The sequence below is a fragment of the Rhizobium grahamii CCGE 502 genome, from assembly GCF_000298315.2.
Taxonomy (GTDB): Bacteria; Pseudomonadota; Alphaproteobacteria; order Rhizobiales; family Rhizobiaceae; genus Rhizobium; species Rhizobium grahamii.
In genome coordinates, this window is the sequence record NZ_AEYE02000004.1 from 1 (window position 1) to 110,067 (window position 110,067).

Annotated in this window: 115 protein-coding genes, 2 tRNA genes and 1 pseudogene (1 of these 118 only partly in view); 70 read left to right on the plus strand and 48 right to left on the minus strand. The window is 60.7% G+C overall.

Annotation, left to right across the window (positions count from 1 at the left end; translation table 11 throughout):
• Positions 1-188: 188 nt before the first annotated feature.
• Positions 189-491, plus strand: a complete 303-nt coding sequence (locus tag RGCCGE502_RS02825) for an RNA-binding protein (RefSeq protein WP_016552654.1) — start codon at positions 189-191, stop codon at positions 489-491.
• A gap of 57 nt (positions 492-548) precedes the next feature.
• Here the strand turns inward: RGCCGE502_RS02825 and RGCCGE502_RS02830 are convergent, their stop codons facing one another.
• Entirely contained in the window at positions 549-1,130 is a 582-nt protein-coding gene (locus tag RGCCGE502_RS02830) for a transglycosylase SLT domain-containing protein (protein ID WP_016552655.1), read from the minus strand.
• Between the two features lie 231 nt (positions 1,131-1,361).
• Here RGCCGE502_RS02830 and RGCCGE502_RS02835 point away from each other — a divergent pair, with 231 nt between their 5' ends.
• On the plus strand, positions 1,362-2,429 hold the full coding sequence (locus tag RGCCGE502_RS02835) for a cyclic nucleotide-gated ion channel (protein WP_016552656.1): 1,068 nt from the start codon (positions 1,362-1,364) through the stop codon (positions 2,427-2,429).
• A gap of 44 nt (positions 2,430-2,473) precedes the next feature.
• On the opposite strand, the gene RGCCGE502_RS02840 is transcribed toward RGCCGE502_RS02835, so the two are convergent.
• Positions 2,474-3,031 (minus strand): dihydrofolate reductase family protein, encoded by a 558-nt coding sequence (locus tag RGCCGE502_RS02840; RefSeq protein WP_016552657.1) that lies wholly within the window; start codon positions 3,029-3,031, stop codon positions 2,474-2,476.
• 90 nt (positions 3,032-3,121) lie between these two features.
• Between RGCCGE502_RS02840 and RGCCGE502_RS02845 the strand changes: the two genes are divergently transcribed.
• Positions 3,122-3,628 carry a winged helix-turn-helix transcriptional regulator gene (locus RGCCGE502_RS02845; RefSeq protein ID WP_016552658.1) on the plus strand — a complete coding sequence of 169 codons (507 nt, stop codon included), beginning with the start codon at positions 3,122-3,124 and terminating at the stop codon, positions 3,626-3,628.
• On the opposite strand, the gene RGCCGE502_RS02850 is transcribed toward RGCCGE502_RS02845, so the two are convergent.
• Positions 3,629-4,435, minus strand: a complete 807-nt coding sequence (locus tag RGCCGE502_RS02850; protein ID WP_016552659.1) for a TIGR02186 family protein — start codon at positions 4,433-4,435, stop codon at positions 3,629-3,631. It lies immediately after the preceding gene.
• Positions 4,435-5,355: a sulfite exporter TauE/SafE family protein gene (locus tag RGCCGE502_RS02855; RefSeq protein ID WP_016552660.1), complete on the minus strand. Its 921-nt coding sequence runs from the start codon at positions 5,353-5,355 to the stop codon at positions 4,435-4,437. Before RGCCGE502_RS02855 ends, RGCCGE502_RS02850 begins: the two co-directional genes overlap by 1 nt.
• Positions 5,356-5,580: 225 nt before the next feature.
• Between RGCCGE502_RS02855 and RGCCGE502_RS02860 the strand changes: the two genes are divergently transcribed.
• Complete coding sequence (locus tag RGCCGE502_RS02860; protein ID WP_439332327.1) at positions 5,581-6,225, plus strand: DUF922 domain-containing Zn-dependent protease; 645 nt, start codon at positions 5,581-5,583, stop codon at positions 6,223-6,225.
• Between the two features lie 24 nt (positions 6,226-6,249).
• Here the strand turns inward: RGCCGE502_RS02860 and RGCCGE502_RS02865 are convergent, their stop codons facing one another.
• A complete protein-coding gene (locus RGCCGE502_RS02865; protein ID WP_016552662.1) occupies positions 6,250-6,885 on the minus strand; it encodes a TerC family protein in 636 nt (211 codons plus the stop codon).
• A 280-nt stretch (positions 6,886-7,165) separates the two neighbouring features.
• On the opposite strand from RGCCGE502_RS02865, the gene RGCCGE502_RS02870 reads away from it, so the two are divergent.
• The gene (locus RGCCGE502_RS02870; RefSeq protein ID WP_016552663.1) at positions 7,166-8,788 is read left to right on the plus strand and encodes an ABC-F family ATP-binding cassette domain-containing protein; all 1,623 of its coding nucleotides are present in this window, start codon (positions 7,166-7,168) and stop codon (positions 8,786-8,788) included.
• Positions 8,789-8,892: 104 nt separating this feature from the next.
• Here the strand turns inward: RGCCGE502_RS02870 and RGCCGE502_RS02875 are convergent, their stop codons facing one another.
• Positions 8,893-9,375 (minus strand): hypothetical protein, encoded by a 483-nt coding sequence (locus RGCCGE502_RS02875; protein WP_016552664.1) that lies wholly within the window; start codon positions 9,373-9,375, stop codon positions 8,893-8,895.
• A 532-nt stretch (positions 9,376-9,907) separates the two neighbouring features.
• Between RGCCGE502_RS02875 and RGCCGE502_RS02880 the strand changes: the two genes are divergently transcribed.
• The 3 genes from RGCCGE502_RS02880 to RGCCGE502_RS02890 all read left to right on the plus strand — a co-directional run bounded on the left by RGCCGE502_RS02880 (position 9,908) and on the right by RGCCGE502_RS02890 (position 12,481).
• Positions 9,908-10,720 carry an arginase family protein gene (locus RGCCGE502_RS02880; RefSeq protein WP_016552665.1) on the plus strand — a complete coding sequence of 271 codons (813 nt, stop codon included), beginning with the start codon at positions 9,908-9,910 and terminating at the stop codon, positions 10,718-10,720.
• 95 nt (positions 10,721-10,815) lie between these two features.
• Positions 10,816-11,931, plus strand: coding sequence for a flavin-containing monooxygenase (locus RGCCGE502_RS02885; RefSeq protein WP_016552666.1), 1,116 nt, complete (start codon positions 10,816-10,818; stop codon positions 11,929-11,931).
• A gap of 121 nt (positions 11,932-12,052) precedes the next feature.
• Positions 12,053-12,481, plus strand: coding sequence for a plastocyanin/azurin family copper-binding protein (locus RGCCGE502_RS02890; RefSeq protein ID WP_016552667.1), 429 nt, complete (start codon positions 12,053-12,055; stop codon positions 12,479-12,481).
• Positions 12,482-12,550: 69 nt separating this feature from the next.
• Here the strand turns inward: RGCCGE502_RS02890 and RGCCGE502_RS02895 are convergent, their stop codons facing one another.
• From RGCCGE502_RS02895 to RGCCGE502_RS02910, 4 genes are read right to left on the minus strand one after another with little or no spacing between them, the layout of a single operon-like run.
• Complete coding sequence (locus RGCCGE502_RS02895) at positions 12,551-14,767, minus strand: 3-hydroxyacyl-CoA dehydrogenase NAD-binding domain-containing protein (RefSeq protein ID WP_016552668.1); 2,217 nt, start codon at positions 14,765-14,767, stop codon at positions 12,551-12,553.
• 35 nt (positions 14,768-14,802) lie between these two features.
• Entirely contained in the window at positions 14,803-14,994 is a 192-nt protein-coding gene (locus RGCCGE502_RS02900) for a hypothetical protein (RefSeq protein ID WP_016552669.1), read from the minus strand.
• Between the two features lie 23 nt (positions 14,995-15,017).
• Positions 15,018-16,226, minus strand: coding sequence for an acetyl-CoA C-acetyltransferase (locus RGCCGE502_RS02905; protein ID WP_016552670.1), 1,209 nt, complete (start codon positions 16,224-16,226; stop codon positions 15,018-15,020).
• 36 nt (positions 16,227-16,262) lie between these two features.
• A complete protein-coding gene (locus tag RGCCGE502_RS02910; RefSeq protein WP_016552671.1) occupies positions 16,263-18,059 on the minus strand; it encodes an acyl-CoA dehydrogenase C-terminal domain-containing protein in 1,797 nt (598 codons plus the stop codon).
• A 201-nt stretch (positions 18,060-18,260) separates the two neighbouring features.
• Here RGCCGE502_RS02910 and RGCCGE502_RS02915 point away from each other — a divergent pair, with 201 nt between their 5' ends.
• The 5 genes from RGCCGE502_RS02915 to RGCCGE502_RS02935 all read left to right on the plus strand — a co-directional run bounded on the left by RGCCGE502_RS02915 (position 18,261) and on the right by RGCCGE502_RS02935 (position 22,467).
• On the plus strand, positions 18,261-18,734 hold the full coding sequence (locus RGCCGE502_RS02915; RefSeq protein WP_016552672.1) for a VOC family protein: 474 nt from the start codon (positions 18,261-18,263) through the stop codon (positions 18,732-18,734).
• A gap of 139 nt (positions 18,735-18,873) precedes the next feature.
• Positions 18,874-20,367 (plus strand): sensor histidine kinase, encoded by a 1,494-nt coding sequence (locus RGCCGE502_RS02920; protein WP_016552673.1) that lies wholly within the window; start codon positions 18,874-18,876, stop codon positions 20,365-20,367.
• Positions 20,364-20,801, plus strand: a complete 438-nt coding sequence (locus RGCCGE502_RS02925) for a response regulator (RefSeq protein WP_016552674.1) — start codon at positions 20,364-20,366, stop codon at positions 20,799-20,801. Before RGCCGE502_RS02920 ends, RGCCGE502_RS02925 begins: the two co-directional genes overlap by 4 nt.
• Before the next feature lie 16 nt (positions 20,802-20,817).
• Complete coding sequence (locus RGCCGE502_RS02930; protein ID WP_016552675.1) at positions 20,818-21,837, plus strand: sensor histidine kinase; 1,020 nt, start codon at positions 20,818-20,820, stop codon at positions 21,835-21,837.
• Between the two features lie 258 nt (positions 21,838-22,095).
• On the plus strand, positions 22,096-22,467 hold the full coding sequence (locus RGCCGE502_RS02935) for a hypothetical protein (protein ID WP_016552676.1): 372 nt from the start codon (positions 22,096-22,098) through the stop codon (positions 22,465-22,467).
• A gap of 13 nt (positions 22,468-22,480) precedes the next feature.
• On the opposite strand, the gene RGCCGE502_RS02940 is transcribed toward RGCCGE502_RS02935, so the two are convergent.
• Positions 22,481-23,764: a cystathionine gamma-synthase family protein gene (locus tag RGCCGE502_RS02940; protein WP_016552677.1), complete on the minus strand. Its 1,284-nt coding sequence runs from the start codon at positions 23,762-23,764 to the stop codon at positions 22,481-22,483.
• A gap of 120 nt (positions 23,765-23,884) precedes the next feature.
• On the opposite strand from RGCCGE502_RS02940, the gene RGCCGE502_RS02945 reads away from it, so the two are divergent.
• The 4 genes from RGCCGE502_RS02945 to RGCCGE502_RS02960 all read left to right on the plus strand — a co-directional run bounded on the left by RGCCGE502_RS02945 (position 23,885) and on the right by RGCCGE502_RS02960 (position 29,745).
• Positions 23,885-24,343 carry an Lrp/AsnC family transcriptional regulator gene (locus RGCCGE502_RS02945; protein WP_016552678.1) on the plus strand — a complete coding sequence of 153 codons (459 nt, stop codon included), beginning with the start codon at positions 23,885-23,887 and terminating at the stop codon, positions 24,341-24,343.
• Between the two features lie 58 nt (positions 24,344-24,401).
• Positions 24,402-25,103: an SDR family NAD(P)-dependent oxidoreductase gene (locus RGCCGE502_RS02950; RefSeq protein WP_016552679.1), complete on the plus strand. Its 702-nt coding sequence runs from the start codon at positions 24,402-24,404 to the stop codon at positions 25,101-25,103.
• 338 nt (positions 25,104-25,441) lie between these two features.
• Positions 25,442-29,245, plus strand: a complete 3,804-nt coding sequence (locus tag RGCCGE502_RS02955; RefSeq protein ID WP_016552680.1) for an SEL1-like repeat protein — start codon at positions 25,442-25,444, stop codon at positions 29,243-29,245.
• A 284-nt stretch (positions 29,246-29,529) separates the two neighbouring features.
• Positions 29,530-29,745: a hypothetical protein gene (locus RGCCGE502_RS02960; protein ID WP_016552681.1), complete on the plus strand. Its 216-nt coding sequence runs from the start codon at positions 29,530-29,532 to the stop codon at positions 29,743-29,745.
• A 113-nt stretch (positions 29,746-29,858) separates the two neighbouring features.
• Here the strand turns inward: RGCCGE502_RS02960 and RGCCGE502_RS02965 are convergent, their stop codons facing one another.
• A complete protein-coding gene (locus RGCCGE502_RS02965; RefSeq protein ID WP_016552682.1) occupies positions 29,859-30,359 on the minus strand; it encodes a MarR family winged helix-turn-helix transcriptional regulator in 501 nt (166 codons plus the stop codon).
• A 55-nt stretch (positions 30,360-30,414) separates the two neighbouring features.
• On the opposite strand from RGCCGE502_RS02965, the gene RGCCGE502_RS02970 reads away from it, so the two are divergent.
• Positions 30,415-30,819 carry a GFA family protein gene (locus RGCCGE502_RS02970; RefSeq protein ID WP_016552683.1) on the plus strand — a complete coding sequence of 135 codons (405 nt, stop codon included), beginning with the start codon at positions 30,415-30,417 and terminating at the stop codon, positions 30,817-30,819.
• On the opposite strand, the gene RGCCGE502_RS02975 is transcribed toward RGCCGE502_RS02970, so the two are convergent.
• Entirely contained in the window at positions 30,816-32,021 is a 1,206-nt protein-coding gene (locus tag RGCCGE502_RS02975) for an MFS transporter (protein WP_016552684.1), read from the minus strand. The two genes, RGCCGE502_RS02970 and RGCCGE502_RS02975, sit on opposite strands and share 4 nt — an antisense overlap.
• Positions 32,022-32,156: 135 nt before the next feature.
• Here RGCCGE502_RS02975 and RGCCGE502_RS02980 point away from each other — a divergent pair, with 135 nt between their 5' ends.
• Positions 32,157-32,711, plus strand: a complete 555-nt coding sequence (locus tag RGCCGE502_RS02980) for a TetR/AcrR family transcriptional regulator (RefSeq protein ID WP_016552685.1) — start codon at positions 32,157-32,159, stop codon at positions 32,709-32,711.
• Between the two features lie 4 nt (positions 32,712-32,715).
• On the opposite strand, the gene RGCCGE502_RS02985 is transcribed toward RGCCGE502_RS02980, so the two are convergent.
• Complete coding sequence (locus tag RGCCGE502_RS02985) at positions 32,716-36,219, minus strand: PAS domain-containing hybrid sensor histidine kinase/response regulator (protein ID WP_016552686.1); 3,504 nt, start codon at positions 36,217-36,219, stop codon at positions 32,716-32,718.
• Positions 36,220-36,436: 217 nt separating this feature from the next.
• On the opposite strand from RGCCGE502_RS02985, the gene mscL reads away from it, so the two are divergent.
• Positions 36,437-36,877, plus strand: a complete 441-nt coding sequence (gene mscL / locus RGCCGE502_RS02990; RefSeq protein ID WP_016552687.1) for a large conductance mechanosensitive channel protein MscL — start codon at positions 36,437-36,439, stop codon at positions 36,875-36,877.
• Between the two features lie 123 nt (positions 36,878-37,000).
• Positions 37,001-38,167 carry a pyridoxal phosphate-dependent aminotransferase gene (locus RGCCGE502_RS02995; RefSeq protein WP_016552688.1) on the plus strand — a complete coding sequence of 389 codons (1,167 nt, stop codon included), beginning with the start codon at positions 37,001-37,003 and terminating at the stop codon, positions 38,165-38,167.
• 74 nt (positions 38,168-38,241) lie between these two features.
• Here the strand turns inward: RGCCGE502_RS02995 and RGCCGE502_RS03000 are convergent, their stop codons facing one another.
• The 4 genes from RGCCGE502_RS03000 to RGCCGE502_RS03015 all read right to left on the minus strand — a co-directional run bounded on the left by RGCCGE502_RS03000 (position 38,242) and on the right by RGCCGE502_RS03015 (position 41,874).
• Positions 38,242-38,553: a potassium channel family protein gene (locus RGCCGE502_RS03000; protein ID WP_016552689.1), complete on the minus strand. Its 312-nt coding sequence runs from the start codon at positions 38,551-38,553 to the stop codon at positions 38,242-38,244.
• A 134-nt stretch (positions 38,554-38,687) separates the two neighbouring features.
• Positions 38,688-39,029: a hypothetical protein gene (locus tag RGCCGE502_RS03005; protein WP_016552690.1), complete on the minus strand. Its 342-nt coding sequence runs from the start codon at positions 39,027-39,029 to the stop codon at positions 38,688-38,690.
• Positions 39,030-39,138: 109 nt separating this feature from the next.
• Complete coding sequence (gene cax, locus RGCCGE502_RS03010) at positions 39,139-40,284, minus strand: calcium/proton exchanger (protein ID WP_016552691.1); 1,146 nt, start codon at positions 40,282-40,284, stop codon at positions 39,139-39,141.
• Positions 40,285-40,371: 87 nt separating this feature from the next.
• Entirely contained in the window at positions 40,372-41,874 is a 1,503-nt protein-coding gene (locus tag RGCCGE502_RS03015) for a DUF1254 domain-containing protein (RefSeq protein WP_016552692.1), read from the minus strand.
• Positions 41,875-42,134: 260 nt separating this feature from the next.
• Here RGCCGE502_RS03015 and RGCCGE502_RS03020 point away from each other — a divergent pair, with 260 nt between their 5' ends.
• The 3 genes from RGCCGE502_RS03020 to RGCCGE502_RS03030 all read left to right on the plus strand — a co-directional run bounded on the left by RGCCGE502_RS03020 (position 42,135) and on the right by RGCCGE502_RS03030 (position 44,822).
• The gene (locus RGCCGE502_RS03020) at positions 42,135-42,326 is read left to right on the plus strand and encodes a hypothetical protein (RefSeq protein WP_016552693.1); all 192 of its coding nucleotides are present in this window, start codon (positions 42,135-42,137) and stop codon (positions 42,324-42,326) included.
• A gap of 258 nt (positions 42,327-42,584) precedes the next feature.
• Positions 42,585-43,616, plus strand: coding sequence for a UDP-glucose 4-epimerase GalE (galE, locus tag RGCCGE502_RS03025; RefSeq protein ID WP_016552694.1), 1,032 nt, complete (start codon positions 42,585-42,587; stop codon positions 43,614-43,616).
• Between the two features lie 141 nt (positions 43,617-43,757).
• Positions 43,758-44,822 carry an enoyl-CoA hydratase/isomerase family protein gene (locus RGCCGE502_RS03030; RefSeq protein WP_016552695.1) on the plus strand — a complete coding sequence of 355 codons (1,065 nt, stop codon included), beginning with the start codon at positions 43,758-43,760 and terminating at the stop codon, positions 44,820-44,822.
• Positions 44,823-44,825: 3 nt separating this feature from the next.
• Here RGCCGE502_RS03030 and RGCCGE502_RS03035 read toward each other — a convergent pair whose 3' ends face one another.
• Together RGCCGE502_RS03035 and RGCCGE502_RS03040 are read right to left on the minus strand one after the other, a co-directional pair.
• The gene (locus tag RGCCGE502_RS03035) at positions 44,826-46,886 is read right to left on the minus strand and encodes an ATP-dependent helicase (RefSeq protein ID WP_016552696.1); all 2,061 of its coding nucleotides are present in this window, start codon (positions 46,884-46,886) and stop codon (positions 44,826-44,828) included.
• Between the two features lie 81 nt (positions 46,887-46,967).
• Positions 46,968-47,246 carry a hypothetical protein gene (locus RGCCGE502_RS03040; RefSeq protein ID WP_016552697.1) on the minus strand — a complete coding sequence of 93 codons (279 nt, stop codon included), beginning with the start codon at positions 47,244-47,246 and terminating at the stop codon, positions 46,968-46,970.
• Between the two features lie 478 nt (positions 47,247-47,724).
• Between RGCCGE502_RS03040 and RGCCGE502_RS03045 the strand changes: the two genes are divergently transcribed.
• Both RGCCGE502_RS03045 and RGCCGE502_RS03050 read left to right on the plus strand, forming a co-directional pair.
• Positions 47,725-47,982 (plus strand): hypothetical protein, encoded by a 258-nt coding sequence (locus tag RGCCGE502_RS03045; protein ID WP_016552698.1) that lies wholly within the window; start codon positions 47,725-47,727, stop codon positions 47,980-47,982.
• Positions 47,983-48,132: 150 nt separating this feature from the next.
• On the plus strand, positions 48,133-49,281 hold the full coding sequence (locus RGCCGE502_RS03050; protein ID WP_016552699.1) for an acyltransferase family protein: 1,149 nt from the start codon (positions 48,133-48,135) through the stop codon (positions 49,279-49,281).
• 227 nt (positions 49,282-49,508) lie between these two features.
• On the opposite strand, the gene RGCCGE502_RS03055 is transcribed toward RGCCGE502_RS03050, so the two are convergent.
• Entirely contained in the window at positions 49,509-49,751 is a 243-nt protein-coding gene (locus RGCCGE502_RS03055) for a DUF982 domain-containing protein (RefSeq protein WP_016552700.1), read from the minus strand.
• 298 nt (positions 49,752-50,049) lie between these two features.
• Here RGCCGE502_RS03055 and RGCCGE502_RS03060 point away from each other — a divergent pair, with 298 nt between their 5' ends.
• A complete protein-coding gene (locus RGCCGE502_RS03060; RefSeq protein ID WP_016552701.1) occupies positions 50,050-50,298 on the plus strand; it encodes a hypothetical protein in 249 nt (82 codons plus the stop codon).
• A 69-nt stretch (positions 50,299-50,367) separates the two neighbouring features.
• Here the strand turns inward: RGCCGE502_RS03060 and RGCCGE502_RS37835 are convergent.
• From RGCCGE502_RS37835 to RGCCGE502_RS03075, 3 genes and pseudogenes are all read right to left on the minus strand, one after another.
• Positions 50,368-50,655 (minus strand): annotated as a pseudogene (locus RGCCGE502_RS37835) (hypothetical protein); the annotation flags it as partial.
• Positions 50,656-50,954: 299 nt separating this feature from the next.
• Positions 50,955-51,812: a capsular polysaccharide synthesis protein gene (locus RGCCGE502_RS03070; protein ID WP_016552703.1), complete on the minus strand. Its 858-nt coding sequence runs from the start codon at positions 51,810-51,812 to the stop codon at positions 50,955-50,957.
• Positions 51,813-51,884: 72 nt separating this feature from the next.
• A tRNA-Thr gene (locus tag RGCCGE502_RS03075) sits at positions 51,885-51,959 on the minus strand.
• Between the two features lie 152 nt (positions 51,960-52,111).
• On the opposite strand from RGCCGE502_RS03075, the gene RGCCGE502_RS03080 reads away from it, so the two are divergent.
• The 10 genes from RGCCGE502_RS03080 (at position 52,112) to RGCCGE502_RS03125 (ending at position 58,037) form a co-directional block, all read left to right on the plus strand.
• Entirely contained in the window at positions 52,112-52,306 is a 195-nt protein-coding gene (locus RGCCGE502_RS03080) for a hypothetical protein (RefSeq protein WP_016552704.1), read from the plus strand.
• A 103-nt stretch (positions 52,307-52,409) separates the two neighbouring features.
• Positions 52,410-53,702, plus strand: coding sequence for a UDP-N-acetylglucosamine 1-carboxyvinyltransferase (gene murA, locus RGCCGE502_RS03085; protein ID WP_016552705.1), 1,293 nt, complete (start codon positions 52,410-52,412; stop codon positions 53,700-53,702).
• 117 nt (positions 53,703-53,819) lie between these two features.
• Positions 53,820-54,257, plus strand: a complete 438-nt coding sequence (locus RGCCGE502_RS03090; RefSeq protein ID WP_016552706.1) for a DUF2948 family protein — start codon at positions 53,820-53,822, stop codon at positions 54,255-54,257.
• 35 nt (positions 54,258-54,292) lie between these two features.
• Entirely contained in the window at positions 54,293-55,591 is a 1,299-nt protein-coding gene (gene hisD, locus RGCCGE502_RS03095; RefSeq protein ID WP_016552707.1) for a histidinol dehydrogenase, read from the plus strand.
• A 3-nt stretch (positions 55,592-55,594) separates the two neighbouring features.
• On the plus strand, positions 55,595-56,068 hold the full coding sequence (locus RGCCGE502_RS03100; RefSeq protein WP_016552708.1) for a UPF0262 family protein: 474 nt from the start codon (positions 55,595-55,597) through the stop codon (positions 56,066-56,068).
• Positions 56,069-56,073: 5 nt separating this feature from the next.
• A complete protein-coding gene (locus RGCCGE502_RS03105) occupies positions 56,074-56,550 on the plus strand; it encodes an arsenate-mycothiol transferase ArsC (RefSeq protein ID WP_016552709.1) in 477 nt (158 codons plus the stop codon).
• 118 nt (positions 56,551-56,668) lie between these two features.
• Positions 56,669-56,887, plus strand: coding sequence for a translation initiation factor IF-1 (infA, locus tag RGCCGE502_RS03110; protein ID WP_003545338.1), 219 nt, complete (start codon positions 56,669-56,671; stop codon positions 56,885-56,887).
• A gap of 46 nt (positions 56,888-56,933) precedes the next feature.
• Entirely contained in the window at positions 56,934-57,554 is a 621-nt protein-coding gene (locus tag RGCCGE502_RS03115; protein WP_016552710.1) for a Maf-like protein, read from the plus strand.
• Between the two features lie 17 nt (positions 57,555-57,571).
• On the plus strand, positions 57,572-57,778 hold the full coding sequence (gene yacG, locus RGCCGE502_RS03120) for a DNA gyrase inhibitor YacG (RefSeq protein ID WP_040673928.1): 207 nt from the start codon (positions 57,572-57,574) through the stop codon (positions 57,776-57,778).
• A gap of 183 nt (positions 57,779-57,961) precedes the next feature.
• A tRNA-Phe gene (locus RGCCGE502_RS03125) sits at positions 57,962-58,037 on the plus strand.
• Positions 58,038-58,150: 113 nt separating this feature from the next.
• Here RGCCGE502_RS03125 and RGCCGE502_RS03130 read toward each other — a convergent pair.
• The 3 genes from RGCCGE502_RS03130 to RGCCGE502_RS03140 all read right to left on the minus strand — a co-directional run bounded on the left by RGCCGE502_RS03130 (position 58,151) and on the right by RGCCGE502_RS03140 (position 59,756).
• Positions 58,151-58,996, minus strand: a complete 846-nt coding sequence (locus RGCCGE502_RS03130) for a methyltransferase domain-containing protein (protein ID WP_016552712.1) — start codon at positions 58,994-58,996, stop codon at positions 58,151-58,153.
• 145 nt (positions 58,997-59,141) lie between these two features.
• Complete coding sequence (locus RGCCGE502_RS03135) at positions 59,142-59,342, minus strand: hypothetical protein (protein WP_016552713.1); 201 nt, start codon at positions 59,340-59,342, stop codon at positions 59,142-59,144.
• 180 nt (positions 59,343-59,522) lie between these two features.
• A complete protein-coding gene (locus tag RGCCGE502_RS03140; protein ID WP_016552714.1) occupies positions 59,523-59,756 on the minus strand; it encodes a hypothetical protein in 234 nt (77 codons plus the stop codon).
• A gap of 245 nt (positions 59,757-60,001) precedes the next feature.
• Here RGCCGE502_RS03140 and RGCCGE502_RS03145 point away from each other — a divergent pair, with 245 nt between their 5' ends.
• Positions 60,002-60,406, plus strand: a complete 405-nt coding sequence (locus RGCCGE502_RS03145; RefSeq protein WP_016552715.1) for a heme-copper oxidase family protein — start codon at positions 60,002-60,004, stop codon at positions 60,404-60,406.
• Between the two features lie 111 nt (positions 60,407-60,517).
• Here the strand turns inward: RGCCGE502_RS03145 and RGCCGE502_RS03150 are convergent, their stop codons facing one another.
• Positions 60,518-60,724, minus strand: a complete 207-nt coding sequence (locus tag RGCCGE502_RS03150) for a hypothetical protein (RefSeq protein ID WP_016552716.1) — start codon at positions 60,722-60,724, stop codon at positions 60,518-60,520.
• A 235-nt stretch (positions 60,725-60,959) separates the two neighbouring features.
• Between RGCCGE502_RS03150 and RGCCGE502_RS03155 the strand changes: the two genes are divergently transcribed.
• Both RGCCGE502_RS03155 and RGCCGE502_RS03160 read left to right on the plus strand, forming a co-directional pair.
• Positions 60,960-61,385: an OsmC family protein gene (locus RGCCGE502_RS03155; protein WP_016552717.1), complete on the plus strand. Its 426-nt coding sequence runs from the start codon at positions 60,960-60,962 to the stop codon at positions 61,383-61,385.
• A gap of 148 nt (positions 61,386-61,533) precedes the next feature.
• Positions 61,534-62,430 carry a DMT family transporter gene (locus RGCCGE502_RS03160; protein WP_016552718.1) on the plus strand — a complete coding sequence of 299 codons (897 nt, stop codon included), beginning with the start codon at positions 61,534-61,536 and terminating at the stop codon, positions 62,428-62,430.
• Positions 62,431-62,436: 6 nt separating this feature from the next.
• On the opposite strand, the gene RGCCGE502_RS03165 is transcribed toward RGCCGE502_RS03160, so the two are convergent.
• The 7 genes from RGCCGE502_RS03165 to RGCCGE502_RS03195 all read right to left on the minus strand — a co-directional run bounded on the left by RGCCGE502_RS03165 (position 62,437) and on the right by RGCCGE502_RS03195 (position 72,488).
• Entirely contained in the window at positions 62,437-63,456 is a 1,020-nt protein-coding gene (locus tag RGCCGE502_RS03165) for a polysaccharide pyruvyl transferase family protein (RefSeq protein ID WP_016552719.1), read from the minus strand.
• A gap of 42 nt (positions 63,457-63,498) precedes the next feature.
• Positions 63,499-64,989: a lipopolysaccharide biosynthesis protein gene (locus RGCCGE502_RS03170; protein WP_016552720.1), complete on the minus strand. Its 1,491-nt coding sequence runs from the start codon at positions 64,987-64,989 to the stop codon at positions 63,499-63,501.
• A 68-nt stretch (positions 64,990-65,057) separates the two neighbouring features.
• On the minus strand, positions 65,058-65,975 hold the full coding sequence (locus RGCCGE502_RS03175) for a glycosyltransferase family 2 protein (protein ID WP_016552721.1): 918 nt from the start codon (positions 65,973-65,975) through the stop codon (positions 65,058-65,060).
• A gap of 713 nt (positions 65,976-66,688) precedes the next feature.
• Complete coding sequence (locus RGCCGE502_RS03180) at positions 66,689-68,311, minus strand: VOC family protein (protein WP_019279646.1); 1,623 nt, start codon at positions 68,309-68,311, stop codon at positions 66,689-66,691.
• A complete protein-coding gene (locus RGCCGE502_RS03185; RefSeq protein ID WP_040673929.1) occupies positions 68,308-69,924 on the minus strand; it encodes a response regulator in 1,617 nt (538 codons plus the stop codon). The genes RGCCGE502_RS03180 and RGCCGE502_RS03185 overlap by 4 nt, the downstream gene beginning before the upstream one ends.
• Positions 69,917-70,354: a response regulator gene (locus tag RGCCGE502_RS03190; protein ID WP_016552724.1), complete on the minus strand. Its 438-nt coding sequence runs from the start codon at positions 70,352-70,354 to the stop codon at positions 69,917-69,919. Before RGCCGE502_RS03190 ends, RGCCGE502_RS03185 begins: the two co-directional genes overlap by 8 nt.
• Entirely contained in the window at positions 70,341-72,488 is a 2,148-nt protein-coding gene (locus RGCCGE502_RS03195) for a sensor histidine kinase (protein ID WP_016552725.1), read from the minus strand. Before RGCCGE502_RS03195 ends, RGCCGE502_RS03190 begins: the two co-directional genes overlap by 14 nt.
• Positions 72,489-72,652: 164 nt before the next feature.
• Between RGCCGE502_RS03195 and RGCCGE502_RS03200 the strand changes: the two genes are divergently transcribed.
• The 3 genes from RGCCGE502_RS03200 (at position 72,653) to RGCCGE502_RS03210 (ending at position 74,493) form a co-directional block, all read left to right on the plus strand.
• A complete protein-coding gene (locus RGCCGE502_RS03200) occupies positions 72,653-73,027 on the plus strand; it encodes a response regulator (protein ID WP_019279647.1) in 375 nt (124 codons plus the stop codon).
• 312 nt (positions 73,028-73,339) lie between these two features.
• The gene (locus RGCCGE502_RS03205; RefSeq protein WP_016552727.1) at positions 73,340-74,044 is read left to right on the plus strand and encodes a response regulator transcription factor; all 705 of its coding nucleotides are present in this window, start codon (positions 73,340-73,342) and stop codon (positions 74,042-74,044) included.
• A 14-nt stretch (positions 74,045-74,058) separates the two neighbouring features.
• Complete coding sequence (locus RGCCGE502_RS03210; protein ID WP_016552728.1) at positions 74,059-74,493, plus strand: response regulator; 435 nt, start codon at positions 74,059-74,061, stop codon at positions 74,491-74,493.
• Between the two features lie 5 nt (positions 74,494-74,498).
• Here the strand turns inward: RGCCGE502_RS03210 and RGCCGE502_RS03215 are convergent, their stop codons facing one another.
• From RGCCGE502_RS03215 to ybaL, 4 genes are all read right to left on the minus strand, one after another.
• Positions 74,499-75,206 carry a sensor histidine kinase gene (locus RGCCGE502_RS03215; RefSeq protein ID WP_016552729.1) on the minus strand — a complete coding sequence of 236 codons (708 nt, stop codon included), beginning with the start codon at positions 75,204-75,206 and terminating at the stop codon, positions 74,499-74,501.
• A gap of 85 nt (positions 75,207-75,291) precedes the next feature.
• Complete coding sequence (secD, locus tag RGCCGE502_RS03220) at positions 75,292-77,847, minus strand: protein translocase subunit SecD (protein WP_016552730.1); 2,556 nt, start codon at positions 77,845-77,847, stop codon at positions 75,292-75,294.
• Positions 77,848-77,938: 91 nt separating this feature from the next.
• Positions 77,939-78,319 carry a hypothetical protein gene (locus tag RGCCGE502_RS03225; RefSeq protein WP_019279648.1) on the minus strand — a complete coding sequence of 127 codons (381 nt, stop codon included), beginning with the start codon at positions 78,317-78,319 and terminating at the stop codon, positions 77,939-77,941.
• Positions 78,320-78,373: 54 nt separating this feature from the next.
• Entirely contained in the window at positions 78,374-80,191 is a 1,818-nt protein-coding gene (gene ybaL, locus RGCCGE502_RS03230; protein WP_016552732.1) for a YbaL family putative K(+) efflux transporter, read from the minus strand.
• A 34-nt stretch (positions 80,192-80,225) separates the two neighbouring features.
• Here ybaL and RGCCGE502_RS03235 point away from each other — a divergent pair, with 34 nt between their 5' ends.
• The gene (locus RGCCGE502_RS03235; protein ID WP_016552733.1) at positions 80,226-80,534 is read left to right on the plus strand and encodes a helix-turn-helix domain-containing protein; all 309 of its coding nucleotides are present in this window, start codon (positions 80,226-80,228) and stop codon (positions 80,532-80,534) included.
• Positions 80,535-80,616: 82 nt separating this feature from the next.
• Here the strand turns inward: RGCCGE502_RS03235 and RGCCGE502_RS03240 are convergent, their stop codons facing one another.
• Positions 80,617-80,985 (minus strand): hypothetical protein, encoded by a 369-nt coding sequence (locus RGCCGE502_RS03240; RefSeq protein WP_016552734.1) that lies wholly within the window; start codon positions 80,983-80,985, stop codon positions 80,617-80,619.
• 206 nt (positions 80,986-81,191) lie between these two features.
• A complete protein-coding gene (locus tag RGCCGE502_RS03245; RefSeq protein ID WP_016552735.1) occupies positions 81,192-82,625 on the minus strand; it encodes an ArnT family glycosyltransferase in 1,434 nt (477 codons plus the stop codon).
• A 646-nt stretch (positions 82,626-83,271) separates the two neighbouring features.
• Between RGCCGE502_RS03245 and RGCCGE502_RS03250 the strand changes: the two genes are divergently transcribed.
• From RGCCGE502_RS03250 to visR, 13 genes are all read left to right on the plus strand, one after another.
• On the plus strand, positions 83,272-84,885 hold the full coding sequence (locus RGCCGE502_RS03250; protein ID WP_040673905.1) for a globin-coupled sensor protein: 1,614 nt from the start codon (positions 83,272-83,274) through the stop codon (positions 84,883-84,885).
• A 63-nt stretch (positions 84,886-84,948) separates the two neighbouring features.
• Positions 84,949-85,245 carry an STAS domain-containing protein gene (locus RGCCGE502_RS03255; RefSeq protein WP_016552738.1) on the plus strand — a complete coding sequence of 99 codons (297 nt, stop codon included), beginning with the start codon at positions 84,949-84,951 and terminating at the stop codon, positions 85,243-85,245.
• Positions 85,242-85,607 (plus strand): chemotaxis response regulator CheY1, encoded by a 366-nt coding sequence (cheY1, locus tag RGCCGE502_RS03260; protein WP_007530053.1) that lies wholly within the window; start codon positions 85,242-85,244, stop codon positions 85,605-85,607. Before RGCCGE502_RS03255 ends, cheY1 begins: the two co-directional genes overlap by 4 nt.
• Before the next feature lie 16 nt (positions 85,608-85,623).
• Positions 85,624-87,909, plus strand: a complete 2,286-nt coding sequence (locus tag RGCCGE502_RS03265; RefSeq protein ID WP_016552739.1) for a chemotaxis protein CheA — start codon at positions 85,624-85,626, stop codon at positions 87,907-87,909.
• Positions 87,910-87,913: 4 nt separating this feature from the next.
• Entirely contained in the window at positions 87,914-88,381 is a 468-nt protein-coding gene (locus RGCCGE502_RS03270) for a chemotaxis protein CheW (protein WP_016552740.1), read from the plus strand.
• Positions 88,378-89,289, plus strand: coding sequence for a protein-glutamate O-methyltransferase CheR (gene cheR / locus RGCCGE502_RS03275; protein WP_016552741.1), 912 nt, complete (start codon positions 88,378-88,380; stop codon positions 89,287-89,289). Before RGCCGE502_RS03270 ends, cheR begins: the two co-directional genes overlap by 4 nt.
• Positions 89,286-90,329 carry a protein-glutamate O-methylesterase CheB gene (gene cheB, locus RGCCGE502_RS03280; protein WP_016552742.1) on the plus strand — a complete coding sequence of 348 codons (1,044 nt, stop codon included), beginning with the start codon at positions 89,286-89,288 and terminating at the stop codon, positions 90,327-90,329. Before cheR ends, cheB begins: the two co-directional genes overlap by 4 nt.
• Positions 90,329-90,718: a response regulator gene (locus tag RGCCGE502_RS03285; RefSeq protein WP_007530058.1), complete on the plus strand. Its 390-nt coding sequence runs from the start codon at positions 90,329-90,331 to the stop codon at positions 90,716-90,718. The genes cheB and RGCCGE502_RS03285 overlap by 1 nt, the downstream gene beginning before the upstream one ends.
• A complete protein-coding gene (gene cheD, locus RGCCGE502_RS03290; protein ID WP_016552743.1) occupies positions 90,715-91,269 on the plus strand; it encodes a chemoreceptor glutamine deamidase CheD in 555 nt (184 codons plus the stop codon). Before RGCCGE502_RS03285 ends, cheD begins: the two co-directional genes overlap by 4 nt.
• Positions 91,270-91,286: 17 nt before the next feature.
• Positions 91,287-91,679: a chemotaxis protein CheT gene (gene cheT / locus RGCCGE502_RS03295; RefSeq protein WP_016552744.1), complete on the plus strand. Its 393-nt coding sequence runs from the start codon at positions 91,287-91,289 to the stop codon at positions 91,677-91,679.
• Between the two features lie 110 nt (positions 91,680-91,789).
• Entirely contained in the window at positions 91,790-93,481 is a 1,692-nt protein-coding gene (gene fliF, locus RGCCGE502_RS03300) for a flagellar basal-body MS-ring/collar protein FliF (protein WP_016552745.1), read from the plus strand.
• 373 nt (positions 93,482-93,854) lie between these two features.
• On the plus strand, positions 93,855-94,601 hold the full coding sequence (gene visN / locus RGCCGE502_RS03305) for a transcriptional regulator VisN (RefSeq protein WP_016552746.1): 747 nt from the start codon (positions 93,855-93,857) through the stop codon (positions 94,599-94,601).
• A 12-nt stretch (positions 94,602-94,613) separates the two neighbouring features.
• Positions 94,614-95,360: a transcriptional regulator VisR gene (gene visR / locus RGCCGE502_RS03310; RefSeq protein WP_016552747.1), complete on the plus strand. Its 747-nt coding sequence runs from the start codon at positions 94,614-94,616 to the stop codon at positions 95,358-95,360.
• 18 nt (positions 95,361-95,378) lie between these two features.
• On the opposite strand, the gene RGCCGE502_RS03315 is transcribed toward visR, so the two are convergent.
• The 6 genes from RGCCGE502_RS03315 to motA form a co-directional block, all read right to left on the minus strand.
• Entirely contained in the window at positions 95,379-95,819 is a 441-nt protein-coding gene (locus RGCCGE502_RS03315; protein ID WP_016552748.1) for a BspJ family T4SS effector nucleomodulin, read from the minus strand.
• Between the two features lie 4 nt (positions 95,820-95,823).
• The gene (gene flhB / locus RGCCGE502_RS03320; RefSeq protein ID WP_016552749.1) at positions 95,824-96,903 is read right to left on the minus strand and encodes a flagellar biosynthesis protein FlhB; all 1,080 of its coding nucleotides are present in this window, start codon (positions 96,901-96,903) and stop codon (positions 95,824-95,826) included.
• Positions 96,904-97,029: 126 nt separating this feature from the next.
• Entirely contained in the window at positions 97,030-98,070 is a 1,041-nt protein-coding gene (gene fliG / locus RGCCGE502_RS03325; RefSeq protein ID WP_016552750.1) for a flagellar motor switch protein FliG, read from the minus strand.
• A 29-nt stretch (positions 98,071-98,099) separates the two neighbouring features.
• On the minus strand, positions 98,100-98,684 hold the full coding sequence (gene fliN / locus RGCCGE502_RS03330; RefSeq protein ID WP_016552751.1) for a flagellar motor switch protein FliN: 585 nt from the start codon (positions 98,682-98,684) through the stop codon (positions 98,100-98,102).
• Positions 98,685-98,748: 64 nt separating this feature from the next.
• Positions 98,749-99,687 carry a FliM/FliN family flagellar motor switch protein gene (locus RGCCGE502_RS03335; RefSeq protein WP_016552752.1) on the minus strand — a complete coding sequence of 313 codons (939 nt, stop codon included), beginning with the start codon at positions 99,685-99,687 and terminating at the stop codon, positions 98,749-98,751.
• Between the two features lie 6 nt (positions 99,688-99,693).
• Entirely contained in the window at positions 99,694-100,566 is an 873-nt protein-coding gene (gene motA, locus RGCCGE502_RS03340) for a flagellar motor stator protein MotA (RefSeq protein ID WP_016552753.1), read from the minus strand.
• Positions 100,567-100,816: 250 nt separating this feature from the next.
• On the opposite strand from motA, the gene flgF reads away from it, so the two are divergent.
• The 13 genes from flgF to fliP all read left to right on the plus strand — a co-directional run bounded on the left by flgF (position 100,817) and on the right by fliP (position 109,766).
• A complete protein-coding gene (gene flgF / locus RGCCGE502_RS03345) occupies positions 100,817-101,551 on the plus strand; it encodes a flagellar basal-body rod protein FlgF (protein WP_016552754.1) in 735 nt (244 codons plus the stop codon).
• A gap of 14 nt (positions 101,552-101,565) precedes the next feature.
• Positions 101,566-102,957 carry a flagellar protein export ATPase FliI gene (fliI, locus tag RGCCGE502_RS03350; RefSeq protein ID WP_016552755.1) on the plus strand — a complete coding sequence of 464 codons (1,392 nt, stop codon included), beginning with the start codon at positions 101,566-101,568 and terminating at the stop codon, positions 102,955-102,957.
• 11 nt (positions 102,958-102,968) lie between these two features.
• Positions 102,969-103,520, plus strand: coding sequence for a hypothetical protein (locus tag RGCCGE502_RS03355; RefSeq protein ID WP_016552756.1), 552 nt, complete (start codon positions 102,969-102,971; stop codon positions 103,518-103,520).
• A gap of 170 nt (positions 103,521-103,690) precedes the next feature.
• Complete coding sequence (flgB, locus tag RGCCGE502_RS03360) at positions 103,691-104,083, plus strand: flagellar basal body rod protein FlgB (protein WP_016552757.1); 393 nt, start codon at positions 103,691-103,693, stop codon at positions 104,081-104,083.
• A gap of 4 nt (positions 104,084-104,087) precedes the next feature.
• The gene (gene flgC / locus RGCCGE502_RS03365) at positions 104,088-104,504 is read left to right on the plus strand and encodes a flagellar basal body rod protein FlgC (RefSeq protein WP_016552758.1); all 417 of its coding nucleotides are present in this window, start codon (positions 104,088-104,090) and stop codon (positions 104,502-104,504) included.
• On the plus strand, positions 104,504-104,830 hold the full coding sequence (gene fliE / locus RGCCGE502_RS03370; RefSeq protein ID WP_016552759.1) for a flagellar hook-basal body complex protein FliE: 327 nt from the start codon (positions 104,504-104,506) through the stop codon (positions 104,828-104,830). The genes flgC and fliE overlap by 1 nt, the downstream gene beginning before the upstream one ends.
• Before the next feature lie 19 nt (positions 104,831-104,849).
• Positions 104,850-105,638, plus strand: coding sequence for a flagellar basal-body rod protein FlgG (gene flgG / locus RGCCGE502_RS03375; protein ID WP_016552760.1), 789 nt, complete (start codon positions 104,850-104,852; stop codon positions 105,636-105,638).
• A 17-nt stretch (positions 105,639-105,655) separates the two neighbouring features.
• Complete coding sequence (gene flgA / locus RGCCGE502_RS03380; RefSeq protein ID WP_016552761.1) at positions 105,656-106,141, plus strand: flagellar basal body P-ring formation chaperone FlgA; 486 nt, start codon at positions 105,656-105,658, stop codon at positions 106,139-106,141.
• Positions 106,138-107,259 (plus strand): flagellar basal body P-ring protein FlgI, encoded by a 1,122-nt coding sequence (locus RGCCGE502_RS03385; RefSeq protein ID WP_016552762.1) that lies wholly within the window; start codon positions 106,138-106,140, stop codon positions 107,257-107,259. The genes flgA and RGCCGE502_RS03385 overlap by 4 nt, the downstream gene beginning before the upstream one ends.
• Complete coding sequence (locus RGCCGE502_RS03390) at positions 107,256-107,789, plus strand: MotE family protein (protein ID WP_016552763.1); 534 nt, start codon at positions 107,256-107,258, stop codon at positions 107,787-107,789. Before RGCCGE502_RS03385 ends, RGCCGE502_RS03390 begins: the two co-directional genes overlap by 4 nt.
• Entirely contained in the window at positions 107,786-108,502 is a 717-nt protein-coding gene (gene flgH, locus RGCCGE502_RS03395; protein ID WP_016552764.1) for a flagellar basal body L-ring protein FlgH, read from the plus strand. Before RGCCGE502_RS03390 ends, flgH begins: the two co-directional genes overlap by 4 nt.
• An 11-nt stretch (positions 108,503-108,513) precedes the next feature.
• Positions 108,514-109,032 (plus strand): flagellar basal body-associated FliL family protein, encoded by a 519-nt coding sequence (locus tag RGCCGE502_RS03400; protein WP_016552765.1) that lies wholly within the window; start codon positions 108,514-108,516, stop codon positions 109,030-109,032.
• Complete coding sequence (fliP, locus tag RGCCGE502_RS03405) at positions 109,029-109,766, plus strand: flagellar type III secretion system pore protein FliP (protein ID WP_016552766.1); 738 nt, start codon at positions 109,029-109,031, stop codon at positions 109,764-109,766. Before RGCCGE502_RS03400 ends, fliP begins: the two co-directional genes overlap by 4 nt.
• An 86-nt stretch (positions 109,767-109,852) precedes the next feature.
• Here fliP and RGCCGE502_RS03410 read toward each other — a convergent pair whose 3' ends face one another.
• Positions 109,853-110,067: the 3' portion of a tetratricopeptide repeat protein gene (locus tag RGCCGE502_RS03410; protein ID WP_016552767.1), read on the minus strand. It continues 1,717 nt past the right edge of the window; the window shows 215 of its 1,932 coding nt (coding positions 1,718-1,932); its start codon lies off the right edge, out of view — the gene reads right to left on this strand; the stop codon is at positions 109,853-109,855.

The following is a 110,067-nucleotide window of genomic DNA, read 5'->3' on the forward strand; positions in this document are numbered from 1 at the left end:
GTGAACTTCGAGAAGATCCGTGAACCCCGCAGTCGATCACGGTAAGCTCGGTATGATGTCGCAAATGCCATCAGCAACGTCTCCAAAGTCGGCGGCCGGTCTGCGTCTCCGTTGTCGTGAACAGTGCCGAATTCCTGTATGTTTGTCGGACCGCCTCAGGTCATATACGATCTGAAAAGGGGCCAAAAATGTCCACTCAAGCGCTGCTAATCGTGCATACCGATGTTCCGAATGAAGCGGATCGTGCCTCCTTCGATCAATGGTACGATCGCCATCTGCCAGAGGCACTGCACGTGTTCGGGGCACTCCGGGCCTGGCGGACCTGGAGTCGAACCGATCCTTCGAAGCACACCGCCTTCTATGAGTTCTCTAGCTTAGAAGAGGCGAACGCCGCGATTCAATCGCCGGGCAACGAATTTGATGCCAAATGGGGCGGGCGGGCGACACGCACCCGAGACATTGTTGAGGTTGCTCAGCGGCTACCGGACTAAGACTGACACTCTGTGAAAAGCCTCGCTTGCGTCTGTTTCAGGCCTCGATAGGAGACCTCAATTGCATCCCTGCAATTGCTGCTGATAGGTCACCGCCATATTGCTGAATCGTTGCGCGGTCTTCTGCAGTTGCCCATTCGCGCGCCAGTCGCCGCGCATGTAGCCTTTCGGGCCGGAATAATAGGCGAGGTAGAGGTTGTAGGCATCGTTGAGCGGGATGCCGGTCGTCTGACTGTTTTGCGAATGGTACCAGCCGATAAAGTCGATCGCATCGGCGAAGTTGGTACGGCGGGCAGCGAAGCTCCCCGTCGCCGATTGATAGTGATCCCAGGTGCCATCGAGCGCTTGCGAATAGCCGTAGGCCGTCGATGGCCGCGTCCAGGGAATGAAGCCGAACAGCTTGGTGCGCGGCGGCCGCGCATAGGGCTGGAAACCGGACTCGGTATACATCGTCGCCATCAGGATCGGAACCGGAACCCCATATTTACGCTCCGCCTTTTTCGCCGCGCGCTGCCAGCTCGTGAACATTCCGTCGCGCTGGTCGAAGACAGCGCAGATGTTTCGGGTTTGCTTGGGAGCCGTCGCGCAGCCGGCAGCAAGTGCCAGAAGCACGAGGACGGGGAGGACACGGATACGCATTACAGAAAACCTCTCGTTCCGAGAGATTACTAACTCGTAAATATTAACGAGCGGTTTTTAGTCGATTGCGAGTTGCCACGGGTGAGATGGCGGCATGGCTCGCCATGCCGGCAGTAGGTGTTTGGCGACGGCAGCGGCCGAGACCTGCAAGAACGCAAGGGATCGCGCCCCCTTGCGCACCGCCTGAACGCATCTATTGTCGAGAAATGCCGGGACGGTTGGGAGTGTCTGATGTCGGCAGTGCCTTTTTCGAAGATTTCCTCGCCGCTCAATGCGTTGCTTGCTGCGACCGGATTGCTGATGGTGGCTTTGCTTACGACGCCGGATCTGACCCCGCAGGCGAGGTTCGCCTGCCAGCTTGTTCTTGTCGCGATCTGGGTGGCCTACATCCTCCAGTTAGCCGGCACCTTTCTGTCCCAACGACACCACCTGCCGGGTGGGATGCCACCTCTGCTGATCGATGTAGTTGCGGTCCTGGTTCCCCTGGCTGCATTCCTGTTCGTCGGCTCCCGCGATCGAAGCTTGTACTGTGCCATCTGGCTTCTCAAGCCGCTGCGGGACTCGACCTTCTTCAGGTTGATGGCAAAGGTGGTTGCCAATGAATACCGCAACCTCCTCGGGGTGACGTCGGTTTTCGCCAGTGTTCTCTTCGGCGCGTCGGTGGCCGGTTATGTCATCGAGCGGGATATCCAGCCGGACAAGTTCGGCAGCATTCCGCAGGCGATGTGGTGGGCGGTCGTCACCCTGTCGACGACCGGCTACGGCGACGAGATCCCCCAAAGCCTGGCTGGGCGGGTGCTGGCCGGGTTGGTGATGATGAGCGGCATCGGCATTTTCGCACTTTGGGCCGGCATCCTCGCCACCGGCTTCTACGAGGAGGTTCGCCGTCGGGATTTCGTGCGCAACTGGCAACTCGTCGCCGCCGTACCTCTGTTTCAGAGACTGGGCTCGGCAGCTCTGATCGAGATCGTCCGCGCGCTACGGCCGCGCACGGTGCCCGCTGGCGCCGTGATTTGCCGCAAGGGCGATGTCGGCGATCAGATGTTCTTTATCGTCGAAGGGCGGGTCAGCGTTGCGACGCCCGATCATCCGGTCGAACTCGGTACTGGAAGCTTTTTCGGCGAGATGGCGCTGATCAGTGGAGAACCACGCTCGGCGACCGTCAGCGCGGCCACCGAGGTCTCCCTACTGTCGCTCGCCGCCGTTGATTTCCAGATGCTGTCGAGCAGCAGTCCGGAGATCGCCGAGACGATCCGCAAGACGGCATTTGAGCGACGGGGCGGCTTGCCGAAGGAATGATTTAAAGCCACGGTATGGCTGCGGCTGACCGCAGCCACCGGCCGTCACGCCTTGACCGGTTCGTAACGCAGGATCACCGCGCCGCTCTTTGTTGTCGCACTGTCGAATAGTTTCATCGGGATCTGCTGGCTGGCCGGTTTGAAGAGCGGGTTGCCGGCGCCGAGGATGACCGGCACCAGGCAGATGCGGACCTCGTCCACCAGTCCTTCCTGCAGGAGTGAATCTGCAAGTTCGGCACTGCCGAAAATGAAGATCGTCTTGCCGGCCTCGGCCTTCAGCTTCTTGAGTTCCGAGACAGGTTCACTCACGACGCGTGTATTGTTCCAGTCGGCCGTCGTCATCGACCGCGACACGGCGATCTTGGCAATGCCGTTCATATAGGCCTTGATTTTCTCTTCTCCCTCCGCTGCCGGCCAATAAGCCGCCATGCCTTCGTATGTCTTCCGGCCGAAGACCAGCAGATCGCCTTCCTCGCCGAATTGCTCGGCATAACGCTCGAGCTCGGGGCCCCAGGCCAGATTGTGGAAGTCGATATCCCACGGCTTGGTGCCCTCGAAATAACCGTCGAGTGTCATCAGATTCCAAACAACTAGCTTTCGCATTTCGTCCTCCTCGAAACTGGTTGCAATTTGCAACTGGTTGAAAGCTAGATTGACTGATGGCAAAATGCAAGCAGTTTTTTGGAGATCCTCATGGACGATGCTCACCGCTCCGGTTGCCCGATCAACCTGACGCTGGAAGTGCTCGGCGATCGCTGGAGCCTGATCGTCATCCGCGACATCATGTTCGGCAATCGGCGCCATTTCCGTGAGTTGCTGCAGAATTCGCAGGAACGAATCGCCTCGAACATTCTGGCCGATCGCTTGCGTCGCCTCGTCGACAGGGGGCTGCTCACAAGAGAGGACGATCCAAGCCACAAGCAGAAGGCCATCTACAGCCTGACCGAGATGGCGATCCAATTGGTGCCGATCTTCGCCCATATGGGCGCATGGGGCCGCAGGCATCTTCCCGTATCCGAAGAACTCTCCATTCGCGCCGAGCTTTTGGAGACGGGGGGTGCTGAGCTTTGGGACGACTTCATGGACGAGTTGCGCGCCAAGCACCTCGGCAAGACGCTGCCTGCCGGAACGCCGTCGGTGCTCGGGCGCCTGACGGAGGCCTATCTTGATGTCGTTGCCCGCAAGGCGAAATCCGCCTGATCAATCCTTGCGGAATACGACGCTGGCGCCCCAGCCGGTAATCAGCGCCAGAAAGACGGAGAGAAGGCCGTAGGCGATCGGCTGCGCGTGCGCAGCGTCAGTGATCATCTGCTCGATCCCGGTCTTGATGACACGCAGCGGAACCGACTTCTCGGTCACGAAGTTGCCGCTTTTGAAGAGGTAGGCGCGCACGGTGTGCACGCCATTCGGAATATTCGCCGGAAGTCGCAGGCTTGCCTTGAAAAGGCTGGAACTGACGAAGCGCACGCCGCTCGGGTCGCGATCGTAAAGGCCGCCGTTCTCCTGCAACCGGCGAAAGGCCTGCCGGAACTCCCCGAGATTGCTGGCATTGCCGACGAAGCCGACCGGCGTCAGCGGAATGTGGTCGATCCCGATCCCCATATCTGTCAGGTCAAGTGGCGTGGTGATGTCGTCGAGCATGCGGGAGCTTGACATCGAATAGGAATGCGGCACCGCCTCGAAGGTCATCGAGCGGGTGTTGACCCAGATGCCGAAGACGCGCTCCTTGCGGCGTACCGTGGCGTTCTCCCGCGGTCCCTCGAGAACGACAACGACATCGTACTGGCCGATTGCCAGCAGCAGACTGTCGGTGTTGGTCACTGCGCCGAAGATGGTGAGGTCCGCGCCGCGAAAATCCGAGGTGATGGCGATTTCGCTGGTCGACGTGCCGATCTCAAGGCCCTCGGCCGTGGTTTGCGTTGCCTGCCCCGGGAGGAGCATTTGCGCCGTCGCGACAGCCGGCAGCATAATGACGCAAAGCAGCAGGGCGGTGAGAACGCGGAGCATCAGTTCCCCCCCATGACCACGGAGTAGACATCCGCCGGGGTGACAACCAGCGCGACGGCAAGGCGAAGGCCGACGGCGAGCACGAGAAGCCCGAGCAGCGCGCGAAGCTGTTCGCCACGCAGCTTCTGTCCGACGCGCACGCCGTATTGCGCGCCGATGACGCCGGCAATCATCAGGATGAAGGCGAGCACGATGTCGACCGAGAAGTTGGTCGCCGCCTGCACGACCGTCGTATAGGCGGTCACGAAGATGATCTGGAACAGCGATGTGCCGACAACCACGTTGGTCGGGATGCGCAGCAGATAGATCATCGCCGGCACCATGATGAAGCCGCCGCCGACGCCCATGACCGACGTCAGCACGCCGATGCCGAAGCCGAGCGCGATTACCGGGATAACGCTGAGGAAGATTTTCGACTTCTTGAACCGCATCTTGAGCGGCAGCTTGTGCACCCAATGGTGATGACCGGGGCGTCGCGGCGTTGGCGGCACGTTCTTCGCGGCGCGGCGCATGGCATTGACGCTCTCGAGTAGCATCAGGCCGCCGACGGTGCCGAGGAAGATAACGTAGAGCAGCGAGATGATGAGATCCAGCTGGCCGATCTGTCGCAGCAGCGAGAAGATCCAGATGCCGACCGTGGCGCCGGTCAGACCGCCGATCAGCAGCACGGTTCCAAGCTTCAGGTCGAGCGATCCGCGACGGAAATGCGTGATCGCACCCGAGATCGACGAGGCCACGACCTGGTTGGCACCGGTGGCGACGGCGACGACCGGGGGGATGTTGTAGAAGATCAGCAGCGGGGTGATCAGGAAGCCACCGCCGACACCAAACATTCCGGACAGAAAGCCGACGGCCGCTCCCATGCCGAGAATGATGAAGATGTTCACCGACAATTCTGCGATAGGCAGATAGATTGTCACAGCAGACCTCAATCTATGAACTGCCCCACAGGCAGGCGTCTTACATCCCGTTCGAATGGCGCATCATACGGTGAAATCGTTGCCAGAGGATTTCGATAAGCGACATGCAATCCGCTCGATAGCGTGATGCTCTCGAATAATCAGGCTTTTTTTGGGTTTTATGACAAGCCTTTAGGAGGGCGCCTCGACAAAGCATCCGATCGCCATGTTCGGATCGCCGGTTGAATGCAAGGCGCCTGCCGACTAGGTCCGAGCGTCATTGTCCGGGGGATTCGCGTGAAGGCTGGATTGGTTCGTTGGTTGCTGGTGGCCTGTATCGTGCAGCCGGTTGCGGCGAGGGCGGAATGGCAGCCGATCGAAGAGGTGCGGACCTATGCGGTGACGGGGAGTTCCGGCGCGGCGTTGTACGATTCCATCGGCCAAAACGGCCCGGACCTTGGCGGCAGCCGCGCGGTGGCGCACACAACCTTCAAGCTGACCTGGACAAGAAAATACGAGCGTCGCGGCAACGCCTGCGTGATTGCCGTGGCACGGCCGAAGCTGATCATCACCTACACGCTGCCGAAGCCAGCCGGAAAGCTTCCCGCTGCCACGGCGGCAAGCTGGGCGACGTTCATCGCCGGTATTGAAACGCATGAGCGGGTGCACGGCGACTACATCGAGCAGATGGTCCGCGACATCGAGGCGATGAGCCTCGGCTTTTCCGCCGACAACGACCCGGACTGCCGCAAGATCCGGATCGAACTGACGAAGCGTCTGGGCGAACTCTCGGCGCGGCAGCGACAGCAGGGCCGCGATTTCGACAAGGCCGAGATGAGCGAGGGCGGCAACATCCGCCGCCTCGTCCTGCAGTTGGTGAACGGCCCCTGAGGGGCCGCTCGAAGCTTTGCCGGATCAGCCCAAGGCGGCAGCGGCAACCGGAGCGAGGTGCGGCCAGACCTCCAGCGCGCCGCGATAGATCATGTTCAGCGCCACGTAGATGATGATGGCAAGGCCGAGATAGGCGATCCAGTGGTAGCGGTTGAGCAGGCGCGCGATGAAGTTCGCAGCGATACCCATCATGGCGATCGACAGGATCAGGCCGATGACGAGGACCGTCGGATGTTCGCGGGCGGCACCTGCGACGGCAAGCACGTTGTCGAGCGACATGGACACGTCGGCGATGACGATCTGGCTGGCGGCCTGGAAGAAAGTCTTCCGCGGTGCAGTGGCGGCGCCTTCGGCCCCCTCGGTTTCGCCGCCGCTGCCGTTGCGCAGATCGCGCCACATCTTCCAGCAGACCCAGAGCAGCAGGATGCCACCCGCGAGCAGCAGGCCGATGATCTCGAGGAGCTGAACGGTGACGCTGGCAAGCGCGATGCGCAGCACGGTGGCGGCAAGAATGCCGACGAGGATCGCCTTCTTGCGTTGGTCGGCCGGCAGCCCGGCGGCGGCAAGACCGATCACCACGGCGTTGTCCCCGGCAAGCACGAGGTCGATGAGAACGACCTGCAACAGCGCCGCCAGGCCGGCAGAAGTGAAAATTTCCATGTGTGACAATCCCCGACTTTTCGAAACGCACCGCCGGCGCGTCGTTAACGCATAGATGATCGTTGATCGGCTGATCAAGTGGCGCTGGCGTATTGTGGAAAAGTTCTGCTGGCCGTTGCAGTTCCGCCGAAGCCGACAAACAGCCTTCATTTTCCTCATTTAAGCTTCTTTGCATGGTCGGGGATTGGCCATGACGCGGCGAACGTGCTAGCGAGAGCCGCAAAAAGCCCCGGCCGGCATGATCGAGGGGCGCAGCAACGCTTTCGGACTCCACTGAGACATGATTCGTATCGAGAATATCAGCAAGCAGAACAGCCACCGCATCCTCTTCATAGAGGCATCCGCAGCCCTCAACAAAGGCGAGAAGATCGGTCTCGTCGGCCCGAACGGCGCCGGCAAGACGACGCTCTTTCGCATGATCACGGGACAGGAGCAGCCCGACGAAGGCCAGGTCGCCGCCGAAAAGGGTGTGACGATCGGCTACTTCAATCAGGATGTCGGCGAGATGGAGGGTCGCAGCGCCGTGGCCGAGGTCATGGAAGGTGCCGGCCCCGTCAGCGTCGTCGCAGCCGAGCTGCGTGAGCTCGAAGCGGAAATGATCGATCCGGACAAGCTCGACGAGATGGACCGGATCATCGAGCGCTACGGCGAAGTCCAGGCACGCTACGAGGAGCTTGACGGCTATGCGCTCGAGGGCCGTGCGCGCGAAGTGCTGGCGGGTCTGAGCTTCACCCAGGAAATGATGGACGGCGACGTCGGTGCGCTGTCGGGCGGCTGGAAGATGCGCGTCGCGCTCGCCCGCATTCTGTTGATGCGCCCTGATGTCATGTTGCTCGACGAACCGAGCAACCACCTCGATCTCGAGAGCCTGATCTGGCTGGAAGATTTCCTGAAGACCTACGACGGCGCATTGCTGATGACCTCGCACGACCGCGAGTTCATGAACCGCATCGTCGGCAAGATCATCGAGATCGACGCCGGCTCGCTGAACAGCTACTCCGGCGATTACGGCTTCTACGAGCAGCAGCGGGCGCAAAACGAAAAGCAGCAGCAGGCGCAGTTCGAGCGCCAGCAGGCGATGCTTGCCAAGGAGATCAAGTTCATCGAGCGCTTCAAGGCACGCGCCTCGCACGCTTCGCAGGTGCAGAGCCGTGTCAAGAAGCTCGAGAAGATCGACCGTGTCGAGCCGCCGAAGCGCCGCCAGACGGTTGCGTTCGACTTCCTTCCTGCCCCGCGCTCCGGCGAAGACGTGATCAACCTCAAGAATGTTCACAAGAAGTACGGCAGCCGGACCATCTATGAAGGTCTGGATTTCATGGTCCGTCGCAAGGAGCGCTGGTGCATCATGGGCATCAACGGCGCCGGTAAGTCGACCCTGCTGAAGCTGGTGGCTGGCTCCGCCGAACCCGATCAGGGCAGCGTCGCTCTCGGCGCCAGCGTCAAGCTGGGCTATTTCGCGCAGCATGCCATGGATCTGCTGGACGGCGAGCGGACGGTGCTGGAATGGCTGGAAGATTCTTTCCCGCAGGCCGGGCAGGCGCCGCTGAGAGCGCTGGCGGGATGCTTCGGCTTCTCCGGCGACGACGTCGAGAAGAAGTGCCGCGTGCTTTCGGGTGGTGAAAAGGCTCGGCTGGTCATGGCCAAGATGCTGTTCGATCCGCCGAACCTGCTCGTCCTCGACGAGCCGACCAACCATCTGGACCTCGATACCAAGGAAATGCTGATCAAGGCACTGTCGCAATACGAGGGCACGATGCTTTTCGTCTCGCACGACCGGCATTTCCTCGCGGCGCTTTCCAACCGCGTCCTTGAATTGACGCCTGACGGCATCCATCAGTATGGCGGCGGCTACACCGAATATGTCGAGCGCACCGGCTACGAGGCACCCGGCCTGCGGGGCTGACGGCGCCGTGGCACCCGTCGGCCTCCGGGCTCGACACAAAACCGCTATCGTGGCGACCTCCGCCCAAGCTTGCCGCGAAGCCGCCTTTTGAACACCAGGCGCCGCTATTTCTGGCATTTCGGCGCTGCCGGCAGGCCGTAGCGGCCGGGAAAGGCGCTGAGTCGTGATCGGAGTTCCGGTTGCAGCCGTGCCGCCTCTGCCAAGCGACGCTCCAGATCGCGGAATTCCGCCGTGTCGTCGGCAGTCGTCTCTGGCATCCTGCCCATCATCCGAAGGATAGCCTGCCGCCGGTCCTCGTTGGCGCCGGTGCAAGGCGGAAAATAGGGGTGATAACCGGAACCGTGCTGTATCTGTGCCGCTGTCAGTTTGCCCCCGCAGGCGCGGGCGCGACGGCAGCCGGGGATGACGCAATCCTTCCAGAAACCGCATTCGCCGGCCGCAAGACGGGTGATAACGCATCCGCCCGGCCGCGCCTTCTCCTCGTCATGGACCAGTCCGCCATCCTCGAAGTTCATGGCTTCGACGACGGCGAGCACCTCGACCACGGGCAGGGCGAGAAGTCTTTTCAGGAACAGGCTGCTTCTCATGCGTTTCCTCCACGGCGGCTCCGCCGCCATGTTTCGACTATCGATCCGGAGAGTCCACGCAAATGCGGAACCTCACTGGTTGGTTTTATGGTGGCTCCGCATTTGCGTGGCCTTCGGCGTTCTTCGGGACTTCCGCTCCCTTCAGATGATCGCCTCGTCTCGCTGCGTCCGGGCATTTTCGCCGGACTTGCATGGCTGAACCAAACCGGATGCTGGAACATCCGGGGGAGACTTGTGACGGCAACGGGTTTGACGCCGATGCCCGGCTTTCACCTCCCCGCGTTCGACTGCACGTTACAGCCTGGCACAGGGCGCCGGCTACCCGCCTGCCCGCGAACGTCTCGCGAAACACTCCGGCGACGGAAGCGGGACGATTGTAAGCATGGAGCTGAAGGGTGGGGAAAATCGGAGCGAATTTTTCTGCGCCGGACCGGATGACCGAGTAGCTGCAAGGTCTGGATGCGCCACAAGCAGGCTTCCTCGATCTGCGAATTGCCTTTAGGGTTGCGGCGCATAGTCGGAGGTTGCAGTCTTGGCAAAGCGGGCAGAGTACACAGTATTCCAAGGGCGTGCAGGCGATCATAACGATCTGGCCATTCCCGGCGCGAAGGCCATTGGCGAGGAGTTGGAAAGCCGCACTGGTATCTCGCCTACAGTGATCGGCACCCCGGCACCCGCATTGAATACCGGCTGGCATGAAGAGCTGGATGCGGCTCTTCCATCGCTGAAGGAAATTCAGTCTCGCTTCGACGATGTATTTGCCAGAGGGGCAGTCTCGATTGCCGCAACCAGCCGGTGCGCCGTTTCTCTGGCGACGCTGCCGGCGATCGCAAAGCACTTTCCCTCCGCCTGCATCGTGTGGTTCGATGCGCATGGCGATCTCAATCCACCTGAAGCGAGCCCGACTGGATATCTCGGTGGACTGGCGTTGGCAGGCCCTGTCGGGCTTTGGGATTCAGGTCTTGGCGCAGGCTTGGGCCTGGATCAGGTCGTTCTGGTGGGGCAGCGCGACCTCGATCCATTTGAACTTGATCTTATAGCGACGCACAACATTCCGCTCATCAAGCCGGACGCTGATCTGGCAACTGAGCTTCGGAACGCAATAAGTGGTCGATCCGTCTATGTACATCTCGACTGCGATGTCTTGGAGCCGGGCATTGTACCGACGGACTACCAGCACGAAGGCGGCCTATCGCTGGATGATCTGCGGGTCTGCTGCGAGCTAATTGCAGAGCATGATTTCATCGGGATCGAGATCGCGGAGTTTCAAAGCGCCTGGGGGGCGAACGGTTCTCCCGTGTCCCCGAATGCTCTGCTTGATGCTTTGAAGCCCGTTCTGCAATAGCGATTTGCCACTGGGGCGCCCAACCGAAACACGCTCGCTCGTCAGCGAAATCTCCTCTATGCTTTGTCCCGGCTTCCGGACGCCGGAGATCTCTATTGACGGATGCAGAGACGATCATCATCGGCGCGGGACCAGCGGGATTGGCCTGCGCCGTGGCGCTGCAGGCGCGTGGGCGCTCGTTCGTCGTGCTTGAGAAAGGCGATACGCTCGCCGCCGCCTGGCATCGCCACTACGACCGCCTTCACCTGCATACGCACAAGAGGCACTCGGCCCTGCCGGGAATGCCGATGCCGCGGCGTTTTCCAAGGTATCCGTCGCGGCTTCAGGTGATCGAGTATCTCGAAACCTATAGCTCGTCGAACGACATCGAGGTGAGATTTGGTGCGCGCGCGACGACGATCCGCAAGGACGACATGTGGACCGTGGAGAGCTCTGACGGGACCTTGATGGCGACGAACGTCATCGTCGCGACCGGCCTCGCGAACACGCCGATACGGCCGGTCTGGGAAGGGCGGGAGCTGTTTGCGGGCAAACTTCTTCATTCCTCCGAATTTACCAATGCCGCCGCGCTTGCCGCCAAGCGCGTCCTCGTGGTCGGCTTCGGCAACTCGGCCGGCGAGATCGCGCTAGAATGCGCCGAGGCCGGTCTTGACGTCGCGATGGCGGTGCGCGGCCCGATCAGCGTCGTGCCGCTCGAACTGTTCGGTGTGACGAGCGCCAGCATCGCCATCGCGCAACGTTTCCTTCCCTATCGCCTGGTCGATGCGCTGAATGCGCCGATCCTCAGCCTGCGGTTCGGCGACCTCGGGAAATTTGGGGTGGAGCGGGCAAAGGGCGGCCCGCTGACCGGCATCATCGAAAGGGGCCGTACGCCTCTGATCAACATCGGAACGATCGAGCGGATCCGGTCGGGAGATATCAAGGTGTTCCCGGCGATCTCGAACAGCCAGGCGCGGCGCGTCAATTTCGTCGACGGCCGATCCGACATGTTCGATGCGATCGTTCTGGCGACCGGCTACCGGCCCGGTCTTGATGCGCTTCTGCCCGATTTCGCTGAGCGATTTGCCGGTGCTGACGGTCCCGCCCGCGGCGCGCTGCAGCCGGCGAATGACGGTCTCTACTTTTGCGGCTTCACTGCCGTGCCGACCGGTCTTCTCCGGGAAATCGGACTAGAAGCGGAAAAGATCGCGGCCTCCATCGCCGGCAAATGACACAGTTTTCATCGCGTGCCTGCGGATGCCGCTGCGCTCTTCCGCGGTTTGACGGCCTTTCAGGTTAACGTCAGACGTGCTGCCTACACGAAGCGCGGGCTGCAACGGAAAGGCTGATTTGATGAACAGGTACGCATGGTATGCTCTCGCAGCATCCGCCGTGATCGCAATTGCTTCGCCGTCATGGGCGGCAACGACGGTGAAAGTCACAGAAGGCGGTGAGGGCGGCGGGCCGATGACCCTGACGCTGGACCAGACCACGATCAAGGCGGGCGAAACGATCTTCGCCGTTCACAACGACGCGATGACCGAGGATCACGAGATGGTGCTGGTCAAGCTGAAGTCTCCCGACCAGAAGATCCCGGTGGTTGCTTCGCGGCATCGGGTCGACGAAAAACAGCTCAAGAGCATTGGCGAAGTCTCGGACCTCAAGCCGGGAGCGGACGGGCAGTTGAAAGCAAAACTTGCCCCGGGCGCCTATCTGTTGCTGTGCAATATCAAAGGGCACTACGAGGCGGGCATGCAGGCCGGCCTGACGGTAACGAAATAACTGTCATCTGAGATAGACGGCCAGCCGAAAGCGACGGCTGGCCTTTGCTTGAGATTGGCTGGTGGCGGCTTACGCCGCCTCCTTCTCCTTCGCATAGGGATCAAACCGGCCGTAGAAGGTCTCGCCCTTGGCAGCCATGTCTTTCAGCAGCGCCGTCGGCTTGAAGTGTGCGCCGTAAGCTGTAGCTAACGTTTCGCAGAGTACCACGAAGGTCTTCACGCCCATGCCGTCGATGTAGCTGAGCACGCCGCCGGTGTAGGGGGCGAAGCCGAAACCGAGGATGGAGCCGACGTCGGCCTCGCGCGGATCGGTGACGATGCCTTCCTCGAGGGTGCGCGCCGCTTCCAGTGCGATGGTGACGAGGAAGCGCTGCTTCAGCACCTCGACATCGACCTCGTCTGCCTTCTTCTGCGGGTAGAAGGTCTTCAATTCGGGCCAGAGCGATTTCTTCGCCGGTTTCGCCGGATAGTCGTAGAAGCCCTTGCCGTTCTTGCGGCCGCGACGGTCGAGCCCGTCGACCATCTTGTTGATCAGCGCCATATGTTCAGGATTGACGGCTGCCTCGCCGAGATCGGCGACGGTGGCCTTCAGGATCTTCTGGCTGAGGTCGATCGCCACCTCGTCGTTCAGGGACAGCGGCCCGACAGGCATGCCGGCCATCTTGGCGGCATTCTCGATCATCGCGGGCGGCACACCCTCGATCAGCATGTCGTAGGCTTCGTGTATATAGCGGAAGACGCAGCGATTGACGAAGAAGCCACGCGTATCGTTGACGACGATCGGCGTCTTCTTGATCGCGGCGACGTAATCGAGGGCGACGGCAAGCGCCTTGTCGCCGGTCTCCTTGCCCAGGATGACTTCCGTCAGCATCATCTTCTCAACCGGCGAGAAGAAATGCACGCCGATGAAGTCGACCGGGCGCTTGGAACTCTTGGCAAGGCCGGTGATCGGCAGCGTCGAGGTGTTGGAGGCGAAGATGGCGCCCTCGGGCAACACGGCCTCGACCGCCTCGATGACGGCCTTCTTGACCTCACGGTCCTCGAACACCGCTTCGATGACGAGATCCGCATCGGCAAGGTCGGCATAGTCGGCAGAGGGGGTGATCCGCGACAGCAGCGTCGCACCCTCATCCTGTGTAAGACGTCCTTTACTGATGGAATCCTTCACCAGGCCTTCGCCGACGCCCTTGCCCTTCGTCGCCGCTTCGATGTCGCGGTCGATGAGGGTGACGGGGATGCCGGCGGCGGCGGTCACATAGGCGATCGAGGCTCCCATGAAACCGGCGCCGACGACACCCACCTTCTTCAACTCCGTTTTCGGGATTCCGGCGGGGCGGCGGGCCCCTTTGCCGAGCTCCTGCATGGAGATGAAGAGCGAACGGATCATCGAGAAGGCTTCGCTGGTCTGCAGGATCTCGGTGAAGTAGCGCTGCTCGATCTTGAGGCCGGTGTCGAACGGCACTTGCAGGCCTTCATAGACGCATTTCAGGATGGCGAGCGCCGCCGGATAGTTGCCCGCCGTTTCGCGGCGCAGGATTGCGGGCGCCGCCGGCCAGAGCTGCGCTGCTGCGGGCGTCCAGATGCCGCCGCCGGGCGCCTTGAAGCCCTTCTCGTCCCAGGGAGCGATCGGCTTCAGCCCGTCCTTGATCATCTGCTTGGCAGCAGGGATGAGCTGATCCGGCTCGACGACCTGATGCAGGAGGTTCATCGCCTTGGCGCGTGCCGCCGTCAGCGACTGGCCCGTCGTCATCATCTGCAGGGCAGACTGCGCGTCCGCCAGGCGCGAGACGCGCTGCGTGCCGCCGGCACCCGGGAAGATGCCGACCTTGACCTCGGGCAGCGCGATCTTCACCGACTTGGCATTGGAGGCGACGCGGCCGTGGCAGGCAAGCGACATTTCGAAGGCGCCTCCCATGCAGGTGCCGTTGATCGCCGAGACCCACGGTTTGCCCGAGGTTTCGATCTTGCGGAACAGGCCGGTCATGCGGCCAACGAGATCGAACAGCTTCTGCGCGGCGCCATCGGGGTTGGCGGCCTTCTCGTGCTGATAGAGCGAGAACATCGACTTGATCATCGAGAGGTCCGCGCCGCCCGAGAAGCTCGACTTGCCCGAGGTGATGACCGCGCCCTTGATGGCGCCGTCGGCTACGACGGCATCGACGATGGCGTTGAGCTCGTCCATCACCTCCTCGGTGAAGACGTTCATGGACTTGCCGGGCATGTCCCAGGTGACAAGGGCGATGCCGTCTGCGTCGGTTTCGACGGTGAAGTTCTTGTAAGTGTTCATGATGGGATTTCCTCTTCCCTCAAATTCCCAGGCTTTCAGAAGACGCCAAGCAGGTAGCAGGCCACGCCAATGACCAAGGCAAGGAACAGCAACATGAAGCGATTTTCGCCTCGCAGCCGCCGCACATGCTCCTTCGGATTGACCCGAGATGCCTCAGCAGCAGCCTCTTCGATGCTTTTATCGAGGTTTCGAAGCTCGAAGTGACGGTCCGTCTCGTTCTGGCCCATGGCGAATGTCTGCCTGATAGTCCCTAGACGCGTTCGATGATGGTCGCCGTGCCCATGCCGGCGCCGATGCAGAGCGTGACGAGCGCGGTGTTGAGGTCGCGCCGTTCCAGTTCGTCGAGCACCGTGCCCAGGATCATCGCGCCGGTGGCGCCGAGCGGGTGGCCCATGGCGATCGCGCCGCCGTTGACGTTGATCTGGTCGTGCGGGATCTCGAAGGCCTGCATGAAGCGCAGCACGACGGCGGCAAAGGCCTCGTTGAGCTCGAAGAGATCGATGTCGGCAAGCGTCATGCCCGTGCGCTTCAGCAGTTTCTCGGTGACGTCGACCGGACCGGTCAGCATCAGCGCCGGGTCGGAGCCGATGTTGGCGAAGGCCTTGATGCGGCCGCGGGGCTTGACGCCCATGCTCTCGCCGCCGGCCTTGGAGCCGAGAAGCACGGCAGCCGCGCCATCGACGATGCCGGAGGAATTGCCGGCGTGGTGGACATAGTTGAGGCGCTCGACCTCCGGATGGGCCTGGATGGCGACCGCTTCGAAGCCACCCATCTCGCCGGGCATCTGGAAGGAAGGGTTGAGCGATGCCAGCGCCTGCATGTCCGTGCCCGGGCGCATGTGCTCGTCATGGGCAAGGATAGTCAAGCCGTTCTGGTCCTTCACGGGGACGACGGAGTTCTTGAAGTAGCCCTTCTCCCAGGCGTTCGCTGCGCGCTTCTGGCTTTCGACAGCATAGGCATCGACATCATCGCGCGAGAAGCCGTACTTGGTGGCGATTAGGTCAGCCGAAACGCCCTGCGGCATGAAATAGGCCGGGAAGTTCACGGAGGGATCCATGAACCATGCGCCGCCGGACATGCCGAGACCGACGCGCGACATGCTCTCGACGCCACCGGCGATGACGATGTCATCGGCACCCTGGGCAATCTTCGCCGCACCGAAATTCACCGCGTCGAGACCGGACGCGCAGAAGCGGGAAATCTGCATGCCGGGCGCCTTGGTGGAGTAGCCTGCCTCGAAGGCAGCCCCGCGCGGGATCACCGCGCCGGCCTCCATGACAGGATCGACGCAGCCCATGATGATGTCGTCGACGGTCGCGGTATCGAGCCCGTTGCGGTCGCGGATCGCCTCCAGCGTCTTGGCGGCAAGTCGCACCGACGGTACTTCGTGCAGCGAGCCGTCCTTCTTGCCGCGGCCGCGTGGCGTACGCACGTGGTCGTAAATGAAAACCTCGGTCATTCCTCTATCTCCCTATCGGCGCGGGCGCCGTTGAACTCAAAAGGCCTCGGCGGCCAAGGTCATCATCGTTTCCGCACCGGTTTCGATCCGGGCCTTGCGCAGCGCCGTTTCCGGCATGATCCGCTCCATGAAGAAGCGCGCGGTGATCAGCTTGTTGCGAAGGAAGGCCTCGCGCTCCATCTCTCCGGCGGCAATGCCATCCTCGGCAGCCTTCGCCATCTTTGCCCACATGTAGCCGAGCACGACGAGACCGAAGAGGTGCATGTAGTCGGTCGAGCCGGCGCCGGCATTGTCTGGCTTGGCCATGGCATGCTGCATGAACCACATGGTCGCCGCCTGCACGTCGTTCAACCCCTTCTTCAGGTTCTTGGTGAAGAAGGTCATCTGTTCGTCGCTGCGGTTCTCCTCGCAGAAATCGCCGATTTCCTTGAACAGCGCCATCACGGCGCGGCCGCCGTTCTGGCCGAGCTTGCGGCCAACGAGATCAAGCGCCTGAATACCGTTGGCGCCTTCGTAGATCATGGCGATGCGCGCATCGCGCACATACTGGCTCATGCCGTGCTCTTCGATGTAGCCGTGGCCACCGAAGACCTGCTGGGCCATGACGGCGTGGTCGAAGCCCTTGTCGGTCAGCACGCCCTTGAGGATCGGGGTGACGAGGCCGAGGATGTCGTCTGCGGTCTGGCGCTCCTTCTCGTCCGCCGATCGGTGGGCGATGTCGGATTTCAGCGCCGTCCAGAGCAGGAAGGCGCGACCGGCCTCGTTGAAAGCGCGGATCGTCATCAGCAAGCGGCGGATGTCGGGATGCACGATGATCGGATCGGCCTTCTTCTCCGGCGCCTTCGGGCCGGAGAGAGAACGGCCCTGAATGCGCTCGCGGGCATAGTTGACGGCATTCTGGTAGGCGATTTCGGAGATTGCCAGTCCCTGCAGGCCGACGCTGAGACGCGCCTCGTTCATCATCACGAACATGGCGCTGAGGCCCTTGTTCTCGGCGCCAATGAGGAAGCCGGTCGCCTCGTCATAATTCATGACGCAGGTGGCGTTGCCGTGAATGCCCATCTTGTGCTCGATCGCACCGCAGGAGACCTGGTTGCGCTCGCCGACCGTGCCATCTGCCGTGACGAGATATTTCGGCACGATGAACAGCGAAATGCCCTTGGTGCCCTCGGGGGCGCCCTCGATGCGCGCCAGCACCAGATGGACGATATTGTCCGTCATGTCGTGCTCGCCGGCGGAAATGAAGATCTTCTGGCCTGAAAGTTTGTAGCTGCCGTCTGCCTGCGGCACCGCCTTGGTGCGCAGCAGGCCGAGATCGGTGCCGCAATGCGGCTCGGTGAGGTTCATGGTGCCCGACCATTCGCCGGAAACCATCTTCGGCAGATAGGTGTGCTTCTGCTCGTCCGAGCCATGGACGAGGATCGCCGCGATCGCACCCTGGGTGAGGCCGGGATACATCATCAGCGACATGTTGGCGGCAGAGGTGTATTCGCCGACAGCCGCATGCAGTGCATAGGGGAGGCCCTGGCCGCCGAATTCCTCGGGAACGGCAAGCCCGATCCAGCCGCCCTGGCAATAGGCGTCGTAGCCGCCCTTGAAACCATCAGGCACGGAAACCGAGCCGTCTTCGTGGCGCACGCAGCCTTGCTGATCGCCGGAATAGTTGAGCGGAAAGAGCGCTTCCTCGGCGACCTTCGCGGCCTCGCCGAGGATCGCCTCGATCATGTCAGGCGTGGCGTCGGCAAACCCCGGAAGATTGTTGTAGCGTTCCAGGCCGAGCACGTCGTTCAGCACGAAGAGCGTGTCGTTAACCGGGGCCTTGTAGACTGGCATCGTTCGAATTCCTCCAATTCGGCACGCCGGATGACACCGGCATTCCAGAGTCTCTTACAAAATATTGACGTTTGCGTAAACGTCAAATTTTGCGCCTACTCGAATTTCTGATGACGATTGTGTGTGCGCTGTCGGGAAGGGCGGGCCGGAAACGTCCTAGGGTTATCGAACCCATCGGAGCAGCAACGAGGAGGACAATCCATGCTCAAGGTCAGTTCGAACCTCTGGTTTGAGAAGGACGTCCGGGAGGCCGTCGAATTCTATGTGGCGACCATTCCGAATTCGTCCATGGGACGTACGACCATCCTGCCGGCCGAAACGCCGAGCGGCCCTCCGGGCAGCGTCGTCATCATCGAGTTCAAGCTCGGGCATCAGGATTTCGTAGCGATGCAAGCCGGCCCGCTGGACGCGTTTAACCACGCCTTTTCGATCTCGGTACAGTGCGAAACACAAGACGAGATCGATCGGATATGGAGCGCGTTCCTGGAAAACGGCGGCGTCGAGGAACAGTGCGGCTGGTTGCGGGATCGATGGGGCCTGTGCTGGCAGATCGTTCCGCGAGCGCTGTCGGAGATGGTTGCCGGTCCGGATCGGGAACGCGCCAAGCGCGTCACCGAGGTAATGCTGGATATGGTCAAGCTGGATATTGCGAAGCTCGAGGCGGCCTACCGCTGATTGATTGGGTCGCGACCCGCTCCCGCAGCGCCCTCGGCGGCGGCTGCGGGAGAACTGTTAAAGCAGATACTATAAGGGTGCTATCTTTCCCGGGCGGGTGTGTGTACATGGAGGTGCCCACCGACATTGCGGACGCCGAATGACTTCTACAGCAGCCTTCTACCGCTCCAGCCTGATCATGCTTGCCATTGGGGTGCTGGTCTTGCTTGGCATCGTCGGCTCGTCCATCTGGCTGGTACGCGCCAACAACAATTACTCGGAGGAAACGGCGTCGCTTCGCCGGGTGCGGAGTTCGATCGTTGGCCTCCTGACAACTGTTCAGGATGCCGAGACGGGCCAGCGCGGCTTCCTGCTGTCGAACGATCTCAGCTATCTCGCGCCCTATGACAAGGCGCTGCAGGAACTGCCCCAACGCCGCAAGGCTCTGGTCGACAATGTTTCGCCGCTGCCGAGTTACGCGGCGCAGCTCGATGCGCTGAATACAGCCGTTGAAGGAAAGCTGCTCGAACTTTCGACCACTGTAGCACTTGCCAAGGAAGCCAAGCTTCCGGAGGCGGTCGCCATTGTTCGCGACGACGCCGGCCGCGAATACATGGACAAGGTCCGCTCGATCCTCGGCAATTTCCTCGAACAGACGGATGACCGCTTACGCGTCCTCGTGCAGGCGCAGCTGTCGGCAGCAAGCAATCTGCAATGGGTCACGATCGGCGGCGCGGTCGCCATCCTGATCGTGCTCGGCGGTGCGATACTGATCATTGTACAGCACGTGCGTGATCTGCAGGCGGCAACCGACGAAGTGGAATTCCTCAACGTTGGGCTGGAAGCGCGCGTGCGCGAGCGCACCGAGGAAGTGATCCGCGCCAACCAGGAAATCCAGCGCTTCGCTTACATCGTCACCCACGATCTGCGTGCGCCGCTCGTCAACATCATGGGCTTCCTGAGCGAGCTCGACACCGCGATGAAGTCGGTCACGACTTACATTCTTGCAGACGACAAGTCGCCGACCGAGGAGGAAATTCGCGAAGCGCGGCAGGCGGTCGAGGAGGACCTGCCTGAAGCTCTCGGTTTCATCCGCTCGTCGACGCGCAAGATGGACTCGCTGATCAACGCGATCTTGAAGATCTCCCGCGACGGCCGCAGGAAGCTTCAGCCGGAGCGCATTGACCTTAAATCCCTGCTGGAAACGGCGGCCGCAAACGTTCAACACCAAGTGTCCGAATCCGACGGAGCGGTGGACATCCGCGTCCGCGCTGGCGCGGTCATCACCGATCGGTTTTCACTCGAACAGATTTTTGGCAATCTTTTCGACAATGCTGTGAAGTATCAGCTGCAGGGTCGGCCGCTGGCGCTTGAGATCGACGCCTATCCGGATGGTTCGGGCCGCGTGCGGATCGACTTCAAGGACAATGGACGCGGCATCGGGCCTCAGCACCTTGAGCGGGTGTTCGAGTTGTTTCGTCGGGCAGGGGAGCAGGATCAGCGCGGCGAAGGCATCGGCCTTGCACATGTGCGCTCGTTAATTAGAAATTTGGGCGGAGACATTACGGTCGAATCCGAACTCGACCAGGGCAGCACCTTCATTCTGACGCTGCCGTCCGACCTCACGAAAATCGTCCGGAGTATGGAATCATGAAAGCCACGGGTCAGGAAGTAACGATCGTCATGATCGAGGATGACGAGGGCCATGCCCGTCTCATCGAAAAGAACGTGCGCCGCGCCGGTGTGCACAACGAGATCGTGCCCTTCACCCTGGGCAAGAGCGCGCTCGACTATATCCTCGGACCGAGCCGCGATGGCGTGGTCAGCAAGGATCGCTACCTGCTCGTCCTGCTCGACCTCAACTTGCCGGATATGTCGGGCATCGACATTCTCGAGCAGATCAAGGCCAATGAGCACACCCGCCGCCTGCCGGTGGTCGTGCTGACGACCACGGACGACGAGCGTGAGATTCAGAAGTGCTACGATCTCGGCGCAAACGTCTACATCACCAAGCCAGTCGACTATGACGGTTTCGCCACCGCGATCCGCAATCTCGGCCTGTTCTTCTCCGTCATCCAGATCCCCTAACGAGTAGCCAATATCTGTGCGCATTCTTTACATCGACGATGATCCGGCTCTAGCCCGTCTTGCCACACGGGTCCTTGCGCGCAGTGATTTCGAAGTCATTCATGCCCCGTCGATCACCACGGGGCTCGAACTGTTCGAAGCCGAGGAATTCGAGGCGGTCGTTCTCGATCACTATTTCGAGAACCAGACGGGCCTGAATTTCCTCGAGGCAATCGCCGAGACCCGCCGGCGAACCCCGGTTCTTTATGTGACAGGTTCGAGCGACGCCGACGTGGCGATCAAGGCGCTGAAGGGCGGCGCTGCAGACTACGTCGTCAAGACCGCGACGGACGACTTCTTCCCGCTTCTCGTCAGCGCGCTCGAGCAGGCGCTGGAAAATGCGCGCCTGCGTAGCGAGAAGGAAGAGGCGGATCGGCAGCTCGTCGTTGCCAAGGAACGCGCGGAACTGCTGCTCGCCGAAATGAATCATCGTATCGCCAACAGCCTGTCGCTTGTTTCCGCGATGATCCGCATGCAGATGCAGATCGCTCATAGCGATGAAACGAAGACGGCGCTTGACGAGACGCAGAACCGGATTACGGCGATCGCCGGCGTCCACCGCAGTCTCTATACGTCAGGCGATGTCAGCGAAGTGCAGCTCGACGTCTATCTGCGGCCGCTGCTGGCAGAGTTGCACGGCACAAGCAGTTTTTCGCGCGGCATAGCGGTCCAATCCGACCTTTGCCGCATATCAACGAGCGCCGACAGGGCCGTTGCACTCGGCGTCATCCTGACAGAGTTGGTAACCAACGCCATGAAGTACGCCTATCCCGAGGCGGAAGGCGAGGTGCGTGTTGTCCTGCGAAGAACCGACGACGGCGGCAATGTGATGTCCGTCGAGGACGATGGCGTCGGTTTCGATCGGGCGAGCGGGCCAAAAGGGACCGGCCTCGGCACACGCCTGATCAACGCCATGACGACGACACTCGGTGCGGAGATCACCTACGGCCGTGATGGTAAGTCGACGGGCACATATGTGGCCGTACGCTGGCACTGAGAACGCCGCCGCAGTCTTAGCTTTCCCGCACCACGAACGATCGCGACCGGCAGACCTGGCCTGTCCATGTGTTCTATCGATGCGTCGGGGCGGCGTGTTGAACCGGACAAAGCCCATAGCGCGACATAGAAATGATAATGATTGCCATGCCTGTGCGTGAGGCTTTCGTCTAACCTTTGTCGGAACTGTTTGCTTCCGGGAGAAGACACGCTAGATTTCGCAGGCAGACTGATGAAAGAGCTTTGGAGGAGCGATTTTATGAGACGGATGTGGCCGGAGGAGTTCAATTCCATTCTCGATGGAGCCGAGGAAGTCACGCTGGAACTGCCGGCTGTTGAGCACGAAGACGGCTCGCGCAGCGAAGCGGTGAGCCGCAAAGCCCTGAAGGTCCGCATGTCCGTGGAAGACTACGAGCGCATCTGGCCGCTGGCCGAAATGCGTTACCGTCTCGATGGCAAGAGGGCGGGCGAGGCGATCACTCTGATCACGACAAGCCCGCATTTTCATCGCTGGCATCCCGCCGATGGCGGCAGCCTCGACAATGTGTCCGATAGCGGCCGCCACTACACGACGAAATATGTCGTCGTGCATTTCCTGCTCGACGATGTGAGGGAAACGGCGGCCGCCTAAGCCGCCGCCCAAATCACGCGGCGTCCAGCGCCTGTTGCAGATCGGCGACGAGATCATCCGGATGCTCGATGCCGATCGACAGGCGGATCGTCGATTCCAAAACGCCGATCCGTTGGCGCACGTCGGCTGGCACGCCGGAATGGGTCATCGTTGCTGGATGGCTGGCGAGCGATTCCGTGCCACCCAGGCTGACCGCCAGCTTGAAGATCTGCAGGGCGTTCAGGAACTTGAAGGATGCCGGCTGACCGCCCTTGATGTCGAACGAGAAGGTCGATCCAGCACCGGTGCACTGCGCCGCAAAGGCCTTTCCAAGCGGCGAGTTGGCGTCGTGGTAGGGCAGGTAGTGAATTTTCTCGACCTTCGGATGCTCGCGCAGGAAGTCGGCGACGACGCGGGCATTGCTGTCGGCGCGCTCCATGCGGATCTGCAGCGTTTCCAGCGATCGGCCGAGCATCCAGCAGGAGTGCGGGTCAAGCTGCGTACCGATCGCGCCGCGCAGCGCCTTGACCTGCTTCATGACTGCCTTCGAGCCAAGGGCTGCGCCGGCGATCAGATCCGAATGGCCGCCGACATATTTGGTCAGCGAATAGAGCGAGATGTCGGCCCCATGCTCGATCGGCCGCTGGAAGACCGGGCCGAGCAGCGTGTTGTCGCAGGCAATAACAGGCGTATGCCCCTGCTTCCTGCCGATCGCGTCGGCGACGCGGCGGATCATCGCGACATCGACGAGGCTGTTTGTCGGATTGGCTGGCGTCTCGACGAGGATCATTGAGACCCGGCCTTTGGCCATGGCTTGTTCCGCGGCCGATTGCACCGACGCTTCACTGACGCCGTCGGCGAAGCCCACGGCTGCAACGCCGAGATTGAGGAAGGTCTTTGCCAGCAGCGTCTCCGTTCCACCATAGAGCGGTTGTGAATGCAGGACGGCATCACCCGGCCGGACGAAGGCCAGCAGTGTCGTCGCGATTGCCGACATGCCCGACGAAAAGAGGGCGCAGCTTTCGGTCCGTTCGTAGACGGCAAGCCGGTCCTCGACGATCTCGCTGTTGGGGTGATTGAAGCGGGAATAGACCAGGCCGGCGCCCTTGCCGGCTGGTGGCTCCTTGCGGCCGGAGACATAATCGAAGAAGTCGCGGCCATCCTCGGCGGACTTGAAGACGAAGGTCGAGGTCAGGAACACCGGCGGCTTGACTGCCCCTTCCGACAATTCCGGATCGTAGCCATAGTTCAGCATCTGCGTTTCGGGATGCAGGGCGTGGTTGCCGATGTGAGTCTTGGAAGGGTGCGGTGCGGTCATTGTCGTCTCCTCGCGCGATGCCGTGATGCTCGCAAATTATATCAGAATGCGACGGCTGTTCTTGCTATTTGCCGCGCGGTTATGCTCTCTGAAGCAACTTAGTGCGGAGAATGAAGCGTTGTGACGCAGAAAATTGCTGATGAGATGGATCGGAAGATCCTCAAAGAGCTGATGAATGACGCCCGTCTTCCAAACAACGAACTTGCCGAGCGAGTCGGACTTTCTGCATCCGCTTGTCTTCGCCGTCTGCGCCGGCTGGAGGACGCGGAAATCATTCAGGGCTATACGACCCTCGTCGATCCGGCCGTCGACGGCTGGACGATGACAGCACTCGCCTCGGTTCGGCTCAGCCGCCAGCATGAGGACGAGATCCAGATGTTCGAGAGCGCGGTTCGCGGGTGGGACGAGGTGTTGGAGTGCCATCTGGTCACCGGATCGCGTGACTATGTGCTGAAGGTGATGAGCTCGGGCCTCGACGACTACGAGCGCTTCATCAAGGAAAAGATTGCCCGGCTGAAATGCGTCGATACTATCGAGACCAGCTTCGTGATGAACACGATCAAGGCGCGGCGGGTGTGATATCCGCGAGAGCTTGATCTTGCGCCCAGGTTTCGGACAAAACGACCGGAGGACAGCGATGACCGAGTTTCCCTACCGTTCCGCTTTGATCGTCGGTGCAGGCCCGGGTCTCAGCGCCTCGCTTGCACGTCAATTGACGGGGCGCGGCGTCAAGGTCGCGCTGGCGGCGCGCAACGTCGACAAGCTGAGCAAGCTCGCTGACGAGACCGGCGCGAGGATGTTTGCGGCGGATGCCGCCCAGCCGGCGTCCGTCGCGGCGCTTTTCGATGAGGTCGCGGCAGCCATCGGCGATCCGGAGGTTGTCGTCTACAACGCCAGCGGTCGCCTACGTGGCCCTTTGGCCGAACTCGATCCGGCGGCAGTCGAACAGGCAATTGCGGTCAGCGCCTATGGCGGCTTTTTTGTCAGCCAACAGGCGGCAAGACGGATGCTGCCGCAGGGACGCGGTGCGATCCTGTTTACCGGAGCGACGGCGAGCGTGAAGGGATATGCCCAGTCGGCCGCGTTTGCGATGGGCAAGTTCGCGCTCCGCGGTCTTGCCCAGAGCGCTGCCCGTGAACTCGGGCCGAAGGGCATTCACGTCGCGCATTTCATTATCGACGGCGGGATCCGCTCGGAGATGCGTCGGGAGGACCCGGCCAAACCGGATGCGATGCTGGATCCAGACGCCATCGCGCAGACCTATATCGATGTCCTGCTGCAGCACAGGAGTGCCTGGTCGCAGGAAGTCGAGGTGCGACCGTGGACGGAGTCATTCTGACGTTGCACCACTGCCGTTTCCGGCGGCGGTACACAGCATCGCGCATCGGCCGGTTTCGGTACGAATGCCGCTGAAAAACCTTAAAAGTTAAAAAAATCTCACGCCGATTAACGGGTTGTTTACCACGTTTCGTGAATGGTGCTGTCTGAGCATTGGCGACTTGCATTCCTTTTTTCAGTCTCGCGTTTCATGGAATGCCGCTAACGCCGTACAGGTTGAGGAAAGTCTAATTGATTACCCCTTCATGAACGGTGCTCTCGTCCGCATTTCGGTGCGGCGCTGACGGAAGCCAATGATCGGCCCTGACGAGGGTTCGGACAGATGAAGCGAGCAAGAAGATGAACGGATCGCGATCAAATTCCCCACGGCATTCCGACAGGGCGTCGCTCGATGCGCTGAACCGCACCATCGAAGGTCTGGAAGCTAGGATCGAGGGTCTGATCGGCACCAGTCCACGCGATCAGCGCCAGCGCGCTCCGGCACCGGAGCGTGAGATCTACGCCGATCCCTATGCCGCCGCCCGCGCGCCCCATGCGGCCGAAGCGCGACCCGATCCTTTCGCCGAAATTCGCCAGCGCCAGCGCATCCTCGAAGCCAGCCGCGAACGCCCGGCAGTGCGCGAGCCTGCTCCCTACACGCGCGAACAGCCAGCGGCCGCTTCGCGTCCTCCTCTTCCGGCCGTCGAACGCGCGCCGCGCGCGGCGGCTCCACAGCCGGGCAACCGAGCCGGCGACGATACGATGACCGAGATCGCACAAGCGCTGGTCAACCTTCGCCAGGACCTGAAGCGTGACATCTCCGATGGCGTGACCCGCGAAATGAATGCGCTGCGCGACGAGATCCGCAGCATCAAAGTTGGAGCGGAAGACCGCCGCTTCGCCGATGACATCCGCGCCGATATGAGCCGTCTCGCCAGCAGCATCGACCAGCTTGCCGGTCGTTCGAACGCGCCCGAGGCGCAAGGCTTGCGCGGCGAGTTCGAAGAGCTGCGCTCGCTGATGGACGGGCTCGCACGCGAAGATTCGATCCGCCACATGGAGACCCGCTGGGACGGATTCGAGAACCAGTTGCACGCGCTCGACACCGCCGGCCTGCAGGAGGAGCTCGTCGCGCTCGCCTACCGGCTCGATGACATCAAGCGCCATATCGGCGGGATGGGCGATAGCCCTGCTGTACGTGTGCTCGAAGATAAGCTTATCTCCATCGCGACGGCGATGGAGCAGTTCGGTAGCATGATCCAGCCGCACGACCGGGCGATGGCCGAGCAGTTTGCGGCGATGGATAGTCGCCTCGACGAAATCAGCCGCGCCATTGCCGCAACCAGCCGTGCAGCCGCGAGCGGCGATCCGGCGATGATGCATCGCCTCGAAGGCCGCTTGAATGCACTTGGCGAACAGATCGACATGATGGGCCGCAGCGTTGCAAGTCGCGCGGCGCCGACCGATGCCCTGGCCGATCGGCTGGAGACGCTGACGCTGCGCGTTGAGGAACTTGCCAACGCCGAGGCAACGTCGCGCCTCGACGAACGTCTGGAGCACCTCTCTTACCTGCTCGAGCGGAGCCAGAAGGCTGCGCCGCAGCCGGAACTGACAGGCGCACTTGCCGACATCTCGCGCAAGATCGATGCGCTGGAGACCGGCTCGGTCAATGATGCGCTGGCGCAGCGCCTCGACTATCTCGCCCGCCGCATCGACGAGATGGACTTCCAGCCGCTTCAGCCGGTCGCTGCACCAGTGGATGACAGCGCCTTCCGCCGCATCGAAAGCAGGCTTGGCGATATCGCCGCGCGCCTCGAGGAGAGCACTGCAGCACCGGCGGCCGACCCGCATGCGCTGAAGAGCCTTGAGGATCAGATCGCAAACCTGTCGGCGCTGATGAGCGAGCCGCGACCTGCAGCTGAGCTGCCGGCGGAGTTCGACCGGCGGATGGGCGCCATCGAAGACTACATGGCGACCAGCGACGAATATATCATTGAGGCTGCCCGCCAGGCGGCGGAAGCAGTGGTCGAAGCATATGCGAGAAGCGGCGCCCTGCAAGGCGGTGCACCGGCGGCCGCTGACATGTCGGCGCTGAATGCGCTTGCCGAAGACCTGCGCCAGCTGGAAGATCTGAGCCGCAGCAGCGAGGAGCGCACGCACAAGACCTTCCAGGCCCTACATGAGACGCTGGTTCAGATCGCCGAGCGCCTTGACACCATGGAAGACCGCGCCGTCACTACTAGACCGGCGCCGAGAATGCCTGTCGCCGATGTCGATTTCGCGGTCGATCCTTATGCTATGATGCAGGCTGGCGCCGAAGACGCCCTGAAGCCCGTTGCGTTCGGAACCCGTACATCGGTCAGCCGCGAGGCCGAGGTTGCCGAGGAAGCGACCGTCGTTCCGGCCATGGCTGCAACGGATACCAGCGTGATCGCGATCGAGGCCGCGACGAAGGCCTCTGCGGATTCCTCGAAGGGCAGCCTGCTTTCCAGCCTCGGCAAGCGTCTGCTGCCCAGCAAGAAGGCAAAGGCGGAAACGACCGTCACCGAACGGACCGTCGTCGATCCTGCGCCTTCGATCGATCCGGTCGATGTGATGCCACCGGAAGCCGCCAATGAGCCGCTTGAACCGGGTTCGGGTGCGCCTGACATCAAGAAGATTCTGGAGCGGGTGCGCGCCAGCCAGAACGCTGCGCGGACAAACGCCAAGCCGGCAACGGAAAACGAGCGCGCCGACTACATTGCCGCCGCCCGTCGCGCTGCGCAGGCCGCCGCCATGGAAACCGAGCCGACCGCCAAGCCGCAGTCAGCGAAGGCCGAGAAGAAGGCAAACGACAAGGATAGGACCAAGGGTGGCGCCTTCTCGCGCTTCCGCCGTCCGATCCTGCTCGCCGTCGGCGCCGTCCTGTTGGCGATCATGGCCTTCCCGCTGGCCCGCACGCTGACCAGCGGCCAGCCGGCGCCGACCGCCGAAGTCGCTGTATTGACGGATTCGTCCAGCAATGTCCTCCCGGTCGATAGCGAAACGGCGCCCGACCAGGTCGTAGCAACCGCTCCGGCAGTCCCGGCCGAAGAAGCCCCTGCCGTGCCGCTCGCAAGCGCCGATCCAACGCCCGCACCGGCCGTACCCGACCACTTGACGGCGACAGCACCACTGAATGGCGATGCGGCCGCTCCACTTGCGCCCTCCGGCACCCCGCAGGATGCCTCCGGCTTCGTGGCCAAGGATACGGCCCCGGTTGCCGCTGGCGTGGCCGCCGCGCCCGCCCCGGCGGTGGAAACAGCCGGCATCGCCATTCCGGACGTCGTGCAGCAGAAGTCGCTTGCCGATGCCGCCAAAAGCGGCGACCCGCTGGCACTTTTCGAGATCGGCGCTCGCTATAGCGAAGGTCGTGCCGGCGTTGCCGCCGATCCAAAGGAGGCGGTAAACTGGTATCAGCTCGCGGCCGACAAGGGTTTCGCGCCGGCTGAATACCGTCTCGGCAACATTTACGAAAAAGGCACGGGCGTTGACCGCGACGTCGCCAAGGCGAAGCAGTATTACGAGCAGGCCGCCAACAGCGGCAACGCAAGCGCGATGCACAATCTCGCCGTGCTTTATGCGTCGGGCGCGCTAGGCCAGCAGGACTACAAGGCGGCCGCGGACTGGTTCATCAAGGCGGCCGACCTCGGCATCACCGACAGCCAGTTCAATTTGGCGATCCTTTGCGCTCGCGGCAACGGCGTCGTGCAGGACCTGACTGAATCCTACAAGTGGTTTGCGATCGCAGCCAAGGGCGGCGACAAGGACGCCGCACAAAAGCGCGACGAAGTGGCGAACGCGTTGAAGCCTGATCAGCTGGAGAAGGCGCGTGCCAAGGCTGACCAATGGAAGGCGGCACCGCTTGATAGCAAAGCGAATGCTGTCGACGCTCCTGACGAGTGGATCGGCAACGCCACCAAGACCTCGACCGTCGATATGAAGAAGGCGATCCGCAACATCCAGGCGATCCTCAATAACAACGGCTTTGATGCTGGTCAGCCGGATGGCGAGATGGGCGCGAGGACCGTCGCGGCGATCAAGAACTTCCAGAAGTCGGTCGGCCAGGAGCCGAGCGGCAAGATCAACGACGATACTGTGAAAGCCTTGCTGGAGCGTAACAAGGGCCCTGCCACGAAGGTCTGATGGCAGCGCGCCAGGACCTCGTGATGCGCCTGCTGGCGTAGGCAGGCCCGTGCAAGCTTCGTCGAGTATCTATAGGCGCGCTTGGAGTCCGTTCCGTGCGGCCAAGAGGCGAGCGGTTGTATCTATCGCAGCTCAAGAAGAATAAATTTCGCATTTGGCGCGTGTTGTTCCGAAAATGCCATTTGCAAAATATTGCAACTATGATTCTTCTTGCTGCGTAAGTGCTCTGCGTATCGTGATTCGGTGAATGTCTTTGATGCTGAATGATTTGGCGGAGATTCCGAATGATTAGTCTTGATATTGAGAGTTGGGCGCTGACGCGAGCTCACCATATCGTCCTGAACGAGGGGTTGAATCTTGCGAAGGCGGCGCAGGATCTGGATCGCAAACGGTCGCGCACCCTGGTTTACGAGCTTCAGAAAGTCATTGCCGCCGCCATCCTTGAAGCGCATGCGGCCTCTTTGAATTCCGATAGGCAGCTCGCTGCCCAAGAGACCTGATCGCAGTCCGTCGCGGCAGCCGCCGGTTCAAGGGGTAGAGCCAGGCGCCTGCTTTGCGTCTTCGTTACGATTATTTCTGGCAGCTTGCATCGGCCGACTGGACAATCGTCTGCCTATGGTTTGCCGGCCTCCGCGTCGAGGGTATCGATCAATCTGGCCATGACGAGCCGAGCTGCCTCGAGCTCGGTGGCGGTGAAGGGCCGCCCGAGCCTGTCGGCCCAATCTGCTTGCGCTACTTCGATGGCGGCGAGGCGGGCTTCACCCTCCTTCGTCAGCTGTACGAGCTTGGCGCGCTGATGCTGCGGGTTGTCGACGTAGCTGATCAGCCCATCATCCTCCAACGTGTCCGCGAGCCGCTGCACACCCTGCCGGGCGACCCCGAGCATCCGGGCGATCTGCGCGACGGAATGGGTGCCGTTTCGCGCCCCCGCGAGTACCTGCCAGCGAGCGCTCGTCTGCCCGGCGGGCTTTGCCAACTCATCGCCGGCGGTGGTCAGGCGACCGGCAAGCCGCAATGCGGTGATAGCGAACAGCGAGAACGCATCGCCTTCCACCGTCCGCTTCGAGTGATTACGTTTGACAACATATTGTCGTTTTGCTATCTCGTCAATCATGACAACATATTGTCATCATCGGGAGCTCTTGCAAAGGGGCCGGAGGAGGAATTCCATGAAGAAGACCTACACGGGCAGCTGCCATTGCGGCACAATCCGCTACGAGGTCGATGTCGACCTGCAGGCTGGCACCGGCCGTTGCAATTGCTCGGTCTGCGGCAAGCGGCGTTATTGGGGGGCCATTGCCAAGCCCGAGGATTTCCGTCTGTTATGTGAAGAGACGGCGGCTGGCGATTATCAGTTCGCAACGATGAGCGGCCACCACCGCTTTTGTACCACCTGCGGCCTGCATGCCTACGGACACGGCCATATCGAGGAGATCGGCGGGGACTACGTGTCGATCAACGTTGCCTGTCTCGACGACATATCGCCAGAAGAGCTTGCCGCACTGCCCGTCCGCTACATGGACGGGCGCCACGACAACTGGTGGAACGAGCCCGCGGTTACGAGTTACCTCTAGCCGCAGGCGGGGACTCTCGCAGCGCGGCCGCGCTCGGCGCGAAGACCGAGCAGCCCGGCTCCGCTCACGAGAATGATCGCCGTTGCATAGAGGTCGGCGGTTATTTGGTAGCCAAGCGATTTGGTCAGGAAGCCGGCGAGGATGGCCGGTAGGCTGAAGGCGAGGTAGCTCTGGATATAGAAGGCGGACAGGAGGCCGGCACGCTCATCAGCCTTTGCAAGTGGCATGATTGTGCCGATTGAGCCGAGGAAATTGGTGCCGAAGCCCGCGCCCGTCAGGAGCGTGCCGATAAGCAGCAGCGGGACGTTGCCGAGATGGACGCCTGCGACGACGGTCAAAATTCCAAGTGTGGTCGCGGCTGTGCCGAAGCCGAGATTGGCGGCGCCGGACTTGTTCCTCCTGCAATAGACAGCCACTGCGCCCGATACCATCAACGCGGTCACGATCGAGCCACCCGTGAGCGGCGCCCGGCTGCCGGTTGTGCTGGCAACCAGTGAGGGAACCAGCGACAGGTAGAACCCACCAAGCGTCCAGTTGGCGATGTTGATCGGCGTCACCAGGGCGAGCGGGCGTTTCACCTGCGGCGGAATTGAGATCGTCGGTTTCAGCGAGTTCCAGAAACCCGGCCGGCGACCACCGGTTTCGCCGGTCGCCCAGATCGCGGCGGCCTGTCCTGCGAAAGCAGCGAGCAGGATCGCATAGACGAGGTGAAGCGGGAACGGTCCGTACTGGATCAAAGCGCTGGTGCCGATAGCGCCGACGGCCATGCCGGAAAGCGGCGCGATCGAGTTGACGAGCTGGCCCTTGGCCCGGTCGATATCGACAAGGGCTGCGCCGATAGACGCGCCGGCAATGCCGGTCGCCAATCCTTGGACGATCCGCGCGGCAACCAGCCAGCCGGGACCGCTTGCCACAACGAACAGCCCCATGGCGATGATCTCCAGAATGAGCGCCGTGAAGATCACCGGCTTGCGACCGAGGTGATCGGAGATCGAGCCGGCAATCAGCAATGCTGCCAGGAGCGCGAATGCATAGACCGCGAAAATGACGGTGATCAGCACCGGCGAGAGGGCAAGATTTTCCTGATAGATCCGGTAAAGCGGCGTCGGCGCGGCCGATGCGCCGAAGAAGGTTGCCAGCGTAATCGCGTGGAAGCGGATCGGATTGCGCGAGGTCTCTGTGGAATTGGCAGCGCGGAACATATATAAGCCTCTTAAAGCTAATTCGTTGCGTTAGCCATTTAGGTCGACTCAGCGCTAAAAGCAAATAATTTGCGTTAATGGATCGGTCAAAGATTTTGAACCATGCGCCGGGCAGGAAGACAGGACGGTAAGAAAATGGCAGCTAAGGAAAATCTCCGCCCCGGTGGCCGCAGTGCCCGAGTGCAGGCATCGGTACATCAGGCAGTGCGCGCGCTGCTTGTCGACATGGACCGGGTGGATGTCACGATCCCGCTGGTCGCCGCAAGGGCTGGTGTCACGCCCTCAACGATTTACCGTCGCTGGGGCGATCTGCAGGAACTGCTGGCGGATGTCGCCGTCGAGCGCCTGCGCCCCGACATGCAGCCAGTCGACACCGGCAGCGGTCGTGGGGATCTCCAAGCTTGGGCGGAGCAATATGCCGAAGAAATGTCCTCGGGCATCGGACGCGAGATAATCCGCGACGTGCTGGCCGCGCAAGACAACGCCAACGCCTGCCAGTGCTCTGCCTTCACGCGAGAACAGATGCAGCTGCTGAGCAACCGGGCGCTTGCCCGCGGCGAAAGCTTTCCGACTGTCGATGCCGTCATGGATCAAGTCGTTGCACCTATCGTCTACCGCATTCTGTTTGACGACGCGCCGAGTGCGGAGCGCGTGCGTGGCCTTGTGGCCGAGGTAATGACCAAGGCCTAGCCGCTCACTCGGCCGCCGCGCGCTTGTGCGCCGAAATCTGCGTAATGTAGGCTCTCAGCGCCGCCGGGCGTACCGGCTTGTGCTGGATGCCGATGCCGTGTCGCTCCGCTTCGGCGCGCACCTCCGGCGTCCGATCCGCCGTGACGATCAGCGCCGGGATGAAGGCGGCGAACCGTTCCCTCAACGTCAGAATGGCGGCAACGCCCGTGCCGTCGCCAAGGTGGTAGTCTGCAATAACCAGGTCCGGAGGCGGCTGACGGGTATCGAGCCCGCTGATGGCGCTTAGCGAATCGACGCACTGGACCTCGCAACCCCAGCCGCTGATGAGGAGCTGCATGCCTTCCAGGATGTGCGGCTCGTTGTCGATGCAGAGGACCTTCAGTCCCTTGAGGCTCTGCGCCGAATGCTCTACCGACTGCAACGCGCCAACCGGTTCGACCAGCCGGGACGTCTCGCGCGGCATGACGATACGGAAATCGGTGCCCTTGCCATGCGTCGAATGCAGTTCCACGGGGTGATTGAGAACGCGCGCGATGCGGTCGACGATCGACAGGCCGAGGCCCAGTCCCGAGGCCGTCTTGGCGCCCTCGTCGAGCCGGGCGAACTCCTTGAAGACCGTCCGGAACTTCGACGGCGGAATGCCGATCCCCGAATCCATCACCTGGATCACCACCTGGTTTCCGCGCCGACGCGCGCCGACCAGCACCTTTCCGTCGACTGTGTACTTGATCGCGTTGGAAACGAGATTCTGCACCAGGCGGCGCAGCAGGTTCGGATCGGATCGCACCCTGAGCGTGGTTGGCATCACCACCAGTTTGAGCTTCTTTTCGCGGGCGATCGGCGCGAAGTCGGTCTGAATCCGCTCCAGTAGATCGGAAAGCGGCACCGAGGCTAGCCGTGGCCGCATGGCTCCGGTATCGAGCCGTGAAATATCCAGCACGGCTCCAAGGATGGTCTCTACCGATTCCAGCGCCGAATCGATGTTGCGGACGATAGCGCTGCTATCGGACTGGCCCATGCGCTCGACCAGCGCCGATGAGTAGAGCCTGGCGGCATTGAGCGGCTGCAGGATGTCGTGGCCGGCGGCGGCAAAGAAGCGCGTCTTGCCAAGATTGGCTTCATCTGCCGCTGCCCTTGCCTCGCCGAGTTCGTGGTTGACGCGCGTGAGCTCGGCGGTCCGTTCTGCAACGCGCTGTTCCAGCGTTTCGTTCGCCTGCTTCAGCGCCCGGTCGGCTGCAACGCGTTGGGTGATATCGGTGAAGGTCGCCACGATACCTTTGTCCGGCATTGCGTTCGAACGCACTTCGATGATCCGCTCGCCGCCGCCGAGCACCAGCGCGAAGGGCTTGTCCAGCGTCAGGAAGTGACGGACGGTGTGGTGCACGTCGCCGGCTGGAATATCGCCGCGCTGGCTGAGGATCGCCACGATCTCGGCAAGCGGGAAGCCGACTTGTCCGGCGTTTTCGGGCAGGTCGAGGAGTTGTCGGAAGCGCCGGTTCCAGATCGTCAGGTTGTTCGAGCTGTCGAAGACCGCGATGCCCTGGTCCATCTGCGAAAGCGCTGTCTGCAGCATGTCCTGGTTATACTGCAGCGCCTCGCTCGCCTGATCGAGCAGCCAGGCAGTATCGGCGGAGGCGTCCTCCATCTTCTGAAGGATCAGCGACAGAACGAGCCGAGCGGAGGAGGATCCGATGGCGCTGCCGAGCAGCTGCTCGGTGAAGTGAATGAGCGCCATGTCCGCCGGCTGATCGTCCTCCAGCTTGCGGCCCGAATTCTGCTGATAGGTCTGGAACGACCGTTCCATGCGCTCCTCGCCGAGATAGCGCGAGATTGTCGCCTTCAGGTCGGCGATACTGATGCGAGTTTTCCAGCCGCGCGTCGCAAACTGCGAGCGGGACTGCCGCTTGACGAAGATGCCGGCCTGGATGCGTTCGAGCGGTCGCGCATTGCGGGTCACCGAACCAATGATGAAGAAGGCCGTGTTGACGAGCAGGCTCATGACCGTGGCATTGACCAGCGGGTCGGCGTCGGGTCCGCTGAAAAATGTCGTGCCCGGAAACAGGAACCCAAGGACCGCCCTTGCGACGGAAGAGTAGTCCGGCCCGCCAAGTGATGGGAGGAACAGCAGGTAGATCCAGATCACGAAGCCGGAGGTCAGCCCCAGGATGGCGCCGCGCGCGTTGGCCCGCCGCCATAAGAGGCCGCCGAAGAGCGAAGGGGCCATTTGTGCGATGGCGGCAAAGGAGAGCAGGCCGATCGAGGCAAGCCCGGTCGTGCTGTCAGTCGATCGGTAATAGGCGTAGCCGAGCAAAAGCACGGCGAAGATCGCACTGCGCCTGACGTTGAGCAGGGTCTTGGCGAAGTCGTTGCGCTGGCCGGTGCGGTCGGTCAGCTTCCGATGCAGGAAGATCGGCATGATGATGTCGTTGGACACCATGATCGACAGCGCCACCGACGCGACGATCACCATGGCCGTTGCCGCCGAAAACCCGCCGATAAAGGTGATCAGCGAGACAACAGGCATCTGCCCGGCAAGCGGCAGCGAGAGCACATAAAGATCGGCATTGCCGCCGCCGCCGAAGGTCAGCAGGCCTCCGATCGCCACCGGCAGCACGAAGAGGTTGATGACGATGAGATATAGCGGGAACAACAATCCCGCGAGCCGGAGCTCCCGCGCCGTCCTGTTCTCGACAACCGTGACGTGGAATTGTCGCGGCAGCATGATGATGGCGAAGGCCGACAGCAGAATGAGGGTGATCCAGCGGCTGAGCGGCGTCTGATAGTGGAGCGCCGAGAGCACCAGCTGGTTTTCGGCCGCCTTCTGCCAGAGATCGGAGGGGCCGTCGAACAAGAACCAGATCACGCAGACACCGGCCGTCAGGAAGGCGAGCAGCTTGACGACCGACTCCATGGCAATGGCGAGGATCAGCCCGTCCTGGTGTTCGGTTGCATCGGTGTGGCGCGTGCCGAACATGATCGCGAAGCAGGCGAGGACCAGAGTGACCAGCAGCGGCAGGTCAAGGAAATAGAGATTGCCGCTGCCGATACCGTAGTCCGACGGATCGAGCATCGCCGTTACCGTGGTGGACACTGATTTGAGCTGCAGCGCGATGTAGGGGATAGCGCCGACCAGCGAGATCAGCGCAACGATGGTCGCGACCGTGGAATTCTTTCCATAGCGCGCAGAAATGAAGTCGGCGACGGATGTCAGCTTTTCCGCCTTGGCCAGCTCGATGATCCGGCGCAGCAGCGGCATGCCGAGCGTGAACATCAGGACCGGCCCGATATAGATCCCCAGGAACTCCAGCCCGCGCTGCGATGCCTGTCCGACGCTGCCGAAGTAAGTCCAGGACGTGCAGTAGATCGCAAGGCTCAGTGCATAGACGACCGGCCGCCCGCCCGGCGGTGTGCCGAACATCCGCCGCTTGCGATCACCATGGCTTGCCACGGCAAAGAGCAGCAGCAGATAGCCGAATGCAGATGCGAGTATGACCCAACCTGGCAGCATCGAACCTCCGCCAGCGCACCACGCGCCGGCTCTCCCGGATGCTTCGAGACTACGGCAATTCCCCACCTTTGAACATCAGGGGGCATCTAGGCATTAAGTCAAAGACCGCTCACCCCAGCCGATATTCTGTAATTAGCGATTGAATAATTGCATCGAAGATGTAGCTAATGAAAACAATGACCTGTCAGTGCAACTGCATCAGAGGGAGACGGATCGGATGCTCAACGAGTTCAAAGCATTTATCGCCCGCGGCAATGTCATGGACCTTGCAGTCGGTGTCATCATCGGCGGTGCGTTCGGCGGTATCGTCAAGTCGTTGGTGGACGACGTCATCATGCCGATCGTCGGCGCTCTCTTCGGCGGCTTCGACTTCTCGAACTACTTTGTCGGCCTGTCGTCCAACGTCAATGCTCCAACTCTGACTGCCGCCCGCCAGCAGGGCGCCGTTCTGGCCTATGGCAGCTTCATCACCGTCCTCATCAACTTCATGATCCTGGCGTGGATCATCTTCCTGATGGTCAAGGGCGTGAACACGCTGCAGAAGCAGGTCGACAAGCAACTGAAGCTCAAGGAAGACAAGGCAGAGCCGGCGGCGCCGCCGGCCGATGTGGCGCTTCTCACCGAAATCCGCGATCTCCTCGCCAAGCGCCCGGCGTAACGTCGGCACATGGTCCTGCCGGTCGCGGCAGGACCATCCATCACAGAAATCGATGTTGCTTCACCGATTGTCATGAGATTTCCGGCTGTCTTTGCTCTATGTAGGCAGAAACCGGAGTGATGCATGTCGATTGTGAGCAGCCTTAGCCCGCGCGCCGTCCTGGCGCCCGAAAGCGGGATCGTCGAAGTCGTCAACTATGCCCGCGGCCGTGATGGCCTCCTGCCGCTTTGGGTCGGTGAGGGGGATTTGCCGACGCCCGAGTTCATCAACAAGGCGGCGATGGATGCGCTTTCCGGCGGCGAGACCTTCTATACCTATCAGCGTGGCATTCCCGAGCTGCGTCAGGCGCTCTCTGATTATTACGCGCGGCATTTCGGCGTCACCCTGCCGGTCGAGCATTTCTTCGTCACCGGTTCCGGCATGCAGGCGATCCAGATCGCCGTGCAGGCGCTGACCTCGCCGGGCGATGAACTCGTCTACCTGACGCCTGCTTGGCCGAACATCGCGGCAGCCCTGGAAATTGCCGGCGCGCGTTCCGTCGCAGCCCAGCTGAGTTTCGAAGGTGGCAAATGGGCGGTCGATCTCGACCGCATCGGAGCAGCCATTACGCCGAAGACCAAGGGACTGTTCATCAACACGCCGTCCAATCCGACTGGATGGACCGCAAGCGAAGATGACCTTCGGGCCATCCTGGCGCTGGCGCGCAAGCATGATCTCTGGATCATGGCGGATGAGATTTATGCCCGCTACTACTTTGCTGGCGGTCGCGCGCCGTCTTTCCTCGACGTGATGGAGCCGGACGACAAGGTGATGTTCGTCAACTCCTTCTCGAAGAACTGGTCGATGACCGGCTGGCGTGTAGGCTGGATCGTCGCGCCGGCGCAGACCGGCCAGGTGCTCGAAAACCTCATTCAGTATTCCACGTCTGGTGTCGCACAGTTCATGCAGCGTGGAGCGGTCACGGCCCTGAACGACGGCGACGCGTTCGTGCAGTCCAACATCGACAAGGCCAGGCGCTCGCGCGACATCTTGTGTGACGCGTTGATCGCCACGAACCGTGTCGAGACGCTGAAGCCGGACGGCGCCTTGTACGCATTTCTGAAGATCGACGGCGTGACCGACAGCCGTAGCGCGGCGATCGACATCGTCGACAAAACGGGTGTCGGCCTGGCGCCGGGCGCGGCCTTCGGGCCGGGCGGAGAGCTCTTTCTGCGCGCCTGCTTCCTGCGCGATCCGGCCCAGGTCCAGATCGCGGCCGATAGGTTGTGCGATTACATCCTGAAGCTCTGACGGAATTTGCAGCATATCACGCGGCGCCAGCCAGCTCATGAGCTGGCCTCGTCGCTCTACTCGGCCCCGTCGCTTTACTTGGCTTTGTCGCGACCTGCCGCCTCAAGCGCCTGCACGCTGGCGGCAACAACTAGGCCGGTCAGGATGATTCCGGAGAGTCCGATCGGCAGGATGAGCATCCGCGCCACAGTATGCTTGGGCGCAAGGTCGCCATAGCCGATCGTCAGACCAGTGACGAAGGTGAAGTAAAGGGTTTCACCGATCCGCCAACCCTCGATCCGACCGATGACAAACCCGGATCCGATCATGATGACAAGGACCCCCGAGACGATAGGCCAGAGTACGCGAACTTGCTGGAGCAGCGCGGCAAAGAACAGCCGTCTCATCCGTTTGGCTCGGTTCCTGGAGCTTGCCGACATCGTCATGTGCCTTTCGAGATCGCACGATATGCATGCCGCGCGCCTGCAAACGGATACATCGCCCGCGCGAGGTGTGTCATGGAAAGGGTGCTGAGAAGGTTTCAGTCACCAGGACCGTCATCATAGTCATCGTCGTCGTCATCATCGTCGAACTCGGTGGGGTCGACCACGGCGACCAAGTAGACGCGCCAGCTTCGGTCGTCGTCGGACAAGGACGCCGTTGCTGTCGCGGGCCGCTCCTGCCAAATCTCAAGCTCCGGTGGGGAAGGTTCCCGCAGCCCTATCTGCGAAACGCCGTCCCAGAGCGAACGGCCCTCGTTTTGCAGAACGCGGAGATCGCGCAGCAGTGTCCTGTCGGTAAGCCGGGTAGCAGCAGCGGCATCGTTTGCCGCTTCGAAGGCGACGATACCGCGCCCCGAGACTTCGGCCACATAAACGGTCATCTTTCGATCCTTTCGCGAGACAGTTGGACGGCATGCGAAGGCGGAGGCAGTGATATGAACGCTGGTGAACCCGCTTACTCAGGTGATTGCACGTTCAGCAACAGCGGCATCATGACGGATTCGTGGGAGGCAAGACAAACAGTGTGAACGCGAAAATTGCATAAAGCGCCAAAGCCATCACGCCGGCATACCAAGCCCCACGGCCGCCATTGGACAAGAGGGTCGCGGCCAAGGTGGCGACGATCATCATCGTCACGGCGCCCTGCCAAAACTGCAATGTCATGGGTTCCGGGCCGATGAAATAGCTGACGAGCACCAATACCGGCGCGACAAACAAGGCAATTTGGGCTGCACTCCCCAGCGCAATCCCGATACTGAGGTCCAGCCGATTTGCACGAGCGGCGGAAAACGCTGTGGTCATCTCCGCAGCCGCACCTACCAAAGCGACGACGATGAAACCCACAAATGCCGGCGTCATCCCGAGGTGCTCGGCAGCAGCCTGAACAGAGCCGACGAAGATCTCGCTGACCAGTGCGACCAGCAGCGTCACGACAACCAATATGGCGATGCTCAGGCCAAGCGGCCATAGCTTTTCGTCCTCTTCCGCATGGCTGACACTTGCGAAAAGCTCGCGGTGTGTCCGCAACGAAAACAGCATGCCCAGCGCATAGACGGCAATGAGAAGGATCGCCAATCCAAGGCTCAGCTTTTGGGAGACGTCAAGTGCGGGAGGCTGGTCCACCTCGCTGATCAGTGAAGGAACCAGGACCGCAATCGTCGCGAGAAACAGCAGACAGGCCTGAAAGCGAGCGTTGACCCGGTTGAATTCCTGCACATGATGCTTGAGTCCCCCGAGCAGGAACGAGCCGCCCAGCATGAAAAGGGTATTGGTGACGATCGCGCCGGCGAGCGATGCCTTGACCAACAGATATTGACCAGCCTGCAAAGCCGCGAGCGAGATCACGAGTTCGGTCAGGTTGCCGAGCGTAGCATTGAGCAAGCCGCCGACGGCGTCTCCGGTCTTGGCCGCAACCGCTTCGGTTGCACGGCTGAGAAGCGCGGCCAAAGGTACGATCGCGACGACCGAAGCAAGAAACAACAGCGTGTGGCGATCGGGAAAAATCCGTTCCAGAAGAATGACAACAGGCACGAAAACGATCAGCCCGAGAACCGGTGCATGACGGATTTCGTCGATGACAACTCTTCCCACCGAAGACGACGGTGCGATGGACTGCTTTTCCCCAGGATTGCCCATATCTCTTCTCCGGAATCGGAGCGACCTAAGACGAAGCCTACCACCTTTCATAGTTACTGCCACGACGTCTTGAGCGTGTGGTGCACGCTACTTCAACTTGACGACGTCATCCGGCTTCCAGGTCTGATCGAAGAATTCAGTGCCGGTGCCGTAGAGGCGGACTGCAGCAATGAAGTCACGGCCCGCGACCGTCTGGATCCAGTTGGCGTCCGGAGCTTCGGCCGGCTTGGTCGTTCCGAAATAGAGATCGACCGATCCGTCATCGTTGGTCTTCACCTTGTAGAAGCCATTGATCGACGGCAATAGCTGCTTGGTTTCCGGCATCGATCCATCTGTAACATTGTAGGCGGTCACGGCCCAAAAGAGGGCGGCCGGTGGATTGGGAGGTAGGTGCAGTTTGTAGGCATTCGATCCATTCAGGAAATTGCCATCGGCGTCGCGGGCAGTGAACGGATACTTCGAACCTGCATCAAGCGTCCGCATGACCATCGCCGGAGCGGATGAATAGGCAAACTGGAAGTAAGAGGCGCGCTGGAGAACATCCAGATAGCTGTCCTGCATCCATTCGGCGGTGCCGCCCGCCCAGATGTTTTCGTACTGCCGGTCCTTGTAGTAGAGATTGCGCTTGTCAGGGCGGCCGAGCTGGCGGCTTGCCAGGATCATCTTGGGTGCTGTTTCGATAGCTTTCTGCAGGGCGGCGGTCTGCTTGTCGGTTGGCTCGAAGGGCTGACCTTTGATGATACCAATCGACGCGAGCATGCCGCGTGTCACCGGATCGATCGAAGCGACTGGCTCGTAGTCAACGAACGCCTTCAGTTTCGTCCAGTAGGTATTGCCCGTTGGGTACATCATGTTGACGCGCTTGCCGCTCGCGTCGGGGAACTGCATGGGCCTGACATCCTTCTCGGGTGCCCAAAGGGGATAGACCCGCGTCCGCTCCGCATTTGCGGCGGCTGGACCCGGATCAGGGCCGTTCTCGCCTTTTGCCATGACTGTTCGGAAGAACAGGAATACATTGTAGGTCGGCGACTTGAATGCAAAGTAGCCCTTAGGGATTTCTCCGTCGTAGTCTGGCGGCAGGAGCAGATACAGACCGCCGCGCGCCCTGTCGGGACCAATTGCGCCGACGTCGGTAAGCGTGTGCTGGTAGAAGTCAGTAAACATGCCGATGACGTTCGGGGGCGCGGCCACGACTAGCGGCCCGTCCTTCTTCAGATCGAGATAGCTCATCGAGTAGATGACGTCGGCATTGGGCGTTGGAACCCATGTACGGCTGTCCATGCGCTCCTTCCAGATCGGCAAGACATTGTAGCCGGAGCCGAAGGTTGCTTCCGAACCGTCGCGCATGCCGATGGTGTTGAGAATGGGCAGAGTCAGGACATAGGCTTGTACTGCGTTTTGGTAATAGAACTCATCGCGAAGCGACTCCGCTTCCTGCTGCGGCAGCCAGTTTCCCTTGTTGATCTGCTCCATGAGAGGAGGGATGCTACTGTCGTCCTGTGCACGGAGCGGCGAATTGCTCATGGAAAGTGCAACGCCCGTGAGCGACGTCAGAAGCGAGGCATACGCCAAAGCCGAGAGTCGGTTCATTGGGGAACTCCTAAGAATGAGGAACAGATCATTCGCCCGAGGATCGGGCCATTCTTTTTGCGTTCGCGTAAGTACGTTACGGTAACAATGCTGGTTGCGAGCGGATGGTGGTGGACGCTCGGAGCGCCGGGAGCCCGAACACCGCGCCCTGCGCAGCACCCGCCGCCTCGTTCAGCCTTCGGACCCAGACAGCCGGCATACCGGCTATACAGCTTGAGCATGTTTGTGTAGCAATTCCCTGAGAGGTTTAGGGGTGCATCTTGGTCAGGAAGATAATTTCCCTCGTTCTGGGCACCGTCTTGGTATTCGCCGGGATCTACGGCCTTTTGTATCTGCTGTTCTTCACTGTTGATCCCGTCAGAACTCTGTACTTCCTGGTTCCCATCGGATTGTTTGCCGTCGGGATAGCCATTCTTTGGGAAGATCTGACGGCACTCATTCGACGCCATTGAAGATTGGAAGTTGGCTGCCGCCAGCGACGCCCGCGCCGCCGCTTAGGCGATAAGCAGCCCGTCGATCGAGAGCGCTGGATTCTCAAAATAGTCCCCGAAATGGCACAACGATAAAATTGTAACAGAGCTCGAAATCCGCCCCTAACCAAGCCATCAAACTTACCGGCGCGGAAGCCCTGCAGGGCCCATTCGATAGGAGATTTTGAAAGGAAAAACGGCGTCAGATGCCCCCGCGTGAATGAAGCGGGGATGTGGGATATGGCAATTTTGGTCACGGGCGGGGCGGGCTACATCGGCAGCCACATGGTCTGGACATTGCTGGATGCAGGCGAAGACGTCGTTGTGCTGGACAACCTTTCGACCGGGTTTCGGTGGGCGGTGGCTCCGCGCGCACGCTTCTATCTCGGCGATGTCGCCGATGCCCAGCTTCTGAAGACTATCTTCATCGAGAACGACATCGAAGCCATCATTCATTTTGCCGGCTCGGCGATCGTGCCCGTGTCCGTGTCAGATCCGCTCGCCTATTACGACAACAATTCCGGCAAGACGCGGGCGCTGTTGAGCGCTGCGATCAATGCGGGCATCCGCCATTTCGTCTTTTCCTCGACGGCAGCGGTCTACGGCCCGCAGAAGACGTCCGAGCCGGTCAAGGAGACGGCGCCGCTCAATCCGGAAAATCCCTACGGCCAGTCGAAGCTGATGACGGAATTCATGTTGCGGGACGCGGCGGCCGCCTACGATTTCAACTATGTCGCGCTGCGCTACTTCAACGTCGCCGGCGCCGATGCGCTGGGGCGTACGGGCCAATCGACGTCCGGCGCCACCCACCTGATCAAGGTCGCCTGCGAGGCGGCTCTTGGCAAACGCAGCGGCGTGCAGGTTTACGGCATCGATTATCCGACCCATGACGGCACCGGCGTCCGCGACTACATCCACGTCAGCGACCTTACCGCGGCTCACCTGAAGGCGCTGCAGCATTTGCGCCATGGCAGCGGCTCACTGGTTGCCAATTGCGGCTATGGCACCGGCTATTCGGTGCTCGACGTGCTCAACATGGTCACACGCCTGCACGGGCATTCCTTCAAGGTTCACATAGCGCCGCGGCGTCCAGGCGATGCGGCAAGTGTGGTCGCGGACTCAGGCCTTGCCCAACGCGTTCTGGATTGGAAGCCGAAGCACGATTCGCTGGAGACGATCGTGCAGAGTGCGCTCGACTGGGAGCTGTTCCTGATGAACCGCAACGTCGACGATCTGCAAAGTCTTCACCGGGCGCTCGCAGCCTCGTTCTGAGAAACAAAGCCCATCCCCAGTCCCAGCCATCGACTATGCCGTCGAGTGCGTTAAGGTGGCATGACGCTTGGCAGCGCCGGTTTTCGTCAAGATGGGTCCGGATCGTGATACCAACGCGCAACGGGAAGCGAGGAGGTCAGCATGCGGGACGAGGTTCAGCAGAGTGAGGTGATTGTCGAACGGCGCGCCTCGGCCGGCATCATCCGTCTCAATCGACCGCGTGCGCTGAACAGCCTCACACTCGACATGGTCCGCGCCTTTGCCGCTGCAATGGACGACTTCGCGGCGGACGCCAATATCGCTACCGTGATCGCGTCGGGGGAAGGCGACCGCGGCTTCTGTGCCGGCGGGGACATCCGCGCACTGCATGAGAGCGGCCGGACCGGTACGGATCTGGCAATGACCTTCTGGCGCGAAGAATTCCGCCTGAATCATCGGATTGCCACCTATCCAAAGCCTTATGTGGCGCTGATGGACGGCATCACCATGGGCGGAGGTGTCGGCCTCGGCTCGCATGGCCGCCACCGCGTCGTGACGGAGCGAACCAAGCTTGCCATGCCGGAAACGGGTATTGGGTATTTTCCGGATGTGGGGGCAACTTGGCTGCTGCCGCGCGCACCCGGCGAGGCCGGCACCTGGATGGGTCTCACGGGCCTGACCGTCGACGCCGCTGATGCCATCTATGCCGCGCTGGCCGATCATTACATCGCGTCCTTCCGGCTGCCTGACGTCGTCGATACGCTGGCGGAATTGCCGCGAAACGCAGGGACTCGCGATGTCGAGGCGGTGCTGAAGAACCTTTCCAGCGATCCGGGGACGAGCGCCATAAAGAGCAACCGCGACCTGATCGAACGTTGCTTTCATTTCGGCACTGTCGAGGAAATCATCCATGCGCTCGAGAAGGAGCCCGGCGAATTTGCCGCCGAAACGCTGCGGATCATTCAGACGCGCTCGCCGACCAGTCTGAAGCTTGCGCTTCGTTTGTTGCGTCAGGGAAGGCAGAGCAGAAACATCGCCGAATGTCTGAACCACGAGCTCGGCGCCTGTCAGCAGATATTGAAAAGCCCGGATTTCTACGAAGGCATCCGCGCCGCCATCATCGATAAGGATCGCAACCCACACTGGATGCCGGCGACACCGGAAGCGGTCGACCAGGCGGCGATCGATGCCTTCTTCCGGCCTCCAGAGCCGCCGCTCGCGCTCTGAGCTTCAACGCCACATGCCACGCATGCGCGCGCCGACATCGACGCGCACCTGCCGCGCCTGATGCGACCCGCCGCCGTCGGCTCTGGATTGCGGCCAGCCGACCACCTCGAAGAATTGCAGCAAGGTTGCCGGAATGAAGCGCGTGCGTGATGCGTAGACGTGCCGGTCGCCCTGCGCATTCTGGCCGTGCGTGAAGAAGCGTTGCGGCACGACGAGGTCGAGATTGTCCTTGGCGCGGGTCATCGCGACGTAGAGCAGCCGCCGCTCTTCCTCGATCTCGGCGCTCGTGCCGACCGCAAGGTCGGACGGGATGCAACCGTCGACGACGTTCAGCATGAATACGCGCGTCCATTCCTGCCCTTTGGCGGAATGGATCGTGGAGAGGATAAGATAATCCTCGTCGAGCAGCGGCACGCCTGCCTGGTCGCTGGTGGCATCCGGCGGGTCGAGTGTCAGCTCCGTCAGGAAGCGCTCACGGGAAGGATAGCCGCTGGCAATCTGCTCGAGTTGCAAAAGGTCGGCCTGGCGGGTCGAGGCGTCCTCGTGCAGGCGTTCGAGATGCGGCGAATACCACTCGCGGACAAGGCCGATCTCCGCCGGCCAGCCGGCCTTTCCGGTCTTCACCTCCTGCAGCATCGCAACGAAGGCCGTCCAATCCTCGCCCGAACGGGGAGGGGCCGGCAGTTCGGCAAGCGTCTGCATCGGGCTCGCATCCGCCGCCATCTGGTCGATGACGCGCTGCGCCGTCGAGGGTCCGACACCGGGGAGCAACTGCATCAACCGGAAGCCGGCGACGCGATCGCGCGGGTTCTGGGCAAAGCGCAGGGCAGCCATCATGTCCTTGACGTGCGCGCTGTCGAGGAACTTCAGCCCGCCGAACTTCACGAACGGGATGTTGCGGCGGGTCAGCTCGACCTCCAACGCGCCGCTGTGATGCGAGGCGCGGAAGAGCACCGACTGCTGCTTGAGCTTCACCCCTTCTTCGCGGTTCTCCAGCACCTTGTCCGCGACATATCGCGCCTGTTCGGTTTCATCGCGCACGGTGACGAGCCTCGGACGCTGAGCCGACTGGCGCTCGGTCCAGAGGTTCTTGGTGAAGCGTTCCGAGGCGAGGTCGATCACGGCGTTTGCCGCAGCGAGGATTGTCTGCGTTGAACGGTAGTTGCGATCGAGCGTGATGATGTTGGCCGACGGACTGAACGCCGCGGGAAAGTCGAGGATGTTGCGCACGGTGGCGGCGCGGAAGGAATAGATCGACTGCGCATCGTCGCCGACGACAGTCAGGCCTTGCCCGCCGGGTTTCAATGCGAGCAGGATCGACGCCTGCAGCCGGTTCGTATCCTGATACTCGTCGACAAGGACATGATCGAAGCGGTTGCCGATATCGTCCGCGATGATCGGTTCGCTGACCATCTGCGCCCAGTAGAGCAGCAGATCATCGTAATCCAGAATGTTCTGGCTCTGCTTGGCCTCGACATAGGCGCCGAAGAGGTCTCGCAGATGGTTCTCCCAGGCCGAGCACCAGGGGAAGGCGCCGCGCAGAACGAGACCAAGTTCACCTTCCGAATTGACGACACGCGAATAGATCGCAAGGCAGGTGCCTTTGGTCGGAAATCGGCTCTCCATCTTCGAGAAGCCGAGCTCGTGCCGGATGAGGTTCATCAGATCGGCGCTGTCTTCCCGGTCATGGATCGTGAAGGCGGGGTCGATGCCGATCTGCTCGGCGTAGTCGCGCAGCAGCCGCGCCCCGATCCCGTGAAACGTTCCGCTCCAGGCCAGCGCATCCGCCATGATCCCGGAATTGCTGCCGAGTACCTGGGCGCAGATCCGCTCGACACGCCGCGCCATCTCGGCGGCCGCGCGTCGGGAGAACGTCATCAGAAGGATACGGCGTGGATCGGCGCCCTTGACGATCAGGTGCGCAACACGGTGCGCCAGGGTGTTGGTCTTGCCCGAACCAGCGCCGGCGATGACCAGCAGCGGGCCGGCAACGTGGCTGCCGTCAGCGAGCGTGCCGTATTCGACGGCCGCGCGCTGCTGCGGATTGAGCTTTTCAAGATACATTCAGCCGTCCGGTTGCTTCGGCGGAGAATCGCCCCGCGAAAATATTCGACGTTCCTTGAATGTTCTCGAACGGCGCGTGTGTCAAGAACCGCCTCGTGAGGGGAAATCGGGCACGATGACGCGTCGCACGAGCTTCAGGCTGCGATCCGGTTGAAGGATATAGGTCTCTTTGACTCTGCTGCCGGTTGAGTCATAGAACGAATTGTAGATGGCACTGCCTGGCGGAGACTTGGTCAGCTTCGTGCGCGGCTGCCCGCCATAGGTGATGCTTCCCGGAATTGGCTGAACCTCGCTCGAGCTGTCCGTCGTGCAGCTCGATAGCATGACGAGCGATAGAATTGTCGGAAGCAGACATCTCATCGTTGCAACCCCTACCCAAGCCGTTGGTATATATGGCCCGCCAGGTCGAGACGCCAAGTAGCTTGCCCCGGCATCAGTGAGATTCTTTCGAGTATAGATTGGTGCGGCTCGACTAAAGTGCAGCCTGGCGTCAGTCGATGCTGACTTTTCTATCAAAGGATTCGTCCGGCAGATGGGTTACGTCGAACGGACCGTTGGTCTGGCGGGAGACTTGCTCGCAAAGGGCTATGCCTGGGGCTGCAGCGGCGGGCAGTAGTCGGTCTAACCAAATATAATACTGTAAAGTCATCCGTTTTGGCGCGCGCATACAGCATGTAGCTGGGTGCCCGGAAGAGTCCGTCTATCATTATGTAAAATCATACAATTTAGCCTGATCGAAAATACGAAGAATTAACTGTGCGAAAGTAGTAGCGGTGACACTGGAACTAAAAGCGCTTTTCATTAGTTAATGCTTGTAATCAAAACACGGGAGAAGCGCATGCAAAGACTTCTTCGATCGGGAGTGCCGGCATTTGCGCTGGCAATAGGGACCTTCATCACCCCAGCTTCGGCTTCGCTCGAGATTACGAGCGACTACTCCGCATTGCCGCGGGATGAAATGGCAATGAACGAATACACTGGCTCCGTGTCCTGCACCGAGCCGGCGACACACTATGTTCCATCGTTCATTCGATCGTTTGACGGCACCATTATCGGCGTCGGCTATCTCGAGGTGCAGAGCGACGATCGTTGTTGATCGTCTCATTTCGTCATGGAATCCCTGAAATAAGGTAGCCAAGGTCGCGCTTCCCAAGGGCGTCGATCAACTTTTCTGGTTGCGCGTTGTGCATTGCAGCACATTGCGTTAGCTTCCCGCGAAGCTGAGCCTCAACCAGAAGGATACCCTATGATCATTGAGAGCAAGCGGATCGGATGCCTCGACGGGCTGCGCGGCCTAGCCGCGCTCTGGGTCATCCTTGGCCACAGTCTGCAATTGACGGGCTGGCACCTTCCGATCCTTTCGTCGCCGGATTTGGGCGTCGACCTCTTCATTATGCTGTCCGGCTTTCTGATGGTCTTTCACTATCGGTTGCGCGAGACGGCCAATCCCTGGGAAAAGCCGGCCACCTGGTTCGGCTTCTGGCTGAAGCGTTTTTTTCGCATCGCGCCGCTCTATTATGTGATGCTGTGTATGGCGCTGCTGCTAGGCCCGCAGCTCTATCAAGCCCGCATGGTCATCGACACATTTCTCGCGCATGGCCCGCAATTGCCGGAGCGTTATCTGGACGATAGCCTCGGCAATCTTCTAATGCACGTAAGCTTCCTCTTCGGGCTGCATCCGGCCTATGCGTTCCGCACGGCGTTGCCCGACTGGAGCCTCGGTCTGGAAATGCAGTTCTATGCCGTGTTTCCGATTGCGATGCTGCTCTTGAGGAAAACCAGATGGTTGCCGGGCGCCGCCTTGATTGCACTTGTGGGCTTTGTGATCGCAAAGGCGATCCAGGCGGCGCATATCGACTTTCCGATGCCGTCTTTCCTGCCGCTGAAGATGCACGTTTTCCTGTGCGGCATGCTGATCGCCAATGGGTTGTTCGTGACGCCGCGGCAAACCGTTATGAATGGTCTCTTGGCAGTCATTCTGGTGATGATTCCGATCGGCGGCGATATGACCACGACGAAGATCGGCGTCCGGCTGCTTCTCGTCGTCGGCTTCTTCGCCTTGGTGCACTGCCACCTGTTGCCAGGCCTGATTGGGAGGCTTGGCGACCGCGTTTCGTCACTCATGGGAAATCGCTTCTGCCATTGGCTGGGGGAGCTTTCGTTCGGCGTTTACCTGATCCATCTGCTCTTGCTGCAGCCGATCGCCGCGCTTGTCATCAGGCATTTCGGGGCTGGGATTTCCGCGCCGGAACGATTTGCGATGGTTGTCGCCGCTCTTTTGCCGACGGCCTATGTGCTGGCATACCTGGGCTTCACCCGTATCGAAGGACCGGGTCAGAAGCTTGGGCGTAAGGTTCTTGAAAAGATCCGCGGGCGCCGGCTCGAGCCGGCGTGATGGGCAAGCTATTGCAATCGAGGCTCGTCTGCTTTCGCAGAGGGTGACGAGCCTCTGACCATCATCATGATGGCTGCCGATGTTCTATTGAGGGACGTGCCTTAATGGCAATGAACTTCACCACGATCCCAACAGCTGGCGTCGCCGAGGGTTAAATAAAAATAAACTATTGCCCTGTTCCGGCACAGGCTATCGACAATGGGCCGGCGATCGCCGGCTGCTGTTGCTCAATTGACCTTGAGCTTGGCTTCTTCTGCCGCCGCTACAAACTCCGCGCGCGCCTCTTCGACCGTCTTGCGACCATCGAGGGCTGCCCTGCATGTGCTTCTTGCCTTCAGGTAGCGTAGTCCGCGGGCGTTCGGCCACAGGTCCGCCAAGCACTTCAGCGCGTCCAAGGGCCCGAGGATCGTGCGCGCGCCGGTGTTTTCGAACCCCACGTTGATAGGGTCATTCCATTTCTCTACGGCCATCCGCGTCTTTCCTCCATGCTTAGGCCAAAACGTGCGAATCGGCCTCCGCGTTCCTCCAGAAGGCCTCATGCAGAAGGTATTTTAGCGATATTTTCGACGCCCGCAAACGGGAAAACCACTATCCGCGTCTCTCCTAATTCTCCGGTCACCTTTCCGATCTTTTTGCGTCGCGAAGCGTTACTTTCTCATTGGCGATAGAAGATCTGTTGCTTGCACTTTTAACTGGCTGAATCCGGCACTTTGTGCAACCATCAAAAGCTCAACGTCAGTCGCCCCTTGTCAGCGTTGGAGATCGGTAATGCAGGACCTCAAAAACGTGCTGAATGCGGAATGCCAGAAGTATGTTTCCATGGTGGTATCCATGCGGCGTGGCAAGCAGCGATGGCTCGAAGTCGACGAGGCAACGGGCAGCAACGTGGACGTCACCGACGCCAAGCTTGCGACGTTCGAGGAGACGGTCCGAACCCTTAGGCAGATGATCCAGGACCTCGATGCGTCCGATTATCTGTCATCCCGCCCTACGAAGGATTGGCATTTCGACGCCTGATCTTGTCGTCAAATCAATTTGGATGTTAAGCCAACGACTTTGCGGTGCCTTCAGCAACTCCGAATGGAAGTTATAGAAGGAAGCCGGATCGTAGACGCAGGCGCAGTCGAGAAGGCATTGCTTTCCGCTGGCATCTCGCAGGCCGGTCGTGTCGCGCTTTTCGCCCAAATCGCAACGGGCTGGCGGATAACGGAAGCTGCGACCGCCGAAGCCGACGCGCACGAATACGTCCTTCTGCTGACGAATGATCTGGGCAAGTTCATTGCAGCTATGGTCGCGCGCGTTGATCTGCGACGCCGCACCAGCGAAGGATGAGGGTGACAACAAAACGATGGTGGCTAGGACGACATTTCTCATGAGGCGCCCTCCCGACGTTAGTAAGGCAGCGCCGCGGACTTAAGAATCGGGCCCACGCGGGTGCCATGTCAATGCTTGGAATAATAGTTGATGATGGCCGCGGCGTTTAGGCCGGAGGCGTCGGTTGCTGGATAAATATCGCCTTGTAGACGGCTACCGTGCCTCCGATCGCGACGATGATCGCAAGTGCCATGGCCACGACAATAATCATTTTCCCTGCCCATCCGGTATTCGGGGGCTGATCGCCGTTGCTCACGAGTATTGACCTTTAGCAGATGCGCTTTTCTGGTTGATCTGTGCTATCGGTCTTGTAACGCGTTTTCAGCGATTTTCCGAACGTCAATATCCGCGTGGCTCTCGAGGGCATTCAGGAACTCGCGATTGATCAACTTCGTGTCGGAGCTGATCTTCAACCATGGAATCGCGGCTGTATCGATATCATCTGGGACCGGCTCTAACAAATCCGGTTGGGTCAGAATGCGCTTTTGCAGAATGGGACCCTTCGACTTGAGTTTCGGGGTGGCTTCCCAGATGGCGAACGCTCTTCGATCTGTCCTTATGATGTACTCAAAAAGGTACATGACCCAAAAGTAATGGAGGAGCTTTCCGGGCTTCGAGTAGTATTTGACCATCAAGTCAAACCATTTGCACACAAGGTAGTTTTGTGGCGTGGCGGCTAAGAACGAAATCCCCATTGTTCGGCCGGGATAACTGTCCGGAAAAGCGAAGAATCCACTCTCCATCAAAGGCGGAAGCCATTCATCCAGAGGTTTGACGCAGTAGGTCGTCGCATCCACCCATACCCCGCCACGGTCTCTGAGTAGGGCCACTCGGATGAGATCCGCTCTCCACTGAATTTTACGATCGTTCCTATGCGGCGGTACACTGACGAAATCGGCTACGGTTGCCTCACTCAGCACGTTCACATTCCAGGATGGATTTTTCCTGATCCAGGAGTCCACTGCATGGCGGACGATTGGAGGAGCCTGATCCAGTGGCTTGTCCCAATACATCCAGACAACTCGCGGGAGCTTCTTAGGCATGGTTTCGAAGGCATAGCGAGCGTTCGCCGAGTGAAACTTCTTCTTTCCAACCAGGCTGCGCCGGACCGAGTGGGCGATTTTCTTCCAGATCAGAAAGGCATCAAATAGAAGCATGGGTAACCCCGGTTGTCCGCGAATATGCGCGTTGCCGGTCGCGGCAAGCTCTCGATTATTAGATGGGAAAACTGGTGCTGCCGAGTGGGATTGAACCACCGACCTCACCCTTACCAAGGGTGTGCTCTACCACTGAGCTACGGCAGCAAGGACCAGACGCGCAACCGAAGCGGCTGCATTGCGTGAACGGGGGGGCTATTGCCACAGCTTCATGATAAGCGCAAGCCGCAATTTCCATCTTTGTGTAGATTGAGGTCGGGCCACTTTTGGATTGGCGCAAATTCGGGTAAGGCTGCGGCATGACCGAGAACACCGAAAAAGGCCAGAAGAGCCGGAAGGCGGCGATCGAACGCCAGGCGGAGCTGCGCCGCGAGCGTGCTGCCGAAAAACTTCGAGAAAATTTGTCCCGCCGCAAACAGCAGACCCGTGCCCGCCGTTCGGGGCAGGCAGATGAGACGGATGGTCTGCCTGCCGCAAAAATGGACGAATCGTAATGTTCCGTTCACGGCGAATTGAAGCCCCCGCTAATTTCGTCTAAACACCCGCATCTTTTTTCAGACAGCCTTTCAGAAAGGCGGGCATCGCCCGTAAGCGCACATGGATCGTATTAGAATTGTCGGCGGTAATGAGCTTAACGGCATCATTCCGATTTCCGGCGCCAAGAATGCCGCCCTGCCGCTGATGATCGCCTCGCTGCTCACCAGCGATACACTGACGCTCGAAAACGTGCCGCATCTGGCCGATGTCGAGCTTCTGATGCGCATCCTCGGCAATCACGGCGTCGACGTCGCCGTCAACGGCCGCCGCGAGCGCCAGGAAGACGCCTACTCGCGCACCATTCACTTCACCTGCCGCACCATCGTCGACACCACCGCTCCCTATGAGCTGGTGTCCAAGATGCGCGCCTCTTTCTGGGTCATCGGCCCGCTGCTGGCGCGCGAAGGCCAGTGCCGCGTCTCGCTGCCGGGCGGATGCGCAATCGGCACGCGTCCCGTCGACCTGTTCCTTGATGGCCTGACGGCGCTCGGTGCGAACCTCGAGATCGACGGCGGCTATATCAATGCGACGGCCCCGCAAGGCGGCCTGATTGGCGCCCGCTACACCTTCCCGAAGGTATCGGTCGGTGCGACCCACGTGATGATGATGGCTGCAACGCTTGCCCGCGGCACGACCGTGATCGGCAACGCCGCCCGAGAGCCCGAAGTCGTCGACCTCGCCAATTGCCTGATCGCCATGGGTGCAAAGATTTCGGGTGCCGGTACGAGCACGATCACCATCGAAGGTGTCACCTCGCTCTCCGGCGCGCGCCACCGCGTGCTGCCAGATCGCATCGAGACCGGCACCTACGCCATGGCTGTCGCCATGGCCGGGGGTGACGTGGTTCTCGAAAACACCGATGTCGCTCTGCTCGACACGGCGCTTGAAACGCTTCGCCGCGCCGGCGCGGAAATTTCGCCGACCAACAACGGCATGCGCATCCGCCGTAATGGCGCCGGCATCAAACCGGTCGATATCGTCACCGATCCGTTCCCAGGCTTCCCGACTGACCTGCAGGCGCAGTTCATGGCGCTGATGACGCGCTCGACCGGCATCTCGCATGTTACCGAGACGATCTTCGAAAACCGCTTCATGCACGTGCAGGAACTGGCGCGCCTCGGCGCCAAGATCTCGCTGTCGGGCCAGACCGCGAAGATCGAAGGTGTTCCGCGGCTGAAGGGTGCGCCTGTCATGGCAACCGACCTGCGCGCCTCCGTTTCGCTCGTCATTGCCGGCCTTGCCGCCGAAGGTGAGACGATGGTATCCCGCGTTTATCACCTCGATCGCGGCTTCGAACGGCTGGAAGAAAAGCTCACCCGCTGCGGCGCCATCGTCGAGCGCGTCAGCGAGTAACCAAAAGGGCGCTAAATTCGCCCTTAAGCCCGGTTGCGCATCGCGCTGCCTCGCCTTATGTCCGTTGTCTGACGCATCGCCATTCCGGCGATGCATTGGCGATGGGGTAGTGCCTGCATGACCGATCTGAGGCTGGTTGCGCTCGATAGCGAAGATCTTGCCGTTGTCTCCACGCATTTGCAGGATAGCGTCTTCAAGGTCGCCGATATCGCCTGGTCGCCGCGCGAGGGGCAGTTTTCGGTCGCGGTCAATCGCTTCGCGTGGGAGGACGCCGGCAAGAAGCGCAAGGGTTTCGAGCGCCGCCGCGCCGCTGTTGTCTTCAAACGGGTGCTTGCGGTGCGCTCCACCGGCATCGATCGCCAGAACCGCGACGACGTCTTGTCGTTGCTGGCCGTCCGCTTCGAGCAGAAGGGCGAGGGGCCCGACGGCACGGTTGAACTGGCGCTCTCCGGCACGGCGACCATTGCGCTGGATGTCGAATGCATCGAGGTTCAGCTTGCGGATATCGGCGGGGCGTGGGAAACCGCATCGAAGCCCCGTCATCCCGGCGCCTGAGATCTGGTTAGTCTATTATCAAGAGGAATATCGCATTGGCAATCTGGCTGGATCAGGCATCGGAAGGCTTCGAGCAACGGTTTGCCGCCTTCCTGACGACCAAGCGTGAAGTCTCCGAGGATGTGAATACGGCAGTTCGTGCCATCATCGATGATGTCAGGGCGCGCGGTGACGTGGCGCTTGCCGAATATTCGAAGAAGTTCGATGGCATCGATTTTGCCGTGACGCCGATGCGCGTGAGCGAAGCCGAGATCGACGCCGCCATTGAAGCGGTTCCGTCAGAAGTTCTCGGCGCGTTGAAGGTTGCGCAGGTGCGGATTGAATCGCACCACCGTCGCCAGCTGCCGAAGGACGATATCTACGAAGACGACATGGGCGTCGGACTCGGCTCCCGCTGGACGGCGATCGAGGCGGTCGGCCTTTATGTGCCGGGCGGCACCGCGAGCTATCCGAGTTCGGTGCTGATGAATGCGGTGCCGGCGAAGGTCGCAGGTGTTGATCGCATCGTCATTGCCGTTCCCGCAACAGGTGGCGCCGTCAATCCTGCAGTGCTTGCCGCGGCCAAGCTTGCAGGTGTTAGCGAAATTTACCGCGTCGGCGGCGCCCAGGCGATTGCCGCGCTGGCTTACGGGACGGCGAGCATCGCGCCCGTCGCCAAGATTACCGGTCCCGGCAATGCCTATGTGGCCGCCGCCAAGCGCCAGGTTTTCGGCACTGTCGGCATCGATATGATTGCGGGGCCTTCGGAAGTGCTCGTCATCGCTGACAAGGACAACAATCCCGACTGGATCGCCGCCGACCTGCTGGCGCAGGCCGAGCACGATGCGAGCGCGCAGGCGATCCTGGCAACGGATGACGCCGAGTTTGCGAAGTCGGTGGAGGCTGCGGTCGAGCGGCAGCTGAAAACGCTGAATCGTGCCGAAACCGCTGCCACCAGCTGGCGGGACTTTGGGGCGATCATTCTCGTGAAGTCTCTGCGGGACGCCATTCCGTTGGCAAACCGCATCGCGCCTGAACACCTGGAACTTGCCGTTGCCGATCCGGACGCGCTGTTGCCTCGTATCCGCAATGCCGGTGCGATCTTCATCGGCGCCCATACGCCCGAAGTGATCGGCGATTATGTCGGCGGCTCGAACCACGTCCTGCCGACGGCCCGCTCGGCGCGGTTCTCATCCGGTCTTTCCGTGCTTGATTTCGTCAAGCGCACCTCGATCCTGCGGCTTGGTCCCGAGCAGCTGCGCACGCTGGGCCCGGCCGCCATCGCGCTCGCCGTGTCCGAAGGACTGGACGGGCATGCGCGGTCGGTTGCGATCCGCCTCAATCTGGAAAGGTGAGAGATGGTTGCGGGCGACTTCCGGCTTTGCGACGTCGTCCTTGACGACACCATCGGCCGAGCGACGCCCGACGTCGAGCACGAGCGTGCCGTCGCCATTTTCGATCTTGTCGAGGAAAACAGCTTCACGCCCGTTGGCCATTCCGGCGGCCCGTATCGCCTGAACATCTCGCTGGTTGATTCCAAGCTGGTGTTCGCGATCACGACGGAGGATGGCGGTGCCGTCGCCACCCACATCCTGTCGCTGACGCCGTTTCGCCGCATCGTGAAAGATTACTTCCTGATCTGCGAAAGTTACTACGAGGCAATCCGGTCAGCTTCGCCGAGCCGCATCGAGGCGATCGACATGGGGCGGCGCGGCATTCACAATGAGGGCTCGCAGACGCTGAGGGATCGTCTGAACGGCAAGATCGAGATCGATTTCGATACCGCACGCCGGCTGTTCACGCTGGTCTGCGTGCTCTACTGGCGTGGCTGACGCCAATGGAAGCGCCGGGCGGGGCAGGCGAAGAGAAGAGGCCGAGTGCCATCCTGTTCATGTGCGGGATGAACTGCATCCGCTCCCCGATGGCCGAAGTGATTGCCCGCAGCATGCTGCCGGCCAATGTCTACATCAGGTCGGCGGGCGTCCGTGCCGGAGAGCGCGATCCTTTCGTCGACGTTGCGTTGGACGAGATCGGCCTTTCGCTCGGCCGGCATCATCCACACACGCTGGAAGAACTGGAGGATGACTATTTCGACCTCATCATCACACTCTCGCCCCAGGCGCACCATGCTGCCCTGGAACTGACCCGGTCGAACGCCATCGAAGTGATGTATTGGCCGACCATGGATCCGACCGTCGTTCAAGGCACGCGGGAGCAGATTCTGGACAGTTATCGCGAAGTCCGCGACCACCTGACGGAACTGATTGAGAGCCGGCTGGTGAGACGAAACTCCACCGCCGCGCAATCGGCATGAAACAAATGACAGAAACACGATCAATTAGGTTCACAAACCCCCATTGATTGTGTAGTTTCCGCGCAAAATTTTGGGCGGCTGTGGCTGCCATCTCAACCGACAGGAAGAAAACCAATATATGCCTAAAGAAGAAGTCCTCGAATTTCCGGGTATTGTAACCGAGCTTCTGCCGAACGCGACGTTCCGCGTGAAGCTCGAAAACGAACACGAGATCATCGCCCACACGGCCGGCCGCATGCGCAAGAACCGCATTCGCGTTCTGGCGGGCGACAAGGTTCTCGTCGAGATGACTCCCTACGACCTGACCAAGGGCCGCATCACCTACCGCTTCAAGTAAGCCGATCTCGAAGGCTTTTCTCCCGTCTTCTGGTGGTCGAGGTTCCATGGCGCTGAAATACAAGCTCATTCTGGCTTCCGGCTCGCCCCGCCGCGTCGATCTGCTCAATCAGGCAGGCATCGAGCCCTCGCGCCTGATGCCAATGGATATCGACGAGACGCCGAAGAAGTCGGAGCATCCGCGCTCGCTCGCGCGGCGCCTGTCGACGGAAAAGGCCGAGGCAGCACTTGCTGCCATCAAGGGCGACATGACATGGAAGGGCAGCTATATCCTCTCCGCCGATACCGTCGTTGCCGTTGGTCGCCGCATCTTGGGGAAGGCTGAGTTCGCGGATGAGGCATCGGCCTCGCTCTATCTCCTGTCCGGCCGCAGCCACTGGGTTTACACCGGCGTCTGCCTGGTCACTCCCGATCGCAAGGTCAGGCAGAAGATCGTTGAGACCAAGGTGCGCTTCAAGCGCCTTTCCGGTTTCGAGATCGAGAACTACCTTGCCTCCGGGCAATGGCGCGGCAAGGCCGGGGCCTACGGCATCCAGGGGCTGGCCGGCACATTCGTGCAGAAGATGGTCGGTTCCTACACCAATGTCGTTGGTCTGCCACTTTATGAAACCATCCTTCTGCTGACCGGCGAAGGCTTTGACGTGCACAGCCGGTGGCCCGAGGGCTGATCCTCGAAGGGACGCTGATGTCTGACAAAAACAAAACCGCCAATGTCGAACCGCTGCGCAAGACACGGCCTTGCCCGGAATGCGGCAAGCCGTCGAGCCGCGAACACTATCCGTTTTGCTCGAACCGCTGCCGCGAGCTCGATCTTTCGCGCTGGCTCTCCGGCTCCTACGCCATACCCGTTGCCGACGACGAAGCAAAAGCAGAGCACGAGGACAACGAGTAGGCTCGTTTTCCATGGGCGAAGCCATTAAATTCGTTGATGAATCCGGAAAAATCCAAGGCGTCTCAAAAAACTGTCATTTTGACGCTTGCCATGTCCGGACAAGATGCTATAACCCCGCTCGCTTCCGGGGCGAACCAAGGTCCCCGGTTCTTTCCTAGGAAAGAATCTTCATGAAGCGGGTTAGCCCAGATAGCTCAGTTGGTAGAGCAGCGGATTGAAAATCCGCGTGTCGCTGGTTCGATTCCGGCTCTGGGCACCACTCCAAAACTTGCTTCCAAATGTTTCCGAACGAACCGCTCCAAATTAGATCCCGTTCTTCCGAGCGGGCTGATTGACCCTTCGGGTGTCGAACAACCTACTTTGATGTTCGGCTCAGCGCTTCGGCACGATACCCAGGCTGAGGACCCACATTTCACGGTAGCAGAAGTCGGGGTCGGAAATCAGGCGGTCCGGCTCTTCGCCAATCGCCTTCCATTGGTCATGATCAGTTTCCGACAAGTCACAGGTTCGAGCGAGCCTGGATAAGAATTCAAGGTTGTTGCGGATATACTCATGCTCCACGGGCTTTAGCGGCTGATGTCGCTCTGCGAGTGTCGTGATGGCGGAGACGCGCTCAAGGCCCGCCGCTCGAAACCAGGCTGGCAAGCGCGTTCCCCGCATGGCGCCGGAGATCTGCGTATCGTCGGATAGCGCGTCGATCAGACGCCACATCAGTTTGGGATCTTGCGGCTGATATTGCCAAACCGAGATGTCGACCTCTTTCACGGCCACGAGCCCGCCTGGCCTTACGACGCGGCGAAACTCCTCGATTGCGCGGGCGAGCTGTTTGTCACTCAGATACTGGGTGGCGTTCGCGCTCCAAACCGCATCAAACGTTCCCGTCTCCTGTGGCAGCGCGGTCATGTCTCCGGTTCGCGTGCTTATCGGACAGGGAAATTGTTGATCGGCAATCAGGCTTTCGATTGCCTCGATATTTTCGGGTGCCAGATCCAGAGCCTCGATGCGTCCCTGGCTGCCCAGCAATTCCGCCATCAAAGGCAGGAAGACTCCATTCCCGGCGCCAGCGTCAAGCACAGACCAACCGGGTTGGATGCCGGTGGCGCGAAGAGTAGCATCGTACTCGTCCTTTAGCGCCAGGTAGTGAACCTCAAGATGCCTGCCGCCGCTAAGCTTGTGCCCAGCTGAGGTAATCTGTTCGGAGTTTGAGGCGTTGTTCATCTTGTCCCCCGGTCTGGATCCGAATGACAGCTCTCAACGCCATATTGTTATGGATATCTCGTCCGCAGACAATCCCCACCCAGAGCGAGTCACGGCACCCTGATCTCTCTGCTGCGATCGCCCGCCAGCATCGGGCCCGATAGGGCTATTCGCGGTTGAGCCGCTGGACGAGCTCCTCGAACAGCGCTTCGCCTCGCTTTGTCTGGACAAGATCGATTGCGACTGTAAGGGCGCGATGCCCTTCACTGCTGTCAACGTCGATCCGTTGGGCGGAACACCATTGCCGAACAGCATCGGTAACGCGCGCAACATCATGGTCTGTAAGCGATATGAGAGATTGGAGCATTTTTGTGCCCTTCGCTAAAGCGGCAAGAGCACGTAAAAACTCCCAAGCAGTCCCCGCCGATTAATCTTATGGGGCCGATTTCATTAGTGTACTCTCATTCCACGGGAATGATACAGGCTCTTCGAACAATTTTTACGAACGCTATTGCGGCCGCCGGTGGTCCGCTGAGGTCGAGCGGAATTACGCCATCCGTCGCAGCACCTCGAGCAGTGTCTGCGCGTCATCATTGGCGCCGATCCGCCTAAGGCCGTCGTCCGCGAGCGTGATGATGGCTTCGAGCGCTTCATGCTCGCCCCAGCCCGCCTCGACCGATGCTGCGACAAGATCGCGGAAGGCAAACTGCAGGGCGTCCTGGCAGCGGACGTCCCGATCGGGGTCGTCTGTGGTGACGAAGGGTTTGTAGATGTCTCTCATCTCGCTCTCCGCGAATGTGCCGACGAGACAGAATAGCGGGAATGAGTTTAAGAAAATGCTTAAGAAATAGCTACTGGGCGGGGCTGTGGCACTTCCGCGCGGCGATGCCGGAGCGTCGCCTTCGGGACATGGCTCACGCGATGGCAACATGATGGTTTTCCGAAGGTTAAAACCCCGTTCATCTGCCGTTCTCAATCCGCTTTTGCAATGATAATACTAACGGCGCAAACGGAGGGGGATACTCTATGCCACGCATCTCGCAGCTATACTTCAAGACCGCAATTCTATTTCTGATTATCGGCATTCTCATGGGTCTCAACATGGCGATCTCCCAAGATCACACCGTCATCGGCGCCCATGCGCACTGTAATCTGTTGGGCTGGGTGACCATGGCGATCTTTGGCGGTTACCATGCGCTCAATCCGCAGAAGGCGGAGACGCGCCTGGCCATGATCCAGTACTACGTCTACACGGCCGGCATCGTCCTGATGGTGCCGTCGCTCTATCTCATGCTGCAGGGCAATGCGGCGATGGAGCCGATCGTCGCGCTTGCATCTGTTGTCACCTTTGTGGGCGTCTTGCTCTTCGCGTTCATCATCTTCTCGAGCGGAAAAGTGGTCGTCACACCGTCGGCACCTTCGTATCGCTGATATCGCCCAACGCGGTGTTCGGCGGGGCGTGATCGCCTTGCCGAACGTGTTGGTGCAGATATCCGCTGGTGATCTCAGGCTCTGCCGGTCTGGCGCCGTCGGACCGGAACTTCAGTGGATGATCTGTATGCGGATCTGTTCCTTGGCCGCGTAGTCATGGCAATCGCTGGCGGCGTCGCCGACAAAGATCACGTCGCCGTCGGAATCGAAAAGACCCCAGCAGGGGTCTTCGTCGACATAGACTTTTCTGACGTAGCCGAAGGGCTCGGCATCGATGATAACGCTGGGTGCAACAGGAACAGCCGCAAGTGCTCGCATGGATAACTCCAATGAGTCGTTTCTGTTTTAGTGCATTTGCATATTGCGCCTTGAAGCTGGCTTGGAGCTATCCTCAGAAATCGGGAAGGGAAACTGAGGTTGACGAGCGGGCCGCTTGTCGCCGGCCGAATCACTTTTGGTTGCATGTTCCCGCCGCGAGCAGATCAAATGCGCGTTGCCGCGGCGGTTCAAAATCCCTATCTAGAGCAGGCTATCATCACCAAAGGATTTTCCCATGGCCGACCTCAAGGCTCGCCCCCGTCCCGTTGGAGCAACCGCCGTTCTCGGCCGTACCGGCTTTCCGCATGTCACGTCGGCCACCAAGGGCGAGCTGGATATCGTCACCGGCGCTTCGCAGCCTGGTTTCAATCCGCTGGACCTTCTATATGCGTCCTTGTCGGCCTGCCTGGTCCTCAGCGCCCGCATCGCCGCCAGCCAGATGGGCATTCTCGACCGCATCACCGAGATCACTGCGGACGTGACGGGCGAGAAGGCAAGCGAGGGTCCGTCGCGGGTTCAGGCATTCAACATTGCCTTCTCGATCAAGGGTGACCTCGACGAAGAGACGCGCTTGAAGATCGCGCATGCTGCCGAAGAGATCTGTACGGTCAGCAACACCATCCGCGGCACGCCCGAATTCTCGACCGTCGTTTCCGGTTGATGGACGCAGTGCTGCAAATGCGCATCGGCGGGCAATAAGATTACGCTTTTGCCTACCCTTGTCGCTCCTCGGCTATCCACTCGGTACAGCTTCTGATAGGCCCGTTCCGTCGTCTGCCTTCCAGGCAGCTCAGAAAGCATCGAGAATCATGTCGCAGGCCGCTTCCACAATCGCAGAAACCCCTAGCTCCAACCGGTTCGCTCTTGCCGCCCTGATCCTCGGCGGCGCGGCGATCGGCGGCTCGCCGATCTTCGTTCGGCTGTCGGAAGTAGGGCCGATGGCAACCGCCTTCTGGCGCGTGGCGCTTGCCCTGATCCCGCTCTTCATCTTTTCGCTTGCCAAGGGCAAGGACGCCGGCCCGAAGCCTGAAAAACTCTCGGATTATGCCCTGCTGATCCTGCCGGGCGTGGTTCTCGCGATGGATCTGGCTGCCTGGCATCTCTCCATCACCATGACGTCTGTGGCCAACGCGACGCTGCTTGCCAATCTTGCCCCCGTCTTCGTCACGGTGATCGGGCTTCTCTTTTTCGGCGCGTCCGTCACCCGTGTTTTCGTTCTCGGGCTGGTGTTGGCGCTTGCAGGCGTGGTCGTCCTGAAGGGAGGCCCTGCGGCACTCGGCAATGGCGACTTGCGTGGCGACGGTGTGGCGGTCATCGCCGCTGTCTTCTATGCCGGTTACATCCTGGCGATCGGCAAGCTTCGCAGCCGTTTCGACACCGTCCGTATCATGCTCTGGAGTACTGCATCCGCCGCTGTCTGCATCTTTCCGCTTGGATTCTTCTACGAAGGCCACATGCTGCCGCCGACGGCCTATGGCTGGCTAATCGTCTTCGGCCTTGCCTTCGTCAGTCACGCGGGCGGGCAGATGGCCATCGCCTATGCGCTCGCCTATCTGCCGGCCGCCTTCTCCTCACTGACGCTGCTGCTGCAGCCTGTCGTGGCGGCAATCCTCGCCTGGGTGGTGCTCAGCGAGCCGATCGGCCCGATGCAGGCGATCGGCGGGGCGGTGGTGCTCGCCGGGATTCTGGTTGCTCGGCGAGGCTAATCTCAATCAGGCGACCGCTGCAGGGGCGACGCGTCGCGCATCGAGGATGGCAAGCGCCTCGTCGACTGTCGAGGCGAGTTCCGCCTTGTCGCTGTTGCAGGTGCCCCAGGCCGCGATGAAGCTGCTGGTCTTGCCATAGCTGTTATCGAGAACGCAGTGATCCGCGCCGAGAAGCACGCACATGATGTGCCCGTGCATACGGTCGGTAATGACCTGGCGCGCCGAGCCCAGTAGAGCCACGCCGCGGTCGAAACGCTGCTGCGCCCGTTCGCGATAGGCAAGCTCGGTCATCCGCGCGCGACCGCCGATACGGCCGGTCAGAAGGCCCTTCAGGATCGCGGCGTGCTTCGTCTGGCGCTGGAAATCGGCAGGCTCATCGGGCCAGTCCGATTTGACGGTACCCGGACGCAAGGTTGCTGCCGTCAAGTCCTGTGCGGTACCGACTTCCTGGTCTTCGCGCAGATTGAGCAGCAGCTCGTGCTGCGGCGTCGGCCGTGCGACCGGACCGATGCAGAAGGCCATGTCGGGGCAAAGGCGCGTTTCGCACTGGAACCAGCGCTGGGCAAATTCCAGGCTTCGCTGGTCGCGGACGAGCAGCGTGAACTGACCGTGACGCTCGATCGCGCGCGCAGTGCTGTCGACGTTCGCCTGTTCCTTGAAATGAATCGTCTGCGGCATCTGCACGATCGGCCGACCCTTGTGCTTGTCGAGCAGGCCTTCGCGGAACTGGCGGTAGCCGGCCCAGATGTCGCCGAAATTGCCGCCGCCATGGAGGAAGATGCGACCGCTGCCGATCGCGCCGAGCATCCGGCCTTCATCGTAGGTCGGGATCTCGGTCACGTAGGTCGGGCGGGTGCGCTTGCGGTCAAAATAGGCCAGTTCGCCGAGCCAGATGGCGCTGTCGCCGATGTTGTAGTGGTTCGGGAAGTCGAGAAGCGCAAAACGCTCGGACGGATCAAAGAGATCGGAAAGGCAATTGGCGATCACACCCTGAAGACGGTTGATGATCGTAATATTGGATTCCATGGAATGCTCCTTGTTTGCGGACACTTGGGTCCATGCAAGCGGCTAGGCTTCGGCCTGTTTGCGGAATGGGTTGAGGGACATGGCAAGCGCGATGTACGGACGGATGACCGAGCGGCCGAAGATCGGCAGGAAGGCGAGATAAATCAGTCCGCCGAGACCGATGCTGAGGCCGAGCGCCAGCCAGCGGTTTTGAATATGCGCGAGGATGACTGGATGTGCGAACCAAACGCAGACCGCCATCAGCGCCGCGCCGCAGAAGGGCAGGGCGACGGCTTTCAGGGTGCTCTTGGCGTCGATATGCGCATATCGTGCAAGCACATATTGCTGATAGGGCATCGTCAGCCAGGCCCGCAATGTGTAGCCCGCGGCAACGGCCACGACGCCGTAGGGGACGAGCAGCCAGGTGAGGATCAGCGTCGTCGCGAGCTGCAGGGCAGCGACGGACAGGATCGATTCCGCCCGGTTGACCGCGGAAAGCGCGGACGAGGCGAAGAAGTTCATGACAAAGGGAACCGCCATCAGTACGAGAACGGTGGCGATATCGCCGGCATTGCCCCACTTGTCGCCGAAGAGCAGGGCGATCATGTCGTTGGACAGAGCGCCGAAGCCGAGCAGCAGCGGGATGGTTCCGAGCGCGGCAGCGCCGACGATCTTGTTGTAGGCATTGCGGAAGGCCGTGTGGTCGTTCTGCAGGCGCGACAGCGTCACGAGCGACACGCTGCCGATCGGCGCCAGCACCGCTTGGCCGATCAGCTCGATCAGCCGCCAGGCAATGCGGTAGCGGCCGACTTCGACCGGGCCGAACCAGCGCGAAATGAAGATGTCCTGCACGCGGGCAAGCAGCATCCACATCAGCTGGGTGACCACGAGGCTGATGCTGAAGAGGAAAACAGACCGGAACATCGGGACGTTGAAGCGAAACTTCGGCATCCAGGGATAGTAGAACCAGCCGAGGAGCACGGTCACGGCAGCGTTGACCGCGGTCTGCGCCACGAGCGCCCAGACGCCCCAGCCGAGGAAGGCGCAGACGACGGCGGTGATGCCGGACAGCAGGCTGGCGGCGATCGCCTGCCCGGCAAGGCTCTTGTGGCCGAACTCGCGGGCAAGGCGGGCATTGTGGATGACTGCCAGCGACGAAATCGGAAGCAGCGGCGCCAGCCAGCGAAGAATGCCTGAGACCGATGGGTCGCGCACCAGATCGCCATAGTAGGGCGCGAAGAAGAACACGAGAGAGGCAACGATGCCGCTGAAGGCGATCGTCGCCCAGAAAGCCGTGTCGGCAAGCTCCTCGTCGAGATCGAGCTGGCGCGTGACGGCATCGCCGAGGCCGGCGTAGGCCAGCACCCGGCCGATTTCCACGAACAGGCTCGCAAGCGCGAAGGTCCCGAAATCGCCTGGCCCGAGAATGCGCGCCAGGATGACGAAGATCACAAAGGTTGCGATCGTGCTCCATGCCACGCGGACGACCGACCAAAGGACGGAGAGCGCGGTTTTCTTCTTAAGCTCGGCGTGCGCAATTGCCGTATCGGCCATGCATTATCCAATCGAATCTGGCTCGCGATCAGTCTCGCGTTGTTTCCGGTGACGGCGAGGCGAGCCTCCTAGGCCGGCTGCTTTGCCTTCGGGGCCCGCCAGTAGGCGAGCATGCCGGTCAGGTTGTCACGAAGCTGGCTGCGATAGGTCAGGCCAAGTTCCTCGTTGAGTTTCTGGCGCCCCATGGCTTCCATGAGCGCCTGGCGGATTTCCCAGCGCAACATGCCGCGCATGTTCGAGCGACGATCGAAGAGATATTTGGCGTACAGCGCTCCGTTGCCGAAGGCGTAGCCGGTCTGGAGGCGCTTGATATCAGAGAGCTCACGCCGTCCATGGAAGTGCTTGACAGCAAAATCGGGCAGATATTCGACGCGCACACCGGCATTGAAGGCGCGGTGGACATAGTCGGTGTCCTCGCCGGAGCGGAACGGCGACCCAGCCCCGAAGCGCGTGTCGAAGATCCCGATCTTTTCCACCAGACCATGCGGGAACGCCATGTTGGCGCCATGAATGAAGCCGCCGGCATGCAGATCGCTGGTCAGTACCGCAGGCTCCATCTCGGGCTTGATCGTCACTGGCAGGTCGCGGGCATCACCAAGCTCGATCCGCCCACCGCGCATGACCATCTCGGTATCCGAGCTGAAAAGCGCCGCAAGCGTCGTGAAATAGTCGGGGAAAATCTCGCAGTCGTCGTCGGTAAAGGCAAGGATACGGCCTCTCGCAGCGTTCAGGCCCGTGTTGCGGGCGACGGCGAGACCGGGCTTGGCTTCGTAAATCAAGTTGGTCTTGATTGGCGCGGACGATGCCCATTGGCGAACGACGTCCGACGTCTCGTCCGTGGATCCATTGTCCACGAAGACCAGCTCAAGTCTCAGATAGTCTGCCTGCCGGGCGGCAACAGACACGGCATCCAGGCAGTTCGTCAGTCCATAGGCCCGATTTCTCGACGAGATAATCAGGCTGATGTCCACGGGCCGAGGAGGCATGCAATTTCCCCTTCTGCGATCGATGTCAAGGCGAGGATAGGGCTGAGACCCCGCTTCGGCAAGGAGCTTTTTGCGCTGCAGCAAAATAGAACAGTCGGAGCAGTTCGCAGACGAATGTGGTAATTTCTTGCCGCAAGAAGACGCAAAATAAATACAAATATAAGTTCCGTCACATATCAAAGATTTGTGTGTAAATAACAATGTAAAATAATCTTACAAAGTTCTATTGAAGCAGAATCAGAATTTTAATTTTGTAAAAATGAAGAGTTTTTACGCAATTTTGGCGAATTTTATAGTAAACAGTGGTGTATGCATAATGCGAATTATTTTTTTATGGTGTGCTGGCAATAGCCGTTGCCGCGGTCGATAGTTCTTCGCAGAAACGATCCAGAGCACCCTTCTGGGTAGCATTATCTATAGCCAATGGCATGAAGCGTTCGCTGTGCGCATTCGAGAATAGATGGGTAACGTATCTGGTGAAGCGTCGTTTCGCATGTCTTCATTGTCGTCCCGATCAGTCAACGCAGTGTTGTCCGGCAAAACTGCTGTGCAGACCATAAACACTACTGCGGCCAACGGCGGGTGGAAGTGCGGGCACCCAGATATCAGGGGAGGCATACGGGCAACCGCCTGCTCGCAATGGCGCTGTTATCCCCAGCTATCCAGCGGGCGGACCGCCCGGCGTTGATGCCTTTCACCGGAGGGCGCTTTGCTTAGTTCATTTGCTGCGACAGCCATTTCTGGATAATCGAGACGTCTCCCTCGCCGAGGTCGTGTCCGCCGGAGATGACATCCGAATCGACTGTCGCGCCCGATTGCTTGAGGCGCGTTTCGAGTTCGTTCGCATACTTTCCGTAGGCATCCGTCTTTCCGCTGATAACAAGAAGATCCGTGCCCTTCAGATCGGCATGCGGATAGGTCTTCAAAACAGGCATCGAACGCAACAGCACCGCACGGTGCACCAGATTCGGATGCAGATAGAGCAGCGAGTTGAGCAGGTTCGCGCCATTGGAATACCCGACATAGACGATCTTCTTGGGATCCAGACCGTATGACGACACGGCGCCCTCGATAAAGGCGGCGAAGGCCTCTGCTTCGCTCTTGATGTCATCCTGGTCGAAGGAGAACGGCGTGATGCGCTTGTACCAGCGCGGGATGCCTTCCTCGGTCGCCCGTCCGCGCACACCAAGCAGCGTTGCACGCGGGGCGGCCTCATGCAGGAGTGGCATCAGCGTTGTTTCGTTACCGCCCGAACCGTGCAACAGCACGAACACGCTGCCGTCAGGGTCTGGCGGCGTATAGAAGCGGTGCACGAAAGGCAGGTCGCGATAGTTGACGCGCGGCTCGCCCGGCATCGAAAATTGCGGCAGCACGACCTTGAGGTCTTTGAGATCGGTGATCGGATCCTTGGGAACGAAGAGCTTGCTGCCTAGTGTGGCCTGCGGCTCGTCCACCATCATACCGGGCTTGTCAGTCGCCAGTTCGATCAGTGTGCCGCCCGGCTCGCGGGCATAGAGCGATTCGAAATATTTGCGATCGTGCAGGTTCGTCGCCGCCGCGCCGCCATCCTTGAGCGCATCGTGTACCTTATGGAGTTGCTTTTCGTCGGCGGCGCGGAAAGCGACGTGGTCGGCAGTCCCTGTGCCCGGCGCGCCGGCCCAGAAGCCCTGAGCATTCCTGATGTCGACAATATCGCCCGATTCCGAGACGAGCCGGTCGATGTTGCCACGGCTCTCCTGGAAGCGATAGCCGAAATGCCGCTCCACGAAGTCGCGGCTTTCTGCCGGTTTTTCCGTCAGCAGGGTAACGCCGCGCACGCGCTGCACGGCATGCTCGATCGGCACGCCGGCACCATCCCAGGTGGCCGGGGACTTCAGATTGCGGGCGCCGGCAAGCTTGACGATGATGTTGTCAGGGTCTTTCAGCCGCAGCACGGGTTCACCAAACTCGTCGGCCGGACCTTCGGAGCGAAACCCGAAACTCATGCAGCGCGTCAGCCAATAGCCGATACTGGAGGGATCGATGGCAAGTGAGAGTTCGCCGATCTGGCTATGGCCGACACGACCGGGCGAACCATCCTCCCAGACGAGGAAGGTCACCAGCGAGCCGGGGCTGCCCACGGTGTCTCCGTAGAAGAGATGCAGCTGCGTGGCGTCTTCGAATCCGGCGGTCTGCTTGACCAGCCGCATCCCGAGAAACCCCGCGTAGAAATCCACGTTTGCCTGCACCTTTCGGGTCAGAAGGGTCACGTGATGGATGCCAGATACCATTGAGTTCAGTCCGGATGGCGTGGAGGGCGTCGTAAGCGCCAGAATCAGTGCGAGTATAAACGTCATGCCGTTACAATTGGAGTTTGCCTCGAAGGTTCCGCATAAAGAACTAGGCTATCTCCGCGCGGCTTCAAATCCAAACTGGCCAGTCCGGCCAAGACCTCCTGAAATTGCTGGAGGGTCGGCGGCTTGGTCATGTAGGCGCTAGCGCCAAGTCTTTTTGCCCGCTGCATGTCGCTTTCGTCGCTAGAAGTGCTCAGGATGCAAACGGGAATGGTCTTCAGCCGCGCGTCGGCCGAAAGCGCCCCGAGAACCTCGAAGCCGTCCATGATCGGCATGTTGATGTCGAGCAGTACGAGATCGATTGCGGGGTCTCCATCGACTGTCGCGCGCTCCTGCAACAACCGCATGGCGTCGCGGCCGTTGCCGGCGACATGAAGGTTGAAGCTGACCTTGGCGCGCTGCATCAGCTTGATCTTCAGCAGTTGAACGTCGGCCGGGCTGTCCTCGACGAGCAGGACTTCGGCAAGCCTTACCGAGCCTTCGGGTGCTGGCGACAACATATTGGTAGCACGCCCATCCGGCAGATCTGCCGAGGCGGAAGCCGCAGGCCGGGCCAGCGGCAGTTCGACGACAAAGGTCGAGCCGGTGGGCTGCCGGCCTTCGCACCAGATCGCTCCGCCATGCAGTTGCGCGATGCGCCGGCAGATCGCAAGCCCAAGCCCAGTGCCCTCGATGCCGCGTCCCACCAGCCGTTTGAATGGCTGGAAAATGACCTCGCGATGCTCGGCGTCGATGCCCGGGCCGTTGTCCTGCACCGAAATTCGGCATATGGCGCCATCGCTTGCGACGGATATCTGGAGCTCGGGGCGGTCGACGCCGTAGCGGATTGCATTCGAAACGAGGTTCTGCAGCAGCTGCACCAGCAGCGTGGCATCGCCCATCACTTCGGGCAGATCGCCATAGGAAATCACCGCGCCGGAACTGGCGATCTGCTCGCGAAGGTTGCTCTCCACCCGTTCGATTGCTGCCGCAAGCGCGACGGGCTCCAATTCCAGCTCGCCCGAAACCTCGAGCTTGGTAAAGCCGGAAACCTTCACGATGAGATCTTCCATGTGATCCGCTGCGCCGACGACGTAGTCCAGCAATTCGCGGTCTTCGCCGGATAGCGTCGGGGAAATCTGCAGGATCTTGCTGAACGACTTGATCGTGCGCAGTGGCTCCTTCAGGTCGTGCGCCATCGCGCGGGTAAAGATTTCCAGCGACTGCCGCTTCTGCTCCAGCTTGGCTTCGAGCTCGCCATGCATGATAGCGTTCTGGATGCACCAATGAAGGGTTTGCGGGGAGAGCGAATCCTTCGTCAGATAATCGCGCGCTCCGGCCTTCATCACCTCGACGGCGATGGTTTCGCTTCCTTGGCCGGTCAGCATGACGACGTTTGCAGTCGGATCCTGTTTTAGGATTTCTTCCAGCACGCCGATGCCGTCGCGGCCGGGCAGGGAGTAGTCCAGCAAGATGCAATCGGGACGTTTCTGCCCGCTCAGCGCAATTCCCTCGTCGCCGCTTTCGGCCTCGCGAACACTGTAGTGGGCCTCGGACACCCGCGAGAGCATGCGTCGATAGAACTCACGGTCGTCGACGTTGTCATCGACGATGAGTATGGCGCAGTCGTCAGCCACGGTCGTCCCCATCGGCGGGTAGGATGGCGATCTCGAACCAGTATTCCTTCAGCCGCTGTATGGCGGCGAAGAGGCCATCGAGATCCACCGGCTTCTGCACATAGGTGTTGGCGCCGAGCGCATAGCACCCTTCAATGTCGCGCTCGTCGTCGGATGTCGTCAGGATCACGACCGGGATCTTGCGCCATTCCGGATTGGATTTGATCGCCTCCAGCGTCTTGCGGCCGTCGAGGCCTGGCATGTTCAGATCCAACAGGATCAGGCCGGGGCGCGGCATCATGGTGGCTAGCGCTTCCAGGGCATCGTGCCCCGACGCTGCCCAGCGGATAGGATTCTTCAGCTTGGCACGCTGAAAGGCGCGCAGCGTTGCCTCGAAATCGTCTTCGCTGTCCTCGACGATGAGGATCGGCTGTGATTCACGCTGTGGCATTCTGGTCCTCTCGTTTGTGGCCCAAGGTGAAGTAGAAGGTCGTTCCGCGCCCCACCTCGGACTCCAGCCAGATATCGCCCTCATGCCGGGCAATGATCTTGCGCACGAAGGTCAGCCCGGCTCCGGTACCGTCGTCGGAATCTTTAGGCTTTTCCAGCCGTTTGAAAATACGAAAAATGTCTTCGTGGAACTCCGACGGAATGCCCTTGCCATTGTCCCTGACGAAGAAGACGTCGTGTGCCGAAGTGCCATCATTGCCCGTGAATTGCTGGAGATGTCCGATTGTTACGATGGGGTCGGGCTTGTCGTTGTACTTGACAGCATTGGTGATCAGGTTGCGGTAGACCTCCGTCAACCGCAGAGCATCGCAGACGATCTCCGGCAGGCGACCTTCGACCTGAACCTTGGCATGGCGCTCCTCCAGATAGAGTTCCATGGTCGAAACGACGTCCCCGACGATCGCGTTGACATCGCTGCGCTTGATTGCCAGCTGCTGCCGCCCGATGCGCGAAAAATAGAGGAGGTCGTTGACCAGCTTCTCCATCCGCTGGCTAAGCAGAACAAGCCGGTTGAGACGCCTGGTGCCGTCCTCGTCGAGCTGGCTTTCGTAGTCTTCCAGGAGAAAACGGGAGTGATTATGCAGACCGCGCAGGGGCTCCTTGAGGTCATGCGAGGCGATGTAGGCGAACTCGTCGAGATCCGCATTGCTGCGCTCCAGATCGGCCGTATACGCCTGCAGCTGGCGAAACATCGTCTTCAGCTGTTCTTTATGCGCGACGCGATCGCTGATGTCGCGAAGGATGCCGACGAAGGTAATGGTCGTGTCCGTTGCCAACCGGCTCACTGAGAGATCGAGAGGAAACACCTCGCCGTTCTTCCGCCTGCCGGAAACGGACCTCGTTGTCCCGAGGATGTGCTTTTCGCCGGTCCGGGCGTACCGATCGAGATAGCTGTCATGCTCGGAATGATAGGGCTCTGGCATCAGCAGTCGAACGTTCCGGCCGATAGCTTCTTTGGCGGCATAGCCAAACATTTTCTCCGCTGCCGGATTGAACAGCGAGATTAAGCCTTCCGCGTTTATGGCGATGACGGCGTTCGGCGTGTTTCGGATGACGCTGTCGAAGCGAATGCGCTCCGCATCCAGGCTGCTGTCCTTGCGGAGAAAATAGAAGACGAGCAGGGCGACCAGCCACAGCGTCGCTATGGTGATGGCCCGGTTGGTGGCCTCGTACCAGTAGCCTGCCCCCGCCCGATCCACCGCAAAAAACCCGAGCGACACGAGCACGGAACAAGCAAAAGCGAAGGAAAAGGGCGCATTCTTGTTGCCGAACCACAAGGAGGCCAGCACGAGGGGCACATAGAGAATGCCGTTCGCCACGCCGAGCGGCGTATAGAGATCGACGAAAAGGCCCGTAAGGCAAACGACTGCCGGCAGCCAGATCGGCATGCGGCCGCGACTCTCCGGATTCAGCCACCAGGAGCGTGCCAGCATCGCCGAGCCGAACAGCACCAGCCCAGATGCGGTATGGACGGCCATGCCGATATTGGCACCCCACTGGTATCCCTGCTCAGACCGCGTCGCATAGCCGGCAAGCGCTGCCATGCCGAGACCTATGACGACATAGCCGACAAGCTCCTGCACAAGCTGTGATCGCTCCGCCCGACCCGAGAGCGCAAAAGCGAGCGAGAGGTTGGCGACGAAGAAGATGACCGCCGTATTCGGGGCCATGCCGCGATTGATCTTCGCGGTAAAGTCGGGGTCGACGATCAGGCCAGCGAGAAAGCGCTCGACGATCTGCGCCTGATTTCCGACAAACAGGATTTCGATCAGCCGCTGTCCGCTCATCGATGCCGCAAGGCTGAAGAGCAGGAATGCCAGCATGCGGCGGCGCCGATCCGATTGAACGGAAACGATCAATCCGAGCCCGGACAGCGCAAAGCAAAACGCCGTGTTCAGCGCCATGGAGGAGAAGCCGGGCCATACCGAGAGGATGGCCAGGATCTGCCGAACCCATGCGGCAGTTACGACCAAGCCAAGCACAACAAGGAGGGTGCCGATCGCCACGACGACGAACCGGTATCGCCGTTGGCGGCGAAGGATTTCGGCACTTGCTGCCCGGATCGGCTCTGGCACGCGGTCTCTCCCATTGCGCGCTCATCTAGTTCTGAAAGTTGAGAACTTTCAATACGCTTCGTTGCGGTCACGAGAGCCCGCGCGCTGCAGGGAGGGCGTATTTCGGTTTTCCCGCCACCCGATCCTAAGGCATAGTGGCAGCCTCATGGTTCGAACGGATCGATATGCCGAAGGTATTCTACGTAGATGACAACGCCGACGACCTCTTCTACGCCGATTATGTGCGCAAGAAACAGCAGGTTGGTGTCACGCTCCTATGCTTCTCCAAGGCTGAGGATGCCGTGCAGGCGCTGGAAGAAACATATGCGAAGCATGAGGAATTGCCGGACGCCGTGATCGTCGATCTCTATATGCCGCTCGACAGCGGCCTCGAGCTCATCAGGCGACTGCGCGTGGACGCACGGTTTTCGCACATCCGGCGCGGTGTTTGTACAGGCTCGGATGCGGATGAGGACCGCAAGCGCGCGCTGGCCGCTGGCGCAGACTTCTATGTCGAGAAGCCGATCGATCTCCCGGCCATGGTGGCGCGGATAGGTTGATGTTGGAAGAAAAAGCTGAGAGAGCCGGGCAACCTTAAGTTTGCCGCCACAAACACAGCCAACCCCTTGACTGAAAGGCTGCCGGCTCTCTCCAATGCCGCTACGGCACCGCCTTCCGCACTCAAGGGGTGTTGGATGCGGAAAGACAAAAGACTGGAAGGAGGCGGCGCAGGCCCCTAATCCGAAGATCGAGGTCTTGTTTCACGCTCTTCCTGCAATAGTCTTGCTGGTGGTAATAACTGTGCCGGTCTAGGACGTGTATCCTTAGATCTAGGGATAAGGCCGCCAAACCCGAGAGGCCCAGGACGTGCAATGAGCAGTGCCGCCGCCATTCCTTTCCATCTCGGACCGGAGCTCGGTCGGGCGATAAACCGCACCGATTTCTTTCGGTTGCTGAAGTCCGCCGCACAGCACTACCGCTTCGACTGCTTCGCCTTGGCGCGTGTCTCCGAAGCTTCGCCACCGTTCAGCAACCGTGAGATCATCATTACAAACGTTGCCGAACGGCGCGTCGCCCTGTTTCTCTACGGCATGCGCCAGGCTCTGGGCCTGCTGAAGACCAAGGCCTCGCAGTTTCTGGCCATGCCGCTGAGTGGAAGCGGCAGTTTGCCGGAAGACTATCCCCGCGATCTCGTACTCAACGAGTTTGACAGCAACTCCTTCCTCCTCGTTCCGCTGTTCACGCCAGAGGGCAAGCGCTATTGCGTCGCCTTCAGCGGCAAGCGGGCGGAGCCGGATCAGGGCGAGGTCGCCGAGGTGCTGCTCGACACGATACGAATCTTCGACAAGTTTTATGAGGAGATCTTGGCGCATGAAATGTCGGGACGCCTTACTCAGCGCGAGACCGAAGTCGTGAAGTGGACCAGTGAGGGCAAGACTTCAGCCGATATCGCGATCATCCTTGGCCTGTCGGAACATACCGTCAATTCCCACATCGCAGCCGCTGTGAGGAAGCTCGAGGCTGTCAACCGCGTCCACATGGTCGCAATCGCGCTCAGGATGGGGCTGGTGTCGTGATCGGAGAGGCGGGAATGGTAGTCGGTGAAGGCCGCAAGGACGTAAAGGTGCTCTTCGTCGACGACGAGTTCATCGAGTTTCGATCGCTGAAAAAGAAGCTCGCTACGCTGACCGAGCCGCAGGTCGTGATCGACTATGCGCAATCGATCGACGACGCTCTGGGCAAGCTCCGCGCCGACAGGTTCGACCTGATCCTCCTCGACAATCGCCTGCTGCCGAACGCCGATTTTCGCGAGACGGTGCCAAAGCTGCGGGGCAGCGGCTATACCGGCCCGATCGGCGTCATTTCCATGGATATCTCGGACGGCTACTTCCAGCAATTCCCGGACTACGGCGTCGACTTCCGGATCGGCAAGGACGAAATTGACGCAGACGCCCTGCAGTACATCATCCGCGAATACGTGACCTACAACGTGCCCGACGTCTGGAAGGACGACTACACCAGGTAGCTCGTTTATGCTCGCGAGGCGGGGAGGCGAATGGAAAAGCGACTTCCGCCCGCGTCCGACCGCTCCAGACGAATGCTGCCGCCGAGCGCCCGCAAGATTTCGCGCGTGGCCGTTAGTCCAAGTCCAGGGCCAACCGGCCGGCCTTCCTGTGGCAATTTCCAGAATGCGTCGAAGATCTTGTCCTGATGCGCGGGGTCAATGCCGGGGCCGTTGTCGGATATGCGGATCGTTATCTCGGCGGCTTCTCGCCCCGCTTCGATAGTAACGACCGGAGGCGACGAGCCACGATGGATCAGTGCATTGGCAATCACGTTTGTCAGCGCGATCCTGACAATCGCCGGATCCGAAACGATTGTCGGGAGGTCACCGTGCTCTAATTTCGCATTCGATGCCACGACGTCGCTCTCCATATCGGCCCAGATCTCGCTGGCAAGATCCTTTAGATCGATTTCGACCGCCGTCACCGGTGGCATGCTGCTGGCAAAGCCCATCAGCGCCTTGGTCAAACGCTGAGCCGTCTCTGCTTTTTGGAGGATGGTTTGCAGGCTTTTCAACTGCTCGCCGTCGAGCTTGTCGGAGAGGTCGTCGAGCAGGATTTCCGCATACATCGCGATATGCCGCAGCGGCGACTGGAGATCGTGCGAGGCGATCGCCAGGAAGCGGCGAATGCGCTCCTCGTTCTCGGTCGATGCAAGCGATTGTTCAGACGACATGCCGCGGAATCTCCTTGCGTCAACATAGAAAGAGGGCGCCGGCTCTGCAACCGGCGCCCTCATTTCATGTCACGTCAGCATGCTCTCAGCCGGCAGTCTTGCGCGACTGGCCCTCTTCCGGAGGGATGATCTCCGGCGCGGTTTCTGCGGCCGCGACAGCTTTGCCGTGGCGACGACGCCAGTCGCCGAGGAAGAGCAGGATCGGTGCAGCGATGAAGATCGAAGACGCGCCGGCAACGAGGATGCCGAAGACCATCGGGATCGCGAAGCTCGAGACCGCGCTGCCGCCCCAGATCGCCATCGGCAGCAGGGCGAGGAACGCCGTCGCGTTGGTGTAAAGGCTTCGTGCCAGCGTCTCGTTGATCGACCGGTCGATGATTTCGCGCAGCGGCATCGACTTGTAGAGGCGCATGTTTTCACGCATCCGGTCATAGACCACGACCTTGTCGTTCACCGAATAGCCGACCAGCGTCAGGATGGCGGCGATGGCGGTGAGGTTGAAGTCGAGGCCGGTCAACGCGAAGAAGCCGATCGCCTTGGTGACGTCGAGGATGAGCGTGACGATGGCGCCGACCGCGAATGGCCACTCGAAGCGGTACCAGATGTAGAACAGCATCGCCAGGCTGGCGATGACGACCGACAGGATACCGGCCCAGGCGAGTTCACCACTGACCTTCGGACCGATGACGTCGGTGCCGGTGACGGTTGCCGACGGGTCGATCTTGATGATCTCCGCCTTCAGCTTTTCAACGGCTGCCGTCTGTGCTTCTTCACCGCCGTCCTGGCGTTGCGCGCGCACCGCCATGGTGTTGTTGTCACCATAGGACTGCAGCGAGACTTCGCCGAGGCCGAGGCTGTTCAGGCCTTCGCGGAAGCGGCCAAGATCGCTGGCTTCAGCGGTCTTAACCGACATCTGGATGCCGCCACGGAAGTCGACGCCGTAGTTGAGGCCCGGATGGATGAAGAGAACGACCGAGGCGATCGACAGAAGCGCCGACACAGTCACACCGAAGAAGCGAGCCTTCATGAACTGGATGTGGCGGCCGTAAGGGTTGAACATCATCGGGATCAGCGGCTTGATGTTCAGAACCTTCAGCTTACGGCGACGCGTGATCTCGATCATCGTGACGCGAACGAAGGCGACCGAGGTGAACATCGAGATGATCAGGCCGAGCGCCATGGTGACCGCGAAGCCGCGGACCGGACCGGTGCCGAACCAGAACAGGATTGCCGCTGCGATCAGCGCCGTCATGTTACCGTCGATAATCGTCGAGTAAGCGCGGCGGAAGCCGGTGTCGATGGCGGCAAAGGCGCTCTTGCCCTTGCGCGTCTCTTCGCGGATGCGCTCGTTGATGAGAACGTTTGCGTCAACCGCGAGGCCGATGCCGAGGACGACACCCGCAATACCGGGCAGCGTCAGCGTGGCGCCGACAAGCGTCAGGGCCGAGAAGGTCAGGATGGTGTGGATGAGCAGCGCGAAGTTCGCGAGGAAACCCCACTTGCCGTAGAGGATGAAGATGAAGGCTGCGACGAGCACGAAACCGACGAGACCGGAATAGATACCCATGCGGATCGCGTCCGCGCCGAGGTCGGCCCCGACGGTGCGTTCTTCGATGACGGTGAGCTTGGCGGGCAGGGCGCCGGCGCGCAGCATGGCGGCAAGCGTGGTTGCGCTGTCGGCCGAGAAGCTGCCGGAGATCTGACCGGAACCGCCGGTGATCGGTTCGCGGATAACCGGTGCACTCAACACCTTGTCGTCGAGAACGATGGCAAACGGGTTGCCGACGTTCTGGCGGGTGATATCGGCGAAGCGGGTTGCGCCGGCGCTGTCGAAGCGGAAGCTGACAACGGGCTCATGCGTGTTCGGGTCGAAGCCGACGCGGGCATCCGAGAGGCGGTCGCCCGAGATTTCGACGCGATCGAGAACCGGATAGCTGTTGCCCTGCTCGTCCTTGAGCATCGTCACGCCCGGTCCCGGCTGGTTGTTCGGAGCGAGCATGTGGAAGGACATCTTCGCGGTCGAGCCGAGAAGCTGGCGAAGGCGGGACGGATCCTGTGCGCCCGGAAGCTGCACGAGAACGCGGTTTCCACCGATGCGCTGGATCGTCGGTTCGGCGACGCCGACCTGGTCGACGCGCTGGCGGATGACCTCGAGGCTCTGCTGAACGGCGGAGTCGACGTTTGCAGCGATGCCGGCCGGCGAGAAGGCGACGAGAATATTGCCGCCGCTGGTCGTGACAGCGAGATCCGACTGGCCGGCGCTGAGGCCGGTGGCGATGGCGTTGCCGAGCGTCTTCAGCTGAGTGACGGCTTCGTCCGTCTGGGCAGTATCCGTCAGGGTAACGACGATCTGGTTCTGATTGCGAACGATCGACTTCGTCTGGATGTTCTTTTCACGAAGCACGCGACGTGCGTCCTGCAGAAGCGACTGCAGGCGCTCACGGGTCAGGTCCGCTTCGTCGACTTCGAGAACGAGATGCGAGCCGCCGCGAAGGTCGAGACCGAGTGAAACCCGGTCGTGCGGCAACCACGAGGGCAGCCGGTCGAGGGTGGATTGCGGCAACGCGTTCGGCAACGCGATCAGAATGCCGAGGAGAATGATCACCGTATAGGTGAACACCAGCCATGGTGAATTACGCATGTTGTTGTCTATCCTTGGTAACGCTTAAGCCTGCGCTCCCTCGCGCAGGCGGCGTGTCTTTAAAGCAGTGGAAAGCGCCGGAGGCGCGCATTCATGCCGCGGCCGCAGGCGGGCCGTGAGAGTTGTACGCCTTCATATCGCCGGCACGAAGCGCGGGATGGAAGGTTGCGAGATGCTTCGCCCTGCTGAAGTGGCGATCGATGCTCGGTACTATGCCAAGCGTTGCGACACCGGAATCGAACGGCGTGTATTTCGGGGAGGCCTTGCGCTCGGCCGCCAGAATGCCGCGGACAACGTCGCGCGCACTGACCTGCAGCGGCTGACCGTCCTTGCTGGACGACGACACCGAATTCGGCCCGCGTGTGGGGACGATGACGAAGTTGCCGCCGAACAGCAAGCCAAGATAGGCAAAAACGGCAATGACCAACGAGATCGCAACGCGACCGCTCATGCGGCGCGCGTCGAGCCTCATCTCGTGGTCACCCAAATTTTCGGCCTCGTACCGGTTCAACGGCGCAAAAGTCTCTCATTCTTTGTCGGGAGAAGGCGCTTCCTTGGCTGCAATTGTAGCAGTCTCGGCCTCGTCTTCATAGCGCACACTGTCATGATGCACTTGAGCGAGCCGGTCAACCATGCCCATGGCAATTTCCCGTTCGCCCATGATGACGGTGTCTGCACCGTATTCCTTCAACTCTTCGACCTCGGCGTCCGAATGTGCACGCGCTACGATCAGGATGGACGGGTTGATCTCGCGGCCTTGTTCCGCGATGCGGCAGGCTTCGAAGGCATTGGGGATGGCGATGACGAGGCTGCGGGCGCCGCCGATGTTGGCAAGGTCGAGCACCGCACGCGACACGGCATTGCCGCTGATCGCCTCGACGCCTTGATCCCGGAGCTCTCCAATGCGTTTGTCGGAGTCCTCGATCACAAGGAAGGGCGTACCTGAAGATTTCAGGTTTTGCCCGACGATGCTGCCCACACGGCCGTAACCGACGAGGATCGCGTGCCCCTGAAGCGCCGTCGGGTGCACATCGTCTTCTTCCGCCACGGGCTCGTCAGCCGGCTCTGGTGCCGTCTCAGCAGTCAGCTCGGTGGCCGGCTCTTCCCGCTTGCCACGCTCCAGCATCGGGCGCAGACGATCGCAGACGTAGAAAAGCAGTGGATTGAGGATGATCGAGATGATCGCGCCCGCCAGGATGAGGTCACGCCCTTCTTCCGGCAGTAGGCCAAGAGCGACGCCGAGCGTCGCCAGGATGAAGGAGAATTCGCCGATCTGCCCGAGGCTCGCCGAAATTGTCAGCGCCGTGCCGACGGGCTTGCGGAACAGCAGTACGATCAGGAAGGCGGCGATGGATTTGCCGATGACGATAATGAAGATGGTGGCGAGCAGCGGCAGCGGCTTGTCGACCAGGATGTTCGGATCGAACAGCATGCCGACGGAGACGAAGAAGAGAACCGCGAAGGCATCGCGAAGCGGCAAGCTTTCCTGGGCGGCCCGGTGGCTGAGTTCGCTTTCGGCCAGAACCATGCCGGCAAAGAAAGCGCCGAGAGCCAGTGAAACGCCAAACATCTTCGAGGCACCGAAGGCAACGCCGAGCGCGATGGCAAGCACGCCGAGGCGGAAGAGTTCGCGCGATCCGGTGTGCGCGATGCGGTGCATCGTCCAGGGAATGATGCGCCGCCCGAAGACCAACATCAGCCCAACGAACAGCGCGACCTTGATCAGTGTCATGACGATGATGCCGCCAATGCCCAAATCGAGGCCGAGGAGCCGGCTGACCGCGGCAGACAGCGGCTCGACGGTCGCATGCTCCCCACCGCCGATGCTGGCGGCGGCCGGAATGAGAACGAGCGCCAGGACCATGGCGAGGTCCTCGACGATCAGCCAACCGACCGCGATCTTGCCGCGATCGGTTTCGACCAGCCGTCGCTCCTGCAGCGCCTTCAACAAGACGACCGTCGAAGCGACGGAAAGAGCGAGTCCGAAGACGAGGCTCCCGCCCGTCGGCCATCCCATCAAGGCCCCCAGTCCCCAGCCCAGCAACGTCGCAAATCCAATCTGCACGATGGCGCCCGGAACGGCGATCCCGCGAACGGAGAGGAGATCCTTGAGAGAAAAGTGTAGCCCGACGCCGAACATCAGCAGAATGACACCGATTTCGGCGAGTTCAGGCGCAAGGTTTTGGTCGGCGACGTAACCGGGCGTGTGCGGGCCGACGAGGACGCCGGCGATGAGGTATCCGACCAACGGGGGCAATCGCAGCCTGTTGGCAAGTGCACCGAGGATGAACGCAAGCACGAGACCTCCGACAATTGTCGAAATCAAAGGTGTGTCGTGCGGCATAACGTTCTCCTGTACTGGAAATCCCGGTTGAATTATGACATATATGGCTTATATCAACCAATATGGGTGGTTTGACATTATGGGTCAAGGCGCGAAGGAAACAATTCTGACCCCGGCACTGTGCCGGGCCGCTCGTGGATTGCTCGACTGGACGCAACTCGATCTGGCGGAACACGCGGCGGTGTCGCGCAGCACCATCCGCGACTATGAAGGAAAGCACCACGAAATCCACCGCGCAACCGAGGCGCAGTTGCGGCTTGCTTTCGAAAACGGCGGTGTCGCGTTCGTGGATGTCGAAGGCATGGGGATCTGCCTGGGCCTGTCAGCGCCAGCCGATCGCTAGATGTTGGGCCTCAAGAGGTTGTCCGTGCCGCTTCCAGGCAGGGACTTTCGGTGCGGTATAAGGGGCACGCTGCGCCGGACCGTTAGCCGGAAGCGAGTGTAATGTCGCGAATGGCCTCCCAGTGGTCCAATGGTGCGGAGCCGAGTTCAAAGCAGACCGATACGTGACCGTCAGGCAGGTCGATGACAAGCTGGTGGAAATTGCCGTATCCGATCAGGACGAAGCGCATGCCGCCACAATCGAGGTCGCCGCGCTGGCGCGCCAGCTTGAGCAGCGTGGGATTGACGAACAGTTCCTCGTATTTGTCCGATTCCGATGCAGAAGCACCGGCCACCTGCGATTTCTGGCGCGAAACCAGTTCTCCCTTTCGGTAGAGGGCGACATAGCGGATCGCATCAGACACCTCGAAAATGCGATCGATCAGCAGTGCGTCGGGCGAACTGGATGGCATGTCTCGCTCCCTCTTTGCTGGGACGTCGGTCGGCTGCGAAGCCTAGCGCTCAAGAGAATCGTGTCAATGGCAGCCCCGACGGGTGACTGCATCAGCCTCCGGTCGCTGGCCGTTGCGCTTAGCGACCTCTCGGCAAGTCCTTCACGCAAATGACAGCGATAGCTGCTCCGGCCGAGGCCTCCGCGTCCGAAACCGATATACTCCACTCAACGCGGTTGGTTAGGTACCGCCAGGCAAGTCGGTGAAATCCGGTAGGCGAAGATCGTCTTGCCGCGATAGTAGCCGTCCGGCGGCTGCCAACTCCGGACGAGTTCAGTGGCTTGCGCGCAGTCCACCGGATGGGTCGTCACGTAGAGCACGTTGTCCGCGATATCACTCGGCAGCGCGAAGGTCTGCTCATAATAGTTGTCTGGCGCGTCGACCGGTGGCTTCGCATAGATGTGGACAGGATCGTTCCGCAGCGTATGGAACATGTCCGCCAGAAGGTCGCGGCTGTCGCTGACGATCACCGGTGTCGCCGACTGCCGCGCCAGCTCGCCGGCCTCGCGGCTGATCGCAGTGCGGCCCAGGTAGCGCTTCATGACTTCGCTGCCATTCGGCAGCACCAGCTGATGTGCAAAGACCGCGGCGAGGGGAAACAGGAGGCTGGCCGCACCATTGATCGCCAGCGATAGGCGCAACCCCTTCGGCCAGAGGCGGTCAAGCAACCACACGGCAAGGATCGTTCCAGCAACATAGGCGGTCACACCCCAGTTGGCGTAGGCCTTGGCGACCAGTGCCTGAAGCGTGATTAGCAGCACGACCGGGATCGACAGCCAGATCAGCAACCGTTCCCGCGGCTCGCTCTCCCCCTTGAGCGCACGCGCAACGGCCCACAGCATGGCGAAGAAGATGATCGGTCCGACAACGCCGAATTGCGCGGCGAAGAATTCGAGGCCACCGCCGATGTTGATACCGAGCTTGCTCCAGTGTGCGATGTTTGTCGTGTGCCGGACGGTCGTGGCGTCATGCGCAAGGTTCCACCAGAGATTCGGGGCGGCGACGGAGAGGGCGACAATCATGGACAGAAAGAAGTCGCGCCAGGCGATCCGCGCGTTTGGAACAAGGATGAGCGCGATCAGCCCGCCGGGGACGACGAAGAGGATGGCGTATTTCGACAGAAAGGCGCAGCCGAACGCGAACCCCATCAGAAGAGCGAGGCCTACGGAGCGCTTCTCGGTCAGACCGAAATAGGCCCACAGCGCGACAGCCAGGAAGAAGAGAAGGACGACATCGGTGGAAAAGAACACCGATGACAAGGCAACGCCCGGCAGTGTGATGAAGGTGGCGCCGGTCCAGCCTTCAATCTTCGGTCCGGCAAAACGCTTCGCCGTCTTCATCAGCACGATCGCAGTCGCCATATGGATCAGCGGTCCGCTCACCCTGATCCAATAGGTCGATGTCGAGCCCGCAAGTTCCGTCACGGCTCGGATGACCCAGGCGATCATCGGCGGTTTCGAGTAATAGCCGAAATCCAGATTCTGCGACCAGAACCAGTATTGCGCCTCGTCGACAAAGAGATCGGTCGTATCGAAATGAAGCGCGAGGACTCGCCAGAGCGTCACGCCAACGATGATGAAGAGGCCAAGTCTGGCAGACATGAACGGAATTCCGCTGAACGCAAACACAGTAGTCGAGCCGAGGTCTAGCGCGCTGGGGCGCCGGACGTGTAGCTGGTTTCTACTGGTTTACTATGGAAATTCAAAGGACGCGAAGGGCGATTTGGCCACGGGTCGCTTCGATGTGGTCCAGCAGAGTAACGGCTGCAAGAACAGCGATCGAAAGAACGCACGACCCCAATCCAAGAACAATCATTGCCCAATCCTTCTGACGTCATGTCACGGTTATTTTCGGGGCTATAGCACAAAGCTTGCGCCGGACTTGTAGCGGCGCTGCAACGCAAGCCCAGTAATTCGTAGATGGTTATTAGGGCCTGCCGGAAAGTCGACATTCATAAAATACGCATTAACCTTCAGGCAAGGAATTAACCATAAACATTGCATTACACGTCGGAATGGGAAACTTCACTCGTTCTCACCAGGCATGACGCCGCACCGCCGTACCGGTCAATCCGGAATCCATCTCTTCAAGCAGCTCCGAAGTAGAAACTACTGATCGGGAGGCTTCGGGCCGCCGGCGGCCGCCGGAGGCAAGCCATCAATCAGCAGTGTGCCTGCCATTCGGAGCAATAGGTTAGTGACGGGCCCGCGCCCGGCATGTGGTTGGGGACAGGCGTTGGGGCAGGAAATGCCATCAGAACAGGCTCGAGGAACGCAGGCAGGCAGCTTGCGTGACCGACTGCGCTTTGCTGGTCTCGATACCGAACATTGCGATTTGGTGCGGCGCCACCGCCTCGATCTCCAGCAACATCTGGCCGCCGGTCTGCGCGATCTCTTCCAGCGGTTTCAATCGTTTCCTGACGCGGCTCGGAATTTCGAGAGCGAGCGCCAGGTCGAGCGGCTCCACGACCTGCAGGCCTCGCATTGGGATGTTTTGACGGACGCACGCTTCGACAGTCTCTATGCCGAGCGCGTCAAGGTTCTCTCGGATTCCGAAAGCAAGATGGGTCTTGACCCGCGTTGGCATGTCGCGGGCCACGGCGTGGTTTTGGAGCACATCATCGGCGGCCTCGCCGAAGAGCTTGCCGGACGTTCGTTCCTGCCGAGCAGTCGTCGGCGGGCGAAGGAAATCTCCGACCTGATGACCGCTGTCGTCCGCTTGGTGATGGTCGACGTCGAGATTGCCGTGTCTTTGCGTTTCAATGCCTTGCGGGCTGCCCAGCAGCGCGCTCTCGCCGATCAGCGCAACCATGACAAGGCCGATGTCGCCCGCGTTTTCGCCGATGTCATCACCGGTCTTGTCAATCGCGACCTGACGGTCAGGGCAATTGTCGAAGAAGAGGGTGCCCATCGGGACATCGCGCAGGCACTGAACGGCGCGCTCGATGCCGTCCAGTCCGAATTCCGGTCGATTGCCGAGAAAACTGCAGCCGCGGAAGCGTCGGTGCAGACGCTTGGCGATTCATCAAAGCAGTTTGCAGGCAATGCCTCCGCGCATGCCCAGCGGCTGCTCTCATCTGCAACCGCCCTTGCCGATCTCTCGGAGAGCGTACGTCGCGGTGCCGCCGGCAGCCGCGCTGCCGAGCAGGTGGCGGCGTCGACCCGCACGGCAGCCGAAGAAAGCGGTCAGGTCGTCGGTCGCGCAATTGCTGCCATGGCGGATATCGAGCAGTCTGCCGAAAGGATCGGGCAGATCATCGGAGCGATCGACGAGATCGCCTTCCAGACCAACCTTCTGGCACTGAATGCCGGCATCGAAGCCGCCCGTGCGGGCGACTCCGGACGTGGCTTTGCGGTTGTCGCACAGGAAGTGCGCGCCTTGGCGCAGCGTTCCGCGGAGGCTGCGCGGGAGATCAAGACGCTTGTAAGCACCACCAAATCGCAGGTGGATGCGGGCGTCCAAATGGTCGGCCGCACGCAGGACTCCATCGGCAACATCGTTCGGCAGGTCACCGACATCAACGCGGCGATTGCAGCTGTCGCCAATCAGGCGGGCGAGCACGCCACGAATCTCGATGTGTTGACGACCGACGTCAGGGATCTTGGCGTTCAGATGACCGGCAGCGCGGCCTCGGCGACACAGTCCGCCGAACGCGCCGACGACCTGCATACCGTCATTGTCGAACTCGGCCAGACGATCCGTGAATTTCGAATTGCCCGACAAAATGCCGAAGCTGCGCGCGCTGCGCCCCTGTTGTCCGCGGCGCACGATGCAAGACGCCCTGCCGATGTCGTGACCGAAGAAGACGAGTTCGGATTTGTGTTGCCGATCGCCTCGGTCGGAGGGCGGATTGTTTACTAACAGACCAATATATGAGCCTTGCTCACATTCGGTGAGCGGGAACGAGGAGACAAGGACAAGCTGATGGCGGCAAGGAAAACTGGAAAGACGCTGAACCTCTCAGCGGTGCTTGATCTGAACGAGGCGACCCTGCTTCGCGACAAGCTCGTCTCGTTGCGTGGCAACGATCTGGCCATTGACGCCTCGGCTGTCGAACGAGTCGGCGCGCTGAGTGCCCAGGTCCTGATGGCGGCGGCCAAGACGTGGGACCAGGACAAACTCGCGTTCACGTTCAGCAAGGTTTCGGACGCATTTCAGAAAACCATGCAGCTGATCGGTGTCGATATCCACCATCTGCTTGCCAAGGAGATCCGGCAATGAAGAAAAAAGTGCTTACCGTGGATGATTCACGGACCATCAGGAACATGCTTCTCGTCACCCTCAACAATGCAGGGTTCGAGACAATTCAGGCGGAAGACGGCGTCGAGGGCCTCGAGGTTCTGGAAGAATCCAACCCTGACGTCATCGTCACTGACATCAACATGCCGCGCCTAGACGGCTTCGGCTTTATCGAAGGCGTTCGCCGCAACGACAAGTACCGCGCGATCCCGATCCTGGTCCTGACGACCGAAAGCGATGCGGAAAAGAAGAACCGCGCGCGCCAGGCCGGTGCCACCGGCTGGATCGTCAAGCCGTTCGACCCTGCCAAGCTGATCGATGCCATTGAGCGTGTAACCGCTTAAACCAGGATTTTCTCCTATGGATATGAACGAAATCAAAGAGATCTTTTTCCAGGAGTGCGAGGAGCAGCTCGCCGAACTGGAATCGGGTCTTCTGAAAATGAATGATGGCGATCGCGATCCGGAAACCGTCAATGCGGTGTTCCGTGCCGTCCATTCGATCAAGGGCGGCGCTGGCGCCTTCGGTCTGGATGATCTCGTCGCTTTCGCGCATGTCTTCGAGACCACACTTGATTGCGTTCGTTCCAACAAGCTTGAGCCGACACAGGATGTCCTGAAGGTCATGCTGAAGTCTGCAGACGTCTTGGCCGACCTGACCAATGCCGCCCGCGACGGCGGCAGCGTCGATGAAAGCCGCAGCCGCGGCCTGGTGAAGGAACTGGAAGCGCTCGCCAACGGCGAGCTGCCGACGCCTTCCGCAGCCGTGGAAGCTCCTGCAGCAAAGCCGGCGCCGGTCGCCGCACCGGTTGCCGCCGCTCCGACGCCGAAGCCTACCGATGACAGCGGCTTCCAGCCGATCCCGTTCTCCTTCGACGATTTCGGCGGCGACGAAGAGGACGGTTCCGATCTGCCCGCCTACGAAATCACCTTCAAGCCGCGCTCGGACCTTTATTCCAAGGGCAACGACGCAACCCTCCTGCTGCGCGATCTCTCCCGCCTCGGCGAGATGAGCGTCTATTGCAACATGGATGAGCTGCCCGGCCTCGACGAGCTCGATCCTGAAGCAGCCTATTTCTACTGGAACGTCACGCTCAAGACCGACAAGGGCGAGGACGCGATCCGCACGGTCTTCGAATTTGCCGAGTGGGATTGCGACCTGCAGATCTCTGCCGTCGAGGAAAAGGCGGCTGCCGCCGAGACCGAAGAACTGCCGATGATCCCGGTGCCCTTCGACCTGTCGATACTCGACGACGGCGCGACCGGCGCACCGGCCGAACAGCCGAAGTCCGATGTTGCAGCTGCGGTTGCCGCCGCCGAAACGGCCTCCAACGTCACGCAGATGGCTGCTGCGGCTGCTCGCGTCGAGAAGAAAGAATCGGCTGCCGCTGCTGCCGCAAGTGCTGCCGCCGCCGCCCAGAACAACGCCGCTGCCGGTGCAGGCCAGACCATCCGCGTCGATCTCGACCGCGTCGATCGCCTTATCAACCTCGTCGGCGAGCTCGTCATCAACCAGGCGATGCTCTCACAGAGCGTCATCGAAAATGACACGACCGGAACGTCATCCATCAACATGGGCCTCGAGGAGCTGCAGCAGCTCACCCGCGAGATCCAGGATTCGGTCATGGCGATCCGCGCCCAGCCGGTGAAGCCGGTCTTCCAGCGGATGTCGCGCATCGTCCGCGAAATCGCCGACATGACGGGCAAGACGATCCGCCTGATTACCGAAGGTGAAAACACCGAAGTCGACAAGACGGTTATCGACAAGCTGGCCGAGCCGCTGACGCACATGATCCGCAACGCCGTCGATCACGGCATCGAAACGCCGGAGAAGCGCGCTGCCAACGGTAAGAATGTCGAGGGTACGGTTCGCCTGACTGCAAAACACCGCTCGGGCCGCATCCTTATCGAGCTTGCGGACGACGGCGCGGGCATCAATCGCGAGAAGGTGAAGCAGAAGGCAATCGCCAACGAGCTGATCCCGGCCGATGCCAACCTGACGGATGAGGAAATCGACAACCTGATCTTCCTGCCGGGCTTCTCCACGGCCGACAAGATCTCCGACATCTCGGGACGCGGTGTCGGTATGGACGTCGTCAAGCGCTCGATCCAGGCGCTCGGCGGCCGTATCAACATCACTTCGCGGCCGGGGCAGGGTTCTGTCTTTACCATGAGCCTGCCGCTGACGCTCGCCGTTCTCGACGGCATGGTCGTCACTGTCGCCGGCCAGACGCTAGTCGTGCCGCTGACGGCAATCGTCGAGACCCTGCAGCCGGAAGCGTCCGCGATCCACTCCTTCGGCGCCAGCCATCGCCTGATCTCGATCCGCAACAGCTTCTGCCCGTTGGTCGATGTCGGTCGCATCCTGAACTTCCGCGCAACCCAGGCCAATCCGGTGGAAGGTGTCGCCCTCCTCGTCGAATCCGAAGGTGGTGGCCAGCGCGCCCTCATGGTCGATGCGATCCAGGGCCAGCGTCAGGTCGTCATCAAGAGCCTCGAAGCGAACTACACGCATGTTCCGGGCATCGCTGCAGCAACAATCCTTGGCGATGGCCGCGTGGCGCTTATCCTGGACGTCGATGCAGTCGTCGGCGCCTCGCGCGGTCAGGCCCTGAAGCCTGAAATGTCTCTGGCAGCAGCGGGATAGTGTCATGTCTTATGCCGCAAAAAATCTGAGGGCCGGCAGTCGCGAGTTGATCGCCTTCCGCATCGGCGATCAGGAATTCTGCGTCGACATCATGTCGGTCCGCGAAATCCGAGGCTGGACGCCGGCCATGGCCATGCCGCACTCCCCATCCTACATGCGCGGCGTGATCAACCTTCGCGGTGCCGTCCTGCCGATCATCGACCTGTCGGCGCGCCTCGGCATGAGGGCCACCGAGCCGACGCAGCGTCATGTCATCATTGTCGCGCAGGTGTGCCGCAAGGTGGTTGGGCTGCTCGTCGAAGCGGTATCCGACATCCTGACGGTGACGGATGAAAATGTGCAGCCGACGCCGGAGATCGCCTCCGAACTGCAGCGGCAGTTCGCGCGTGGCATCCTTGCGATCGACAAGCGCATGATCTGCCTGCTCGAACTCGACGCCATCTTCCCCGATACGGAAAGCGAAGCTGCATGAATGTCATGAGTGCAAAGGACGTGCGGCAGGGAAGCCCGGACGAGGTGCTGGCGAGCGGCGAGTATCCGCTGACCCGTCGCGACCTCGCGGAAATCGCCGCGATGATCTATTCGGACGCAGGCATCTTCCTGAACGAGACAAAGGCCTCGCTCGTCTACTCGCGTCTGTCGAAGCACATTCGCAACCTTGGCTTGTCCGGATTTCGGGAGTATTGCGCGCTCGTCTCCTCGCCGGCCGGTGCCGCGCCGCGGCGTGAAATGCTGTCGCATCTCACGACGAACTTCACGCGGTTTTTCCGCGAGAACCACCACTTTGAGCATCTGCGCGAGCACGTGCTGCCGGAGCTGCTGCAGCGCGCCAAGATGGGTGGTCGGGTCCGCATCTGGTCGGCTGCCTCCTCGGATGGCCAGGAGCCCTATTCGATCGCGTTGACGGTTCTGTCGATGATGCCCAACGTCGCTGACTACGACTTCAAGATCCTGGCGACCGATATTGATCCGAAGATCCTGGCGATTGCCCGCGCAGGCGCTTACGATGAGAGCGCGCTCGAAACCGTGTCGCCCGCCATGCGCAAGCAGTGGTTCAGCGAAGTCGAGGTGCAGGGCCGCCGCAAGTTCCAGGTCGATGACCGCGTCAAGCGTCTCATCACCTACAACGAGTTGAACCTGATGGCGCAGTGGCCGTTCAAGGGCAAGTTCGACGTCATCTTCTGCCGCAACGTGGTGATTTATTTCGACGAGCCGACACAGATGAAGATCTGGTCGCGTTTTGCCGAATTGATGCCGGAAGGCGGCCACCTCTACATCGGCCATTCCGAGCGCGTCTCCGGCGACGCCAAGCACGTCTTCGACAATATCGGCATCACGACCTATCGCTATACGACCAAGGGCGTGGGGAGGAAGGCATGAGTGCACAGGCACGTGTTCTTGTCGTCGACGACTCCGCCACCATGCGTGGCCTGATCACCGCAGTTCTCAGCGCCGATCCCGAGGTCAACGTCATCGGCCAGGCCGGTGATGCGCTTGAGGCGCGCGAGGCGATCAAGAAGCTCAATCCCGACGTCGTTACGCTCGATATCGAGATGCCGAACATGAACGGCCTCGACTTTCTCGAGAAGATCATGCGGCTCCGTCCCATGCCCGTGATCATGGTCTCGACGCTCACCCATCGCGGCGCCGACGCCTCGCTGGCCGCGCTTGAGATCGGCGCATTCGATTGCGTCGGCAAGCCGCTTCCAGGCGATGCACGTCCGTTCGGCGATCTCGCCGAAAAGGTGAAGGCAGCCGCCCGTTCGCAGCGCCGCCAATATACGCAGCCGACGCCGGTTGTACCGCCCCCTGCGGTTGCCGACTTTCGCGTCGGACGCAAGATCGTTGCCATCGGTTCGTCGACCGGCGGTGTCGAGGCGTTGATTGCGGTGCTGCAGAAGTTCCCGGCAAACTGCCCGCCGACCGTTATCACACAGCACATGCCGCCGACCTTCACGAGGAGCTTCGCGGAGCGCCTGAACCGCCTTTGCGCGCCGGTCGTGCAGGAAGCAACAGACGGCGCGCGTCTGGAGATCGGCAAAATCTACCTTGCCCCGGGCGGTGAACGTCATCTGCAAGTTGCCAACGCTCACGCGCCCTGCTGCCGCCTGATCGAGCGCGATCCGGTGAACGGTCACCGTCCGTCCGTCGATGTGCTGTTCGATTCGGTTGCCGAACTGGCAGGCCGCAACGCGGTCGGCGTGATCCTCACAGGCATGGGGCGCGACGGTGCCGCCGGCCTGTTGAAGATGCGCCATGCCGGCGCTCGCACCCTCGGCCAAAACGAAAAGACCTCGGTGGTCTACGGCATGCCAAGGGTCGCCTACGAACTCGGCGCCGTCGAGCAGCAATTGCCGCTGAATAGCATCGGCGAAGAAATCTTGAAAATGACAGCCGCCCGAAAGGAAGGAACTGACTAATGTCTATCGCAGAGAAAATCAAAGTTCTGATCGTCGACGATCAGGTAACCAGCCGTCTGCTGCTCAGCGACGCTCTGACCCAGCTCGGCTTCAAGCAGATCACGGCCGCCGGCGACGGTGAACAGGGCTTGAAGATCATGACCCAGCAGCCGCATCACCTCGTAATCTCCGACTTCAACATGCCGAAGATGGATGGCCTCGGCTTCCTCCAGGCGGTTCGCGCCAATCCGGCGACGAAGAAGGCGGCTTTCATCATTCTGACGGCGCAGGGCGACCGTGCGCTGGTCACGAAGGCCGCACAGCTTGGCGCCAACAACGTTCTCGCCAAGCCCTTCACGATCGAGAAGATGAAGGCGGCTATCGAAGCCGTATTTGGAGCATTGAAATGAATCTCGAGGTTGCGGCCCGCCGCGTCAATATCATCCAGGGCGAATGGAAGGTCCTGAATGATCCGAACGCGGTTCTGACGACCATCCTTGGATCGTGTGTGGCTGCATGCCTGCGAGATCCCGTGGCAGGCGTTGGAGGAATGAACCACTTCCTCCTGCCGGGGACAGGAAACACGCCGATGACGGGCGGCGACGCCACACGCTATGGCGTCCATCTGATGGAATTGCTGATCAACGGCCTCCTGAAGCAGGGCGCGCGCCGCGACCGCCTGGAGGCCAAGATCTTCGGCGGGGCGAAGACGATCTCGACATTCTCGAATGTCGGCGAACAGAACGCCGCTTTCGCCGTGCAGTTCCTGAAGGATGAAGGCATTCCCGTCGTCGGCTCTAGTACCGGTGGTGACCACGGGCGCAAGCTCGAATATTGGCCCGTTTCCGGGCGCGCTCGGCAGTACCCGTTGACGGGTGCCGAAACGCAGAGAACGGTCGCGCTAGAGCAGCGTCCGGCCGCTCCGCAGAAACCTGTCGAAACAAGCATCGAATTCTTCTGAGGGCGAGGACAGTAGTAATGACCGTGAATGCCATGACAGAGCAGCCGTTGCCGGCCGAAGCCCTGCCTGAGATCCTGATGCGCATCGTCTCGGAATTGCATGACGTCGCCTACCTGATCGAGCGGATCGAGCCGCAACTCCTTGACGTAGGCGGAGGCGCCGAACTGCTGAACTCTCCGGAAAGCATGAAGGTTATGCAGGGCATTGATCTTGCCGTCCAGAAGACGCGCGGACTCGCAGAATTCATCGACACCATCACCGGTGAAATCCCGCAGGACTGGGCGGTCGATGTTGCGACTGCATTGAGCCTCGTGAAACTCAGTGAAATGCAGCGTGCCCTGGGTGGTGCCAGACGTCATGGCAACGTGCAGCCGCTGGCGAAGGCAGCCGGAGACTTCGACTTCTTCTGATCCCGCATTTACTCGCACGATTTTACGAAACGCTCGCACAAGTTTCGGCATCTATCGTCGGACATGAGGCAATAAGCCTGCTTTGTCGGTGACGGTCGTGCGAGAACAGAATGAATCTGTTAAATCAATTAGTTCAAATTTTTAAGAACTTCAGTTCGCTAGGGCGGAATCGCCTGTTGGCGCTGGCTGGCGTGGGCGTCGTTTCTGTCGCGCTCATCCTGGGGGCGGCCCTTTTGGTCAATAAACCGGCCCAGGAAACCCTTTATGTCGGGCTTGATCAGCCGGATCTGAACCAGATCAGCATGGCGCTTGCCGAGGCAAATATCGGCTTCGAGGTCGGAACTGACGGCTCCAGCATCACGGTTCCGGCCGGCATGACCGGCAAGGCACGCCTCCTGCTCGCCGAGCGCGGTCTCCCGAACAGCGCCAACGCAGGCTACGAACTCTTCGATAACGTTGGCTCCCTCGGCCTGACCTCCTTCATGCAGGAGGTTACACGCGTCCGCGCACTTGAGGGCGAGATTGGCCGAACGATCCAGTCGATCTCGGGCATCACCGCAGCGCGCGTCCACATCGTCATGCCCGAAGTCGGAAACTTCCGCAAAGCCGAGCAGAAGCCGACCGCTTCCGTCATGATCCGCGCAAGTGCCGCGACAGGCCGCACGGCAGCGACATCAATCCGTCATCTGGTTGCATCAGCTGTTCCCGGTCTCGATGTCGGCGATGTCACTATCCTCGATTCCGCCGGACAACTGCTCGCGTCTGGCGACGAGGCCAGCAACAGCTCGCTGAACCGTTCCCTGAACATCGTCCAGAACGTCCAGGGCGAAGTGGAATCCAATATCGACAAGGCGCTCGCGCCGTTCCTCGGCATGGATAACTTTCGCTCCAGTGTCACCGCCGAACTGAATACCGACGCACAGCAGATCCAGGAAACGACCTACGATCCGGAATCGAAGGTCGAGCGCTCGATCCGTACGACCAAGGAAGCCTCGCAGTCGCAGCAGAAGCAGTCCGACAACGCGACAACTGTCGAGCAGAACATTCCACAGGCAGCGCCCGACTCCGGCGGCCCTACCGGCCCGGAATCGCAGGACAAGTCTGACAAAAAGGAAGAGCAGACCAACTACGAAATCAACAGCAAGACGACGGCCACGACGCGCAACAGCTACAAGATCGAAAAGCTCTCCATCGCTGTCGTCGTCAACAAGGGCCGCATTGCTCAAATGGTCGGCGAGCCGGCTGACCAGGCGAAGATGGATGCCTACCTTGCTGAAATGCAGAAGATCGTGGCATCGGCAGCCGGCATCAGCACCAATCGCGGCGACGTCGTGACTGTCACGGCCATGGACTTCCTGGAGAACCAGCTTCTCGAGGAAACCGGCGGTGGCGTGCGCGTCATGGATATGTTGAGCCGCAACCTCGCAGGCATCATCAATTCGCTCGCCTTCGTCGCGGTTGCCTTCCTGGTGATCTGGATGGGTGTGCGCCCGATGGTCCGCAGCGTAACGGGTAGCGGTGCCGCGGTTCTCGGCGACACCTCGCCGGAAAGTGCTGGCCTCGAACTGCCAGACTTCGCTCCCGCCGGAGGCGCGGGCGCCGGTGGTGCGCTTATGGATGGCTTCGGCTCGGACTTCGGCTTCGACAGCACCGAAGACCTGCTCAGCCTCGGCGACGACGACGGAAACTTCAATCGTCGCGTCAAGGAGGGTCCGGAGCGCAAGCTGGCGCGTATGGTCGAGATCAACGAGGAACGCGCCGCGAAAATCCTCAGGAAATGGGCGGTCGACAACGCCGCATAAAGAAAGGCCGGGAAACCGGCCTTTTCTTTGCCTAGGTCTTGCCTGCGATCCTGGTCATCCTCCGTCATCGCTCGAACGCCGCGTGAAGATTTCTGAGGATAGACTTGACAGAAGCCGGATGCAGACACGCGTTTTACGCGAATCGTATTGTCAGAATTCCCCGAATCACTTTAAATTAAGAATTCCTTAACAAGCGGAATTTGTGCGCGAATCAGGGCACGAAATGCAGACAATGTAAATCCCAAGAACTCGGAGATGGTGGATTTTGCCACCTATCGTAATCTTGGGTGATTCGCGGAGAGGTCGTAATTTGTTCAGGAGCATGCGGATCAAGCTTCTGTCGTAGGTGGTTTACAGCCGCGGGGTTTTGCCAATGGACATGCATATATTGCAGGCTCTCAAGAGCGATACACACAAGGCAAACTTTGTTGGCATTGCAGCGACAAACCTCTCTTCGCGCGACGAGCTGATCGCGCAACTCTGCGAGATCTCAAGCACGGGACGGTTGCAGCCGGGGCTGCGGGCGCTGACGGATTATGTCGGCGCTTCGCACTATCTCCTGGCGCGAGCGGACCTCGTGCAGGAGGCCGGCCTCGACTTCGTGGTCTCCTCCGACTGGCCATTCGATCTCGTCACCAACCTGGCGCATGCCTTCGTTGGCGGCTTCGCCCGCGCGACGGAGCTCGAAAAATGCATGCTGCTCTTCCAGCCGCATTTCGCCCTCCTGCCGGATGAGGCAGACGCGCCTGATGGCGCGAGCCGCCAGTACTGTTCGCTGATGTTCAACATCGGTCGTTCGCGCCTCGTGCTGATGTTCCTGTTTGACGATGGCTTCATCCTGTCACAGGAGCGGCTGCGGGACGTGGGGCTTCTGACGGCTTATTTCGCGAGCTTCCTGCAGTGCGGCGCCACCAAGACTGACCGGGACTTCGAGCTGACCGATCGCGAACTGGAGTGCCTTTTCTGGATCGCCGAGGGAAAGACCAGCGACGAGATCGCAATGATCCTCGGTATCTCCCGCAACACCATCAACAACTACATCACCAGTGTCATGCGAAAGACGGCCACGAAGACTCGTTCCGAGGCAATCGCATTCGCGGTCAGGAACAATCTCGTCTAGGGGGACGGCGTTATGGGGCAGTCATCCGGTCGCTCGATGGGACATTCAGAAACGATGCGCGCGGTGCGCGTCAACAAGGTTGCGAGCCGATCGGACCTGTTTCCACGCCTGATCGGCATGCAGAAACTCGCCGACGCACAGAATTTTGCGGTTTACCGCGTCAGCGGCGCGGGCGTGCCGGGAAAGCAGCGGCTGGTTTGCGAACTGGAGAACTGGGGCTCGACGCATAGCGGCTTCAGCCGCGCATTCGTCGACGCGCATGGCGAGGCGCTGCTCGATCATATCGAGAAATCGCTTCTGCCGGTCGTATGGGCCGGCGGGCTTGATCGCGCTGCCCCAAGGCCTGCCAGCATTGCCCCCTTCATGACGCGCCTGAAGGACGGTCTGCTGCCGTTCTCGGGCATAGCTTTTCCGGTTCGCCTCGGTGCCGTCGGCAACGGCTTCATCGTCTTCACGGGCGACGATCTCGAACCAGCGAGTGATATGATCGTTGAACTGCACGCGAGGTCCTGCCAGGTCATGATCGATCTGCTCTCGCTCGACGAGCGCCGCGTGGCGGCCGCCGAAGCTCTCAGCGAGCGCGAGATTGCCTGCCTGCAGCTTGCTGGAGACGGGCGTATCAGCGAAGAGATCGCGGACAAGCTTGGCCTCTCGGTGCATACCGTCAACGCCTATCTAGGCTCGGCGACGATCAAGCTGGATTCGGTCAACCGAATTCAGGCGATCGCGAAGGCCATTCGCCTCGGATATATCAGCTGATATGAGGGCGAGGGCGTCCTAGCCCGCCAGTGCCCGCAATGCCTCGACGTTATAGCGTGCGTCGCGCAGGCTCCGCTCGAGGAAAACGGTGTTTTCGTGCGGATCAGCAGACGGATCCTGGAAGGCGATGTGGTTGATCTCGATGCCGGCATGTTCCTCGGCAAGCGTGAGCTGCGCATAGATCGTGACGCCGCGTGGCTTGATTTCGAGGTCGATCACCACTTCGGGCTTGCCGCCCCATTCAAGCGTATAGCTGCCGCCATGGCCGAAATTGACCGTGCCAGGGTGGAAGAAAAGCTCCGCGGCCGACGATACCAGATCGGAAAGATTGCCATAGTACTCGAAGCGCAGCAGCGAGATGAGGTCCGAAGCGTCCAGAAGCCGTAGCTCGGTGGCTACCGGGCTGATGGCTTCCGCCAGGATTTTTTCACGCTGGGTAGAGTAGGGGCATTTTTTCATTCGGCTATCTTACCCGTTTGTTCTTGGCTTGCGTTGCGTAAACCCGATGAATGAGTTCTGCGACTGCCTTGTAGAATACAGACGGTATGACACTATCGACCGAGACTTGCGCAAACATGGAGCGCGCGAGAGGCGGGTCTTCGAAAACAGGAATCCCGTTCTTTTCCGCGATCTCTCTGATTTTTAACGCAATTAGATCCTGGCCCTTGGCGACGACGACGGGGGCGTCGTTCTCCTCGCGGACATAGCGCAAGGCGACGGCAAAGTGCGTCGGGTTGGCGATCACGAGCGTTGCGCGGTCGACATTGGCAATCATGCGACGGCGGGCCCGGTCGCGCATCAGCGAGCGCTGGCGGCTCTTGACGAATGGGTCACCTTGCGACTGCTTGTTTTCTTCCTTGACCTCGTGCCGCGTCATCTTCAGTTCGGTGAACCAGTGGTAGCGCGTCCAGAAGAAGTCGGCGATCGCGACGACCGCTGTGGCGATCAGAACGACGACGGTGATCTTCTGCATCGACGTCATCATGCGGGTGAAGATCGTTTGCGGATCGGAAAACATCGCATCGATGGCGTTGAAGTATTCGCTCTTCAGCACGAAGAACATCACGACCCCGACGATCACGATCTTCGTCAGCGATTTTCCGAATTCAACGAGTCCAGGCAGGCTGAACAACCGCGACCACCCCTTGGCAGGCGAGATACGCGAAAACTGTGGTCTGATCCGCTCGAGCACCGGCGTCGGCAGGTTCTGCGAGATCGACGCGCCCACGCCGAACACCATGAACAGGATGAAGGCAGGCGCAAGCAAGGTCGCCGAAACCCAGCCGAGGTGAACGAATAGGGAAAGCGCGTCCGGCCCCGTTTCAAGCTTCCATTGGTCGGGTTGCTCGAAAATGTCCTTCAGCGCCTCTCCAACCTTGCTGAGCCCGCTCGGGAGGAAGAAGATGATGTAGATGAAGGTGGCAAGTACGGTGGCAAAGAGCGGCACCTCTCGCGAAAACGGAACGTTACCTTTCTCGGCAGCGTCACTTTTCTTTTTCGCTGTCGGGTCTTCTGTTTTGCTGTCCTTGTCGTCGTCGGCCAAGGCCGAAACCCTCCATCAAAAGAAACGGCCGCGCCGGGGCGCAGCCGTTCCGAAGGTATCGCCCTTTTGCCGCCGCGATCAACCGCGGTGGCGGGGAGAGGGCGCTTCGTGCACAAAAACAGTGGCCTAGGCCGCTGCCGAATCCTCGGCTTCGGTCTCCTTGAGCTGGATCTGGCCCGAATTTGACAGGCGAATCGCCTCCTGGGCAATGGCGCGGCGCGCGATCGCGATTTCGCGCGGGTTGATGCCGGCCGTTCCGCTCTGCAGATCCGATTCGATCATGCGGCGCTGGCGCGGGCTGATCGAGGCAAGGACTGCTTCTCGCATGTCGGCGGACGAGCCACGCAACGCCATGGTCAGGATGTCCGCTGAGATATCGTTGAGCAGCATGACGCGGCTGCGCTGCGGCATGAGCATGAGGTCGTCGAAGAGGAAAATCTTCGGGCGGACCTTGTTGACCGATTCGCGGCTGATCGATTCCAGCGAGGTGAGCAGGGTGTCGACCTGCGGCTTGTCCATCTCGTTCATCAATTCAGCGACCTTCGTCGAGCCGATCGAGTTCTTCTCGGCATCGATCTCGGCCAGCAGCGTCATCACCTGCTTTTCGATGATCTGCGCGGCCTTGGGGCTGACAGACTTCAGATTGACCGTACGGTTCATGATATCAGCACGGCGACCGTCCGGGATCTGCATCAAGACCTTGGCGCCAAACGACGAGGGCATCATGGAGAGGATGTAGGCAACTGTCTGCGGATGCTCGCGCAACAGGAACTTGCCGATGAACGCCGGATCGCCTTCGCCGAGGCGATCCCATATCGATGTCTCGTAAGCCTGGAACGTCGTGCGACGGCCAAGCAGGCTGTCGACTTCGTCAGGGGTCAGACCTTCCTCGAGAATGCTTTCGATCGCCTTGGCGTTGTCCATGAGACCGGCGCCTTCGGTGAACAGGTCCTCGAATTCGGCAACAAGTCCCAGCAGCTCATCCGGGGGGATGGCGCGCAGCGTTTGCGCCGAGTTGATGATCGTCTGCAACTCGGCCTGCGTGAAATACTTCAACAGCCTGCCGGCGACCCCTTTCCCCATCGCGAGGAGAACGGCCGCCGCCTTTTCAGCCTGGGTCAACGGTTTCTCGGCTAGAGCGCCGCCGAAATCGTCAAAGTCCATCATGGTCTAACCTCTCCGTCCCTGCACCGGGATCAGGCTTTTTTTGTACTCAGAACTTCTATCAGTTTGACGCCAAAACGTGTGTCGTCGTTGTCCAGGACGGTGATCTCGCCGCGTGCGATCTTGCGGCCGTTCACCATGATTTCGACCGGTTCGCCGATCTTCTTGTCGAGCGCGATGGTCGCGCCTTCGTTCAGGTTCATCAGGCCGGCAACCTGCATGCGGCTGCTGCCCAGCATGATTTGAACGTCGATCGGGATGTCCATGATCAGATCGAGGTTCGACTGCATGGCGCTGCCAAGCGGCGCCGGCTCTGACGCGATCGCGTTGAAGGAGGTATCGCCGAAATCGGGGGAGCCGCCAAAGTCGGAGGTTGCGCCGAAATCGCTTCCACCGAACGCGGAGTCGCCAGCCGTATCCTCGAAATCGCCCCCAAAGGTCGACAGATCGGTGCTGCCGCTGAACGCGTCGCTCTCTCCCGCGAAATCCGGCAGGCCGCCGTCTGCGTCGGTCTTCAGGACGCCGCGCAGGTCATCGATGGCCTGATCAAGCTCGGCCTCGTTGCCCGGGAGCTCCATTGAAAGGTCGCTGGTCTTGGGTGTCTTCTTCGTCGCCATGAAATCACTATTCCAGTTGAAACTTGCCTCAAGCTGCCGTGCGGCGGCTCGGTTGGAAAATGGGCTAATTCATCAAGTGGCGGATGAGTTCGTCATCCGAGTTAATCGTATCCTTGACTCGGACGGTGTAATTCTCACCCGACCGTCCAAACTCGCAGACATACAATTCCTTACTGTTGGCGCTGACGTCGACGCGAACGTCGCCACGGTCATAGAAGGGGATAACGTCGCCGGCAGCGAGCTTTGAAATGGTCCTCAGCGTCAGGTCCTGCAGACGGATTTTGGCGTTGAGTGTTACCTGCGAGCGGCGCACCTGCTCGCTGAGTTGGTCGCTCCATTCCGCGGACTTTGCCGACTGTCCCTTGGCCTTTGGAGGCGCCACCGTCGTCTTCAACAGGGCGGCCTGGGGTACGATCAGCGAGAAATCCGAAGTGATGCCGGACAGCGTGATCGACATGTTGATTGCGGCGGCAAACTCGTCGGGTTTGTCCTCGGCGGGCTTGGTCCGCGTTTCGAACGCGTAGGGGAACTCCATGGCCGGCTCGAATCCACCGGGCGCGTTCACCGCGGAGCGGAGAACATTGGCGATCTTGTCGAAGACCATGACCGCGAGTTCGAGCTCGATTATGGAGAGCAGGCGGTCGGCCGGCTGCTCGACTGTCCCGGCATCCGCACCCAGCAAATGCTCCATCAGCGTGATGACGAAGCTGTTGCCGCAGGCGAGCGTGATGTTCTGCGACCAGTTGCGGAGTGTCGCGTCGACAAGCGTGGTGTTGCCGCCCAGATCGGTAACCAGGTCGTTCTTGTGTCCGGTGTCACAGCCGAGATAGGCGACTTCGACGTCCAGGTTGGTCTCGCTCTTGATAACGTCCGGCAGGAAGGCCGTATAGACATCGCCGAATGCGCCGCAGAGCTTCTCGATGGTAGCCTTGTCGCCCAGCCGGCCAGTCAGCTTGGCAAGAAGGGCTTCATCCATGAGGGGGTTCTTGAGGATAGCGTTCATGACCGTTTACGCCGCCTTGTTCTCGCCGCCGGGGTTCATCATTTCCTGCTCGACGGCGTCGATTGAAGGACGTTCGTAGGCCGAGATGGTCTTGCGGCCGTATTCGAGCGCAACCTGCGGCACCGAGCCGTTCATGTAGGCGAGCAGCGTCTGCTTGACGATGACATAGAGGCGGTGCTGCTTGTTGCGGACGATCTTGATCTGAGAAACGATCGGCGAGCAGACGCAATAAGACAAGAGAATGCCGAGGAAGGTGCCGACGAGTGCCGAGCCGATCAGGTGGCCGAGAACTTCGGGCGAATCGTTGATGTGCGCCATCGCCTTGATGACGCCGAGAACAGCGGCGACGATACCGATCGCCGGGAATGCGTCGCCCATCGTCTGGATCGCGTGATAAGGCTTCATCTTGTCATGAAGGATCGTGTTGATCTCTTCGTCCATGAGCGCTTCGATCTCATGCGAACGGGCATTGCCGATGATGATCAGGCGGACGTAGTCGCAGATGAACGCCGTCAGTTCCTTGTTTTTCAGGATCGTCGGCGCGGATTGGAAGATGGAGGATTCGGCCGGATTGTCGATATGGGCTTCGATCTCGTTGCGCGATTTCGTACGAAGGTCGCGCATCAGGGAATAGAGAACGCCGAGCGTATCGAGATAATTCCGTTCCTTGGGAACCGTGTGCTTGAACGCTTCGCCGAGTGCCTTTCCGGAATCCTTCACCACCTTCATCGGGTTGCCCATGACGAAGCTGCCGAGGCCCGCGCCGCCGATGATGACGAGCTCGAAGGGCTGCCAGAGCGCATCGACATGGCCGCCCATTGCCATGAAACTGCCGATGATGCAGCCGCAGGTAATCACAAATCCGATAATGATATTCATCGTCAGTCCAAACCTGATCGTTATTTTCAACCCAAGGGATAGGGCTGCTGGCTTGCGTGAGGCTGATGAATGCCCCTGCAAATCAAGCTTTTGCATGCCAGCTTCGCGCAAGGATTTGCTGTCAGCTTGTCGGTGACGAATGGGCATCCGTGCCCGTTTCTGAGATGCCGCCTCAGCGAGATCCGTGGTCGAACCGACTGCAAACACCCGGATTTCGTACCGTTCATCGCCAATGCAGGAGCCTATCGGGATGCAATCCGGTCTTTATGTTTCTTTGTCGTCGCAGATCGCACTCGAACGTCGCCTCACAACCATCGCCGACAACATGGCGAACGTGAACACGACCGGCTTTCGCGCGACGGAGGTGAAGTTCGACGAGATGCTTGGCGAGACAGGCAACAAGATCAATGCCAAGATCGCCTATGTGTCACAAGGCAACGATTATCTCTCGGGCGATAGCGGCGAGCTCGAGCACACCGGAAACATGCTGGACTTCGCGATCAAGGGCGACGCCTGGTTCTCTGTTGACACGCCGGCAGGTAAGGTTCTGACCAAGGACGGCCGCTTCACCATGAAGGATAACGGCGAACTCGTGTCGGTCCGCGGCTATCCGGTTCTTGATGCCGGCGGTGCGCCGGTGACGCTCAACACGGCCGCCGGCGAGCCAAAGGTCGGCGCCGATGGACTGATCTACCAGGACGGCAAGCAGGTCGGTTCGCTGGGTCTCTTCGAGGCCGATATCAGCAAGGGCTACCTGCGCTATGAAAACAGCGGCATCATGACGACGGAGCAGCCGCGCGCCGTCACCGATCGCTTCAATGTCGGCGTCCAGCAGGGCTACCTGGAAAACTCCAACGTCAACGCCATGCGCGAAATCACGCAACTGATCGAAGTCAATCGCGCCTTCGAGAGCATGACGTCGCTTTCGAAGGACAGCGAGGCGTCGTTCAGCGAAGCGATCAAGACGCTCGGCGGCAGCCGCTAGTCGAGGTCTGACGCATGGGTAATACACCGCTTACCGAAGCCGATCTCTCACCGAAGCTCGCGCATCTTGCCGGGCTCGTGTCGCGCTACTCGAATCCCGAGTTTTCGGTCGCCGCTGGCGGCCATGTCCAGACGATCGCGGCCGGCCACTACACGGTCACCGGGCTGTCGCGCCATGTGCGGCTCGGCGAGTTCGTAGCACACAAATCGTCCACCGGCATTCACTTGGGCGAGGTCGTCCGCGTCGAGCCGGAACTGACCTATGTCTGCCCGATCGAGCCGGGCGAGCCGATCGGCATCCATGATACGGTCATCCGCAAGGGTGCCTTTCGCATTTCGCCTGATGACAGTTGGTGCGGGCGCACGATCAATTCGCTGTGCGAGCCGATCGATGGGCTAGGCCCCATCGTCGAAGGCCTCGGTCGCCGCTCCATTTCCAACACCGCGCCGCCGTCGATGACGCGAAAGCGCGTCGAGAAAGGCTTCAAGACAGGCGTTCGCGCCATCGACATTTTCTCGCCGCTCTGCCTCGGCCAGCGTCTCGGCATTTTCGCCGGTTCAGGCGTCGGTAAATCGACGCTGCTGTCCATGTTGGCGCGCGCCGACGCCTTCGACAAGGTTGTCATTGCCCTTGTTGGCGAACGTGGCCGCGAAGTACGCGAGTTCATCGAGGATACGCTCGGCACCAACATGAGGAAGGCGATTGCCGTCGTTGCAACGAGCGACGAGAGCCCGATGCTGCGCAAGATGGCGCCGCTGACCGCCGTCACCATCGCCGAACACTTCCGCGATCAGGGCGACGATGTGCTCTTGATCGTCGATAGCGTCACCCGATTTGCCCACGCCATCCGCGAGGTTGCTACCGCATCCGGCGAACCGCCGATCGCGCGCGGCTACCCCGCTTCTGTTTTCACCGAGTTGCCACGTCTGCTGGAGCGCGCAGGTCCCGGCCCGGAAGGCACGGGGACGATCACCGCGATCATCTCGATCCTCGTCGATGGCGACAACCACAACGACCCGATCGCCGACTCGACCCGCGGTATCCTGGACGGACATATCGTTCTGCAGCGCAGCCTGGCGGAGGAGGGACGCTACCCGCCAATCGATCCGCTGGCCTCGATCTCGCGCCTCGCGCGCAAGGCCTGGACCCCGGACCAGGAAAAGCTCGTGTCGCGTCTGAAGACGCTCATCCATCGGTTCGAGGAAACCCGCGACCTCCGCCTGATCGGCGGCTATCGGCAGGGCGCCGATCCTGATCTCGACATGGCGGTCAAGCAGGTACCCATTATTTACGATGTTTTGAAACAGTCGCCGGGCGATGTCGATTCGCAGGATGCCTTTGCCGATCTGGCTGGGGCCCTGAAAGCGGCGGCCGGCATCGGCGGCCAGCCGAATATCCGCAGGTAGAGAGGCGCGACGTGACCGATTTCGATGACGATGAGAAGATCGCTCCCCTGAAGCCCTTGCGGCGCAAGACCATCTTCCTTGACCGCGCCTTGACGATTGCCGGCCTGGCATTGGCTGGAGCGTCCGCGTTTTTCCCATGGTACGTCTTCTTCAACGAGGACAAGTTCGGCATCAACGTCGCGCAGGGCGACCGCACGCGCGATCTCCCGGACTGGCCGGCGCGAAACGTCTTCAGCGTCTCGCCGCTGGCGATGGCCAACAAAAACCAATACGAGAAGAAGCCCGAAATTCCGGTCGATCCGCTGACGACCGCGACGGTCTCCAACATCGGCAAGGAGGATGACAAGGGTCCGCCGGCCGAAGACCAGCCGTTTCCCAGCAAGTCCGGTTTTCGACTTCTCCACGTGGCAAACGGCCGCGCGCTGATCGAAGACCCGTCCGGCATGTATGTCGTGCGTGTCGGCTCGATTCTGCCGGACGAGAGCCGGCTGGCGACGTTGGAGGAGCGTGATGGCAAATGGGTCATCATCACCTCCAAGGGCGATGTCTATCAGCATAATTGAGCACCGCCCACGAGGCAGCGAATCAACGGAAGGCTCCACCGATGGTTGGAGCCTTCTTCGCGTTGTGGAGGCAGTGGCCAAAAAGCTCCCGGATTGCCGGACCGCATTCCCCGTAAGTCTGACGCAAGATTACCGCCCTAGGTTCGCATCAGTAAAAACGGAGAGTTCCCATGCAACCGATTCAACTTTTCGACTTGGCCTCGCGGCAGGCCGAATGGCTGACGATCCGTCAGGAGGTTGTTGCCGGCAACATCGCGAACGCGAACACGCCGAAGTATCGCGCCAAGGACATCACGCCCTTCCAGGCCGCCCTCGACAAGTCGGACGTTACGATGGCGCGCACCAATGCTGCGCACCTCACCGGCAATGATCTGGGCACGAAGAGCGACATCGACGTCAAGGATGCGAGTCTCGATCAGGAGATCGGTGTCCAGGAGTCCGGCAACACGGTCGGTCTCGCCGAGGAACTTTCCAAGTCTGGTGAAATCAAGCGTCAATACGATTTGAACACCTCGCTGGTGAGCTCGTTCAACCGGCTGATGCTGATGACGGTGAAGAGCTAAGATCATGGACCCTTTGTCGGCAGCACTCAAAATCGCAGGATCGGGGCTCGAGGCGCAATCGACGCGCCTGCGCATCGTGTCCGAAAACATTGCCAACGCCCGCTCGACGGGTGATACGCCCGGCGCCGATCCCTACCGTCGCAAGACGGTCACATTCGGGGAAGCCGTGGATCGCGCCAACGGTGTCACCACGGTCAACGTCAAGAAGCTCGGCGAGGATGAATCGAAGTTCATCACCGAATACGACCCGAGCAATCCTGCGGCGGACGAGAAGGGCATCGTCAAGCTCCCCAACGTCAACATGCTGGTCGAGATGGCCGACATGCGGGAAGCCAACCGCTCCTATGACGCCAATCTGCAGACCATCAAGCAATCCCGCGACCTGATCTCGGCAACGATCGATCTACTGAAGAGCCAATAATGATCAACAACGTCAATAGCGTCAGCTCCCTCTCAATGACCCGCGGCCTCGCCGCTATCGAACAGGACAGCTCGACGGCTTCCTCAGCTGCAGAAAGCGCAGCAAACGACGGCGGCTTCGGTGCGGTTCTCAGCAATGTTGCGACTGGGGCAGTGAACACCCTGAAGAATGCGGAAAGCATGTCTTTTGCCGGCATCAAGGGCACGGCCACCACACGCGAAGTCGTCGATGCCGTCATGCAGGCGCAGCAGACGCTGCAGACTGCAATCGCTATTCGCGACAAGGTCGTTTCTGCCTTTCTCGACGTCACCCGGATGCAGATGTAATTGATTTAAGGACGAAGCCATGAGAGCGCTTGCCATTGCTGCGACGGGTATGGATGCCCAGCAGACCAATCTCGAAGTCATCGCCAACAACATCGCGAACATCAATACGACCGGCTACAAGCGGGCTCGCGCTGAATTTACCGACCTGCTGTATCAGACCGAGCGCGCCAAGGGCGTTTCCAACCGCGCAAACCAGGCGATCGTGCCGGAAGGTGCGAACATCGGTCTCGGCGTCCAGACGTCCGCTGTCCGCAACCTGCACATTCAGGGCGAACTCTCGCAGACCGGCAACGATCTCGATGTGGCGATGATCGGTCGCGGCTTCTTCCAGATCCAGGCGCCGGATGGCACCACGCTCTATACCCGCGCCGGCGCCTTCAACAAGAACGAGACAGGCCAGATCGTCACTGTCGACGGCTATCTCGTGGCTCCGAACATCACGATCCCACAAGGCTCGACGCAGGTCACGATCAGCCGCTCGGGCGAAGTCTCAGCGAAGCTGCCGGGCAATACCGATCCGACCGTGCTCGGCCAGCTGCAGATCGCCGACTTCGTCAACGAAGCCGGCCTTCAGCCGCTCGGCGACAACCTCTTCCAGCAGACGCCGGCCTCAGGTGATCCCGTCGTCGGCACGCCCGACGAAGAGGGCTTCGGCTACATGAAGCAGGGCTACCTCGAGTCCTCGAACGTCGATCCAGTGAAGGAAATCACCGAACTGATCTCGGCGCAGCGTGCCTATGAAATGAACTCCAAGGTCATCACCACCGCCGACGAAATGGCCTCCATCGTCAGCAAAAACCTGAAGTAGCAGGGAAGGGCCGAAACATGATGTTTTGCCGGGTCAAAGGCATCCTCGGATGGGCGGCAGCCGCCGTCGTTGCGATCACCGCATTTGCCGCACCGCAGGCAGCATTTGCCGCCGGGATGGGCTTTGCGGTCGTTCCGACAACGACGATCTACCCCGGCGAAACCGTGTCCGGCGCCCAGCTCCAGGAAGTGGAAGTGACCAACCCGAACCTGACGGGAGACTATGCAAAGTCGATCCGCCAGGTGGAAGGGATGATCTCGAAGCGCACGCTTTTGCCGGGACGCACCATCTCGGTCTCGGCACTGCGCGAGCCCTTTACCGTGGCACGCGGCTCGTCGATCCGGTTGATCTTCACGCTTGGCCCGATGACGATCTCCGCAGCAGGCTCACCGCTTGAAGACGGCATGACGGGGCAGCTCATCCGCGTTCGCAACATGGATTCCGGCGTGATTGTCAGCGGCACCGTGCTCGCCGACGGCACCATACACGTGGCCGCAAAATGAAGAAGTTTTTCCGCCTTTTCGTCGCTCTCGCGTTTTTGTCTCCGAACGTCGTCGCGGTCACGCCCGCTGCGGCGATGAATTCGCGCATCAAGGACATCGCCTCCTTGCAGGCAGGACGTGACAACCAGCTGATCGGCTATGGCTTGATCGTCGGCCTCCAAGGGACGGGCGACGGCTTCCGTGCCTCGCCGTTTACCGAGCAGTCGATGCGCGCGATGCTGCAGAATCTTGGCATCTCCACGCAGAGCAGTCAGTCCAACGCCAAGAACACGGCGGCTGTGATGGTCACGGCCAATCTGCCGCCTTTTGCCAGCCCCGGCAGCCGCATCGATGTGAACGTCAGTTCGCTTGGTGATGCGACCTCGCTACGCGGCGGCACGCTGATCATGACATCGCTCTCGGGCGCAGACGGCCAGATCTACGCGGTCGCGCAGGGCTCCGTCGTTGTCTCGGGCTTTAACGCCCAGGGCCAGGCCGCAACGATAACCGAGGGCGTGACGACCGCCGGTCGTGTGCCGGGCGGCGCCATCATCGAACGCGAGCTGCCCTCGCGCTTCAAGGATTCCGTCAATCTCGTTCTGCAGCTGCGCAACCCCGACTTCTCGACGGCCATCCGCATCGCCGATGTCGTCAACGGCTACGCTTCCGCTCGTTTCGGCGGCCCGGTAGCCGAGGCCAAGGATGCGCAGGAGGTCATCGTCCAGAAGCCGAGAACGGCGGATCTGACACGTCTGATGGCCGATCTGGAGAATCTCGTCGTCGAAACGGATACCCCGGCCAAGGTCGTCGTGAACGAGCGGACCGGAACGATCGTTATCGGTGCGGACGTGCGCGTATCGCCGGTCGCCGTCAGCTATGGTACTCTGACCGTCCAGGTGACCGAAACGCCACAGATCATTCAGCCCGAGCCATTCTCGCGTGGCGTGACCGCGGTACAGCCGCAGACCGATATCGCAGCGCAGAAGACCGGCGGCAAGGTGGCGCTGCTGGACGGGCCTGACCTCAGGACACTGGTGGCGGGTCTCAACAACATCGGCGTCAAGCCGGATGGCATCATTGCCATCCTCCAGGGCATCAAATCAGCCGGCGCGCTGCAAGCGGAGCTCGTCCTGCAATGATGAAGAACATGGCCTTGTCCGATCTGCTTCAGCGGCTTGCCCTGCCGACCATGGCCGTCGTGGCGCTGTCCATTCCCGGGGCCTTCGCACAGGAGCAGCCGGCGCCGAAGGGTGAGATGACCTCGCAGGAAGAGATCAAGCAGTTCTGCACGAACATTGCCGATCCCGCCCGCGACCAACGCTACCTGCTGCAGAAGCAGGAACTCGAGAAGCTCCGCGCCGACGTCGATTCGCGCATTGCCGAGATGAACAAGCGCAAAGAGGAATATCAGGACTGGCTGAAGCGCCGTGATGTCTTCCTCAAGCAGGCCGAAGCGGGCCTCACCGATATCTATAAGAAAATGAAGCCGGACGCAGCCGCATCGCAGCTGCAAGAGGTCAAGATCGAGGTGGCAGCGGCGGTCATCATGCGGCTGAACCCGACCCAGTCGAGCCTGATCCTCAACGAGATGGATCCGCAGAAGGCTGCGGTCATCGCCAACATCATCGCCAGCGCGTCCGATCCAAATACGTCGAAGGACCCCTCATGAACAAGCGTTTCCCGGCCGCGATCGCCGCTGTCGCCCTCCTTGCAGGCTGCGCATCACCGCAGGCTGTCAATGAGATCGGTCGCGCCCCGGCCATGAGCCCGATCGGCAGCGGTCTCGCCTATGGCCAGACGCCCCAGATGGCGCTCTATCCGAAGCAGCCGCGCCAGGTGGCGCAGGGCTACTCGCTCTGGAGCGACTCGCAGGCCGCCCTCTTCAAGGATGCCCGCGCTCTCAATGTCGGCGATATCCTGACCGTCGATATCAAGATCAACGATAAGGCGAAATTCGAGAACGACACCAGCCGCAGCCGAACCAATTCGAGCGCCATGAACTGGGACGTCAACGCCAACGTCATGGGTTGGAATCCGTCCTCGAAGACCGACCTGACCTACGGCTCCGACACCAGCACCGACGGCAAGGGTAAGATCGACCGCTCCGAAACGCTGAAGCTTCTGGTCGCCGCGGTGGTCACCGGCATTCTCGAGAACGGCAATCTGGTGATCAGCGGCTCCCAGGAGGTTCGCGTCAACCAGGAGATCCGCATTCTCAACGTCGCCGGTATCGTCCGTCCACAGGACGTCGACGCCGACAACCTGATTTCCTACGAGAAGATTGCTGAGGCCCGCATCTCTTACGGCGGTCGCGGCCGCCTGATGGAAGTGCAGCAGCCGCCGCGCGGCCAGCAGGCCGTCGATCTCTTCTCGCCGCTCTGAGGCAGAACATCATGGCAGAGACAGAAGCCGCCGAAGGCCAGCCGAAGAAGAAATCGGCCGCAATCATGACCATCGCCGGGCTCGCGATCCTGACGCTGCTCGGCGCCGGCGGCGGATGGGTGGTTGGTGCCATGGTCGCACCCAACATCAAGGGTGCCGAGCAGGCGGAGCAAGCAAAGGTGGCCAAGGACGAGGCCGCGCAAAAGAAGGAAGGCGAGGCGGGACTGCCTCACATTTCCACGGAAGCCAACAACGTCGTTCAGCTTGAGCCGATCACGTCGAACCTCGCCTATCCCTCGGAGAACTGGGTTCGTCTGGAAGTCGCACTGCTGTTTTCCGGCCCGCCCGACGTGAAACTCGCAGAGGATATCCATCAAGATATTCTCGCCTACGTCCGTACGGTTTCGCTGCAGCAGATCGAAGGGCCGCGAGGCTTCGAATATCTTAAGGATGACATCCAGGAGCGTGTTGACCTTCGCGCGCAAGGCCGCGTATCGAAGGTCATGTTCAGGACCTTCGTCGTCGAATGATTCGATTCCTATTGCTGTTCGCTGCCATGATGGCGGCACCGGAGCTGGCGCATGCGCAGCAGCTCCCGACAAACCTGTTGAACTTGCCGGTCGACGGTTCTGTCGCGGCATGGATCATCAGAACATTCGGCCTGCTGACCGTCCTTTCGGTCGCGCCGGGCATCCTGATCATGGTGACGAGCTTCCCGCGCTTCGTCATCGCCTTCTCGATCCTTCGGTCGGGAATGGGCCTGTCCTCCACTCCTTCGAATATGATCTTGCTGTCGCTGGCGCTGTTCATGACCTTCTATGTCATGCAGCCGACCTTCGACCAGGCATGGCAGACGGGCGTTCAACCGCTCCTGTCGAACCAGATCGACGAGCAGCAGGCCATCACGCGCATCGCGGAACCCTTCCGCACCTTCATGACAAACAACACGCGCGACAAGGATCTGGCGCTTTTCGTCGATTTGGCGCGGGAGCGCGGCCAGAGCGTCGAGACCGGTGAGAAGATCGACTACCGCGTCCTCATTCCCGCTTTCATGATCTCGGAGATCCGGCGCGGTTTCGAGATCGGCTTTCTGGTTGTTCTCCCATTCCTGGTCATCGACCTGATCGTTGCCACCATCACCATGGCGATGGGCATGATGATGCTGCCGCCGACATCGATTTCGCTGCCGTTCAAGATCCTCTTCTTCGTGCTGATCGACGGCTGGAATCTCCTGGTCGGAAGCCTGGTCCGCTCGTTCCACTAGGCTCACGGCGCAACCTGCGAGCAAAATACCACGAAACGGAAAACCCGCCGCGGAGACGCGGCGGGTTTTCTGTTTGTCGGGTTGGCTCACACGGTGGTGATGAAAGGCGTTGTCCGCGGCGGCAGCGCCGGGACGTCGAGATGATCCGGCTCCAAGCCGCGCTTGGCGCGGTCGACCATCATTTCGTAAGCCTTCTCGAGATGCTGCCGGAAGCGATCCGCATCGAAGAGCGGCATGATGCCGGCGTTTTGCTTGAGGCGCGCCTTGTAGGCGACGACGCGTTGCGTATCGAGCGCCATCT

What these genes read in the sequence shown, in the direction of transcription:
- RGCCGE502_RS02970 (WP_016552683.1), top strand. Translation starts at nt 30,415, where the DNA reads ATGAAGAAGACCTACACGGGCAGCTGCCATTGCGGCACAATCCGCTAC.
- RGCCGE502_RS03145 (WP_016552715.1), top strand. Translation starts at nt 60,002, where the DNA reads ATGCCACGCATCTCGCAGCTATACTTCAAGACCGCAATTCTATTTCTG.
- RGCCGE502_RS02895 (WP_016552668.1), bottom strand. Translation starts at nt 14,767, where the DNA reads ATGAACACTTACAAGAACTTCACCGTCGAAACCGACGCAGACGGCATC.
- RGCCGE502_RS03000 (WP_016552689.1), bottom strand. Translation starts at nt 38,553, where the DNA reads ATGAGACGGCTGTTCTTTGCCGCGCTGCTCCAGCAAGTTCGCGTACTC.
- fliF (WP_016552745.1), top strand. Translation starts at nt 91,790, where the DNA reads ATGAATCTGTTAAATCAATTAGTTCAAATTTTTAAGAACTTCAGTTCG.
- RGCCGE502_RS03170 (WP_016552720.1), bottom strand. Translation starts at nt 64,989, where the DNA reads ATGGCCGATACGGCAATTGCGCACGCCGAGCTTAAGAAGAAAACCGCG.
- RGCCGE502_RS03080 (WP_016552704.1), top strand. Translation starts at nt 52,112, where the DNA reads ATGACCGAGAACACCGAAAAAGGCCAGAAGAGCCGGAAGGCGGCGATC.
- RGCCGE502_RS03335 (WP_016552752.1), bottom strand. Translation starts at nt 99,687, where the DNA reads ATGAACGCTATCCTCAAGAACCCCCTCATGGATGAAGCCCTTCTTGCC.
- RGCCGE502_RS03100 (WP_016552708.1), top strand. Translation starts at nt 55,595, where the DNA reads ATGGTTGCGGGCGACTTCCGGCTTTGCGACGTCGTCCTTGACGACACC.
- RGCCGE502_RS02915 (WP_016552672.1), top strand. Translation starts at nt 18,261, where the DNA reads ATGCTCAAGGTCAGTTCGAACCTCTGGTTTGAGAAGGACGTCCGGGAG.
- secD (WP_016552730.1), bottom strand. Translation starts at nt 77,847, where the DNA reads ATGCGTAATTCACCATGGCTGGTGTTCACCTATACGGTGATCATTCTC.
- RGCCGE502_RS03060 (WP_016552701.1), top strand. Translation starts at nt 50,050, where the DNA reads ATGCAGGACCTCAAAAACGTGCTGAATGCGGAATGCCAGAAGTATGTT.
- RGCCGE502_RS03235 (WP_016552733.1), top strand. Translation starts at nt 80,226, where the DNA reads ATGACATATATGGCTTATATCAACCAATATGGGTGGTTTGACATTATG.
- flgF (WP_016552754.1), top strand. Translation starts at nt 100,817, where the DNA reads ATGCAATCCGGTCTTTATGTTTCTTTGTCGTCGCAGATCGCACTCGAA.
- flgG (WP_016552760.1), top strand. Translation starts at nt 104,850, where the DNA reads ATGAGAGCGCTTGCCATTGCTGCGACGGGTATGGATGCCCAGCAGACC.
- flgA (WP_016552761.1), top strand. Translation starts at nt 105,656, where the DNA reads ATGATGTTTTGCCGGGTCAAAGGCATCCTCGGATGGGCGGCAGCCGCC.
- RGCCGE502_RS02860 (WP_439332327.1), top strand. Translation starts at nt 5,581, where the DNA reads ATGCAAGGCGCCTGCCGACTAGGTCCGAGCGTCATTGTCCGGGGGATT.
- cheD (WP_016552743.1), top strand. Translation starts at nt 90,715, where the DNA reads ATGAATCTCGAGGTTGCGGCCCGCCGCGTCAATATCATCCAGGGCGAA.
- RGCCGE502_RS03115 (WP_016552710.1), top strand. Translation starts at nt 56,934, where the DNA reads ATGGCGCTGAAATACAAGCTCATTCTGGCTTCCGGCTCGCCCCGCCGC.
- RGCCGE502_RS03270 (WP_016552740.1), top strand. Translation starts at nt 87,914, where the DNA reads ATGTCTTATGCCGCAAAAAATCTGAGGGCCGGCAGTCGCGAGTTGATC.
- RGCCGE502_RS03400 (WP_016552765.1), top strand. Translation starts at nt 108,514, where the DNA reads ATGGCAGAGACAGAAGCCGCCGAAGGCCAGCCGAAGAAGAAATCGGCC.
- RGCCGE502_RS02965 (WP_016552682.1), bottom strand. Translation starts at nt 30,359, where the DNA reads ATGATTGACGAGATAGCAAAACGACAATATGTTGTCAAACGTAATCAC.
- RGCCGE502_RS02975 (WP_016552684.1), bottom strand. Translation starts at nt 32,021, where the DNA reads ATGTTCCGCGCTGCCAATTCCACAGAGACCTCGCGCAATCCGATCCGC.
- RGCCGE502_RS02985 (WP_016552686.1), bottom strand. Translation starts at nt 36,219, where the DNA reads ATGCTGCCAGGTTGGGTCATACTCGCATCTGCATTCGGCTATCTGCTG.
- galE (WP_016552694.1), top strand. Translation starts at nt 42,585, where the DNA reads ATGGCAATTTTGGTCACGGGCGGGGCGGGCTACATCGGCAGCCACATG.
- RGCCGE502_RS03385 (WP_016552762.1), top strand. Translation starts at nt 106,138, where the DNA reads ATGAAGAAGTTTTTCCGCCTTTTCGTCGCTCTCGCGTTTTTGTCTCCG.
- RGCCGE502_RS03315 (WP_016552748.1), bottom strand. Translation starts at nt 95,819, where the DNA reads ATGAAAAAATGCCCCTACTCTACCCAGCGTGAAAAAATCCTGGCGGAA.
- RGCCGE502_RS02850 (WP_016552659.1), bottom strand. Translation starts at nt 4,435, where the DNA reads ATGCTCCGCGTTCTCACCGCCCTGCTGCTTTGCGTCATTATGCTGCCG.
- RGCCGE502_RS03150 (WP_016552716.1), bottom strand. Translation starts at nt 60,724, where the DNA reads ATGCGAGCACTTGCGGCTGTTCCTGTTGCACCCAGCGTTATCATCGAT.
- RGCCGE502_RS02870 (WP_016552663.1), top strand. Translation starts at nt 7,166, where the DNA reads ATGATTCGTATCGAGAATATCAGCAAGCAGAACAGCCACCGCATCCTC.
- RGCCGE502_RS03155 (WP_016552717.1), top strand. Translation starts at nt 60,960, where the DNA reads ATGGCCGACCTCAAGGCTCGCCCCCGTCCCGTTGGAGCAACCGCCGTT.
- cheY1 (WP_007530053.1), top strand. Translation starts at nt 85,242, where the DNA reads ATGAAGAAAAAAGTGCTTACCGTGGATGATTCACGGACCATCAGGAAC.
- RGCCGE502_RS03005 (WP_016552690.1), bottom strand. Translation starts at nt 39,029, where the DNA reads ATGACCGTTTATGTGGCCGAAGTCTCGGGGCGCGGTATCGTCGCCTTC.
- RGCCGE502_RS03050 (WP_016552699.1), top strand. Translation starts at nt 48,133, where the DNA reads ATGATCATTGAGAGCAAGCGGATCGGATGCCTCGACGGGCTGCGCGGC.
- RGCCGE502_RS02840 (WP_016552657.1), bottom strand. Translation starts at nt 3,031, where the DNA reads ATGCGAAAGCTAGTTGTTTGGAATCTGATGACACTCGACGGTTATTTC.
- infA (WP_003545338.1), top strand. Translation starts at nt 56,669, where the DNA reads ATGCCTAAAGAAGAAGTCCTCGAATTTCCGGGTATTGTAACCGAGCTT.
- mscL (WP_016552687.1), top strand. Translation starts at nt 36,437, where the DNA reads ATGCTCAACGAGTTCAAAGCATTTATCGCCCGCGGCAATGTCATGGAC.
- RGCCGE502_RS02950 (WP_016552679.1), top strand. Translation starts at nt 24,402, where the DNA reads ATGACCGAGTTTCCCTACCGTTCCGCTTTGATCGTCGGTGCAGGCCCG.
- cax (WP_016552691.1), bottom strand. Translation starts at nt 40,284, where the DNA reads ATGGGCAATCCTGGGGAAAAGCAGTCCATCGCACCGTCGTCTTCGGTG.
- RGCCGE502_RS02980 (WP_016552685.1), top strand. Translation starts at nt 32,157, where the DNA reads ATGGCAGCTAAGGAAAATCTCCGCCCCGGTGGCCGCAGTGCCCGAGTG.
- RGCCGE502_RS02825 (WP_016552654.1), top strand. Translation starts at nt 189, where the DNA reads ATGTCCACTCAAGCGCTGCTAATCGTGCATACCGATGTTCCGAATGAA.
- fliN (WP_016552751.1), bottom strand. Translation starts at nt 98,684, where the DNA reads ATGGCGACGAAGAAGACACCCAAGACCAGCGACCTTTCAATGGAGCTC.
- RGCCGE502_RS03165 (WP_016552719.1), bottom strand. Translation starts at nt 63,456, where the DNA reads ATGGAATCCAATATTACGATCATCAACCGTCTTCAGGGTGTGATCGCC.
- RGCCGE502_RS03205 (WP_016552727.1), top strand. Translation starts at nt 73,340, where the DNA reads ATGAGCAGTGCCGCCGCCATTCCTTTCCATCTCGGACCGGAGCTCGGT.
- RGCCGE502_RS02900 (WP_016552669.1), bottom strand. Translation starts at nt 14,994, where the DNA reads ATGGGCCAGAACGAGACGGACCGTCACTTCGAGCTTCGAAACCTCGAT.
- RGCCGE502_RS02960 (WP_016552681.1), top strand. Translation starts at nt 29,530, where the DNA reads ATGATTAGTCTTGATATTGAGAGTTGGGCGCTGACGCGAGCTCACCAT.
- RGCCGE502_RS03240 (WP_016552734.1), bottom strand. Translation starts at nt 80,985, where the DNA reads ATGCCATCCAGTTCGCCCGACGCACTGCTGATCGATCGCATTTTCGAG.
- RGCCGE502_RS03225 (WP_019279648.1), bottom strand. Translation starts at nt 78,319, where the DNA reads ATGAGGCTCGACGCGCGCCGCATGAGCGGTCGCGTTGCGATCTCGTTG.
- cheT (WP_016552744.1), top strand. Translation starts at nt 91,287, where the DNA reads ATGACCGTGAATGCCATGACAGAGCAGCCGTTGCCGGCCGAAGCCCTG.
- cheR (WP_016552741.1), top strand. Translation starts at nt 88,378, where the DNA reads ATGAATGTCATGAGTGCAAAGGACGTGCGGCAGGGAAGCCCGGACGAG.
- RGCCGE502_RS02955 (WP_016552680.1), top strand. Translation starts at nt 25,442, where the DNA reads ATGAACGGATCGCGATCAAATTCCCCACGGCATTCCGACAGGGCGTCG.
- RGCCGE502_RS03140 (WP_016552714.1), bottom strand. Translation starts at nt 59,756, where the DNA reads ATGAGAGACATCTACAAACCCTTCGTCACCACAGACGACCCCGATCGG.
- RGCCGE502_RS03285 (WP_007530058.1), top strand. Translation starts at nt 90,329, where the DNA reads ATGTCTATCGCAGAGAAAATCAAAGTTCTGATCGTCGACGATCAGGTA.
- RGCCGE502_RS03130 (WP_016552712.1), bottom strand. Translation starts at nt 58,996, where the DNA reads ATGAACAACGCCTCAAACTCCGAACAGATTACCTCAGCTGGGCACAAG.
- RGCCGE502_RS03015 (WP_016552692.1), bottom strand. Translation starts at nt 41,874, where the DNA reads ATGAACCGACTCTCGGCTTTGGCGTATGCCTCGCTTCTGACGTCGCTC.
- RGCCGE502_RS02875 (WP_016552664.1), bottom strand. Translation starts at nt 9,375, where the DNA reads ATGAGAAGCAGCCTGTTCCTGAAAAGACTTCTCGCCCTGCCCGTGGTC.
- RGCCGE502_RS02830 (WP_016552655.1), bottom strand. Translation starts at nt 1,130, where the DNA reads ATGCGTATCCGTGTCCTCCCCGTCCTCGTGCTTCTGGCACTTGCTGCC.
- RGCCGE502_RS02995 (WP_016552688.1), top strand. Translation starts at nt 37,001, where the DNA reads ATGTCGATTGTGAGCAGCCTTAGCCCGCGCGCCGTCCTGGCGCCCGAA.
- murA (WP_016552705.1), top strand. Translation starts at nt 52,410, where the DNA reads ATGGATCGTATTAGAATTGTCGGCGGTAATGAGCTTAACGGCATCATT.
- RGCCGE502_RS03245 (WP_016552735.1), bottom strand. Translation starts at nt 82,625, where the DNA reads ATGTCTGCCAGACTTGGCCTCTTCATCATCGTTGGCGTGACGCTCTGG.
- RGCCGE502_RS02940 (WP_016552677.1), bottom strand. Translation starts at nt 23,764, where the DNA reads ATGACCGCACCGCACCCTTCCAAGACTCACATCGGCAACCACGCCCTG.
- RGCCGE502_RS03040 (WP_016552697.1), bottom strand. Translation starts at nt 47,246, where the DNA reads ATGAGATGTCTGCTTCCGACAATTCTATCGCTCGTCATGCTATCGAGC.
- RGCCGE502_RS03250 (WP_040673905.1), top strand. Translation starts at nt 83,272, where the DNA reads ATGCCATCAGAACAGGCTCGAGGAACGCAGGCAGGCAGCTTGCGTGAC.
- RGCCGE502_RS03200 (WP_019279647.1), top strand. Translation starts at nt 72,653, where the DNA reads ATGCCGAAGGTATTCTACGTAGATGACAACGCCGACGACCTCTTCTAC.
- RGCCGE502_RS02835 (WP_016552656.1), top strand. Translation starts at nt 1,362, where the DNA reads ATGTCGGCAGTGCCTTTTTCGAAGATTTCCTCGCCGCTCAATGCGTTG.
- RGCCGE502_RS03175 (WP_016552721.1), bottom strand. Translation starts at nt 65,975, where the DNA reads ATGCCTCCTCGGCCCGTGGACATCAGCCTGATTATCTCGTCGAGAAAT.
- RGCCGE502_RS02845 (WP_016552658.1), top strand. Translation starts at nt 3,122, where the DNA reads ATGGACGATGCTCACCGCTCCGGTTGCCCGATCAACCTGACGCTGGAA.
- RGCCGE502_RS03090 (WP_016552706.1), top strand. Translation starts at nt 53,820, where the DNA reads ATGACCGATCTGAGGCTGGTTGCGCTCGATAGCGAAGATCTTGCCGTT.
- RGCCGE502_RS03390 (WP_016552763.1), top strand. Translation starts at nt 107,256, where the DNA reads ATGATGAAGAACATGGCCTTGTCCGATCTGCTTCAGCGGCTTGCCCTG.
- RGCCGE502_RS02935 (WP_016552676.1), top strand. Translation starts at nt 22,096, where the DNA reads ATGAGACGGATGTGGCCGGAGGAGTTCAATTCCATTCTCGATGGAGCC.
- visN (WP_016552746.1), top strand. Translation starts at nt 93,855, where the DNA reads ATGGACATGCATATATTGCAGGCTCTCAAGAGCGATACACACAAGGCA.
- RGCCGE502_RS03255 (WP_016552738.1), top strand. Translation starts at nt 84,949, where the DNA reads ATGGCGGCAAGGAAAACTGGAAAGACGCTGAACCTCTCAGCGGTGCTT.
- fliE (WP_016552759.1), top strand. Translation starts at nt 104,504, where the DNA reads ATGATCAACAACGTCAATAGCGTCAGCTCCCTCTCAATGACCCGCGGC.
- RGCCGE502_RS02905 (WP_016552670.1), bottom strand. Translation starts at nt 16,226, where the DNA reads ATGACCGAGGTTTTCATTTACGACCACGTGCGTACGCCACGCGGCCGC.
- RGCCGE502_RS02925 (WP_016552674.1), top strand. Translation starts at nt 20,364, where the DNA reads ATGAAAGCCACGGGTCAGGAAGTAACGATCGTCATGATCGAGGATGAC.
- RGCCGE502_RS03180 (WP_019279646.1), bottom strand. Translation starts at nt 68,311, where the DNA reads ATGACGTTTATACTCGCACTGATTCTGGCGCTTACGACGCCCTCCACG.
- visR (WP_016552747.1), top strand. Translation starts at nt 94,614, where the DNA reads ATGGGGCAGTCATCCGGTCGCTCGATGGGACATTCAGAAACGATGCGC.
- RGCCGE502_RS03105 (WP_016552709.1), top strand. Translation starts at nt 56,074, where the DNA reads ATGGAAGCGCCGGGCGGGGCAGGCGAAGAGAAGAGGCCGAGTGCCATC.
- RGCCGE502_RS03030 (WP_016552695.1), top strand. Translation starts at nt 43,758, where the DNA reads ATGCGGGACGAGGTTCAGCAGAGTGAGGTGATTGTCGAACGGCGCGCC.
- RGCCGE502_RS03265 (WP_016552739.1), top strand. Translation starts at nt 85,624, where the DNA reads ATGGATATGAACGAAATCAAAGAGATCTTTTTCCAGGAGTGCGAGGAG.
- RGCCGE502_RS02920 (WP_016552673.1), top strand. Translation starts at nt 18,874, where the DNA reads ATGACTTCTACAGCAGCCTTCTACCGCTCCAGCCTGATCATGCTTGCC.
- RGCCGE502_RS02910 (WP_016552671.1), bottom strand. Translation starts at nt 18,059, where the DNA reads ATGCCAGTCTACAAGGCCCCGGTTAACGACACGCTCTTCGTGCTGAAC.
- flgH (WP_016552764.1), top strand. Translation starts at nt 107,786, where the DNA reads ATGAACAAGCGTTTCCCGGCCGCGATCGCCGCTGTCGCCCTCCTTGCA.
- RGCCGE502_RS03210 (WP_016552728.1), top strand. Translation starts at nt 74,059, where the DNA reads ATGGTAGTCGGTGAAGGCCGCAAGGACGTAAAGGTGCTCTTCGTCGAC.
- yacG (WP_040673928.1), top strand. Translation starts at nt 57,572, where the DNA reads ATGTCTGACAAAAACAAAACCGCCAATGTCGAACCGCTGCGCAAGACA.
- fliP (WP_016552766.1), top strand. Translation starts at nt 109,029, where the DNA reads ATGATTCGATTCCTATTGCTGTTCGCTGCCATGATGGCGGCACCGGAG.
- RGCCGE502_RS03215 (WP_016552729.1), bottom strand. Translation starts at nt 75,206, where the DNA reads ATGTCGTCTGAACAATCGCTTGCATCGACCGAGAACGAGGAGCGCATT.
- fliG (WP_016552750.1), bottom strand. Translation starts at nt 98,070, where the DNA reads ATGATGGACTTTGACGATTTCGGCGGCGCTCTAGCCGAGAAACCGTTG.
- RGCCGE502_RS02890 (WP_016552667.1), top strand. Translation starts at nt 12,053, where the DNA reads ATGAACAGGTACGCATGGTATGCTCTCGCAGCATCCGCCGTGATCGCA.
- RGCCGE502_RS03190 (WP_016552724.1), bottom strand. Translation starts at nt 70,354, where the DNA reads ATGCCACAGCGTGAATCACAGCCGATCCTCATCGTCGAGGACAGCGAA.
- flgC (WP_016552758.1), top strand. Translation starts at nt 104,088, where the DNA reads ATGGACCCTTTGTCGGCAGCACTCAAAATCGCAGGATCGGGGCTCGAG.
- RGCCGE502_RS03035 (WP_016552696.1), bottom strand. Translation starts at nt 46,886, where the DNA reads ATGTATCTTGAAAAGCTCAATCCGCAGCAGCGCGCGGCCGTCGAATAC.
- RGCCGE502_RS03045 (WP_016552698.1), top strand. Translation starts at nt 47,725, where the DNA reads ATGCAAAGACTTCTTCGATCGGGAGTGCCGGCATTTGCGCTGGCAATA.
- flgB (WP_016552757.1), top strand. Translation starts at nt 103,691, where the DNA reads ATGCAACCGATTCAACTTTTCGACTTGGCCTCGCGGCAGGCCGAATGG.
- motA (WP_016552753.1), bottom strand. Translation starts at nt 100,566, where the DNA reads ATGAATATCATTATCGGATTTGTGATTACCTGCGGCTGCATCATCGGC.
- ybaL (WP_016552732.1), bottom strand. Translation starts at nt 80,191, where the DNA reads ATGCCGCACGACACACCTTTGATTTCGACAATTGTCGGAGGTCTCGTG.
- RGCCGE502_RS03160 (WP_016552718.1), top strand. Translation starts at nt 61,534, where the DNA reads ATGTCGCAGGCCGCTTCCACAATCGCAGAAACCCCTAGCTCCAACCGG.
- RGCCGE502_RS03135 (WP_016552713.1), bottom strand. Translation starts at nt 59,342, where the DNA reads ATGCTCCAATCTCTCATATCGCTTACAGACCATGATGTTGCGCGCGTT.
- cheB (WP_016552742.1), top strand. Translation starts at nt 89,286, where the DNA reads ATGAGTGCACAGGCACGTGTTCTTGTCGTCGACGACTCCGCCACCATG.
- RGCCGE502_RS03055 (WP_016552700.1), bottom strand. Translation starts at nt 49,751, where the DNA reads ATGGCCGTAGAGAAATGGAATGACCCTATCAACGTGGGGTTCGAAAAC.
- RGCCGE502_RS02865 (WP_016552662.1), bottom strand. Translation starts at nt 6,885, where the DNA reads ATGGAAATTTTCACTTCTGCCGGCCTGGCGGCGCTGTTGCAGGTCGTT.
- RGCCGE502_RS03070 (WP_016552703.1), bottom strand. Translation starts at nt 51,812, where the DNA reads ATGCTTCTATTTGATGCCTTTCTGATCTGGAAGAAAATCGCCCACTCG.
- fliI (WP_016552755.1), top strand. Translation starts at nt 101,566, where the DNA reads ATGGGTAATACACCGCTTACCGAAGCCGATCTCTCACCGAAGCTCGCG.